The following is a 114,961-nucleotide window of genomic DNA, read 5'->3' as shown; positions in this document are numbered from 1 at the left end:
ATTCGCCCACCAATTCACTGGCGGTGTGTGGGGCGTTTTTCAGCGGGTTGTCGAGCGCGTCGAAGGTGCCATTTTCCACGGCGCGGATTTCCTCGCGGATGCAGATCATCGCCTCGCAGAAGCGGTCCAGCTCTTCCTTGGACTCGCTCTCGGTCGGCTCGACCATCAGCGTGCCAGCCACCGGGAACGACATGGTCGGGGCGTGGAAGCCGAAATCGATCAGGCGCTTGGCCACGTCCTCGACGCTGATGCCGCTGCTGTCCTTGAGCGGGCGCAGGTCGAGGATGCACTCGTGGGCGACCAGGCCGTTCTCGCCGGTGTACAACACCGGGTAGTGCTCCTCCAGGCGCCGGGCAATGTAGTTGGCACTCAAAATCGCCAGCTGCGAGGCACGCTTGAGCCCTTCGCCACCCATCATGCGGATGTACATCCAGGTAATCGGCAGGATGCTCGCACTGCCATAAGGCGCTGCGCAGACGGCACCTTGTTTATGTTCCAGGTGCGCGTGGCCAGGCAGGAACGGCGCCAGATGCGCCTTGACCCCGATCGGGCCGACACCGGGGCCACCGCCGCCGTGCGGGATGCAGAAGGTTTTGTGCAGGTTGAGGTGCGACACGTCGCCGCCGAACTTGCCCGGGGCGCAGAGGCCGACCATGGCGTTCATGTTGGCACCGTCCAGGTACACCTGCCCGCCGTGCGCATGGATGATGTCGCAGATGCGGGTGATGCCCTCTTCGAACACCCCGTGGGTCGAGGGGTAGGTGATCATTAGCGCGGCCAGTTGCGCCTGGTGCTGCTCGGCCTTGGCTTGCAGGTCGGCCACATCGACGTTGCCGCGCTCATCGCAATTGACCACCACCACGCGCAGGCCGGCCATCTGCGCCGTGGCCGGGTTGGTGCCGTGGGCGGACGACGGGATCAGGCAAACATCACGGCCCGCTTCGCCACGGCTGGCGTGGTAAGCGCGGATGGCCAGCAGGCCTGCGTATTCCCCTTGCGAGCCGGCGTTGGGCTGCAGCGACATCGCGTCATAACCGGTGGCCTCGCAGAGCATCGCCTGCAATTCGTCCGTCAGTTGCCGATAGCCGAGCGACTGTTCGGCCGGGGCGAACGGGTGCAGGTTGGCGAACTCGGGCCAGGTGATCGGGATCATCTCGCTGGCGGCGTTGAGCTTCATGGTGCACGAGCCCAGCGCGATCATGGTGCGGTCCAGCGCCAGGTCCTTGTCGGCCAAGCTGCGAAGGTAGCGCATCAGTGCTGTTTCAGAATGGTAGCGGTTGAACACCGGGTGCTGCAGGAACGGGGTTTCGCGCAGCAGCTGCACTGGCAAGCAATCGCCACAGCCTTCTGCCAGGGCGACGAAGGCCGGAAGCGCCTGGCCCGGGGCGGCGAACACCTGCCACAAGGCCTCGACACTGGCCTGCTCGCAGGTTTCATCCAGTGACAGGCCGACCCGCTGGGCGTCGATCGGGCGCAGGTTCAGGCCGGCCCCTTGGGCGGCGGCCAGCACATCGGCCGCAGGCCTGGCAGTGACCACGCTGACGGTATCGAAGAAGTGCGCTTGTTCCACTGCGTGCCCGAGCTGCAGCAGCCCTTGCACCAGCACTGCCGTTAACCGGTGCACACGCTGGGCGATCTGCGCCAGGCCTTGAGGGCCGTGATACACCGCGTACATGCTGGCGATGTTGGCCAGCAGTACCTGCGCGGTGCAGATGTTGCTGGTCGCTTTCTCGCGGCGGATGTGTTGCTCGCGGGTCTGCATGGCCAGGCGCAGCGCCGGCTTGCCAAAACGGTCGATGGAGACACCGACCAGGCGGCCGGGCATGTCGCGTTTGAACGCATCGCGCGTGGCAAAGTACGCCGCGTGCGGGCCGCCAAAGCCCAGCGGCACGCCAAAGCGCTGGGCGCTGCCCAGCACCACGTCGGCATCGAACTCGCCCGGCGGGGTCAGCAGGGTCAGCGCCAGCAGATCCGCTGCCACCGCCACCAAAGCGCCGACGGCATGGGCGCGTTGCACCAGGGCCCGGTGATCGGCGATAGCGCCAGTGCTGGCCGGGTACTGCAGCAACAGGCCGAAGTACGCCTCAAGGCCCTGGCCTTCCAGTGCCGCTTCATCACCGATGACCACCTCGATACCCAGCGGCTGGGCACGGGTGCGCAGCACGTCAAGGGTTTGCGGGTGGCAGTGGCGGGAGGCGAAAAAGGCCGGTGCCTTGCTCTTTGCCAGGCGCTTGCAGAAGGTCATGGCTTCGGCCGCAGCGGTGGCCTCGTCGAGCAAGGACGCGTTGGCGATCTGCATACCGGTGAGGTCGCAGACCAAGGTCTGGAAATTGAGCAGCGCTTCCAGGCGGCCTTGGGAAATCTCTGGTTGATACGGCGTGTAGGCGGTGTACCAGGCTGGGTTTTCCAGCAGGTTGCGCAAGATCGGCGTCGGCGTGTGGCACGGGTAGTAGCCTTGCCCGATGTGGTTACGAAACAGCTGATTCTTCGCGGCGATGGCCTTGAGCGCAGCCAGGGCCTCGGCCTCGCCCTGCCCTTTGCTCAGTTCAAGCACGCTGGTGCCTTTGATGCTGCCTGGGATGACGCTGTCGACCAGGGCCTGCAGGGAGCCATGGCCGGTCAGCGCCAGCATCGCCTCGATATCGTGATCACGCGGGCCAATGTGGCGCGCGATGAACTCATTATCCGTGGTCAATGGAAACGGTGCGTTGTGCATGTCGATACCCTGGCTCAGGCGTTGTCGGCCAGGAAGCGGTCGTAGCCGTCCTGGTCCATCAAGGTGTCGAGGTCGGCGAGGTTGGCCACCTGGATACGGAAGAACCAGCCATCCTGCATCGGCGAGGCATTGACCAGTTCCGGGTCGTCGGCCAGGGCCTGGTTGACCGCCACCACCGTACCGTTCAGGGGCATGCTGATGTTGCTGGCGGCCTTCACCGACTCCAGCACTGCGACTTCATTGCCCTCGCCATACTCGCCCGGCTCCGGCAACTGCACGAACACCACGTCCCCCAGCGCCTCCTGGGCATAGGTGGTGATGCCGACGGTCAGTTCGCCAGTCGCTTCCAGACGCAGCCATTCGTGTTCGGGGGTAAAACGCAGCATGCTCATGGATCTTCCTCTCTTGTTATCAGGTAGGTCCCGGTACAGGACTGACAACTACAAGAGCAAGGGCGATGCCAACTTGATTAAATCCTTTTATTTCAATGACTTGAGATACAAATCGGCGCCAATCCAGTCGGCCCAGGCGGAACGAATAAGCTCCAGTGCATCGCCCCGGCAGGCCTGCGTGCCGGGGCGTGCCAATGAACGCGGGGACCTCGCCGAACTGGAGTGCAATCACTCCAGTGGAACGCATTGCCACCAGGGTGCTACGCCCGGGTGGCAATGCCGTATTTGCGCAAGCGCTGGCCGATGGCCGTGTGCGACGTCTGCAAGCGTGCGGCCAGTTGCCGGGTCGAGGGATAGGTTGCATAGAGCTTTTCCAGCAGGGATTTTTCGAACCCCTGCACGGCCGCTTCCAGGCTGATGATTTCGTGTACGTCGGCCTGCTGGCTGCTCAAGGCGGTGCCGGCCAACTCCAGGTCGTCGCAGTCGATCACCTCCCCTTCGCTGATGGCCGCGGCGCGGAAAATCACGTTCTGCAACTGGCGCACGTTACCCGCCCAGCGGTTGCCCAGCAGCAGCGGATGGGTCGCCAGCGCCAACCGGCAGGGCGAGCGCTGTATCTGCGCGCAGGCCTGGCGCAGGAAGTACTCGGCCAGCAGCAGGATGTCCTTGCCTCGCTCGCGCAAGGGCGGCACCTTGAGGTTGAGCACGTTGAGGCGGTAGTACAGGTCTTCGCGAAAGCTGCCTTCGACCACCATGCTTTCGAGGTTGCGGTGAGTGGCACAGACCACCCGCACATTCACCCGCACCTCACCACCACCGCCGACGCGGCGGAAGCTGCCGTCATTGAGAAAGCGCAACAGCTTGGCCTGCAGGTAGGGCGACATCTCCCCCACTTCATCGAGAAACACCGTGCCGCCATCGCCCAGCTCCAGCAGGCCGGGCTTGCCGCCGCGCTGGGCGCCGGTGAATGCGCCAGCGGCGTAGCCGAACAGCTCGCTCTCGGCCAGGCTCTCGGGCAAGGCGGCGCAGTTGAGGGCCAGGAACGACGCATCGCGCCGGGCACTGAGGGCGTGGCAGGCGCGGGCGACCAACTCCTTGCCGGTGCCCGTCTCCCCCTGGATCAGCAGCGGCGCCTCAAGGCCTGCTACCTTGTGCAGGCGCACCTTGAGTTCCTTCAGCGCCGTGGAATCGCCCAGCAGCCCCTCCAGCCCTTCGGTGTGGTCGTGTAGCAACGACGCCAGGCGCTCGCCGATGCGGCTTGGCGGGTACAGGGTAAGCAGGCCGCCCACCAGGGCATCGGCACCGCCGCTGATGGGCGTGGCTTCCAGCAACAACGCCTGGCCCTGGAAGCCGACCTCGCACATGGGCAGGCGAAAGCCCTTGTCGATCAGGGTTTGGGCCAAGTCGGCCTCGGCAAACAGCCGCGACAACGGCTCGCCGGCCGGCTCGCGGCCAATGAGGTTGACCAGGGTGGGGTTGGCCAGCAGCACATGGCCGCCGGGGTCAACCGCCAGCACCGGGTCACTCATCGACGCCAACAGGGCCTCCAGTTGCAGGCGCCGGCGGTGACCAGGCAGGAAGTCGACCAACTCGACCGCCTGCACCCCCACCACGCGCAACAGCGCACCGTAGAGCTCGTCCAGCACGGCCTGTGACAGCGCCGGAGCGTCGATGTAGACGTTGGGCGGGATCATTTCCACCGCGTCCAGGTTGAGGTTGCGCGCCCCTAGCAATGCCAGGATTTCCTGGGTGATGCCGACGCGGTCGATGAAGGTGACGTGGATTCTCATCGTGATTCCCTGGTTGGCGAAACGACAACAGGGAGACAGCGCACCCGGCGCTGTCCCCCTGGTTAGAACGTGAAGGGGCGGTTACTCCGCTTCGAGCGACAACGCGGCGTGCTCCTGTTTTTTCTGGCGAATGGACCGGTAGGACAGGCCCAGCACGGCAAACCATACTGGCACGGCGAACAACGCCATGCGGGTGTCCGCCTCCAGGGCCAGCAGGCCGAGGATGAAAACGAAGAACACCAGGCAGACCCAGCACATGATCGTGCCGCCCGGCATCTTGTATTTCGACGCACGGTGCAGGTGGTCACGCTGTTTGCGGTACGCCAGGTAAGACAGCAGGATGATCGACCAGACGAACATGAACAGCAGGGCCGACACCGTGGTAATCAGCGTGAACGCGTCGAGCATGTTCGGCACCAGGTAGATCACCAGGGCGCCAGCGGTCAGGCAAATACAGGAGAAGATCAGGCCGTTGGAGGGCACTGCACGGCGTGACAACGCGCTGAACCGGCCCGGTGCATCACCCTCCACCGCCAGGCCATAGAGCATGCGGCTGGTCGAGAACACGCCACTGTTGGCCGAAGACGCCGCAGACGTCAGTACCACGAAGTTGATGATCCCCGCTGCAGCAGGCAGCCCGGCCAGCACGAACAGTTCGACGAAGGGGCTCTTGTTGGCCACCACTTCTCGCCACGGGGTCACGGCCATGATGGCAATCAGCGCCAACACGTAGAAGACGATGATGCGCAGCGGGATGGAGTTGATGGCCCGTGGCAGGTTGCGTTCCGGGTTCTTGGTTTCGGCCGCGGTGGTGCCGACCAGTTCGATGCCGACGAAGGCGAACACCGCAATCTGGAAGCCGGCGAAGAAGCCCATGGCGCCGTGGGGGAACATCCCGTCGTCGTTCCACAGGTTGGCCAGCGAGGCGACGTTACCGGTCGGCGACTGATAGGCTGCCGCCACCATGTACACCCCGGTGCAGACCAAGGCGCAGATGGCCACGATCTTGATCATGGCGAACCAGAATTCCAGTTCACCGAACATCTTCACCGTCATCAGGTTGAGCGACAGCAACACACCGACGCAGGCCAGTGCCGGTAACCACAAGGGAATATCCGGGAACCAGAACTGCGAATAGGCGGCGATGGCAATAACGTCGGCTATACCGGTGACGATCCAGCAGAACCAGTAGGTCCACCCGGTAAAGAACCCCGCCCACGGGCCTAAAAGGTCCGCCGAAAAGTCGATGAATGACTTGTACTGCAAGTTGGACAACAACAGTTCGCCCATCGCCCGCATGACGAAAAACAGCATGAAGCCGATGATCATGTAGACGAAGATGATCGAAGGCCCAGCCAGGCTGATGGTCTTGCCAGAGCCCATGAACAGGCCCGTGCCAATGGCGCCGCCGATGGCGATCAACTGGATATGGCGGTTGGACAGGTTACGTTTGAGTTCGTGGGTGTCACCCTCAGGCGGACAGTGACCCTGCGGCAGGTTATTCATTGTTATTTACCTTGCTAGTTTAATTGTTTTTATAACGTCACAAGTTCAACTTTCTAACCGGACATGCGTTGCAACAGCCGGCCGAACGCAAGGGAAAGAGCAAGGACTATGCCAAAGGCTAGAGCCCTTTAACTACGGGGGTCTGTGTGGGTATTAACGTTTATTGCTGTAATGAAGCCACTCCAGGCGGTGGCGGTAAAGGCGCGGTGTACGACACCGAAGCGTCGTATACCGTGCCCTGCCCTGTGCTGTATCGATATCACTACAATGGAGCGCTATCGGTCCAGGTTTATCTGCTTCATCCGCCCCATGGCCAGCGCTGTACCTGTGGGAGCGGGTTTACCCGCGAAAAATCCGACGCGGTGTATGGCACCGGCTTCGCCGGTGTTCGCGGGTAAACCCGCTCCCACAGGGACCGCGTAGGCTCACCCACGCTTGATCACGCACGCACCTCGCGCCGCGGCGCGCGGCTGCGCTGTTGTTCTTCCCACCCGTCCACCAAACCGACCGGCACATCGACCGGCACCAGCGGCTCACGCCCGCGCACCAGGTCGGCGGCACGTTCGGCCAGCATGATGGTCGGCGCGTTGAGGTTGCCATTAGGCTCGCTCGGGAACACCGACGAGTCGATCACCCGCAGCCCCTGCAGGCCATGCACACGCAGCGTCGAATCCACCACTGCCATGTCGTCCTCACCCATGCGGCAAGAACCGCACGGGTGCATGGTGCTTTCCATGTTGGCACGCACGAAGGCATCGATCTGCTCATCGGTCTGCACCTGCGGCCCAGGTGCCAGCTCCTCGCCGCGGAAGCGGTCCATGGCCGGCTGAGCGATGATCTCCCGGGTCAGGCGCACGCAGCGGCGGAAGCCCTCGCGGTCCTCCTCGCTTTGCAAGTAGTTGAAGCGGATTTCCGGGTGCTGGTAAGGGTCGGCCGACAGGGCCCGCACATGGCCGCGGCTCTTGGGCTTGTTCGGCCCGGTCAGCACCATGAAACCGTGGCCCTTGAACGGTTTGTCACCGTCGTAGCGCATGGCCGCCGGCAGGAAATGGAACTGGATGTCCGGCCAACGCAGCCCCTTGGACGAGCGGATAAAACCACCCGCCTCGAAGTGGTTGCTGGCGCCCAGGCCATCCTTGAACAGCAGCCAACGCAGGCCGATCATCGCCTTGCCCAGCAGGCTCATCTTGCCGTTGAGGGTAACGGGCTCCTTGCACGCGTACTGAATGTAGATTTCCGAGTGGTCCTGCAGGTTTTCGCCCACACCCGGCAGGTCGTGCAGCACCTTGATGCCAGCCTTTTTCAGCACCGCCTCTGGGCCGATACCCGAGCGCTGCAACAGGTGCGGCGAGCCGATCGGGCCGGACGATACCAACACCTCGCGGTTGCAATGCACCGTGTGGGTCTGCCCGCCCTCGTCATACTCCACGCCCACTGCGCGCTTGCCGTCGAGCAGGATGCGCCGGGTCATGGCGTGGGTCACCACGGTCAGGTTCGGCCGGTTCATCGCCGGGCGCAGGTAGGCATTGGCGGTGGACCAGCGCACCCCGTCCTTCACAGTCATGTGCATGGCGCCGAAGCCTTCCTGCATGTAGCCATTGCAGTCGGCGGTCTTGATGTAGCCGGCCTCGGCGCCGGCCTCTACCCAGGCACCGTACAGCGGGTTCTGCATGTTGTTGCCGTTGTTGGTGGCCAGCGGCCCTGCACCGCCGCGGTAGTCATCACCACCAAACTTGAAATGCTCGGCGCGCTTGAAGTACGGCAGGCAGTTGCGGTAGCTCCAGTGCTTCGCGCCCAGGCTTTCCCATTCATCGAAGTCGCAGGCATGGCCACGGATGTATACCAGCCCGTTGATCGAGGACGATCCCCCCAGCACTTTGCCCCTCGGGCAGTGCAATCGGCGACCGTCCAGGTGGGCTTCGGCGGCGGTCTCGTAGCGCCAGTTGTACTTCTTGGTATTCATCGGCAACGAGAACGCACTGGGCATCTGGATGAGCACGCTGCGGTCACTGCCGCCGAACTCCAGCACCAGTACCGAGGTGCCGGCATCTTCGGTCAGGCGGTTGGCCAGGACGCAGCCGGCAGAGCCTGCGCCGATGATGATGTAGTCGTATCGTTTTTTCATTGTTCTAGTCCTGTACGCGAAGGCCTGCGGCCTCGATGTTGCGTTCATTGCCCTTGGGGTAGCCGCCCCAGCCCAGGCGTGTGGCCAGCAGGCGGGTCAGGCCGTAATGCACCAGCCCGGCCAGCAGGCAGGACGGCAGCGAGGCGGTGGCGAAGGTGAAGAAATCGGTATGGGCCAAGGTCTGCGGGTTGAACACCACCACGTAGATGGCAAACCCTGCCACCAGCGCCAGCAGCGCGATGGGGTTGAAGCCTTTGCAGAAGCGCAACGGCGAGCCACATTGCTCGGCATACAAATGGCGCAGGTTCAGGCGTTGCTTGCGCAGGAAGAAGTAATCGGCGATGCCGATGCCGGCCAGCGCACTGTTCAGCGCCGACGTCCACACCAAGAAGATGAAGAAGCCGTCGTAGATACCTGGGAGGCACACCACGATGACCACCGGGATGATGCAGAACAGCCCGATCAGCATCCCCCAGCCCAGGCTGCGCAACCGCTCCCCGGCCAATTGACGCAGGCCGATGACGGCTGTGTAAAGGATGTTGACCATGCCCGTCAGGTTGGCCAGGGCCAGGAAGCTCAGGGCGATCACGCCGAAGGTCATGCCGCCGGCCAGCCGCATCCAGGCGGTGGGGTCGCTGCTGCCCAGGGTAGTGGCGGCGAACAGGCTGACCGACTCACCCAGCGACGCGGCGCCGAAGATGCCCACCAGGTTGGGCCAAAACGCCGTACGCTGGTTGCTGCACAGGCGCGACAGGTTGCCGATGTAGGGCCACCAGGAGAACCCCGCAGCGATGTTGATTTCAACCGCGATCATGAAGTTGACGTGCGGGTTTTCGAACGGAGGTTGCAAGGGCGGCATGGCCAGCAGTTCGCCGAAACTGTAGCGGCGGGAGATGAAGTACATCAGCGCCAGCATGATCAGGATCAGACTGGGTGCGATCACCGCGCTGAGGCGGCGGATCATGTCTGGCCCGCGCATGGCCACCAGCGCCGCCAGCACGATGGCCAGCAAGGCCCCAGCGGTCACCAGCCAGTCGTTGCTGTCGGGCTGGCTGTGCTGCACGAGGGTTTCCAGGTTGTCCAGCGCACGCCCGCACATCAGCCCCAGCACCGCCAGCCAACCCATGGTCAGGATCACCACCGAAAGGGTATAGACCAGCCGGCTGCCATTGAGGCCAAACATGCTGCGCAGGAAAGTGAACTGCTCGACGCCGTACTTGCCGCACGGCAGGCAGGTGGACGAGGCCGCGAGCACCACGCCGATGATGTTGCCGATGATGATCGCGGCAATGCCCTGCAAGGGCCCGACGAACAACGCGGTGGCACCGCCGATCAAAAACACCCAGGTGGCCACCGCCAACGCCGAGTTGGCGTAGGCATAACCCCAGAAGCCCCAGACCCGCTCGCCCGGCAGCAAAGGCGTATCGCCGCGTTCGGCGGCCAGGCGAAATTCCTGCTCTCTGGAGCGGCTCATGGCTGGCCCCCCAGGCAATACGCGCCCACCACCATGACCAGGGTCAGCACGGCCAGGGCAACAACATCCGCCGCGCTCAGCGCGCCGGGCCAGTGCGCCCTGCCCTCCAGTTCTTCATAGGCGCGCAGGCGCCGTTCCAGGTCTTGTGCACGCTCGGTATCCACTTGGCTGTTCATTGGCATCACCTCGACGGGTTCTTGTTCTTGAAATTCGATGCGTTCATGTGGCCCGCGTCGCTCGCCAAACCAGGCGACGCGGGCCAGCCCTGTACCTCAGGGCAAGGTGATCCAGACCGCCTTGGTCTCCAGCAAAAACTCCAGTTGTTCAGCGCCCATGTCCTTGCCATAGCCCGATTGTTTGTAGCCGCCAAACGGCATGGAGGGGTCCAGCGTGCTGTGGGCGTTGACGTAGACGGTGCCAGCGCGCAGGCGCGGGATCAGCCCGTGGACCTTGCCCAGGTCGTTGGAATAGATGGCCGCGGCCAAGCCGTATTCCGAATCGTTGGCCAGCGCCAGGGCCTGCTCCTGGGTATCGAAGGGCAAGGTCACCAGCACCGGGCCAAAGATCTCCTCGCGGACGATGCGCATGTCGTTGTTGCAGTGGGCGAAGATGGTTGGCTGCACGTAGAAGCCCGGGCCTTCGACCGGCTCGCCACCGTAGTGCACCTGCGCCCCTTCGGCCTTGCCCAGGGCGATGTATTCCAGTACCCGCTGCTGTTGCTGGCGCGACACCATGGGGCTGATGAAGCAGTCAGGGTCCAGGCCCGGGGCAATCTTCAGCGTGGCCGTATAGCGGGCCAGCGCTTCGAGGAAGGCTGGGTAGACGCTGCGCTCGACATAGGCACGGGTACCGGCATCACACACCTGCCCCGAGTTGAAGAACACACCGTTGGCGACCGCCTCGGCCGCCGCGTCAAGGTCGGCATCGGCGAACACGATCACCGGCGACTTGCCGCCCAGTTCCAGGGTCAGGCGTTTCATCTGGTCCATCGCCGCCTTGCCCACCGAGCAGCCCACCGGGGTAGAGCCGGTGAAGCTCAGCTTGTCGATGCCTGGGTGGCTGGACATCGCCGTGCCCACCACGCTGCCGCGACCGGTGACGATGTTCAGCACACCGTCAGGGATGCCCGCCGCCTGCACCAGCTCGGCAAAGCGCAGGACCGACAGCGACGTCAGCTCCGCCGGTTTTACCACCACGGTGCAGCCGGTCGCCAACGCCGCGCCGAGCTTCCAGGCCATGGTTTGCAGCGGGAAGTTCCAGGGCACGATGGCCCCCACCACGCCGACCGCTTCCTTGCGGGTGTAGGCCAGGTAGTTGCCCGGCAGCGAAGGCTCGACCGTGCGCCCATGAATCTTGCTGGCCCAGCCGGCGAAATAGCGCAGCGTATCGACGGTACCTTGGATATCCACGGCGCGGGCCTGGGCGACCGACTTGCCCATGTCGATCGACTCGATCTGCGCCAGCTCGTCGGCATTGTCCTCTATGAGGTCGGCCAAGCGATGAATCAGGCGCTCACGTTCCAGGGGCTTGAGCTGACTCCAGGGGCCGCCATCGAATTGCGCACGGGCGGCACGCACCGCGCGGTCGAGGTCGTCCTGCGTGCCCATCGGGATGCGCGTCAGCACACCCTCGGTGGACGGTTCGATGACCTCGGCGCTGGCACCGTCACTGGCCTCGAGCCAGGCACCGCCAATGAACATGCGCTGGGGCTTGCAGAGAAAACGCTGGGTGGCCTCGGAAACGCCGAAGGCCTGCAGGTAGGCTTTTACCTTGTTGTCCACGGTACAGTCTCCGGATCAGCGGGCGTTGGCACGCGCGTGGAAGATGAAGCCGATGCTGTTCATCAGCAATTGCGCGGCCAGAATCGAGGTCACGCCTGCCGGGTCGTAGGCCGGGGCCACTTCCACCAGGTCCATGCCGACAATCCGCCCCTGGCTGCGTCGGGCCAACGCCTGGATGATCTCCAGCACTTCGTAGTAGAAGAATCCGCCATGGCTCGGGGTGCCGGTGCCTGGGGCGATGGACGGGTCGAAGCCATCGATGTCGATGGTGATGTAGTAGTCGCGGCCTTCGGGGATCTTTGCCAGCACACCTTCGCAGCCCAGGCGACGCACGTCGCGTACCGAGAGGATCTGCGAGCCGGCTTCGCGTGCGGCATCGTAGTCGTCGCGGTTGGAGGACGACACGTTGCGGATGCCCATTTGGGTCATGCCGACGATGTGGTCCAGCTCCGAGGCGCGGCGCAAGGGGCTGCCATGGCCGTAGCGCACGCCATGGCGCTCGTCGACGAAGTCGAGGTGGGCATCGAAGTGCACGATGTGGATCGGCCCACGCCCTTCGAAGGCCTTGATGACTGGCGCATGGATCGAGTGGTCGCCGCCCAGTACGATCGGCATGGCACCCGCCGCGAGGATCTGGCGCACGGCCGACTCGATGTTGGCATTGCTGGTGGCCATGTCGGTGTGCACGATATCGGCGTCGCCGACATCGACCATGCGCAGCTGGTCATCGGTCAGGTAGGTGGCGTCATCTTCGAAGTCGTAGGCACCGGCGTGGCCGAACGAGAACAGGGTCGATGCCTCGCGGATGCCGCGCGGTCCGAACCGTGCGCCCGAGCGCCATTGGGTCCCCATGTCGTTGGGCGCGCCGAGGATCGCCACATCGGCGTCGATGGCATTCCAGTCGGTGCAGATGGGTGACTTGGCGAAGGTGCAATGCCCTACGAAGGGCAGGTTCAGGCGGCCGGATTCATAACCGTGCTTTGCCATGTTCGGGTTTCTCCACTTATTGTTCTGGTCAGGAGACGGGGCGACTGCTCGACCGCCGTTGCAGCCACTATGGCGGCAGGCCAACGCGGGAAAAATGCGCAAGTGCAGATGCATACATCGGCCAACCCGAAGTAATCGCCCGCTGCCAGCGGCCAGGCGAAATGCCGGGTGTGCACCAGCAGTCATTTGCAGGTGCCGGGCATTGCAGTGATCACAGGGGCGTGGTTAGCTTGAAAAAAAACAATGGCCGGACGCTCATATCAGCCAGCGCGATGTGACGCACCGCCAGGAGGCCCCAGTGATCCAGCTCCACGACGTCGATCTGAAGCTCCTCAGGGTATTCACCACCATCGTCAGGTGCGGTGGCTTTTCTGCGGCGCAGGCCGCCCTCAACGCCGGCCAATCGACCATCAGCGAACAGATGACGCACCTGGAAACCCGCCTTGGGGTCAAGCTGTGCCAGCGCGGGCGCAGTGGCTTTCGCCTGACCGAACAGGGCGTGGCCATCCACGAAGCCACCTTGCGCCTGCTCAGCGCGGTGGAAAGCTTTTGCATGGATGCCGACGTGCTCAAGCAGCACATCAGCGGCAAGCTCAACCTGGGCATCATCGACTCCACCCTGACCGACACCGCCTCGCCTCTGCCGCGCACCACCCAGCGCTTTGTTTCACGCGGGCACGATGCCCACCTGCACATCTACATCGGCGCCCCGGCGGAGCTGGAAGAGCGTGTGCTGGACAGCCGGCTGCACCTGGCCATCGGCCATTTTCCGCTGCGCGTGCCGGGGCTTTCGTACCTGCCGCTGTACGACGAAGCCCTGGGGCTGTACTGCGGCCGCCGCCATCCGTTGTACGCCAGCAAGGCGGCGAACGGCCGGTTGCTTGAAGAGGTTCGCCAGTGCCATATCGTGGTGCGCGGCTATATGCAGCAATACGACCTGGAGCAACTGGGCATCACCAAGGCCGCCGCGACCGTGGAGAACATTGAGGCGGCCGCGATCCTGATCATTTCCGGTGCCTATATCGGGTTTCTGCCGGTGCACTTCGCCGAGCAGTGGGTGAAAACCGGCGAAATGCGCCGGCTGGGCGCCAATACCCTGGACCTCACCTCGCCCTTCGACGTGATCACCCGGCGCGGGGTGTCACCACCGCCGATCCTGCGGGCGTTCCTCGAAGACCTGAACGCCTGCATGCACCAGGCCGGGGGCGTTTGAGCCCGCAGGCTCAGGCAATAACCCGGGCAACCTGCTGCGCGCGAACAAGCCCAGTCGTCGCCAGGCCCTGAAGCCTTGCCACCAGCACGGCGCGGGCGGTTGGCGAGGTGGCAGGGTCGATAATCCGATACTGGCGATCGCACCAGCCGCTGATCTCCTGTAGCCAGCCGGCCTGCAGGACGGGCTCGGCGTCCAGGCGCTGCAACAGGTAGGCCACTTGCTGCCAGCCAGACAACAGGTGGAGCACCGCCAAGCGACGCGGCGCCGGGCATTCATGCCAATGGCGGTCCAACCAGGCGCTTGCCTCGACATTGACGGTCGCCCAGGGCAGCTTGCCCAATTGCACGATGGTGGCGGCGAACACCTTGTCCGAAGGGTCGCCCAGCAGGCCGAACAGCTCACCCGCAGTGGCCTCCCCTGCCTGGTGCACCGCAGCAAAACGCACAAAGGGATAGCGCGATTGCAAAGCGGCCCTCCACCACGCGAGGGGGAGTTCCACCTGCAGTTCTGCGCCAAGGCCAAGCACGCCCAGCCAATCGCGTTTTGTGGTGGGCATTTCACCGGCCAGGCGCGCCGCCAGCACCGCCGCAGCGTCAACCCCGTAGCGCGGCGCCTGCCAACGCGCAAGGCTGCGGATAGCGGGCGAGGCATCCAGCAAGACCTGGCGCAGTAACGGCTGCGGGTCATCCAGCAAGGGCAGCAATGCCCGCAGCACACAGACCCGCACCTTGGCAGCCGCGTGTGGCAAGGCGTGCACTAACAGCGGCACGGCTTGCGCAGCGGGGAGCGCCTGGCACGCAGCAACCGCTGCCAAGCGAACGGTCAATTCGCGGTGGGCCAAGGCATCACGCAGCAGGGTTGCAGGCTCGGTGTCGGCTTCCAGCAAGCGCGCAAACAGAAAACGCGCTGTCTTGCCTTGCCGGGTCAGAAAATCAAGGTGGACCTCACGCCGAGCCTGAGCCCCCTGCAACACTGCACACACCTGTTCCAGGGTGGCAGCATGATCGACCCGCCGGCGCGCAGCCAGCGCCACCACTGATTCCAGGGCGCTCAACAATGACGTCACATGGGCGCTTGTGAGGTAAGGCTGAATGCCCGCCTTGGCCAGTTCGCGAACCTGCGGCACCCAGTCATTCAACCGCTCGATCAGCGCCTGCAAGGCTTGCGGCGTTTGCTCGGCGCACAGCGCCCGTACCGCGACTTCTCGCACGAAGCCGTTGTCGTGATGGCTGAGGGTGATCCACGTATCGCCATCGTGGGCAGACGCGATCAGTTCGAGGGCTTCATTACGCCGCTGATCGGCCCAGGACCCTGCTGGTACCTGCCTTGCCTTCAGCCGACCCAACCAGTTGCTGATGGAGCTTACATTCATTCCCTTGTATTCCATGTACGTGCAGTGTGGGCTTCAGACGCTATTCGAAGGCTCAGGTTTCACGGCAGCTGAATTCGGAGCCTGGTTCAATCTGCATCTGCAGCCAGCTGCCCCTCGATCCAGTCGATGAATGCCCGCACGTGTGGTCGTTTCAACTGCTCTTTGCGGGCGACCAGGTAGTAGGCAAAACGTGAAGGCCAGGGCCGGTCCACGGCCACCACCAGGCTGCCGTTACGCAGCCCCTCTTCGGCGTGTTGCGCCTGTACCAGGGCGATACCTTGACCACTCGCGGCCGCGCTTAGCAACAGCAGCTCCTCGTCAAAACTCGGCCCGCGCCGGCTGCGGCTGTCGGGCTCGAAGCCATGGGCCTGCAACCACAGCGTCCAGTCGGCACGGTCGGCATCCTGCAGCAGCGGGTACCGCAAGCAATCCTCAGGCGCATGCAGTGGCGGGCCGCTGGCGAGCAGTGCCGGGCTGCACACCGGCAACAGCACCGGCGCCAACAAGGGTATCGACTGCAGCCCCGGGTAGTCGCCCAGGCCATGGCGCAGGGCGATGTCGACACGGTCGCGGTGCAGGTCGACCAACGCCGCCGTGGCCTCGACACGGACCTCGATGCCGGGGTGCAGCGTGCTGAAACTGGCCAGGCGCGGCACCAGCCAGCTAGAAGCGAAGGACGGTTGCGTGCTGATGGTCAGGGTGCTGGCGCGGGCCAAGGCTTCAATGTCGAGCAGTGCGCGCTCGATGTCGCCGAAGCCACGTGATACGCCTGGGTACAGGCTCGCCCCAGCCTCGGTGAGTTGCACGCCATGACGGCTGCGGGTCAACAGAGTGACGCCTAGGCGGTCCTCCAGCAGGCGAAGCTGCTGGCTGATGGCCCCAGGCGAAACCCCCATGCGCTCGGCGGCGGCTTTCAAGCTACCCAGGCGAGTGGTTTCGCTGAAGGCGCGCAAGGCAAGCAGTGGCAGGACGGCGCCCATTACATTCCTCACTTTAGAAAAACTAACGTTCAAGGTAGAAGCAATCGTTTTTGTATCTTGCTTCATCTGCATAGCATAGCGCTCAGGCCAAACAACTTGCGTTAGTTTTTCTGAGGTTATTCGACATGCCTGAACCTTCACTCGTCGCAGATATCGCGACCTTCGCCTGCCAGCCCCGGCCACCGGCCCATGAACGCCCACAACCCAGGAACAGCCATGAACGCTAAAGCTGCCACCTGCGGCGCCAACGCCAACGCTTTCGCCCACCACCCCGGCTACCGGCGCATGTTTGCCCCGGATCACCTGACCCTGGGCATCTTCATGCCGCAGCGCTTCTATGACGGCGACCTGCAGGCCCTGGCCGGGCAGGCGCGGCTGGTCGGTGAAATCGACCGCCTGGGCTTTGCCGCAGCCTGGGTGCGCGATGTGCCGTTGTTTGACCCGGCCTTCGGTGATGCCGGTCAGGTATTCGACCCGTTCACCTATCTGGCTTACCTGGCCGCGCACACCCGGCAGATCGCCCTGGTGACCGGCAGCGCGATCTTTGCCTTGCGCCACCCGATCGACCTGGCCAAGGCCGCCACCACCGTTGATACCTTGTCGGGCGGGCGCTTGGTGCTTGGCATTGCCTCAGGCGACCGCCCCGTGGAGTTTCCGGCGTATGGCCTGGACCACGGCAGCCGCGGCGAGCGCTTTGCGCACAGCGTGGACTACTTCCGCCAACTGTTGGCCGAGCACCCAGGGCCTATTCAGTCGCCGTTGGGCCAGCTCAGTAACGCCCGACTGTTGCCCAGGCCTGTGTCAGGGCGCATCCCCCTGGTGGTGACCGGCTCGTCGCGCCAGACCCTGCAGTGGCTGGGCGAGCACGCCGATGGCTGGCTGACCTACCCCGACGCCACCCATAACATCCTGGGCCCACGCCGCCTGGCCGAAAAAATCCGCGCTTGGCGCGAAGCGATCCCGGGCGGCGGGTTCCGCCCGCACATGACCAACGAATGGATCGACCTGGACGACGACCCCAACTTCCCGCGTACGCCGCAGCAAGGCGGCTATGTACTGCGCACCGGGCGCAACGGGCTGATCGACTTGCTTGGCGAGTGGCGCGAGGCTGGGGTCAATCATGCGGCCTTGGGCGTGCAGATGGCGCGGCGCCCGGCCCGGGAAATCATTCAGGAACTGGCCGAAGAGGTATTGCCGCTGTTTCCGGCGCTGGCCGGGCCTGCGCCGCAGTCGCAAGACTGGTAAAGCGTGCCAGGCAACGCAAATGTGCAGCGGACGGTGTGGGGCTTGCCCGCGAAGCAGGCGCCGCGGTGGATGGCACGGGCTTCGCCCGTGTTCGCGGGCAAGCCCGCTCCCACCCGAACTGTGTAGCCTCCAAGGCTAGGGCCGCACCTGGACTGCCCCCAGCCCTTTGGGCCGCGTTGTCGAGCAGAGAACAAAGTTCGTAAGCGAGTTGCTGACCCTGTGGGAGCGGGTTTACCCGCGAACACGGGCGAAGCCCGTGCCATCCAAGGTGGTGCCTGCTTCGCGGGTAAACCCATTCCTACAGAAATCACGCTGCGCCTTGAGCCTGCGCTGTACTTTCAGTCTTTGGTAGCGGTTGCTCTCGCCATGGCGTGCCCGTCCGGATCATCGCGTTGTTGCACGATGAAGACCCGCATACCACTACAAGACAGTTGCTCTCACACGGGCACTGCTAGAACAGTGAAACGTGAGGTTTCCTACAGAAGCGGGCTTGCCTGTGGCATTGCCGCGAGCCACTGCATCATCAACTGTGCCAGCACTTGAGGCTGTTCAAGCGGGATCATATGACCGGAGCCTTGAATGATCTCGAGGCGTGCTCCCGGGATCTGACTGCACAAGGCTTCAGCCTCTTCAACTTGCCTCAGCGCGTCCTGCGCTGCCGCAATCACAAGTGTCGGGCACTGGATCTGATGAGGCCCCACGTCCGCTCTGGTCAGCAGCGACTGTGTGGCAAATACCGCATGCCCCATGCGTGCCCCCATCTCACGAATCCTGCCAGTCAGGGCGTTATCCGCAGCACGCTGCGGATGCACCGACTGCCTGATCGCAGCCAGGCTCAAACCGCGAAACTGCCCGTGAGCCGACGCATCGACCGCCGCTTGCTTGGCTTTCTGCCGCTCGGGCGAATCTTCACGCAGGGAGGTAGCGATCAGTATCAGGGCAGCCACACGATCTGGGCACTGCTGCACGATTGATCTCGCCACATAGCCCCCAAGGGAAAAACCAACGAGGACGAAACGAGGCGGCGCACTTGCCACGACATGGCGGGCGATCTGCGCAAGGGTTTGACCCTGGAGCAGGTTGGCCCGGTGGACCTCACACGTAGCGGGCAGGCTCTCGACCACTTCATCCCAGAGCGTTTCGTCCAGCATAAAGCCTGGGATCAACACCAGGGAGAGCGCGTTTTCAGGGGGCATGTTCTTCACCAGGCAAATCCAGACAGCATACGGGCCAACCCTGATCAGTTACACAGCGGGTCGCGCAACGCATCGGCAATGTGTGTGTATAACGCATCGGCGGCGCGTGAACCTGCGGAGTCTCGACTGCGGGTCAGTACCACCTCCGCCACCGGCAGGTCCGGCAGGCCGTGCCGCAGGTCGAGCACCTTGAGGTGCGCCGGCAAGCTGCAGCGGGTGACCACCGCCACCGCCAGGCCACTGTCCATCGCCGTCAATTGGCCGCTGACGTTAGGGCTGTTGTAGACCACGCGATACTCCCGCCCCAACCCGGTAATGGCGGCGAGTATCGATGTGCGCAAGCGATCGCTGAGCCCGTGCACCGCGATCGGCAGCGGGCTGCGCTTCCACGCCTCATGCTGCTCGGCGCCGCCCCATACCAGCGCTTCCCTGAACAGCAGTTCGCCGCGCGATGGCGCGTCACGGGTCAACAGCGCCAGGTCGATCTGGCCACGGTCAACCTTTGCCCACAGTGTGGCTGAGTCCTCGCAGGCCAGGGTGACCTCGACCTCGCCAAAGCGGGTCATGAAACTGCGCAAGGCCGGCATCAGGTAGGTCACGGCATAGTCATCCGGCACACCCAGGGTGACGCGCCCGGACACCGCACCGCCGTGCATCGCGTCTACCATCGTCGAGTGGGCCTCGAGCAACTTGCGCGCGTGGCCGAGCAGGTCGTAGCCGGCGGGGGTCAACGACAGCTGCCGAGGCTCGCGCTTGAACATCGGCCGGCCGAGGCTGTCCTCGAGCTTTTTCAGCTGCATGCTCACTGCCGACTGGGAGCGAGCGACCTGACGCGCGGCTGCCGTCATCGACCCGCTGTCCACCACGGCCAGAAACGTGCGCAACCAGTCGATCTGTAAATCCTTGGACTGCATGGTGGTGCGCTGCCATTCGATAATCGAATGCCTTGTATAACAGATATTCGCTTTTATGGAGTATCCCTGTGCCAGCACACTTGTCGCTACAACGACAGCATCAGCACAGCATTGAGTACGTCCCATGCCCCACCTGCACACCCGAAGCGAAATCTTGCGAGGCGCCAAAGATGCGCTCCCCGTCATGTTCGCGGTCGCGCCCTATGCCATGGTCCTTGGCGCACAAGCCTCTCAGGTCGGCCTGTCTTTGGCTGAAGTGGGCGCGATGACGGGCCTGAACTTCGCCGGGGGTTCGGAGTTTGCCGCTATCAAATTGTGGGCGGCGGTCCCGCCAATGCTGACGATCGTGCTCATCACCCTGCTGATCAACAGCCGGCACATCGTCATGGGCGCCGCCTTGGCGCCGTTTCTGCAGCACCTGCCTAAACGCAAGGTGATTCCTGCGTTGTTCTTCATGGCCGACGAAGGGTGGGCGATCAGCTACGCCGACACCCTGCGCCGTTCGCAGGGCCAGCAACTGCCCGCGTTCAGTTGGCCGTACTACTGGGGCGCCTGCCTGCCCTTCTACCCCGTCTGGGTCGGTTTTGCCTTGATCGGCGCGGCAATCGGCCCGGTGCTCGGCAACATTGAAGCTTATGGCTTTGCCATGGCCTTTCCGGCGGTATTCATCGTGCTGCTCAGGGGCATGTGGAAAGGGCCGCGGCTGGCGTGCGTGTGGCTGGTCAGCCTACTGGTGGCGATTCTGGTGTACCTGACGGTGCCGGGGGCCTGGTTCGTGTTTGCTGGCGTGATCGCGGGCATGCTGTTTACCTACCTGCGGGAGGTCATGCAATGATCAGCGCGGCGGCTTTGCTGACAATACTGGGCATGGCCTCTGCCACCTATGCAACACGGCTGGCAGGTTACCTGTTGCTGCGCAAGCGCAAGCTCGGGCCGCGTGCCCGCGCCGTCATGGAGGCAGCACCGGGCTGCGTGCTGATTTCGGTGATCGCCCCACACTTTGTCTCGCCTCATCCTGAAGAGTTGATTGCGCTGGGCATCACGCTGGTTGCCGCATGGCGCTTGCCGATGCTGTTCACCGTCGCGATTGGCGTGGCGTCGTTGGCGGTACTGCGATTGTATTGGTCGTGAGAACCTGGATTTTGCCCTTCTGCGCGACAAGGACGCTGCATGCTCGTCAACTCGGTCCGCCTAAGCCTCTCTCGCTCCAGCTTCGAGTGACTGATCTGCTTAAGGTAATGCTTGCATCACCTCGGCAACCATCTTCTGCGTACTGTTCGTACCGTCAACCCGCAACACTGCAGACTTCTGCTCTGCCAACCACGCCTCGTGCCACGCTCGGTTGCGCCCCGAGAAGTTAGGGTCGTCATACTGCGAGGCCCATTCGCGGAAGGCCGTGTGGATCCCGTGCATGTCGCCACCCGGTGCAATCCGATCGCCAAAGCGCTCTTTTTCACGCGCGGCCAGCCGTTCAAGGCGAATGGGCGTTGGGGTGACGACGAACACGGTCAGGTCGACGTGCGCAAGCAGCGCATCGCCCCACACCATGCAGGAACCGGTCAGTACCCAATCTTGGTCACCGAGCTTTTGCTGGATCACTTTCACGCGGTCAGGAACAGGCCGCTTGGTCGTGAAAGGTGGGTCGGTGGGCATCCAGTAAGCATCATCGACATCGACATGCCGCGCGCCAAGCACGGTCGCGAGGTTTTGACCCAAGGTGGTCACACCGGCACAGGAAGCACCCGTAATGTAGATTCGCAATTGTTCCTCCATGAATGCACGCCGAAAACGGGCAGCACTATACACCCGACCTGCGCAAGGCGCTGAAGCCGACGGCTGGCATCGGGTCAGCGTCAGGAAGAAATGGCAGGCTCAACGCTCCATGACATAAGTACCCGGCGCAGGGCAAAGCGGCCGGTACTTGCGCGAGCCCAGCTTCTTTGGCGCCGCCAGGCTTTCGCCGGAACGCTGCCCAATCCATTCGCGCCAATGCGGCCACCAACTGCCTTGCTGGCGCTCCCCGGCGTGCTGCAGCCAGGTTTCCGGCGCCTCGGCGGCGGCGGGCGCCGCGTAGTAGAACGACTTGGGGTTGCCGGGTGGGTTTACCAGGCTTTGCAAGTGGCCGGAATTGGACAGCACGTAGGTCGTGTCCTCGCCGAACAGCCGGGCGGTGCCGTAGCAGCCTTGCCAGGGGGTGATGTGGTCGGTAGTGCCGCCCACCACATAGGCGCCCACCGTTACCTGGGTCATGTCGATCAACTCGCCGGCAATTTCCAGGGTGCCGGGGTTGCTGTAGGGGTTTTGCTGGATGAGGTCTAGGTAGTCCGCGTGCAGCTGAGCGGGGAGCCGCGTGGTGTCGTCGTTCCAGGCGAGAATGTCAAATGCCGGCGGTGGGTTGCCCAGCAGGTAGTTGTTGACCCAGTAGTTCCAGATCAGGTCGTTCGGGCGCATCCAGGCGAACATGCGGCCCATGTCCTGGCCACTGAGCACACCCTTGCGCCGGGAGCTGGCCTTGGCCGCGCGCAGGGCGGACGGCGTGGTGAACAGCCCCAAGGTGGTGTCGTTAAGCGCCGACGCCGTGTCGAGCACGCACACGGCCCAGCTGGTATTGGCCACTTTGTGGCCCTCGCCACGGGCCGCCAGCCAGCCCAGGTAGGCTGCCAGGGTGATGCCGCCCGAGCAGGAGCCCCACATGTTTACATCCGGGCTACGGGTAATTCGACGCGCCACGTCCACCGCCTGATCGAGGCACAGCGCGTAATCGGACAAGCCCCAGTCACAGTGCTCGCGGGTGGGGTTGCGCCAACTGATGACGAACAGGCTCACGCCGCTGTCCTGTATCCACTTGACCAGGCTTTTTTCCGGCGACAGGTCGATGGCGTAGTACTTGTTGATTTGTGGCGGCGACATGACCAAGGGCCGGGCAAAGACCTTTTCGGTGGTGGGCGCGAACTGCAGCAGCTCGAACATTTCGCAGCGAAACACCACCTCGCCCTTGGCCGTGGCGAGGTTTTCACCCACCGTGAATGGCGTACTGTCGACCTGCCTCGGGAGGCCGCGGTTATTCAGCATGTCCTGGCCGAAGTGGCGGATGCCCCTGGCCATGCTCATGCCGCCTGTGTCCACCCATTTGCGCAGCGCCGCGGGATTGGTCAGCGGGGAGTTGCTCGGTGCCAAGGCATCGGCCAGCAGCGCTGCGACGAAGCGGGCGCGGCTTTTTTCCAGCGGGGCCAGGTCGGTGGCCTCGATGAAGCGGGTCAGCTCTGCCTGGCCAGCCAGGTAACTCTGCAACAGTGCGCGCAGGAAGGCGTTGGATTGCCAGGCCGGGTCGGCGAAGCGCTTGTCCTTCGGGTCTGGCGCGATGCTGGTGTTGCCTGCGACGATGCCGCGCAGCGCCTTAAGGTAGCCCCCCACATGGGCACCCGCCTTGAGCGGCGAGGTGCCTACGGCCTTGAGCAGGTAGCCGGCTGAACTGGCCAGGTCGGCCGGGCGCATGCTGACCAGGGGGTTGCCTGCCAGGGGCTGGCTGGGGGTGACGGTCTCGTTCGTTTGCGTGGATCTGCTCATGGCGGCTCTTGATTCCGGGCACGGTTGTGTTGTGCTCCGACTCTAAGGCAGCCGTGGCTGCGGCCACTTCTCATCGCACGACAGCGGTTTTTCACTTCATGACGGGGGAGCGATCTGACAGAAAGCACCGGCAAACTCGGTGCCATCCACGCTATGGTCAAGACAACTCCCCGAAAGAGCAATCACGGCTAGGCACCTCGATGCCTGGACACAGGATGCTAGCGCTCACCGCACCTTCCAGAGGCTCCGTTCGTTGACTGACTCACAGCACAGCCCTACCTACGCAAAACGGTTCGAAGCCGTGCTTGCCTACATCGACAACCATCTCGAAGATGACCTGTCGGTGAATGCACTGAGTCGCATCGCCAACTTCTCGGCGTTTCACTTTCATCGGCAGTTCACGGCGTTCATGGGCGTTCCGGTTTCACGGTATGTGCAACTGATGCGGCTTCGACGCGCGGCGCACCAATTGGTCGCCTCGCCCGCAACGTCCGTGCTGGAGGCCGCATTCGGCGCTGGTTTCGAAAGCCCCGAAGCCTTTTCCAGAGCCTTCAAGCGCGCCTTCGGCATGGCGCCGAGCGTGTTCGCCAAGGCCCCGAACTGGCAGGCCTGGAGTGCGGTATTCGTTGTTCCCCATCGTTCCAGGAGTATCACCATGCAGATCCTTATCGTGGATTTCACCGAAACCCGCGTAGCCGCGCTCGAACACCGAGGTGCGCCCGCCCTAGTCGGCGAAAGCGTCGCGCGTTTTCGCCAATGGCGCATGCACAGCGGCCAATCGCCAGTGGCCAGCAGCCGCACCTTCGGCATCCCCTTCGACAACCCCGACACCACACCGTTGCACGCCTTCCGCTTCGCCGTTTGCGGCGAGATAGACGAGGCTGTGCAGCCCAACGATTTCGGCGTGCACGAACGGCTTATCCCGGCGGGGCGCTGTGCGGTGATTCGGCATACCGGTTCGCCTGACTACATTGGCGAAACCATCTACCCGCTTTATCGTGACTGGTTGCCGTCGAGCAACGAAGAGCTGCGCGACCATCCGCTGTTCTTCCATTACCTGAGCGCGTACCCGGAAACGCCCTTGGAGCAATGGCAAACGGATATCTACGTCCCGCTGAAGTAGGCCGTGCCCTGCCCGCCCGGTGCCGGGCCACCGAGCCCCCACCCATGAGCCTCTTCGATAAAGTGCAGCACTGCACGCGAACGCTCGTCAATCCGTGAAATCAGCGAAAGTTCACTGACCATTTCCGCTTGCGCCAGGGGCACGATGCGGATGCCCGGCATGGTCAGCCGGGTCATGGTTTCGGGCACGATGCTCAGGCCGATGCCGGCGGCCACCAGCCCGGGAATACTCATCAGCGACGGCACATACATGATGTTCTGCGGGTGCAACTGGTGCTGCCGGCACGCCTGGAGGGTGTGGGAGGTCAGGCCGATGCCGGTGCTGTCCTGGAGAAACACGAACTTTTCGTGGCGCAGGGTCGACAGATCCCCGCTGAAGCGGTCGGCCAATTCATGGTTGTCCGGGATGAGCAGGACGAGCCTGGACTGGCTGAATGGGTGGGTGCGCAGACGGTCCGGCAGGTGGTCCTTGAACACCCGGGCAAAGGCCAGGTCGAGTTTGTGGTCGAGCAACATGTCGAACTGCGCGCGAATACCGGCGTCGACCAGCGACACCTTGACCTCGGGGAACGTGCTGAAGTAATGCCGGAGCAATTGCGGCAAATTGGCTTCGAACAATGCCGAGTGGTAACCGATGTTGATTTCGCCCACCTCCCCCCGCTTGGCACGCCGGGCCGCGGCCATTGCCCGTTCGCTGGCCTCGATGGACTGCCGCGCGTGAGGCAGGAACGCCTCGCCGGCAGCGGTCAACGCCACGCCGCGGTTCTCCCGCCGGAACAGTGTCAGCCCCAGCTCAGACTCAAGCGTTCGCATCAATTGGCTCAGTGCCGGTTGTGCAATGCCCAGTTGCTCTGCCGCCCGGCTGAAATGCTGCAGGTCAGCGGCGACCACAAACGCTCTCAGGTGACGCAGTTCCATAATCGCTACCCATAAGGCTGGCTTATCTATTTATCGTTATTTCGATAATTATTCTGCAAGCAGGATGCGCTAACGTCTATTCACTTCGACGATTCCTTTCCACTGCATAGCCCGAGCGGAATCGTATGGGTATTCCGACACCATAAAAACAATGACGAGCCCCTTATGAGCACAATCAGTGACGCGCCTCATGATTCGCGCATGCCTCGCAAAGCGGTGACCGCCGCGACCATTGGCACAGCCCTGGAATGGTTCGACTTCACGTTGTATGGCGCGATGTCCGCGACCATTCTGCCCAAGTTGTTTTTCCCCGCGATGGAACCCACCGCAGGCCTGCTCGCTTCGCTGGCAACGTTCGGTGTCGGCCTGGCCGCGCGGCCCCTGGGCGCCATTACCTGTGGCTACCTCGGTGACAAACTCGGCCGCCGCAACTTGATGCTGGCCACCGTAACCATGATGGGCCTGGCTTCGGTACTGATGGGGTTGTTGCCCACCTACGGCCAGGTGGGTATCTGGGCGCCGATCCTGCTGGTGCTGCTGCGGATCATTCAAGGCTTCGCACTGGGTGGCGAGTCCACTGGCGCGCAACTGATGGCGCTGGAGCACGCCTCCCCCGATCGTCGCGGGCGCTATTCCGGCATGCTCGGCCTGTGCTCGCCCCTTAGCCAGATTTTGGCCAACGGCGTATTGATGGGCCTGGCAGCAACGCTTTCAAGCGAGCAATTCGAAAGCTTCGGCTGGCGAATTCCGTTCCTGATGAGCTTCGTACTGGTTATCGTCGCGATATTCATTCGCCTGAAAGTCGATGAAACCCCGGCCTTCGTGGCCTTGAAGAAGGCCCCGCTCAAACAGGAAAAGAGCCCACTCACATCAGCCGTGAGCAGCCATTACAAAACCATCCTGCGACTGATGCTGTTCTTCTGCTCGCCCGCTGCGCTGTTCTACTTGATCGTGATTTTCTCCCTCAGCTACCTGACCAAGCACCTCGGCTTTAGCCAATCGACAGGCTTCATGTCGCTGATGGTGGCTAACCTGTGCGCGATTTTCGGTGCGCTTGCCGGTGGTTATCTGTCCGATCGTTGGGGGCGTAAAAAGGCGCTGGCATTGGGTTCGTGCATGACGTTGCTGATCCTGTTCGTCTACTTCCCAATCCTCAACACCCTGAACGTCCCCGCCATCATGGCAATCATGGGGCTGTTCCTGGGCTTCACCCAGTTCCAAAGCGGCATCCAGCCTGTGGCCTTCGCCGAAGCGTTTCCTACCCAGGTCCGCTACTCGGGCTCGGCACTGGCCTACACAGGCGCCAATCTGGTGATCGGTGGCCCAATGCCGATGATCGCCGTGTGGCTGATGAGCCAGTCGAACAACTCGCCGTGGCCGCTGGTGACGCTGTGCGCGGTGATCAACCTGATCTCGCTGGCGATGATCATCACCGGCCGGGAAACCCGCGGCATCGACCTGAACGCCGTCGCCGAAGACGACACCGTCGAAGCCCGCGCTACCACCCTTCTTTCCAAATAACGCAGCAGGACAATCATGAATCGCACCGTTTTCATCCTTAACGGCCCTAACTTGAACCTGCTGGGTCGCCGTGAACCGCACATCTACGGCCACACCTCGCTTGAGCAAATCCGCCAACGCAGTGAAAGCCTGGCGCTGGAACTTGACCTGATATGCGACTTTCGCCAAACCAACCACGAAGGCGTCATGGTCGACTGGATTCAGGAAGCCTTCGAGCAAGGCGCTGCAGTGATCATCAACCCGGCCGGCCTTTCGTTTCACTCGATTCCAGTACTGGATGCGCTGAAATTACTCGACACACCGCTGGTCGAACTGCACCTGTCGAACATTCATGCACGGGACGAACTGCACCGCCACTCGATCATGTCTGGCGTGGTCAATACAGTGATCTGCGGCATGGGCGCTGACGGGTATCCCCTCGCAATCCGGGCTATCGATACTTTACTGCGGCGTCAGGCAGCCAATAATTAACCGCCCTTCACCGGACGCTGACTGGGTGGCCCTTCGGCAACTTCGGAACGTCGCGCTTACACCCTAAACCGCCCTACCAGCGCTGTCATTTCCCCCACCAGGCCCGACAGCGCCTGGCTCGCCGCACGGGTTTGCTGCGCCCCGGTCGCCGACTGGTTCGACAACTCGCGAATGTTCAGCAGGTTCCGGTCCACTTCCCGCGCCACCTGGGCCTGCTCCTCCGCCGCACTGGCGATCACCAGGTTGCGCTCGTTGATCTCGCCGATGGCGCTGTAGATACCTTCCAGCACCTGCCCTGACGCCAGGGTGACATCCAAGGTCGACTGGGCCCGGCTGGTGCTGGCCTGCATTGAGGCAACCGCGGCTTCGGTACCTTGCTGCACGCGCCCGATCATCTGTTCGATTTCCTGGGTCGATGCTTGTGTGCGGTAGGCGAGCGTACGCACCTCGTCGGCTACCACCGCAAAACCGCGCCCGGCCTCACCGGCGCGGGCGGCCTCGATGGCGGCGTTGAGCGCCAGCAGGTTGGTCTGCTCGGACACCGAACGGATCACTTCCAGCACCTTGCCGATGTCCCGCACCTGCCCCACCAGCTGCTCCAGGTGCCCACTGCTGGCCTGGATCTCATGGGTCATGGCCTCGGTACCGTCGATGTTCTCGTTGACTTGCCGGCGGCTTTTTTCGGCCAGTTGATTCGATGCCTGCGTGGTCTCGGACGTGGAGACGGCGTTACGTGCGACCTCCTCGACCGCCGTGGTCATTTCGGTGACGGCAGTGGCAGCCTGCTCCAGCTCCTGGCCCTGCTGGCGCAGGTTATTGGCGCTTTCCTCGGTAACGGTGTTCAGCGCCGTCGCCGCGTCAGCCAGCTGTTGTGTGCAGCTGCTGAGCTTGCCGAGGGTTTCGCGCTGGCTCTGCTGCATGCGCTCCAGTTCGTGGAACAGCTGGCCGATTTCATTGCGCCGCTGCACCACCACCGGCACGCTCAGGTCGCCGCCGGCGATGCGCTGAAAGTGCTGGCCAGCTTCTCGCAATGGGTGCAACACACGCTGTGCGATGAACGCCCAGCACAGCGCCGCCAGCAGCAACGTCACGCCCAGCAGCCCCAGGCTCAGCAGTTGTGCGCGCTCCAGACGGCGGTCGGACTCGAGCATGATCTGCTGGCTGCGCTCGCTCAAGGTGGCTACCAGTTGCTGACGCAGCGCCTGCAGGCGGCCCATGGCATTGCCGGCGTCGGTATTGACCTTGAAGTACTGCTCCAGCGAGCGCTGCCGCACGGCCTCACGCTGCCCCGCCACCGCCTTGGCGTAGTCGGCGAAGGTGGCCTGCAGTTCCTTGGCCGCCGCATGCAGCGCAGGTTCGCGGGCGTTGCCGACGAACTCATCGACCAGTTTCTGGCTCTTGTCGTTCAATTCGACCGACAGCGCCATGCGCTTGTTCGCACTCTCATCGTGGCCGCCCAGTTGCTCGATGAAACCCGAGGACACGTTGGCGCTGGCGCGGATCGCCATGAGCAACGCATTGTTCAACCGGTCCGACTGGTGCGCGGTCTGGTCCAGTTCGCTGATCTGCTCATCGCTGCCCACCGCCGCGCGCCAGGCGCTGACGGTAGAGAACAGCAAGGTCAGGCTGAACAGCGACAGCACCCAGAACATTCCGGTGCGGATCTTCAGGTCGGCAAACATACGGGCAGTACTCCTCATGGTCCTGTTGGCACCCCTTCTCATCGGGATTTCGATGGCGGGTGAGCAGGTATCGGAGTGCCCGCTGCGGGCTTGAGTGGCGCTGAGGCGCTTGTGTGCGGTAACCGCACGATTGTTGCTGGCGCCTTGCATGTGGCGGCGCATACGTGCAAGGGTAAAAAAGGAACGTCAGTCATCAGAAAAGGAAGATAAGCACCTTATGCTTGGAATCACACGTATCCATCGCTACGTGCGCCCATTGCCTGCAAGCCAAGCAGCAGCCAGTGGGCGTGACGTCAACGTCAAACCAGGCGCCCGCCTGGCCGCAAAGCTTGCCACCCTCCTCTGCACACCCCGCGCCGTCCCGCCCTACCTCTGGGTCAACCCCGAGCGCCCCCCTGTCGATCGCATGCCCCCTACCTGACCGCCCACACGCCGTCATCGCACCGGCCTCGCCATTCAGTGGCTGAAGGCGGGATGTCTCACGCAAAAAAAAGGGGCAACACCCAATGATCATGTTTCAGGGCAAGAAAATTCACAGCGCCATCTTCGACATGGATGGCACGATGTTCGACACCGAGCGCCTGCGTTTCAGGACGCTGAAGCAAGCTTCACTGGAAATCTTCGGCACCGCCTTGAGCGAGCAAACGCTGATCAGCTCGCTGGGCCTGAGCGCGAAAAAGGCCGAGGCCCTCGCCAAGGCTCACAACGGCGATGACTTCCCGTATGCGCAGATCCGCCAGCGCGCCGATGAGCTCGAACTGGCCTACGTGCGCAACCATGGCGTGCCGATCAAAGCCGGCCTGCTCGAGGTGCTGGAGCGCCTGCGCAAGTCCGGCCTGACCCTGGCGGTCGCCACGTCCAGCCGCCGCGCCATCGCCGAGGAGTACCTGATCAACGCCAACGTGCTCAAGTACTTCGACATCACCGTTTGCGGCGACGAAGTCAGCCAAGGCAAACCCCACCCAGAAATCTTCCTGCACGCCGCCCGCGCGCTCAATTGCCAACCCGGCCAGTGCTTCATGGTCGAGGACTCGGAAAATGGCCTGCTCTCAGCGATCCGCGCCGGGGGCCAGGCAATCCTGATCGAGGACATCAAGCCGCCCGCGCCCGAGGTCAAGGCCGGCGCGCTCATGGCCTACCGTGGCATGCACGCCTTCCTCGCCGACTTGAGCGAGTGCGTGCCCGACTTGGGCATGCCGGCGCTCGACGAGGCGTTCCCTGCCTCACTGAACCAGTTCCGCGTCGGCATCCACGGCTTCGGCGCTATCGGTGGCGGCTACCTGACCCAGGTGCTGTCCCATTGGGACGGCTACACGCGCCCCTGCGAAATCATTGCCGCGACCCGTTCGCGCATGCTCCGCGAATCGGTCGCTGCGTTCGGCCGCTACAGCGTGCGCTACGGCGCCACCGCGTTCGACCAGACCATCGACAATGTGCGCATGATCGACATGGACGACGAAGAGGCGGTAATCGAGATGTACAACGCCGCCGAAGTCGTCGGCATGAGCCTGCCCGAGCAGGCCATCGCGCATCAGGCCAAGGTCATTGCCAAGGGTTTGCTGCGGCGCTTCGAACGCAGGGGGCGCGAGCTGACCGTACTGATCGTGTTGAACAAGATTGGCGGTGCGGCGTTCGTCCGGCGCCAGGTGCAGGCGCAGTTGGCGCTGCTGTGCACGCCACAGGTGTGCAAGCAGGTGCTGGAAAAGACCCATTTTGCCGAAACGGTGGTCAGCCGCATCGTTTCCAAGATCAGCAATGACGCGCTGGTTCGGCAGTTACGCATCAAGTCGCAGATCTTCAAGAACAGCCTGGAAGATGAGCCAGCGGTCACCCGCAAACCCGCCACGCCAGCCCCTGAATACGAAAGGCTTATCGGGCACTTCAGGCCCTTTGCACAATCCAGCAGTGCCATGAGCCAGTTGCACCTGATCCTGTTCAACAGCGAGCCCGACATGCCGCTGTACGTGGAGCGTGGCAGTGATTTGCTGGAGCGGCTGCGCCAGGTAAAAACGGTCGCGGACATTACCCAGATCCAGATCATCAAGAACCGCTTGTGGAACGGGCCGCACGCGATCATCGCCTGGTATGCGAGCCTGCTGGGGCACACCTGGGTCGGCCAGGGCATGGGGGACGCCCGCGTCAGTGCGCTGGCGCAGCGCCTGATTCATCAGGAAGTGGCGCCAGCGTTGATGGCCGAATACCCGCAGATGTCGGAGGTCGTCAGCAGCTTTGCCAATGCGTTTCTCGAACGGTGCAAAACCTCGTTCAAGGACCCTTGCGTGCGGGTTGGGCGCGACCCCATGCGTAAATTGCAGCGTAACGAGCGCATCCTCAGCAGCATCGACCTGGCCCGCAAGCATGGCATTCAAACGCCTGCGCTGGCGTTTGGGGCGGCGCTGGCCATTCACTATGCGCTGCACGGCAACGCCAGCAAAGATCGCGAGGCCCAGTTGATCAAGGCGCTGTACACGGCCAGCGGCGAACGTGTCGAAGCGGTGCTCACCCATGACGGGGAGTATCAGGGCAAGCCTTATCCGGGGCTGGACCCGGTCAGGGATGCCGAGCTGGTCGAAAGCATTTCGGCCAACTTCCGGCTGTTGCTGGAACGGGACAGGGCTGACTGGGCACTGCCCGCTGCGTTGGCGCGGGGGTCGTCCGAGTGTGGTAGGGCGTCGGCCAAGCATTCGCTACCGGTTGCTTGAAGCGGTTTGGTAAGGGCGGTGTGACGATGTGTTCGCCCTGACATCGTCAGCGCCTGGGAAATCGAGCGCCGCCCGCGCGGCGCATCGCGAGCTCTGCTCGCTCCTACGTTTATTTCGGGCCAATCATGCCTGGGGGATTGGCGCGCGAACGGGCGCATGACGCGATGGTGCGTCGTACAAACCCGGCGGTCGCGCGCGCGTGTCACAGGCGTTACTGGCCAAAAACAAACGTAGGAGCAGAGCTCGCGATGCGCCGCGCGGGCGGCGCTCGAACTCACAGGCGCCGCAAATGTCGAGGTGAACGACTGACTGACTCAACACTGACCACCGCCAGCACTAGGTCGCAAACCGTCGACCGGGAATGACCGCTTTCGACCCTTTGCAGTCGTTCGGGGTGTCTACCAAACCAAGGGCGATTCATACTGCCGGGTGGATAGGTGCTCTGAGGCGTGTAGCCGGCTTGGGAAAAGACAATCCTCGCTGTGCAGATGGGCTTGATGTATCCAGGCCTGTAGGGCCAGCCGAGTTTGCTCTGTAATCTCAAACTGCACGGGGCGCTGAGTTTTCTGCTGCATCAGAACCTTTCTGCTAAGGACGTGCACCATGTCGACACACACCGCACGGCAAAGTGCTTGTGGCTGGGTTTGTCGAAGGCCACCTGCACCTGGAAAAAGCCAACGTGATGCAGCGCAAGGCCAACCGTTCCGGCACCTTGAAGGAAGCGATCGCTGTCACCGCCGAACTGAAGCTCACACTGACCCGTGAGGATATCCGCGAGCGTTCGATCCAGGTGCTGCGCGCACTGGTTCAGGCCGGTACCACGCATGTGCGTGCCCATGCCGAGTTCGACCCGCCCAAGGCTTCACCGGGCTCGAAGTGGTGCTGGAGTTGCGCGAGCAATTCCGCGAGGTGATCGACATCCAGGTCGTGGCGTTTCCGCAAGAAGGCATTCTCAAGCTGCCTGGCATGCAGGCCATGATGGCCCAGGCAATGGAGATGGGGGCCGATGTGGTGGGCGGCATTCCCTACAACGACGTGTCGCCGCTGGAGCACATAGATTTCGTCTTTGACTTGGCCAAGCGCTACGGCAAAGACATCGACTTGCACCAGGACTTCGCCGATGACGCCGAGCACATGACCATCAAGTACGTGGCACGTCGAACCATTGCCGAAGGCTACCACGGGCGCGTCTGCGTTGGGCATCTGACCAGCCTGGCCGCCACCTCGCCAGCGCGACGGGCACAGGTGATTGCGTTGCTACGTGAGGCCGACATCAGCGTGATGTGCCTGCCCGCCACCGACCTGCACCTGGGGGCTCGGGGTGACAGTCACAATGTCAGACGCACCCTGACACCGGTGCGTGCACTGCGCGACGGCGGTGTCACGGTTTGCCTGGCCACCAACAACATCCGCAATGCAATCACACCGTATGGCAGGTGCTCAAGCGCGGCAAGGTGGTTGCCACGGCTGAGCATCGTAGGTCAGTTGCATTTTGAGGCCATCTTGAAGAATTCGTAATCAAGCGGGCTCATTTATCCCCGTGGAGAAGAGCACTGGCTGCGTCTCAGGAAGGTGGCATTGGATCGAGAGCGGCCACTGGCAAGGTGGTAGACGTTTCGTTTCTACAGCCAACGCCTGACCTGTTTGCAGTACTGCGCAAACTCCCTCCCGAAAAGGCTGGCAAGGGCCCGCTCCTCCGGCCCGATCTGGAAGCGGTTCATGTAGATCACGAAGCCCAGCACGCCCAGCAGCGCTGGCGGCCAGGCGAGAAAGATCGACCAGGCTATCAGCACTGTGGCGAATCCTAAGTACATGGGGTTGCGTGTGTACCTGTAAACGCCCGAGCTGACCAGGGCCGAAGCCGTTTCAGGCTTCAGCGGATTGACTGTGGTACGTGCGTGACGGAAGGAAAGCACGCCGGCCAGGCAAACCGCTACGCCTGCCAGCAATACCAACAGCGCAAGGCCAATGCGCCATTCGAGAGTCAGCTCCAGTGTTCCCGGCAAGTGTCGAGCTGCGAACCACGCCAACAGGCCGAACAGGGTAGCGACCAGCGGCGGAGGAATACGGTTGTCCATGATGAATGCCCGCTAGAGAGAAACTGGCTACCAGCGTGAGGGTTGTAGCCACTTCAGGGTCAAGCCGCTTGTGTACGATAGAGACCTCAGGGGCTCATATGACTTTCACCGCGCGCCCAATGAACTTCACCGGGCCCGTTGGAGCACCGGTCGGGGAGCCGCCCGCTTTCTCAAGGGTCAGCTCGAACAGCTGATTCGGCTCAAGCGCAGGCAAGCGCGTCAGCGGCACGCGGTACTGTTCGCCCGGTTTGACCAACCCCAGCGAAACAGGTGCGCGCCACTGCTCGCCCTTGGTCCAGAACTGCAGGGTCATGCCTTCGGGAACATCGTCCACGCCAAGCGGGATCAGTTCGATCATGCTCGCATCGTTGGCTTGCACTACCCACCCCGGGGCCTGCCCCGACGGCGCTACCAGCACCACCATGTAGGTGGTCACAGGCGGTGTCTTGGTCAGCAGCGCCAAGGCCAGAAGCAAGCTCGCGGCCAACCCCGCAGCGCTCAAGCCCTGCCAGAGTCCAAGCCGCTGCCACCAGCCAGCGCGTGGTTGCCCGGACGGTTGAGCCTCTTCAAGGCTGCGCTCGATCCGGCCCCACAAGCGGTGGCTTGGCGTGATGGGTTCAGCCTGCGTGGTCAGTTCGAGCAGGCGGGCCTCCCAGGCATCCACTGCGGCGCGTACGGCCGGCTCCGTTTTCAACCGGTCCTGCATGGCAGCACGCTGCTCGCCACTCAAGGTACCCAGCACGTACTCGGCTGCCAGGTCGTCCAGGTCCTCGGCGCTGTCATCACCTGGGGTACGCTTCATGTCATGCACTCCCGCAGGGCCTTCAGGCTTCGCTTGATCCATGCCTTCACGGTGCCTAGCGGCGCACCCAGCAGCGCTGCGATTTCGGCATTGCTGCAACCGTCCACATACGCGTGCAGGATGCAACGCTGGGGGGCGGGTTGCAGTTGCTCAAGGCAGCGATAGATTTTCGCCGAGCCTGACCACAATTGCAGGTCGTCCAGCTCCGGGGCCAGGGTTACAGCCGCGATCATGCCAGTCTCGTCCAGGTCGGTTTCCCAGCGGCCGTCACGCACGAAGTTCAGTGCCAGGTGACGGGTAATGCTGTAGACCCAGCCCCGGGCTGAACCGCGCGACGGGTCATAGCTGGCAGCACGTGTCCAGATACGCACAAAGGCATCGTGAACGATATCCTCCGCGCTCGCCTGATCGCGCGCGATGCGCCGTGCGACGCCCAGCAAACGCGCCCCCTCATGCTCATAGAGCGCCTGCAAGGCACGGCGGTCTCCTTGGGCACAAGCGGCAAGACAGCCCTCGAAATCAAATGGAACAACGGGCGAATTCAAAATGGGGTCGTTCCTTCATCATGAAACCTGGACGGTGCCCTGCCTTACCGGCCTGGGGCACGTCCAGCAGCGTAGATGATCAATCGCTGGCCTGCCGCTCAAGCCCTCGTCACTTGGCCGACCAGAACACGTAGTCCGCCTGGTACTTGACTACTTGTTGCGCGCCTTTGCTCTGCGCCGTGCAGTCCATGGCAGGCGCTACGCCACCGCGCGTCGCCAGGCGCTGGATGTAGCTGACCCCTTGCATCGCGCCCTTGCCCTCGGCAGGGTTGGCCTTGACCAGTTGATACGGGATATCGCCTTTGGCCGCCGGGGCGACGGCAAGCTGGGTGCCGGTCACTTTCGAACCGTCCTTGGCCTGCCAGGTGGCCGGAGGACCAAAATAGTCACCTACAGGTTTGCCGCTGCGATCATTGAGCACCGCCTTGGGGCCGACGAAAAACCACTCCGTCTGGCCTGGCGCATTGGCCTTGTCGCGGCATTCGTAGGTGATCTCACCGACACCGACGGTTTCCAGCATGATGGCGTGGCCGTCGGGTACCTTGACGGCGTCCGGGACGCCCGACTGGGCATGGGCGGGTGCAGACGCAAGTACAAGGCAGGCGGCGAGCAGGGAGAAAGCGGGCTTGATGATCATGGGGCGAACTCCGTGGGGTCATGGGTCAGGCAATCACCGACTGCCTGATAAGAACTACCCATCGAGAGCCCTTCTGGATGCACTGGCGCAAAAAAATATTATTGCATGCTCGTAATCGATACCGTGCTGACGCCGAAGCAGGCGTGCAGGCTTGCAACGGTCGACTGATCAGGCCGAGGCGGTTACGCTGGCGTTTTCCACCTGCACGGAAGCGCCAGTGAAAGAGGCATACCAAGGAAGCTGCTTGTGCGCAGCGGTCAGTTACCTGCTGCTTACCCCGCCAAAGGCCGTGAGCCACTGCCATTGCAGCCAGTGCCGCAAAGGGCACGGGGCAGCATTCGCTTCTTACGGCAGTGTTCCTCGCAGCATGCTGCGCATCCTTCACCTCGATTCTGCTGCCTCGTGGTACGCGCCCTGCAGCGCAGTGCCTCAAACTGACTGAGATTGCAAAGCATCCTGATACCCCTATAATTGCGATCAATTCTTATCCGCACTTTATAATCAGGAAGATCCAGGTGCCCTACCCCCAGCCGCCCGCATCAGCCCGGCATGATGAGATGCACGCCCTGTACCGCGACCACAGCCAATGGCTGCAAGGCTGGATTCGCAGGCGCCTGGGTAATGCAGACCGGGCGGCCGATATTACCCAGGACACCTTTCTGCGCCTGATCAGCAGCGCGCTACGCCAGCCATTGGCAGAGCCTCGCAGCTTTCTGGCCACCGTGGCGCGGCGAGTGATGATCGACCAGCTGCGCCGACGCAACCTTGAGCAGGCCTACCTGGAGTTCCTCGCCAGCCAGCCGGTACTCGAAGAGTGCTCGCCCGAACAACGCCTGCTGATGCTGGAAACCCTGATGCAACTGAACGCCATGCTCGACGGGCTGGGCCAGAAAGTGCGTGACACCTTTCTGTACGTGCAACTCGATGGCCTGACCTACCCAGAGGTCGCCCAGCGCCTCGGTGTGTCGGTCAGTTCGGTGACGAAGTACATGGCCAAGGCCACCGAACGTTGCCTGCTGTTCGCTTTTGATGCGCAACTGTGAACCCCGCCGACCAGCGCCAGGCCCTGCGCGAAGCGGCACACTGGCATGCGCGCTTTCTCGCAGCGCCTGACTGCGCCGAAAACCGGGCACAGTGGCAAGCCTGGCTTGACGAAGCGCCTTTGCACGGTTGGGCCTGGGGGCGCCTGGAGCAATTGCAGGCAGGCCTTGCGGGCGTGCATGGCCCGCTGGCACGGCATACCCTTGCCGCAGGACAGATCGGGACGGGACGGCGTAAGGTGCTCAAGACGCTGGTGCTCGGTGTGGGGCTGGCCGGGGTAGCCTGGACAGGCTATCGCAACGCCCCCATCTGGTTGGCCGATGTGCGTACCGCGACCGGCGAACGCCGCAGCCTGACCCTGCAGGATGGCACGCGGCTGACGCTCAATACAGCCTCTGTGGTCGATATCCGGTACAGCGCAGAGCAGCGCCTGATCGTCCTGGTCGAAGGCGAAATCGCCGTACACACCGCCGCTGACTCTCGCCCGCTGCGGGTGCGCACGGTACATGGCGACATGCGCGCCCTGGGCACTGATTTCACCGTGCGCCTGCATGCCGACTGCACCGAGCTGTCCGTTATCGAACACGCCGTTGCGGTGCACAACGCCGCGAGCGCCCATGAGGTGCGGGTTGAAGCAGGCATGGCCCTGGCCTTCGACAACGGGCTGCTGCCAGAGCCACGCCCAGCCGAAATGGCTCGCACGGCATGGCGCGATGGCCAACTGGTGCTCGACGGCTGGCCGCTGCGCCGCGCCCTGGCCGAACTGCAGCGCTACCGCCCCGGCGTGCTGAGTTGCAGTGACGACGTGGCCGGGCTGCGTCTGGCTGGGGTGTATCCACTGGACGACACCGACCGCGCCCTGGTGGCGATTGCCGAGGCGCTGCAGCTGAAAGTCAGCACCTGGACTCGCTACTGGGTCAGGCTGATGCCTGCCACGTCGTGATGTCAGGTGAAAATATTTCTCAACCGCATTGTCGGATTGGCCTCTCTCGTTCGAGCTCTCCTGCAAACCGCCCAAACAGGCATTTGAAGGAGCTGTCATGCCTAGAACAACAAGCTGCCCATACCCACGCCGAAAACACCTCACCTCCCTGCTGCTTGGCAGCGCCATCGCAGTGCATGCCGGGCTGCTGGCCCCGCTGCTGTCGACGGGCGCCCAGGCCCACGCCGAACAGGCCAGCCGCGTCTACGATATCGCCCCAGGGCCGTTGATGACGACCCTGAACCGCTTCGCCCGCGAGGCCGGGGTGCTGCTGTCGTTCGATGCGGCGCTGACCCAGGGACGGCAGAGCAGCGGGCTGCGCGGTGGCTACAGTATCGAACAGGGGTTTGCCCAACTGCTGGCCGGCACCGGGCTACAGGCTTTGCTGGTGGGCAACAACTATGTGCTGGTGAGCCAGGTTGATGCAGGTTCGGCGCTGCAACTGGGCGCAACCAGCATCACGGGTGAAGGTTTGGGCCTGACCACCGAGGGAAGCGGCTCCTACACCACCGGCGAAACTGCCGCCGCCACACGCCTGAACCTGAGCCTGCGCAAAACCCCGCAGTCGATCAGCGTGGTCACCCGCCAGCAGATGGACGACCAGAACCTGCAAAGTGTTTCCGAAGTCCTGAAGCAAACGCCCGGTGTCACGGTCAACCAGGAAAGCTCCGAAGCCTTTACCTTCTATTCGCGCGGTTTCAAGCTGGATAACTACCAGTTCGATGGCGTGCCCAGCCTGTCCTCCGACGGCGGCTCATTGCGCGACAACTACAGCATCGGCAATAGCCTGGTCTATGACCGGGTCGAAGTGCTCAAGGGCGCAACCGGGCTGGTCAACGGCGCCGGCAACCCTTCGGGGGTCATCAACCTGGTGCGCAAGCGCCCCACTGCCGAACTACAGGGCCATATCGGCGCAGGCGCCGGGTCCTGGGACAAATACCAGGCCGACTTCGACCTTGCCGGCCCGTTGACCGACAGCGGTAATGTCCGTGGCCGCATGGTGGCTGGCACCCAATCCCAGCACAGTTACGTCGAGTACCTGACCGGCGAGCAGAACACCTTCTATGGCGTGCTGGAAGCCGACCTCAGCGAGAGCACCCTGTTCACGCTTGGCTACGACGTGCAGAAAAACTACGACAACGGCAGCACCACCGGCGCACTGCCCGCGTTCTTCCTCGATGGCCGTACGGTCAAGTTCGACCGTGACACCAACGCCGCCGACCGCTGGACCTGGCGCAACCAGGAAACCCAGCGTGCCTTTGCAGAACTTGCCCATACCTTCGATAACGACTGGGTACTCAAGGGCGTGCTCAGCAGCCGTGATTACCGCTCGCGCGAGCTGATCTCGGGCATCAGCAGCGAGGCCATCCAGGCAGACGGCAGCATTTCCCATGGCTTTATCGGCGGCAACATCGACCCCGATACCGGCGCGGTGAACAACAACGGCACCGCGAGCAAATTCAACACCACCAGCAAGGAAAAAGGCCTGGACCTGTATGCTCGCGGCCCGTTCTCGCTGGGCGGACGCGTGCATGAAGCCGTGTTCGGCTACAGCATCGCCCACACCAAATCCACCTCCAAGCGTGATGATGGCGTGACCAATGGCGTCATCGACGACGTATTCCAGTGGGACGGCTACGGCGATACCCCGACCAACTTTGAATGGTGGTCCACCTTTGATATCGAAGCGCGGCAGAAGGTTGGCTTCGCGGCCACCATTCTCAAACCCACCGACGCGCTGGCAGTTATCCTGGGGGCACGGATCGTCGACTACAAATGGGACATCGACACGATCAACGCCATCGGTCGCCGCCTCCCGGCCAGCGCCACCAACTCCAGTGAAATCGTGCCTTACGCCGGCGTCACCTACGACCTGGACCAGTACCACACCGTGTATGCCAGTTACACCGACGTGTTCAAGCCGCAGGCCTACAGCCTCGGTACGGACGGCAAGCCCATCGACCCGCTCACCGGCGCCAGCTATGAGATCGGTATCAAAGGCGCCTACTTCGAAAACCGCCTGAATGCCAGCCTGGCCCTGTTCGAGCTGAAGCAGGACAACTTCGCAGTGCTCACCGGCGGCACCACGCCAAGTGGCGGCGGCGCCTACCGGGCAGCGCAAGGCGTCACCACGCGCGGCGTCGAGCTGGAAATGAACGGCGAACTGATGAAGGACCTGCAAGTGATGGCGGGCTACACCTTCGCCGAATCACACGATGCGGATGACCAGCGCGTGGCGACCAACCAACCGCAACATCTGCTCAAGCTGGCGACCAACTACCGCCTGCAGGGCGAATGGCGCAAGTTCACCGTGGGCGGTAATGCGTATTGGCAGAGTTCGACCTTCTTCAAGCCAAGCGATGAGGACTGGTACGCGATCGACGACCCGGCTGCCAAGTTCGAACAGAAGTCCTACGCGCTGGTGGGGCTGGTAGGTGGCTATGACTTCACCCGCAACCTGAAGGCTACCCTTAACGTCAACAACCTGTTCGACAAGCATTACTACAGTGGCATTGGCAACTACGGCACGGTTTTCTATGGGGCGCCGCGTAACCTGATGGTCAATGTGAAGTACAGCTTCTAGGATATTCCCAAGCACCAGACCGAAGCCCCCGGCACCACGACGCCGGGGGACCGTGCCCATGATGGGTTCACTGCGCGTAAAGGGTCACGACAATTTCCAACAGAGCAATCACGGCTAGGCACCCCAATGCCTGAACAGCGGATGCTAGCGCTCACCGCACCTTCCGGAGACTCCGCTCGTTGACTGACTCACAGCACTGCCCTGCCTACGCGAAACGGTTCGAAGCCGTGCTTGCCTACATCGACAGCCACCTTGAAGGTGACCTGTCGGTGAACGCCTTGAGCCGCATCGCCAACTTCTCGGCGTTTCACTTCCATCGGCAGTTCACGGCATACATGGGTATCTGTTCATGCCCATGGTCGCCTGGTTGGTGCAATCGGTTTTTCTCAATGTGCAATTCCCTGCCATACCGTTCTGGGGCTGGATGTTGGTCAACATTGGCCTGACCACGCTGGTGAACGTCCTGGGGCTTAGCCTTGCCGACCGGACAAACAAATTGCTGACAGGGTTGGGCATCGCCCTTGTCGCGAAGCGCAACATCCCGCGCGCCGTGGTGCTGGTGATGGCAACGGCAGGCCTGCTGTTTGCGTTGGTGGCGTACATCATGCAGCTGGTCCATCCCGGCGGCGTATTCGAAGATGCCCAGATTGCTGCTTATCTCATGTCCGTCGAAGTGGGCGGGCAGATATTTGCGGATTGGCTGAACCTCGGTTTGATCATCTCCGGGTTTGCTTCGGGCCTCATCGTGCAACTCAGTACCAGCCGCCTGCTTTACTTCATGGGCCGGGCCGACATACTGCCCAAGAAGTTCTTCGGCACGCTCAGCCCGAAGACCCAGGCTCCGGTGTTCAACCTGCGGTTCACCGCCGTAATCGGACTGCTGGGTTTGAACCTCACGCTCGAAATGGCGACCTCCTTCATCAACTTCGGTGCCTTCCTTGGGTTCACCGCAGTGAACCTGTGCGTCATCTGCTACTTCTACCGCGCTCGTCGGCGCCAGAGCCTCGGGCTTGTGAGTTATCTGTTGTTTCCACTGCTGGGCATGTGCGTAAACCTGTATCTGGTGAGCCAGCTGAGTGCGACCGCGATCGTCATTGGGCTCTGTTGGCTTACCCTCGGCGTGATCTATCTCACCTGGCTGACACATGTTTCGAAAAATCCATGAAGGAAGTGTTTCATCCGTTCGGTATCAAGATGACCGGACATGATGGACATATTCAAGATCCATTGCACGCAGCGTTGAGAGACCGAGGCTACATCCACAACAAGGTCAGGAAAAAGCCAATCATGGGTTTCCTATGTACAGACCACTTTGAGCCACTGACTGTCCACCATGGGTCGAAAACGGTCGCCAATGCATATCCGCCCCCCATCGCCCCTCATCAGCCAGCCGCCGCCGCTCTGCACAGCGCCTTTCATCGATCTCACTGATGAGTACTATCAAGCCGCGCGCCTGTGTAGTTGCCCACCCCCGCCCGTATAATCGCCTCCAATTTTCCCCCTCCTCCTCGTCTTTCAGGCGACTTCCCCCTTGGAACCCAGCACCATGCCAAGCGACAGCCAGGCCCCTAGCGGCCTTCCCGAACATAATCAACAAAGCGTCAAACAGCAGTGGCTGGCGATTCTTTCGGTCGCGGTGGGTGCCTTCGCCCTGGTGACCAGCGAGTTTCTCCCGGTCGGCGTACTCAACGATGTCGCCAGCGACCTGGGCATCAGCGCCGGCCAGGCCGGGCTGATGGTTACCCTGCCCGGCATCATGGCCGCCCTTGCCGCCCCCTTGTTGTCTGTAGGCATTGGCGCCTTGGACCGTCGTTACCTGCTGATCGGCCTGACGCTGATCATGATCATCGCCAACGCGGTGGTGGCCTACGCCAGCGACTTCAACCTGCTGCTGTTCGGCCGTGTGCTGCTGGGCATCAGCATCGGCGGCTTCTGGGCGACGGCCATTGCCCTCAGCGGCCGCCTGGCGCCCAAGGGTGTGGGCGTTGCGCAGGCCACGTCGATCATCATGGTCGGTGTGACACTAGCCACTGTCCTGGGTGTGCCCGTGGGCACCTGGTTGAGTGGCCTGATGGGCTGGCGCATGACGTTTCTGGTGACCGCGTTGGTGGGCGTGCCGGTGCTGCTGGCGCAGATCCTGCTGCTGCCGCGGCTTAACCCGGACAAGGCCATTCGCATCAGTGACCTGCCGGCCCTGTTCATCAATCCGCAGGCGCGGGTTGGCTTGATCGCGGTATTGCTGATTGGCCTGGCGCACTTTGCCGCCTACACCTATGTCGCGCCCTTCTTCAAGCAAAGCGCTGGCTTTGATGGGCCGACCATTGGTTCGTTGCTGCTGCTCTATGGCGTCGCGGGCGTCATCGGCAACATTTTCGCCGGCTTCGCCGCCAACCGAAGCGTCCGTCATACCCTGATGCTGGTTGCGCTTATGATTGGCGTCAGCACCGCGCTGTTCCCCTACTTTGCCACCGGCATGACCGGCGCGGCGATGCTGATCGCACTGTGGGGCTTCGCCTTCGGCGCCTTCCCGGCGTGCGCCAGTATCTGGATGTTTGTCGTGGCGCCCAAGGATGTCGAACGCGGCATGCCACTGTTCGTCGCTATGTTCCAGGTGATCATTGCCTTGGGCTCGTTCTTCGGTGGGCAGATCGTCGACCAGTTGGGCACCGCAGTACTGCTGAGCTTGGCCACGGCACTGGTGGGTTGTGGTTTTGCGACGGTGCTGGTGCTGGGGCGTAACGTGAGTAACCGATTGGCGGTTCAACCCTGCTGATAGGGGTGCAAGCTGCCAACGGCCTTTGGCAGCTTGCGCCTTTGTGTGCCGCACTCGTATACAGGTCTTTTTGGGCAGGCAGCAGACGCCGCGGCCGCAGGGCGACAGCGGTGCGTCGCTGGCGCCCTTCAATCATGAGGTAAAATAAAGTTCATCTCAAAAATAATGAGATTGCCTCATATTCCTTCACGCCTGAAAATCCCCCTATCGTTTTTTGCGCCGGCTCGCAGGTTACCTGGCGAAGCCCACACTGCGTAAACGCACCGGAAAGCTCTGGTGCACTGAACAATTAAGGGATTAAGGCACCGCACCAACATGAACAACACGCTTGCTTTTGCTATCAAGAGCGTCTGTTTCGATGAGCACTACCAGCCCTCGGACAACACGCGCATCACCACCAACTTTGCCAACCTGGCGAGAGGCACCAGCCGCCAAGCGAATTTACACAACACCTTGAAGATGATCGACAATCACTTCAATGCACTGGCGCATTGGGACAACCCCACAGGCGATCGCTACACGGTTGCGCTGGAGATCATTTCCGTTGAGATGAACCTCGATGCTGAAAGCGGTGACCCGGCCCTGCCGCTGATCGAACTACTTAAAACGACCGTCATTGATAAAAAAGCCAACACGCGTATCGATGGCATTGTCGGCAATAACTTCTCGTCCTACGTGCGCGATTATGATTTCAGCGTGCGCTTGCTGGCCCACAACAAAGGCCGGCCCACCTTCAGCACGCCAGAGGATTTCGGCGACCTGCATGGAAAACTGTTCCAGTGCTTCGTGAACTCAGCGGCCTACAAAGCGCATTTCAACAAGCCACCGGTTATTTGCCTCAGCGTTTCGAGCAGCAAAACCTATCAGCGCACTGAAAACCAGCACCCTGTACTGGGGGTCGAGTACCAGCAAGACGCGTATTCGCTGACGGATGAGTACTTCAAGAAAATGGGCTTGAAGGTTCGCTACTTCATGCCGCCAAACAGCGTTGCGCCGCTGGCTTTTTACTTCACCGGCGACCTGCTGGGTGATTACAGCAACCTTGAACTCATCAGCACCATCAGCACGATGGACACCTTTCAGAAGATTTACCGCCCCGAGATTTACAACGCGAACGCGGTCGCTGGAAGGTCCTATCAGCCCAGCTTGCAGCACCAAGACTATTCATTGACGCGCATTGTCTATGATCGCGAAGAGCGCAGCCGACTGGCGATTGAACAAGGTCGGTTCGCCGAAGAGCACTTCATCAAACCCTACCACGCCATACTTGAGCAGTGGTCCGCCAATTACGCTCATTGACGCTTCCCACGTTCAAGGTCTTTTACTATGAAAAAGCTGTTACCCACTTCAACCGCCGGCAGTTTGCCTAAACCGTCCTGGCTCGCACAACCTGAGACACTTTGGTCGCCTTGGAAGCTGCAAGATGAGGCCCTGATCGAGGGCAAACACGATGCCTTGCGTTTGTCATTGCACGAGCAGCAAGTTGCAGGCATTGACATTGTCAGCGATGGTGAGCAAACGCGACAGCACTTTGTCACGACGTTTATTGAGCACCTCAGCGGTGTCGATTTCGAGAAGCGTGAAACCGTTAGAATTCGCGATCGCTACGACGCCAGCGTGCCAACGGTGGTGGGAGCTGTGGCTCGCCAGAAACCGGTGTTTGTCGAGGATGCCAAGTTCTTGCGTCAGCAAACCAAGCAACCCATCAAATGGGCACTGCCAGGTCCCATGACCATGATTGATACGCTGTACGACAGCCACTATAAAAGCCGTGAAAAGCTGGCCTGGGAATTTGCCAAAATCCTCAACCAGGAGGCCAAGGAGTTAGAAGCCGCTGGAGTCGACATCATCCAGTTCGATGAACCTGCATTCAATGTCTTCTTTGATGAGGTGAACGACTGGGGGGTGGCCACCCTGGAGAGGGCCATTGAAGGGCTTAAATGCGAAACGGCCGTGCATATCTGCTACGGGTATGGCATCAAGACCAACACCGACTGGAAAAAAACCCTCGGGTCAGAATGGCGGCAGTATGAAGAAGCCTTCCCCAAGCTGCAAAAATCCAGCATCGACATCGTTTCGCTGGAATGCCACAACTCCCGCGTGCCGATGGACCTGATTGAACTGATTCGCGGTAAAAAGGTGATGGTTGGCGCCATTGATGTGGCAACCCATACCATTGAAACACCCGAGGAAGTCGCCAACACCCTGCGCAAGGCCCTTCAGTTTGTCGACATCGACAAGCTCTACCCGTGCACCAACTGCGGCATGGCGCCGTTACCGCGTCACGTTGCCAGGGGGAAATTGAGTGCGTTGACTGCAGGCGCTGAAATCGTCCGCAACGAATACGCCAACGCGTAGATTCAACTTCCTCCCTCCGTGTTCTTCCCAGCCTTGGCCAATCCCTCTACAATCGAGAGTGTTTCGTATTTGCATCCTCCGCCGGCTGGGAGAGGGAATGTCCACAATGCCCCCCGACGCAGTACCTCATGAGCATCTGCATGTGCTGTACCGCGACCACAACGTGTGGTTGCGTAGCTGGTTGCGCCATCGGCTGAACAACTCAGCGGATGCCGCGGACCTGGCCCAGGATACCTTTGTGCGCGTGCTGCTGGCCCGCACCGCCAGCAGCCTGAAGGAGCCTCGGCACTACCTGGCGACCATTGCCCGCGGCCTGGTCATCGATCTGTACCGGCGGCGCAGCCTGGAACAGGCCTACCTCGAAGCCTTGCAACTGCGCCCCGAAGCGTATGCCCCTTCGGCAGAAACCCGTGCACAGATCCTGGATAGCCTGCTGGCCATCGATCGCCTGCTCGATGGCCTAGGCACACGTACCCGGCAAATTTTCCTGGCGGTGCAACTGGATGGGCTGTCCTACGAGAAAGCCGCTGAACGCTGTGGGGTATCGGTGAGCACCGTGCGCAAGCACCTGGCCCGCGGCCTGATGCATTGCCTGCTGCTGGACGAGGCATGAAGCGCGCCCTGGCCCAGGCGGTGGACTGGTATGTGCGCCTTAACGAAAGCACGGTCAGCCCTGCCACCCACAGCCAGTGGCAAGCCTGGCTGGCGGCAGACCCGCAGCACGCACAAGCCTGGGCCCGGCTTGAACACTTGCAGCAGCGCTTGGCCCAAGCACCCGCGGCGGTGGGTGCGGCGACCCTTGAACAAGCCCGGCAACAGCGCCGTGCGGCGGTCAAGATGCTGGCGCTGTTGCTCGGGGTCGGCGTGGTCGGTTGGCAGGGTTATCAGCTTTCGCCTTGGCAGGCGGACTACGCCACGCGCGTGGGGCAACGCCGCCACCTGACGCTGGCTGACGGCAGCCGCTTGGTGCTGGACACCGACACCCAAGTGAACCTGCATTTCGATGGCCAGCAACGGCTGATCGTGCTGAAGCAGGGCGAAATTCTGGTGGAGACGGCCAAGGATGCGCGCCCGCTGAGTGTGCAGTCGGCGGAGGGCCGAATCCTCGCCCTCGGCACGCGCTTTGCCGTGCGCCAGGGGCACGGTAGCACCCGGGTAACGGTGGAGGCGCACGCCGTGGAGGTCCGGCCACGGCTGGCGCAGGCACAGGTGATGCGTGCCGAAGCTGGGCAAACCCTGACCTTTACCGCAGACCGAATCGGGCCACTGCACCCAGCCGCCGCGCAAAGTTCAGCCTGGGCGCGGGGCATGCTGGTGGTGGTCGACTGGCGCCTGGACGACGTGCTCGCCGAGCTTTCACGCTACCGCCCCGGCTACCTCGGTTGCACGCCCGAGGTCGCCGGTTTGCGGCTGTCCGGCACCTTCCTGCTGGATGACAGCGAGGCGGTGCTGGCCAATCTGCAGGACTCGCTGCCCGTGCACATCCGGCGGCTGACCCGTTACTGGGTGCGGATCGAGGCAGGTGCGGCATGAAGCAAAATTTTTTCGCGTGAGGGGTAACAGATTTCGATTTCTGCTTCGGCTCTAGCTGCACATGCGTAAAAAACGCAGCCACTGCCAACCCCAACAGGAAGTTGTTCATGTTCGTACCCCCCTCCCGACTCGCCTGCGGTATCCACCGCGCAGCGCTCACCCTGAGCCTGGCCGGCTCGCTGCTGGTGCTGCCCGCTGCCTGGGCGCACGCACAGCGCTATGACATCCCGGCTGGCAGCCTGGCCGAGGCACTCAGCCAATTCGCTGCCGCCAGCGGGGTCATGATCACCTTCAGCGCCGAAGATACCGCGGGCCTCGGCTCACCAGGCCTGCAGGGGGATTTCGAGCTGCACCAGGGGTTTGCCCGCTTGCTCCAGGGCAGCGGCCTGCGGCTCGTGCAGGCGGGGAACAAACGGTACGTGCTGGCCAAGGCCGAGCGCGGCGCCGCCTTGGAACTGGGCGCCACCAGCATCAACGCCGCAGGCCTGGGGGCCACCACCGAGGGCACTGGCTCGTACACCACAGGCCAGAGCAACACGGCCACCAAACTGCCGTTGACCCTTCGCGAAACCCCGCAGTCGATCAGCGTGGTTACCCGTCAGCGTATGGATGACCAGGGGCTGAACGACATCACCGAGGTGTTGCAGCAGACGCCGGGGTTGTCGGTGCAGAGCCTCGGCAGTGAGCGTTTCAACATATATTCGCGTGGCTACTCGGTCGATAACTACCAGTTCGACGGCATCCCCACCACGCTGGATATTGCAACTCAGATGTCGGCGCAGAGCCTGGCCGACATGGCCATCTACGACCGTGTCGAAGTCCTGCGTGGTGCCACTGGGCTAATGACCGGCGCGGGCGACCCTTCTGCCACGATCAACCTCGTGCGCAAACGCCCTACGGCCGAATTCAAGGGCCACATCACGGCCGGCGTGGGTTCGTGGGACAAGTACCGTAGCGAAGTCGACCTGTCCGGCCCGTTGACGCCCACCGGCAACGTGCGTGGACGGATGGTCGCGGCTTACCAGCAGAACAACAGCTTCATGGACCATTATTCCCAGGAAAAACAGATTTTCTACGGGGTCCTCGAAGCCGACCTGACCGACACCACGTTGCTGACGGTGGGTGCCGACTACCAGAAAAACAACCCGCAAGGCTCGTCTTCGGTGGCGTTCCCGCTGTTCCACAGCAATGGCGAGCAAACGTCGTTCTCGCGCTCCACCAACAGCGCCGCGCGCTGGAGCCACAACCCGCAAGATGCCCTCAACACCTTCGCAAGCCTCGAGCAGAAACTGGCGTATGACTGGACCCTGAAGGCGTCGGTCAACCAGATGTATATCAAGCGTGACGACTACAAACTGGCCACCGCCAGTTGGGGCTTCCCCGACGAGAGCACCGGCGCAGGTGTACGCCTGTATGGTGGCGCAGGCAGCACCTGGCAGAAACAGACCGGCCTGGATGTGCAAGCCCAAGGCCCGTTCCAGCTGTTCGGCCGCCAGCATGAGTTGATCGTCGGCTACAACTATTCACGTTACGAAAACCGCCATACGCCCACCCGGGGTACCCGCATCGAAGGCACCTTCGTCAACGTCTACGACTGGGACAACTACACAGACAAACCGGTAATGGGTGGCGGCAAGCTTTACGATGGCGACACCGTCATTCACCAGACCGGCACCTACATTGCCACCCGCCTGCGCCCGACCGATGAACTGTCGGTTATCCTGGGTGCGCGAGTCAGCAAGTACGACTACGACTACGACCTGACCTACCCGGCGACGCCCCTCAGCAACCGCACGACCGACTACAAGGAAAACGGCGTTGTCACCCCTTACGCCGGTGTGGTCTATGACCTCAACGACATCCACTCGGTGTATGCCAGCTGGACCAGCATCTACAAACCACAGAGCCTGCGTGATGCCGACGGCTCGACCCTCGAGCCGCGTGAAGGCGACAACTACGAGGTGGGCCTGAAGAGTGAATTCTTCGACGGTCGCCTGAATACCAGCATCGCCGCCTATGAGGTCAAGCAGGACAACCTGGCCGTGCTCGACGAAGGCAAGACCGTCAACAATGATGGTATGACTGCCGCGTACAAAGCCGTGAGCGGCGCCACCACCCGTGGCTTTGAAGTCGAGGCCAACGGCGAGTTGATGCCCGGCTGGAACGTCTCGGCCAGCTATAACCACGGCATCACCAAGGACCGCGATGGGGAGCGCTTGAACACCGAAGCCCCGGCCAACATGGTGAAGCTGTGGAGCACCTACCGACTACCGGGCGACTTCGACCGCCTGACCGTCGGCGGCGGTGCCAACTGGCAGAGCGGCACCCACATCACCGTCACGCCAAGCACCGCATTGGGCACGGTCAAAGCCAAGCAATCGCAGTTCACCGTGGTCAACCTGATGGCCCGCTATCAACTGACCGACCAACTTTCCACGACGCTCAACATCAACAACCTGTTCGACAAGAAATACATCAGTGCGTTGGATACCACGTTCTACAGCGGCTATTACGGCGAGCCGCGCAACGTGATGTTGAATACCCGATACGATTTCTGAGCAGCCTCATGGCCCGAAATAAGGGGCCGCTGCGCGCCGAGTGTGTGATTTTTGCTGCTGAGCCTGCGTCTGAAACGCTACCCCTCGCTGTCGAATGGGGAGTGATAACAGGGCCTTCCATGCAAACGCTGTTGAACGAGATTCTCGACGAAGTGCGCCCCTTGATCGGCAAGGGCAAAGTGGCTGACTACATTCCTGCGCTGGCCGACGTGCCAGCGCAGCAATTGGGCATCGCAGTCTATGGCAACGATGGCAGTTATCACTGCGCGGGTGATGCCCTGGTGCCATTCTCGGTGCAGAGCATTTCCAAGGTATTCAGCCTGGTCCAGGCAATTGGCCATTCCGGTGAAGCCATTTGGGAGCGGCTTGGGCATGAGCCGTCAGGCCAGCCATTCAACTCGCTGGTGCAGCTGGAGTTCGAGCGCGGGCGCCCACGCAACCCCTTTATAAATGCTGGTGCGTTGGTCATCTGCGATATCAACCAATCGCGCTTCGCAGCCCCCACGTTGTCGATGCGCGATTTCGTGCGACGGCTCTCGGCCAACCCCCATATTGCGATCGATACCCGCGTCGCGGATTCGGAGTATCAATTCCGCGCGCGCAACGCGGCCATGGCTTACCTCATGCAGTCCTTTGGCAACTTCCATAACGACGTCGAGACGGTGTTACGCAGTTACTTCAGTTACTGCGCGCTGCAGATGAGCTGCCTCGATCTGGCCCGCGCCTTCTGCTTTTTGGCCAACGACGGGTTCTGCAAGCACAGCGGCGAGCAAATCCTGAGCCGACGCCAGACCCAGCAGGTGAACTCGATCATGGCCACCAGCGGGTTGTATGACGAAGCCGGGAACTTCGCCTACCGCGTGGGGTTGCCAGGCAAGAGTGGCGTGGGTGGCGGGATTGTTGCAATCGTGCCGGGCCAATTTACCGTATGCGTGTGGTCGCCTGAACTGAATGCCGCGGGCAACTCCTACGCGGGCATGGCGGCGCTCGAGTTGTTGAGTTCACGGATCGGGTGGTCGGTGTTCTGACGCATTACGTGGGAGCGGGCTTGCCCCGCGAACACCGGCGAAGGCGGTGCCATGCACCGCGTAGCCCCATTCGCGGGGCAAGCCCGCTCCCACACAACTACTCCTACAGAGCCTAGTGTGCGTGCGCCCAAGCACTGGGCCTGCGCGAAGACGCTCCCGGACGCTTCTTGATGTCTTAAATCATGACCATATGCGTCGTTTAAGACATATCAATATCTCTGCATCATGGCTCCACACCCAATCAACGGAGCTGGACCATGACTCAGGAATACAAAGGCACTGCCCTGATAACAGGCGCATCTTCCGGCATCGGCGCGATCTACGCCGAACGCCTGGCTCAACGTGGCTACGACCTGGTTCTGGTCGCCCGCAATCGTGATCGCCTCAATGCCCTCGCCAGCCGTATCACCAACGAGACCCAGCAGAGTGTGGAAGTCTTCCAGGCGGACCTGGCCAGCTCAGCGGACTTGGCCCGCGTCGAGCGCAAATTGCGCGAAGACGCCAGCATCAACCTGTTGGTTAATAACGCCGGCATCGGCACCCACACCAGCTTGATGGAAAGCGATGTCGAGCGCATGGCCGAGATGATCACGCTCAACGTCACCGCACTGACAAGGCTCACCTACGCCGCTGCTCCGGGCTTCGTCGCTCGCAAACAGGGCGCAGTCATCAATATTTCCTCCATCGTCAGCCTGGCCCCCGAATTACTGAATGGTGTGTACGGCGCAAGCAAAGCCTACGTAACGGCCTTCACTCAGTCGCTGCACAAAGAACTGGCAGAACATGGCGTCAGGGTTCAAGCGGTGCTGCCAGGCGCTACAGCGACCGACTTCTGGGAGATCGGGGGGCTGCCTGTCGAAAACCTTGATCCCAACATCGTGATGTCAGCCAGCGACCTGGTGGATGGTGCCCTTCAAGATTTCGATAACAGCGTCCTGATCTCCATCCCTTCCATGCACGACCTGCAGCATTTCGAACGCTACGAAAGCAGCCGCAAGGCGCTGTTCGGGCATCTTTCCAACAACACACTCGCACCGCGTTACGGCGCTTGATCGATTGCGCGGGCGTAAAATACTTCGTCACCCGAGGGTCTGTAGTGCCGCTTCGGCACGCACGTCAGTCGGTACTCGAGTAAGCTTGAAGCAGATGCGGGGCCCCCTGCCCCGCTATTCGAACCTAGGCGCCTGCAGATCATCGATTCGTATGATTTCCTTCACTTTGACACGTCATTTATTCAACGATGCTGCGTTTCACGCACAAACTCGATCAGCGCCTTTAGCGCTGGCGGTACGTGACGCCGGCTTGAGTAGTAGATGAAAAACCTGCTTGGCAAGGCTCTCCAGTCTTCCAGCACTTCCTCCAATTGCCCCCGAGCCAAGTATTCCTTTGCCATCTCCTCATACACGTACGCGATCCCGGCGCCGTCTTTCGCCGCTTGAATCATCATGGTGTCATCTTCCAGTATCAACGGCCCTGCCACGGCCAGGCGCATAGGCTGCCCCTCGGCAAGATATTCCCACTTGTACAGTTTGCCGCTGGGAAAGCGTCGGCCAATGCAGGCATGCTCAAGTAGCCTTTGCGGTGTGTCCGGTGTCCCGTGCCTGCTGAGGTAACTGGGGGCAGCAACGGTGACAAACCCCTGGGGTGGGCCCACCGGGACGGCGATCATGTCACCCGCCAGGCTCTCGCCGAAGCGCACGCCGGCATCGAACCCTTTGCCGACGATGTCGCTCAACCCATCATCGGCTACCAGCTCTACGTTGATGCGTGGGTAGGCTGCCGTGAATCGCGCCAGCAGTGGCGCAATAACAAGACGGGCAGCGGGCCGCGATACGTTCAATCGCAGCGTGCCGGTGGGGACTTCCTGCTTGAAGGTCAATTCATGCAACGCGTTGGCGACCTCCGTCAAGGCAGGGACCAACGTGGCGAGCAGTTGATTACCCGCTTCGGTAGGCGTGACGCTGCGCGTGGTGCGATTAAGGAGCCTGACCCCCAGCTTGCTTTCCAAGGCACGCATGGCGTGGCTGAGAGCTGAAGCGGATACCCCTCGCTCGTCGGCGGCTTTGCGAAAGCTGTGATGGCGAGCTACGGCGGCGAAGGCGTCGAGTTCGGAAAGGTCGCAAGGGGATTTCATGAATACAGCTCAGCAGTTCAAACACGATTAGCTATCTTATCGTCGGCAACCTCTCAATGAATACTCTGCGCCTCAATCGACGAGAGGTTTGCATGCAAAAGAATCGACTAGGTACATCCGAGTTGTTGATTTCGCCAATTGGAATGGGCACGTGGGCCATTGCAGGACAAGGATGGGCGTTCAGCTGGGGGGCGCAAGATGATGGCGATAGCCTGGCAGCATTGGAGTATGCAGTAGAACGCGGCGTGAACTGGATCGACACAGCAGCGGTATATGGGCTCGGTCATGCCGAGATATTGACTGGGCAATTGCTGCGTCAGGTGCCAGCTTCGCGTCGCCCGCTAGTATTCACCAAAGGTAGCCTGGTGTGGGACCGCACAACCCGTGAGATCTCTCATTCGCTCGCCCCCCAGTCATTGATGAAAGAAATCGAAGATAGCCTGCGTCGCTTACAGGTGAGTGTCATCGATCTCTATCAGATTCACTGGCCAGCGTTCCCGGCAGATGGAAACAGCGAAGGCATCGAGGAGGCTTTGGCGACCTTGGCCCAAGCCAAGGCTCAAGGCAAGATAAGGGCGATTGGTGTATCAAACTTCGATGTTTCCCAGCTTGAGCGAGCCCGTTCCGTAACCGATATCGCCTCCCTTCAACCGCCGTATTCAGCTTTGATGCGTGATGTCGAAGACCAGATCCTGCCGTATTGTGCAACAGCGCAGGTGGGCGTGATTGCCTACTCGACGTTGCAATCTGGTTTACTGACGGGAAGCATGACCCGTGAGCGGATTGCACAGCTGCCCGACGATGATTGGCGAAAATCGCGGAGCGCCGACTTCCAGGAACCTCGCCTGAGCAAAAACCTCGCGTTGGTAGAAGTCATGGCAAATATCGGTGCCAGGCATGGGGTCAAAGCGGCGGCCGTAGCCATCGCTTGGGTATTGCGTCACCGGGCAGTTTCCGGCGCTATCGTAGGCGCACGCCGCCCCGACCAGGTGAATGGATTGATAGACGCCTGCAGAATTCGTCTTAGCCACGCCGAAATAGAAGAGATACGCCCCTATTTACCTGAAGGTATGGGCACGAATGTACCCAGCAGTGGGGCTTGAGCATCGGATGCCCATTACGCTTCTCCGGTCAGTAAAACTCAATCAATTGGGATGCAATTTTTGCCTCCGGCATCATCTGCTGAAGTCCGCTGCTCAGCTCATCCCCAGCAGCCCTGAGGGCCTCTATGGGCATTTCAGGAAGGCTCTCCAGAATGAACCACATCCGCTTCGTGTTCGAATCAAGCCGGGTGCGGGTGCCCTGACGCCAGTTCCAGCGTCGGCAAGTCACACCGTGATCATCGCGCCAAATGACTTCGCCTTTTTCTGGCGACTCGTTTGCCGCACTGCCATCTTTGGTTGTGTCAAACAGCTCAGTGCCATCGGCGATGGTTAAACGTGGGCCACCTATGTAGGCATCAAAATTTTCTCCGCCAACGGGGACGGCGTACTTGATGCTGATTGCGTTGTACAAATCGACAATGGGATCGATGCTGGGAAGGCTCCCGTCTCGCAGAACTCGCTTGCGCAATGCTTCGGCTGAGCACGGGGTGCGCTGTGGTTTGGCGCCGAACAGCCTGAATGCATTGGCCCATGCAGCCAAGTGGCTCTTAGCCCAAACCGGGGTGTCAGCGACCAACGACTCACAAGCCTTTTCAAGCGCGTCTGTGGAAACCTGGGGGTGTTCGATCTGCGAAGCTTCCACGCTGATACTCAGCGCTCGGAAACCTGGTGCAATCTCAGCGAGTTGGGGGTCAAGAACAGGAGCGACAAATGACATGCTGGCCTCCACGGCTACTAACGCTGAAGGTTTCTCATGGTGTAGCTGCCCCATGCCGAGCACAGGGTATGGAGGGTGTGGACGAGCGATTTCAGTGTGCATGCCAATGTAGCTGTCTCCGCTGTGAAGGTGATCAATGCAGGGAGTTTTAAACCTTCCCCGTCATTAGATCTAATGATTTACCATCATGGCGCATAAGATCTTCTTATTAGCCTAATCAACATCTGTAACCGGGGCCGCTTCGCGGCCCATCGCCGGCAAGCGCGGCTCCCACAGGTACAGCGCATGCCTGAAGGCTGGTGATATTCCGGTGGGAGCCGGCTTGCCGGCGATGAGGCCTGCACTGACAGCAGAGCGTTGGATCAGTGTACGCCTTGGGTCGATTGCGGCCAGTCATGACCGTCTGCTTACGACCCATTGCGGTCGTTCACGAGCGACGTGGGCTGCAGTTTCCGTTTCCCGGGCTGACAGTTCAGTTTGCGGCGTTGTTCAGCTGCTGAAGTTCAAGTTGCTTGGCAGCACTGGCCTCAAAGTTTGCACGCTCTGCATCCAGGTACCGATAAATGCTTTGGAGGTTGGCGATCTTCTGCTTGATCTCTGCCATCTTTTTTTCAATGAGTCTGGCGCCGTCAGCACAGTCAATCAGCTGGTTCCGCTGCGCATCCAGAATCTCGCCAATTTCCCCAAGGGAAAACCCCATGCTTTGCGCGCGCTGGATAAAGTCCAGATCGTGCAGCGTTTGCTCGGTGTAAACGCGATAGTTGTTGGTTTGCCGCAGCGGTGAGATCAGGCCAAGTTGCTCGTAGTAACGCAGCGTATGGCGGCTAGCGCCGCTGCGCGCCTCAAGTTCGCCGATTTTCATGACAATACCGCTTGACCCTAGAGTTGGGTCGATAGTTTACGCTGTGTTTCTCACCTTAAACAAGGAACAGGGAAATGAGCGTGGAGTGCTTTGTCACAGGCGGGACTGGCTTTGTTGGCCAACATTTGGTGGCGAACTTGAGTGCAAAAGGTCACACCATCAGGGTGTTGATGCGTCGCCCAGAGCAATTGTCTGCACTGCGCGAGCAAGTCGCTAATTTGGGAGGGTGCGCCAGCCGGGTGTTTGCCGTAGCGGGCGATTTGGAACGGGACAACCTGGGGCTGACTCCTGCTGACCGTGAAGTGCTAAGGCACGCCAGTGTCATATTCCATCTAGGCGCCCACTTCGCATGGGGGCTGTCAGTGGAGCATTCCCGTGCGGTAAATGTGGAAGGTGCAAAGCGCGTGGCGCTTCTGGCGGCAGAGCAAAAAAGCCGTTTAGTCATGATCGGCGGCTACATGCTGAAAAATCATGAACACCTGCAACGCGTCGGAATTGATCCTCGTCGTCCGGAGTTGACGAACTGGTCTGCGGTCTATCGACGTGTGGGGGGTTACGAGGGCAGCAAGCTGGAGGCGCATTTTGCGACCCTGGCGCTCATGTCTGCCAAGGGTGGGGAGATTACCGTTGTCCACCCTGCGACGGTCTGTGGCCACAGCCGCACGGGGCATATTCTTGAGGGGCAGCCACTGGTGGCGCTGATACGCAACCTTGTGCAGGGAAAGCTCACTGCTGTACCCGGTACCGCCAAGCACTGGCTGCCACTGGTGACCGTCGATTATCTGGCTGAGCTGGTGGCAGTTTGTGCGTTTGACCCAGCCATGGTAGGCCAGGAATTGCTGGCACTTGATGACCAAACCCCGAACTTGCGAGAACTCCTGATGCAGGTTGCACAACCGTTGAGCTTAAAGTCTCCCAAGCATCACATTCCCCTCCGATTGTTGAAGCTGCTATTGGCTATTCCCCCCGTCGCGTCGTTCTTGCACACAAAACCCGAAGCCTTGGACTTTATCCAGACCACGCGTTTTGATACAACGGCGGTCGAGCAATTTGCAAAACGGCATAAAATTGCCAAACCGGATATCCGTCAGTCATTGCAGCACACGGCAGCGTTCGTCAATTCCTATTGCATCGCCAAAGGCTAGGCACCTGACTTCTCCTCCTCAACATTGATGCCGTCGATACTGGCGGAATTCTATGGAACAACAACTCAGCGACAGGGATCGCCAGCCATGCAATCAACTTTCGGCAAAGGCGTCATATTTGCACTTTCCGCTGCAGCACTGAACGCAACAATCGGTGTACTCAGCAAAGTACTCATGAGTAATGGCTTCACCGCCAGCAGTGTCGCTGTGATCAAGACCGTACTGGGGTGCATGCTTCTTTCGATCTTACTGTTTTTCCTCAAGCGCCCTGCGGTGTCGACCCAATGGGCTCAGGCGGCTATCTGTGCATTCCTTGGCATCTTTGTGCTGTTCCATTTCGAAACGTCCGCCTATAGACACTATGCTGCGGCAGGTGTGGTAGTAGTGCTGATGGCCAGTGCCTCAATTTCGTCGATCATCCTAGGGCGCATTTTTCTCAAGGATGCCATCACTGCGAACGCTACCCTAGGCGCCGCATTGGCTATCGCTGGGATTTCGGTGATCTTCGGTGGCGACCTGCAGCAGGGCTTTAGCCTGCAAGGTGCTGCGCTCGCCTCTATTGCCGGCTCTGGCTATGGGGCGTTTTCGGTTGCCATGAAACGTATGGGGGTATCGGGAGGGCTGCACTTCACCCGTCAATTGTTGTTCTTTGGCAGCCTGTATCTGCTGATGCCGGCTGCCGCCGATGGTTTCGCGATCGGCGAGTTGTCGCCGCTGGCGATCGCGGCGCTGCTGGCGCTGGCCACGCTGCCGACAATCCTCGGCTTCTTCTGCACCACCAAGGCCATCGAGTACCTGAAGCCATCCCAAGTGCAGGCACTGGAGCTGACGGAGCCACTGTTCGCCGCGCTGCTGGCATTTGTAGCGCTTAACGAAGTGCCGCCCCACAGCCTGTACGCGGGAGCGGCACTGATCATCGTCGGCCTGTGTTTCTCCAATGAACTGATTCGCTTGGGCGGCAAAGCATCCGCCCCTTCAGCCTCGGGTCGATAGCGCCCTTTCATGGTGGGTAGCGATGGGCCAGAAACAGTCGCTTTCTAGGCCCTGCGGCAGATCGCGGGGCAACCCCGCTCCCACAAAGATGGATGACGATACTTTTCTTACAAAACCTAATGCTGCTTGACGCTTTGCCACCCCACTGGCTCATCAGCTAGGACAATACGGTTTTACGCCGCTGCGCTGCGCTCGCGCAGATCAGTGTTCAAGATACGGTCGTTATCGCTGTAGTCGACCGGACAATCAATCACATGCACCCCTGGGTTGGAGACACAGTGGTCAAGTAGCGGAATCAACGAGTCGGCACTTTCTACGCGATACCCATTAGCGCCATAGGATTCAGCATACTTGACGAAGTCAGGGTTACCGTAGTCCAGGCCAAAATCAATGAAGCCCATGTTGGCCTGTTTCCAGCGGATCATGCCATAGCCGTCGTCACGCAGGATCACCACGGTGATGTGCATCCCTAAACGGACTGCGGTTTCGAGCTCCTGGCTATTCATCATGAATCCGCCGTCGCCGCACACCGAGATCACCGGGCGATCCGGGTACACAAGGTGCGCCGCCATCGCCGATGGCAGGCCGGCGCCCATGGTTGCCAGGGCGTTGTCGAGCAGCACGGTGTTGGGCTTGTGCGCCTTGTAGTTGCGGGCGAACCAGATTTTGTAGATGCCGTTGTCCAGGGCAACTATGCCTTCGGACGGCAGCACGCGACGGATGTCGGCTACCAGGCGCTGCGGATAGACGGGGAAGCGGGCGTCGTCAGCGCCTTCAGAGATCTGCGCTTCGTTGGCTTCACGGATGGCCATCAGGCGGGTGAAGTCCCAGTGCGAGGTGTCAGCCAGGGCTTCATTGATCTGCCACACAGCGTTCGCGATGTCGCCGATCACTTCGACCTGGGGGAAGTACACGGCGTCGACTTCAGCGGCACGGAAGCTGATGTGAATGACTTCGGTGCCACCGCGAACCATGAAGAATGGCGGCTTTTCGATCACATCATGGCCGATGTTGATGATCAGGTCGGCGGCTTCGATTGCACGGTGTACAAAATCACCGGACGACAGCGCAGCATTACCAAGGAAGCAAGGATGACGCTCGTCGACCACACCTTTGCCCATTTGGGTGGTGATGAACGGGATTCGAGTGTCGTCGATTAGTTGCTTGAGGACTTTGGCGGTCATCTTGCGGTTCGCACCGGCGCCGATCACCAGGATAGGGTTGCGGGCACTTTGCAGCTTCTCAACCGCCGCTTCGATTGCCTTGTGCTCGGCTAACGGTCGACGGTGAAGGCTCTGAGGGATCGGTAACGCATCGGTCTGCTCCGCAGCGATGTCTTCCGGCAGCTCCAGATGTACAGCCCCGGGCTTCTCTTCTTCAGCCAGGCGGAAGGCTTCGCGCATGCGGGCTGGAATGTTGTCGGCCGAGGCGAACTGGTGCGTGTACTTGGTGATCGGGGCCATCATGCCGCACACATCGATGATCTGGAAGCGGCCCTGTTTGGACTTCTTGATCGGCTTTTGACCGGTGATCATCATCATCGGCATCCCCCCCTGGTAGGCGTAGGCACTGGCGGTAACCAGGTTGGTCGCGCCTGGCCCCAGGGTCGACAGGCTGACGCCAGTCTTGCCGGTCAGGCGCCCATAGGTAGCTGCCATGAAACCTGCAGACTGCTCGTGACGGGTCAGTACCAACTTGACCCTCGATTTACGCAGGGATTCGAGCAGATCGAGATTTTCCTCGCCGGGGATGCCGAACACGTACTCGACACCTTCACTTTCCAAACATTGCACTACGAGATCAGCTGCCTTGGCCATCTATTTGCCCTGCCACTAACGAGAGTGAGCCACGCGAGCAGATTACGAGATCTCTGCCCGGTGCTGAATGAGTTTTTGGTAAAGATAAAACGTGTGGATTATTTTGTTTTTCGAGGAAGCACCATGGTGGCGTCAATTGCAACCAACGCATTCAAGGCGAGCGCCGACACACCGACGGTAGCGCGTGCCGGGTATGGACTTTCAAAGTAACGCCCCATTATTTCGTTCACGACACCGAAGTGCGAGAGTTCCGTGAGGTAAATAGTGAGTTTTCCTACGTCAGCAAAACTACCGCCTGCGGCTTGTGCTACTGCCTGGAGGTTCTCGAGTACCTGAATGGTTTGGGCTTCAATCCCTTGAGCCAATTCCATCTTTTCAGGGTAAAGCGCGATTTGCCCTGTCAGGAATACCGATTCCCCCATGTGGACGGCTTGCGAATACGGGCCGATAGCTTTCGGCGCCTGGTCACTGTGAACAGCGATTCTGCTCATTAAAATTGATCCTGTCTTAGGGCGCGATCCAACCTGCCTGCCAATGCTCGCCTTGCAAAATGAAGCGTGCCCGTTGATGGATGTCCTGGGTAAGATCGAGCCACTCTATTTGTCGTAGGTGGACAGCCAGTACAGCGAAATTTTTGAAACCCTCCCTGTGCGTTTCATAGGCTACAGAAGGTGAAGAAATCGACTCGCCGGGTATGCGCCCATGGCGAAAGAGCGCTTGAGTTCTTCCCCGTGCCTGCTCCCAGTGCTTGGCAAGCAGCGACACATCAGACACAGGTTCACCTAGGCCCTCAAGCCGAAGCTGACGCTTGCCAGACGGGTCGACGGCGGTAATACCGACTCTAGGTTCGGCCAGTATCTCTGCGAGCTTCGCCGACCGCTTGTCCACATAAAAGATGATCGACTTCGTAGACTCATCCGCATGGCGCAAGACAACGGTGCTTACCTTAGGTTGCCCTTCAGCATTGACCGTGGCCAGTTGCATCAAGCGAAAGGGATTTGGACTACCGCCAACCGGTATAGCTAAATTTGACCATACCTCAGCCAATATCAGATCAAGCATGGCAATCGCCCAAAATGAAAAAGGGCCGCGTACTGCGTGCGGCCCGGAGGCACTCAGACGCTGCGTGTAACGCCGCCATCGACCTTGATGTTCTGGCCAGTAATGTAGGCTGCCCCTTCGCTCGCCAGGAAGGCGACAGTGGCGGCAATCTCCTCACTGGTGCCATAGCGTTTAAGCGGCACACCTTCTCGACGCTGTTCGGTAGCAGGGAGACTGTCGATCCAACCAGGCAGCACGTTATTAATGCGAATGTTGTCAGCGGCGTACTTGTCCGCATAGATTTTGCTGAACGACGCCAAACCGGCACGGAACACTGCCGAGGTAGGGAAGAGTTCGCTTGGTTCGAACGCCCATGCAGTAGAAATGTTGATGATTGCACCGCCTTTCTGGCGCTGCATGTACGGGGTCACCAGCCGCGCCGGGCGAATGACGTTGAGCAGGTAGGTCTCCATACCCTGGTGCCAGTCTTCGTCGCTGATTTCAAGAATGGGTGCCCGCGGACCATGGCCGGCGCTGTTAACCAACACATCGATACGGCCCCATTTCTGAATGACTGCGTCGACTAGGCGCTGCAGGTCTTCATTTGACTGGTTACTGCCGGTTACACCAATACCGCCTAGCTCTTGCGCCAGGGCCTCGCCTTTGCCAGACGAAGAGAGAATACCGACCTTGAAGCCGTCGGCAGCCAATCTACGTGCTGCCGCCGCTCCCATGCCGCTACCACCGGCAGTGACTATTGCTACTTTTTCTACTGACATACATCCCCCTAAGTGAGGCGTTGACGGGTTGTTGGTGAAATGAGACTAGCACCGCTCAGCACGTCTCAGAGAGACAACAACCCTTCTTCCTGCCAGTAGATAATCTATAGCCTCGCCTGTTCAAGTAGCCACGTTCGGACGGTTTCCAGGGCCGCCGGCTGGTGAGCGTTTCGCGGCCAGACCAGATAATAGGCTTTGTCCAAGCTCATTTGATGCGCCATCGCCAGCGCTAACCTTCCTGCCTCTAGGTCTGCTTTGACGAAGTGGTAGCTGGCCAATGCCAGCCCTTGTCCTGCTGCTGCAGCCTCGATCGCAAGTACTGTCTGGTTGAACCGCACATTTTTAGAGGGTTGGCGGATGGGGCTCTGGAAGGCCTGATCTATGAACTCAGGCCAGAAACTGTGAGCGTCATGCAGCAAGGTGTATGCCTGCAGTTTTTCCACGCTCTCTGGCCGACCCAGTTGTTCAAGCAATACCGGGCTAGCCACCGCAACTATACGTTCAGTCAGAAAAAGCTCGGCATTGAGCATATTCTCGAAAGGTGCACGTCCGTAGCGGACAGCGATGTCAGCTCCACCAGGCCGAAATTGCGAAATGCGGTCAGTGGCAAGTACTTGCAGATCGATCTGTGGGTGCGCAACTGAGAACGAGGACAGCCGAGGGATTAGCCACTTCGCCGCAAAAGTAGGCGTGACGCTGACCGTCAGCTCCAGCCCCACTGGTTTGAGGGCTTGCGTGGCCGTAGTGATCAAGGCGAATGCCTCACGAACTGCCAAGCTGTAGCCCTTCCCGGGTTCAGTCAAGCGCAGCCCTCTAGGCAACCGCTCAAACAACTTCAACTCCAGGCTCGTCTCAAGCCCTCGTATCTGCTGTGCCACAGCGGCCTGAGTGACACCTAGCTCGTCGGCAGCCAGCCGAAAATTCAGATGACGGGCAACCACCTCGAATACCCTGAGCGCGTTAAGGGGAGGCAACAAGGTATGTCCGTTCATAGTATTTTTTCTAATGGCAAGCGAGGGATTTAATGCCGCTTTGGGAGGATGATAGGCGCTGCCTACAACGCCCACGGACTACATCTAGTCCTCTTTCGTCCACTCCAACGTGCCAGGGAACCTCGCTACGAAGCGCGTGCCGGCCTCAGGCGTAGAGGTTACTGATAACGTCCCGTTGTGACCCGTTACGATCTGGGATGCGATATACAAACCGAGCCCCAGCCCCTCCCCGCGGCCACCGGCTGCCGACCTTTTGAACGGCTGGAACAGTAGCGGTAACAAAACGTCGGGGATTTCTGGGCCATGGTTCATCACTGACAGCACTATATGATTTTCTTGCATGCTTGCGGTCACCTCTATCGGAAGATCACGCGCCCCATGAGCCACTGCATTGCCCAAGAGGTTTGAAAGCAACTGCCCCATTCTCCCAGCATCACAGAAGACCCCAGGTGAAATGATCACCTCTTGACGGATGTTGACGTTGGGATGAATCGTCATGATTTCATTGATGACGGCACTAAAAACGTCACCCAGGTTGTCCACTAACGTCCGTTTGACCGGAATGCCTCCCCCCAGCTTTCCTCGAGAAAAATCCAGGACATCTTCAATCAAGTTATTCATCCGCTGCGAGCTTTGTCGTATTGCAGTGGCAAGCTGCTGCTCGCGACCGGCAGGAAGCTTAGCCTCCAGTAGATCGGCGCTCATTCTGATAGCGCACAGTGGCGAACGGAGGTCATGCCCCAGTACGGCAATGAACTGCTCCCGGACAACGCCTGTCTCAGCGGCACTGGCCAGTTCAATCGTTTTGGTCTCAAGGTCCGCCAAAACGTCGAGTTGAACAGCTATTAACTGGGCGAACAGCGTTAGCGTTTTGCACACCGCCTCTTCATCAAAATGGGCCGGAACCTCATCGATAGCACAGAGCGTTCCGAAGAAGTCTCCGTTTGTCCTGGTGATAGGAATGGAGACGTAGCTTTCTAAGCCGTATGTCTGAGGGGTGTGGTGGGTTGAGTACACCGGATGCTCACTGGCATTCCTGAATATAACGGGTTTGCGGTGCTGACGAATTTCGTGGCAAATCGTCGTTTCCAGCACCAACTCACCGCCAGGTATGAGCCCAAAATCAATAGAATCATCGACAGCGCAAGCCACCCATTTTGTCTCGGTGACACGCGCAATTGCCGCAAAGCGCATGCCGGTAACATGCTTCACCATATTGAGAATAAGCGGGACGGCCTCGATCTTGGCAATCGTACTGATGTCGTGTGAAAGGTCAGACGGATAAGGCATCAAGATCGCCGATTGGGTGAATGGCAAATTGGAATTAAAGCGTAAGCCCCTGCGTTTGACAATGAGCCGGGAAAAGCGTCGGGGCCAAAAGTGGACGAATCATCAAACCGGCAGGATGCGCGTCCAGTAACGGGTAAGTTGCTGGATTCGGATGGGTAACGAGCGGGCAATCGTGTTCAATGTCAGCTCGATATTACCAAGCGAATACGAGCCCGACACCCGCAAATGGCTGACCTCGGGCGCACAGCCAAGATAGCCGGGGCAATAGCGCTGCAACTCATTGATCAGTAGGTCCAGCCTCCAGCCTTCCACTACCAGCCGCCCCTGGGCCCAGGCCTCTTCGGCTGTTTTCAACGCCTGCGTGCCCAACAGTCGCTGACGATCAAACGTCACCGATTGCCCTTCCTCGATCACGACCTCATCGGTGGCCTGCTCAGGGCGTACCGCAACGGCATGCTGGTAGACGCTAAGACGCGTCAGCCCGTCTAACTGGCGCACGGCGAAACGAGTGCCCAATGCGCGCAGCTCCCCCTGGGCACTGCGCACCAGGAACGGACGGGAGTCCTTGCCGGTGGTTACGTGGATCTCACCGGCCCGAAGGATCAGCAAGCGCGTGCTGGCATTGAACATTACATCCAGCGCGGTATCGGTATCCAACACCAGCAAGGTGCCGTCAGCAAGCGCCTCTTGGCGCTGTTCTCCGGTGCGGGTTTTGAGATCGGCCATCCATTTTGGCGCAACGTCATAGCCTTGCCATGCCAATGAACTCGCGCCGGCGCCGAGCAACAGCCCTTTGAGAAGGGTGCGGCGATTCGGCCCGCTCTCGCGTAACGTGGACTTTTCCATGACCGCCCAGGCCAACTGCTGCGGCATGCTGCCAAGGCGCGCCTGCAATTCGGTCAACTGCTGCCATGCCCACTCATGCTCCGCACTTCGGCAGTGCCAGCGTTGCCACTGTGCGCGCAGCGCCGGGTCGTCAGGGTTCGCGGACAGGTGCGCGAACCACTGCGCAGCGTGGCGAAGCGCTTGGCGCTGGGCGTCCTTGGTCACCAGGGATTGTCCAAGAGGTACAAGAGGCAGCGTTCGGTGGCTCGGGCCATATATTTGGTCACTGAGCTGGCGGACACCTGTAATTGTTCCGCGATTTGAGGGTAGGTCAGCCCTTGCACTTGCGACATCAGGAACGCCGTTTTCGCCTTCACGCCCAGGCCGTCAAGCATGCGATCCAGCTCCAGCAGTGTCTGGAGCAAGGACAGCTGTTCCTCGGCAGAAATCTCGAACGACTCAGGCTGCGCGGCGAGCACTTCGAGGTAGGCACGCTCCACCGACTGACGGCGAAAACTGTCGATCATTACCCGCTTGGCGATAGTTACCAGAAAATGCCGTGGCTCATTGAGCGTGGCCGCCAGGGGTTCACGGCGCTCGGCGAGCAGCACGCGAAGAAAGGTGTCCTGGGCGAAGTCTGCCGCCGCCTGCGAACACCCGGTACGCTTGCGCAGCCAGCTGATAAGCCAGGGTTGATGGTCGTTGTAGAGCGTCGCGATAGGGTTGCCAGACGGCATGTCGAAGCCAAGCAGAGAATAAGAATTAATCTCAATATAGTGAAATGGTGGCCTGAGGGCAATCGACTTTTGGGCCAAAAAACAGGCAAAAAAAAATTTCAAAACGCGTTGTCACTTTACGCTCGGCAGCGCGACTCCTTTTGCAGACACCTCATAAAATGCCAACAATCGCATCAGGAGAAAGCATGCAGCATCCCCTTCCAGGCTTCTGCACCGCCACGTTGAACACCCCAAGCGCGCTATGCCTTGCCCTAATGGGTGCATCGTTGTTGATGGCCACTCCAGCAATTACCCGTGCGGCTGAAAGCCAGGTAACAGCCCGTACCCTGCACCAGCAGGAATTTGTTATCGAAGCCGGGTCTCTTGCCACTGTGCTGAACAGCTTTGCCACCAGAGCAGGCGTTGTCTTGTCGTTCGACAACGGCCTGACCGAAGGCAAGCAGAGCCGAGGCATCAACGGACGCTACAGTATCGATCAGGGCTTTTCTGTGTTGCTGAGCGGGTCTGGATTGCAGGCAGTTGCCGGTGGGGATAACAGCTATGTGGTACTGCCGGCTGCACCGTCGGGCTCATTGCAACTGGGCGTGACCAACGTGACGGGCTCGGGGCTGGGCGCCATCACCGAGGGGTCGAGGTCCTACACGACAGGTAGCACCAACACAGCGACGCGGATGAACCTCTCGCTGCGCGAAACGCCGCAGTCGGTCAGCGTCGTCACGCGTCAGCAAATGGACGATCAAAACATGCAATCCCTGGAAGACGTTGCCAGGGCTGCGACGGGAATCAACACCACCAAGGATTTCGGTACCGAACGCTCACGCTATTTCTCCCGCGGTTTCCAGGTCAACGACCTGCAATACGACGGCGTACCGACCAGCATTTCCGAAAGCTACTCGATGGACGTGACCTCTGTTAACAACATGGCCATCTACGACCGGGTAGAGTTTGTTCGCGGTGCAAACGGCTTGATGCAGGGTGCGGGAAACCCCTCGGCGGCCATCAACCTGGTGCGCAAGCGGCCAACGGATACCTATAAGCTCAAAGCAGAAATCGGCGGCGGCTCCTGGGATAATTACCATAGTCAGATCGACGTAAGCGGGCCGTTGAACGAACAGGGCACGCTGCGTGGCAGGACCGTACTGTTATACAACGTCGGCAATAGTTTCGTAGACCGTGCCGACAAAGAGAACCAGCTGTTCTACGCCATTGGCGAAGCCGACGTGAGTGAAGATACGACCGTGACTCTCGGCACCGTCTTTCAAAAGGATTATCACGGCGGTTATGACTGGGGCGGCTTGCCCACTCAACTCGATGGCAGCTTCTATCCACTGTCGCGCTCGGCGTCCTTTGCGCCAAGCTGGGCCCACCTGAACAAAATCAATCGCACGGTATTCGCTGACATCAAGCATGCGTTCAACGATGACTGGAAACTCACCGTCAATACTAACCTGATGTGGTCGAATGCCGATTTCCTCGGGCTCTACGGCAACAATATTGGTAACGACCAGTTCCGCCTGTCCACCAACGACACAACATACGACGACGAACAAATCAGCCTTGATGCCGCGCTGAACGGCGCTGTCTACCTGCTCGGCCAGCGCCACGAACTGGTGTTTGGCGCTAACGCGCGCAAAGACCGGTTCATCAACGAGTCGCGTTACAACAACAACCCAAGCGTCGTCGATATTCTGGGTTTCGCCCCTTCGCACGTAGTCGCGCCCACCTATAGCTACGAACGCATCCAGTACCGCAACGTACGCAAGGACAAAGGGCTTTATGCCGCCACCCGGTTGAACCCCAGCGACGACCTGCATGTGATAGTGGGCAGCCGTTTCAGCTGGGTTGACTACGCGTCTGCTGACTATGACGACCGTTTCAAGGAAAACGGAAAAGTCATTCCCTATGCAGGCGTCGTGTATGACCTGACTGACAATGCCTCGGTTTACGCCAGCTACACCGAGATTTATCAGGTTCAAAGCAACTACGACATCAACAACACACTGCTCAACCCTATCACCGGCAGCAACTACGAAATCGGCCTAAAGAACGAGTTCTACGACGGGCTGCTCAATACGTCGGTGGCGGTATTTCAGGTTGACCAAAGCCATTTACCTCAGGCGGTCGCTGGCGCAGACCGTATTTGCGGGCCAGGGCATAGCTCAACGTGCTACGAGGAAGGCGGCAAGGTGCGCAACCGAGGTTTTGAAGTAGAGGCTTCTGGCGAGATTCTCCCCGGTTGGAACGCCGTGCTCGGCTACACCTACAGTCACCCTGAATATGTCGGCGGAACCCGCAAAGGTACCGACTACGCCACCGAAACCTCCCCGCGCCGATTAGTCAAACTGGCCACCAACTACCGTTTGCCCGGCGAGTTAGACAACTGGCGCGTGGGCGGCAGCCTCTATCATCAGAGCAAGGTCTACCTGGGCAGCGTGGAGCAAGGTGCATACAGCCTGGTCGATCTGAACGCCAATTACCAGATCAACAAGAACCTGAGCGCACAACTGAACCTGAACAACGTGTTTGACAAGCAATATTACTCTGCCGTCTATAACTCGAACCTGGGCAACTATTACGGTGAGCCGCGTAACTTCGCTGTTACGCTACGGTACGAAAACTGACGTGGCCTGGTCTCGCCGCAGGCATGTGATGTGCGGCGAGATTGCAGACCTGTACTGAACAGCAGTGGATGGCAGGTTTGGGTCGATAGCGGACGGTCGCGAGAGACCGCTTCCGACCCATTGCGGACGTCCGTCAGAGACTGCTTTCGGCTCATACCCGTCGTTCAGAAGGGGCCGCAAAGGCCTGAAACAGACTGTAGGCAATACTAGGGCGGTCTCTGAAGTACTGCGTTTGCATGTTGAGTCATAGGTCATCACGTTTTAGCGGCAGGTTTGAGTCGGAAGCTGACGCCCATACGGTTAAAAGCGTTCATTGCGGCAATGGCCGCTGTCAGGTCGACAAGGTCCTTTTCGGCAAACATTGCCGATGCTGCTGCGTAAGCTTCGTCGGATACATGTGTCTCGCTTACCCGCGTGACTTCTTCTGCCCAGGCCAATGCTGAGCGCTCCTGATCCGAGAACAAATAGTGCGCTTCATGCCATACTGGTACTAACAGCACTTTGTCCACTGAAATACCTGCTTTGATCAGATCGCGTGAGTGCAGATCGATGCAATGGGCGCAGCCGTTGATTTGAGACACCCTGAGAAACACGAGGTGAATCAACGGGGCTGGCAAATTTGTCGCGGTGGTCACGAAATGATGCAGCCCGCCAAGGGCCTTGGCTGCACCAGGCGAAGCTTCAAACCAATTGAGTCGACTCATGATTTCTTTTCCTGTCTTTGAGCAATGAAGAGGGTGACATGCGGATTGCCGCTTGACGGCACACCGCCCAGCTAATGTGCAAACCTATACGCTTGAATTCGATGATGTTCTTAAAGCGGGCTGCAGACTTGATCCACACCATGGCTATCCCTACCAAAGAACGTCTGCACCTCACCGTACCCTGTTTCCCTCCCAGTATTCAGTGACTCCACACCCTTGGCGGTACCTTCAACGGTGAAGTAGTACACGTGATTGAGACCGATGGTGGCGAGGACGGCGGACAGGTAGGGGCGCAGAAAGTCGGGTTGACGGGCATGCTGGCCGCTGATGTAGCCCCCGCAAGCTATTGCGACGTAAACCGGACGATCCGTCAGCGATCCGACTTTGCCTTTGGCGGTGCCCAGAAACGTTTTGCCCACGCGTACCACCTGGTCGATCCACATCTTGAGTGGGGCGGGCACGCTGTAGTTGTGCATCGGCGTGGCAATCAGCAGTACGTCGCATGTCTGCAGTTGGTCGATCAACTCGTCGGAACGGCTCAACGTACCCTCCTGACCGCTTGCTATGACTACGCGCTGATTGGCTAACGCCTGGGCGTAAGGCGCATCGACTGGGGCCAAGGAGTTGAGGTCTAAATCGGTCAACTGGATACCCCTTCTGCCGGCCTGACTGGCCAAGGCAAACAGGATCTGCTGGGACAGTTTCAGACTTTCCGAATCCTCTGCATTGGGGCTGGCGACCAGGCGAAGAATGCGCAAAGGAGCAAGTGGCTGTTGTGACGATGTCATGAGGTTCGCCTCCTTGGGTGTGCGTGCGGGTTATGGCGTATCGAACTGTTTCTGAAAGCGCAGTGCACCCGTCAACAGGCCTTCACGGAAGTAGAAGCGTTGCGCGCGGGCGTTGGCCAAACCCGTGTCGAGCACTAGGCGTGCACAACCGCTGGCGCGGGCCAGTCGCTCCAAGGCTTGCAATAAGCGCGAGCCCCACTGACCTCCCCGCTGAGCCTCGGCGGTTACAAGGTCATCGACATACAGGAATGCGCCGTAGACCAGGTTTTCCTGTAAGCGGTAACCAGCCAGTGCCACAAGAACGCCTAAGTCATAAGCACCAATCAGGCGATAGCCTTCAACGCGCATACGCTCGATGCGGCTGACGAAGTCAGCTTCGCTCGTCAGATGAGGGCGCAATTGCTGCATTACCGGGAATGCGCTGCAGAGGTCATGGGTGCTGTCCAGGGGGCGCAGGGACGTGTCGGCCAGGTCGAGCACGCTGGGTATGAAGTTGTGCAAAGGGGATGTCATGGGAGTTGCCCTCATGAGTAGGTGATGGCGCTATATTGGACTACCATTGACCCACTTGATTGAGCCAAGAAATGGGATATGAACTAGGCCATGATGACCTCCCCCAAGCCGCCTTTTGCTCCCTTGGAAGAGCAGTCTGCCTTGCCTCTGTATCGTCAACTGTACGACCGCGTACTGGCCGCCGTTGCCGCAGGCACGTTGTCCCCCGGTGACCGCTTGCCGTCGGCGCGCGCCATGGCCAAGGAGCTGGGGGTGGCCCGTGGCACCGTCGAATTGGCCTATTCGCTGCTGGCCAGCGAGGGTTACCTCCTGGCGCTCGGGCAGAAAGGCACCGTAATCAATCCTGAACTGCAGAAGCCCTTGTCGGAGGCCACCGCATTACCAGTCAGCAGCCAAGTGATCGAAGACGCACCTGATTCGCTCTGGCGTCCACCGCAGCTGTTGCCGTTCCAGATGGGGGTACCGGCGCTGGATGCATTTCCGCGCAAGATATGGGCGCGTCTCGGTGCTCGATATCTCCGTGGGATGCGTCTTGGAGATCTGGACTATCCGGCACCTCACGGCCTGGCAGCGTTGCGCAGCGCCATTGCTTCGTATCTGCAGGTGTCCCGAGGTATCGATTGCGGTGCCCATCAGGTGTTTATCACCAGCGGTTGGCGCAATAGCCTGTCTTTAGTCGCACATACCCTGTTGCAGCCAGGCGAGTGCGCCTGGGTGGAAGACCCGGGCTATCCCACTACGCGCCAGGTGCTTCGCCAGTTCGGCCTGGACCTGGAAGCGGTGCCGGTTGATGCCGAAGGCATGAACGTAGAACACGCCATCGCGGGTTCTCGGACTGCTCAGGTCGTCATGGTGACACCAGGGCATCAGAGCCCGCTGTCGATGGCACTGTCGCTGCCACGCCGGCAACTGCTACTCGATTGGGCTGCCCGCACCGGTGGCTGGATTGTCGAGGACGATTACGACGGCGAGTACCGCTACGTCAGCCGTCCACTTCCAGCGCTGGCCAGCTTGGATCGCCATGGGCGCGTGCTGTATGCCGGCACCTTCAGCAAGGTGCTGTTTCCCGGTATTCGCCTGGCTTATCTGGTGGTGCCGCAGGCGCAGGTGGCAGCGTTCGAGCGCGTCGGCCGGGCCTTGTTTGCTGCCGGGTCACCGTCAATTACCCAGGCTTTGGTGGGGGAGTTCGTTGCCGAGGGACACTTCGCTCGGCATATCCAACGCATGCGCCGCCTCTACAACGAGCGACGGGCATTGACCATCGAAGCACTGGACCGGAGTTTGCCGAAGGGTCTGCAGGTGGAACGCTCGCCAGGCGGCATGCACTTAGTACTGCGTTTGCCGGAGGACGTAAGCGACACCGCCCTGGCCGAGCAGGTGCTGGCCAGGGGTATGTCGGTACAAGCGTTGTCGCGCTGGGCTGCGTCATCGCAGCGTCAGTCAGGTCTGCTCCTGAGTTTTACCAACTGCGCCACGACGGCTCCAGGCGAGCAGCTTGGCGCGTTGATCAGCAAGTTACTCAGTTGAGGTTGGCCTTGTTCAGGCCGAACAGCTCATCGGACGAGCCGGGGATCGCCTGGAAGGCCACATTGAGGCGATTCCAGCCATTGATGGCGACGATTAGGAACGACAAATCCGACAGCTCCTGCTCGGAAAACTGCTCAAGCGCACTCGCATACAGGCTGTTGGAGATACCATGAGGCGGCAGTTGGGTTAGGGCTTCAGTCCACTCCAGCGCCGCCCGCTCTACTGGCGAAAACAGCCCTGACTCACGCCATACGGCCACGTGGTGAAGACGCAGCTCGCGCTCGCCATGGATCTTGGCCTCTTTCACATGCATATCCACGCAGAACGCACAGCCGTTGAGCTGCGAAGCGCGCAACATGATCAGGTGGGCAAGATCGGCCAGTGGCGGTTTCTTGCTCAGTTGTAGGGTGAGTTCCACCAGTCTGTTGGACGCTTGGGGAGACAGCTTGAAGTAATCAAGGCGATTGTTCATGGGTAGTTGCTCGCAGTGGGTGGAGTTTGTTGGAGCCCACTGTAGCAACGCTTGGAATAGCCCCACAGGGCCAAGATGGTAGCTTCGAACTAGGCCATGTCTGTATCGAATACGCCATGAACACCCATCGAGCGGTATGGTCGAAGGGGCGCTATAGGCCGTTCATTGCCCTCCGCGAATGGCCGCAATGGGTCGGAAGCGGTCGCTCACGACTGACCGCTATCGTCCCATAGCTGCCGTTGGCGGAGGGCAGCTAACGGCCAAAAGCGGACGTAGGCAAAGTCCTTGGGGACTCTCAGGTATCGATGCCCCCCCCGCCTGTTGGCGAGCACCGAGCTCTACGACTAGCTACCAGGTAGCTGAGTCGGTGCGAAGCAGGTCTATTAACTCCCGCAGGCCTGGAGGCATTTGCCGGCGGCCTGGGTAGTAGATGTGGAATGCTGGTTCAATGGGCGCCCAGTCAGGCAGTACGACCTGGAGCTCTCCCCGCGAGATGTAATCTGCGATGCGCTCCTCCGGGCAGTATGTAATGCCTCGGTCCGATAGCGCCATCTGAATGCCAAACTCGGTTTCGTTCACACAAAGCTGGCCAGGCACCTCAATCACTCGGTGGTCGCCTTCCTTCTCGAAGTCCCAGCGATAGATGACGCCTTGGCCAGTCCGAATCTGAATGCAGTTATGGTTCTTCAGATCCTCCGGCACCACGATCCTCGCTGTCCTGTTGAGGTAGCGAGGCGATGCCGCGGCAACCCAGCGCAGCCGGTCACTGATGGGCACAGCAATAAAGTCTTCAGCGATCGTCCCACCATACCTGATACCCGCATCAAATCCGGCGGCCAGGATGTCCACCATCCGGTCATCTACTGCGACCTCGACTGATACATCCGGATAGGCCTCCAGGTACTTCGGCAGCCACCGATTGAAGAGCAGTCGAGCGCCGTCACTAAGGACGTTGATACGCAGGCGACCTGCAGGACGGTCGCGATGCCGATCTACTTCCGCCAGCGCCCCTCCAATCTCCTGAAAACCGACAGCCAGACGCTTCGCCAAGCTTGCGCCAGCGTCTGTCGGAGAAACTGTTCGGCTGGTTCTGTTGAGCAGCCTTACTCCCAGGCGAGTCTCCAGATTTCGAATGGAATGACTGAGCGCGGACGTGGTGATACCCAGTTCAACGGCCGCCTTGGAGAAGCTGCGATGACTCTCCACCGCAAGAAAGGAATTCAGATCGGCTAAGTCAGCTCGTGACAGCTTTGTGGTCGGGAGTACTGGCATCGGGGCGACCTTAGTGTTGAGAAATTCTCAATGATTCATGAATAAAACCTAAACAATGCGACTTATATTACAGTGTAACATTAAATAAATTCAACGATAGTTGATCTTAGTCCGCCATCCCCAGAAGAGCTTTCCCGTGTTTCACGTCTATCTTGGCCTTGCGTACCTATACGTCCTGTGGCGATTCATTCTCCCGCTTCCAATCTCGGAGGGCGGACGTACTGCCCTGGCTACCTTCCTGCTCGTGGTATCGAAGTACCACCTGATTCAGATCTGGGTATTCGGGACCATGTTCTCGCCCGAGATGCCACGGTGGGAAGTGTTGGTAGCCGGCTGGGCTTTCTGCTCGTTCGTTTTGCTGTTCGTCTTCGTGGTGCTGGCAGATCTGGCCAACGGCCTTCTGTCAGTCCTGCGGATACGTGCAGCCAAAAAACTGGTAGGGCCGAGCTGTCGATACCTGCCCGCAGCATTTGCCCTTCTTCTGTCGGCATTTGGCGTGTACCAAGCGGCGCAGGTGCCAGGCGTTCGCACTGTGGAAGTCAGGATCAAGAGTCTGCCACAGGCGATGGATGGCCTACGGGTGGTGCAGTTGACAGATCTGCACATCAGCAAACTCTTCCAGCTGCCTTGGGTAGATGCGGTAGTTTCCCGTACCAATGCACTCAACCCCGACCTGATTCTGATCACCGGCGATCTGATTGATGGGACAACCACTGATCGACAGCTCGATGTAGCTCCCTTGGCAAGACTGAAGGCTCGCCTCGGCATCATCGGCATTCCTGGCAATCACGAGTACTACTTCAACGAGCCACAGTGGCGCGCCGAGTTCGAGCGCCTCGGAATGCAGATCCTGCTGAACGAGCACGTAGTGATTGGAGCAAGCACCGAGTCGCTGGTCATAGCCGGTGTCACTGACGAAGCCGCCGCTCAATTCGGGATGGCTGGGCCGAACCTGAATGCCTCGCTTAGGGGAGTGCCAGAAACTGCTCCCATCATCCTCCTCAAACATCGACCAGCCGGTGCAGATCGCTCCGCCCAAGCAGGCGTAGCACTGCAGCTCTCCGGTCACACCCACGGTGGAATGATCAAAGGACTGGATCAGGTAGGCCGCTACGCCAACGAAGGTTTCATCTCCGGCGCCTACCAGGTGGGTGCGATGACTCTCTACACGAGCAATGGAGCGGGTCTCTGGAATGGATTCCCCATTCGTCTCGGCGTGCCAGCTGAGATCACCGAACTCATTCTTCGCGTGGATTCGTCCACCTAATCCCAATCCAGGAGATTCCAAATGGGTCATCCAGCTATCCGCCAGAACAGAGTTGCGGTCATCACCGGGGCTGCAGTCGGGATCGGCTATTCAATTGCTAGTCGCCTGTCCCAGTTGGGGATGAAAGTTGTCCTATTCGATAAGGACCAGACCGCACTCGACGCTGCAGTACTGTCGCTGTATGGCAAGAATGCAAATGCTCAGGTGGCCACCGTCACTGGGGATGTAACGTCTCCAAGCGCATTGCAGGAACTGTTTACTGTGGCCCGAGAGTTCGGCGAAGTGTCTTTCGTGGTCAACAATGCCGCCATTCTCAAAGGGGCGGGTCCCTGGAACGACCAGGAACAGTGGCGTAAGACGATGGAGGTCAACTTCTGGGCGGTCCTGGCAATCCAGCAGCTGTTCGTCGATTACCTGCTCACTCACGACTACCCTGCCGCAATTGTGAATGTTGGCTCCAAGGAAGGAATTACCACCCCTCCAGGAAACACCGCCTACTCCGTTTCGAAGGTCGCAGTGAAGGTGCTGACCGAGCACCTTGAACATGAGCTGCGCGAGCGTACCGATAGCCGAGTATCGGCCCATTTACTGATTCCCGGCTACACGTTCACACCGATGAATTTTCCGTGTATGGCGGCCGGCTCCGCAAAACCCAACGCGCCATGGACAGCCGATCAGGTCGTTGATCGCTTGTTAGAGGGCCTGGCTCGTAGCGACTTCTACATCTTCTGCGAGGACAACGAAGTCAGTCGCGAGCTGGATCAGCGACGCATGCAGTGGAGCGCAGACGACCTTATCCAAAACCGGCCTGCCTTATCTCGTTGGCATCCCGCGTACCGCGAGCAGTTCAACGCGTACATCGCTGATGAGGCCCCGCCGCAGTAACCCCATCGAAGTGCGCTGAAGCGCAGCAACCTCTTACTGCTCCTTTGCACTGCACACTCTCTGCAGGTGTGGGCATCTTTTTTCCGAGAATTTCCATGGCCTCGATATCCAGCGCTTCACCGCGCACCTCAGACAGTTCAGAAATTCACGCCCCGCATGGCGTAGCAACTGCGATAGTCACCCTCGGGCTTGGAGGCCTTTTCATCGGTACCGGTGAGTTCGTTTCGATGAGCCTCTTGCCCGGCCTGGCCGAAAGCACCGGGGTGTCTATACCAACGGCAGGCAGCTACATCAGCGCGTATGCGCTGGGTGTTGTGATTGGCGCTCCGCTGATCGCGATCCTGGCAGCACGCACGTCTCGAAAAGCCCTTTTGATTGCCCTCATAGCACTATTCGCCATTGGCTACGCCGCCAGTGCTGTTGCATGGGACCACTTCAGTCTGCTGTGCGCACGCTTTCTGGCAGGCCTACCTCATGGCGCATACTACGGCGTTGCCTGCCTGGTTGCTGCCGCCATGGTGAGTGAAGGGCGAAAGGCGCAAGCGGCTGGATATGTAATGGCCGGTCTTGCGGCCGCCAACGTGATAGGTGTGCCCGCGGCGACCTGGATAGGTCAGACCTTCGGCTGGAGAGCAGCGTTTGGATCACTCGCTGTAGCTGGTATCGCCACAATGCTCTTGTTCTGGCTGTACGTCCCGTCGGTACCGCGTGATCCGAACGCCAGTCCTAGGGCCGAGCTGAGTGGGCTCAAGCGCCCATTGATATGGCTGACGCTAGCGACTGCCTCGATCGGTTTCGGTGGCATGTTCGCGGTGTACAGCTACATCACGCCAACGCTGACCGAGATGACTGGCTTCTCGATCAACCAGGTGCCGATGGTGCTGGCCTTATGGGGTATCGGCATGATCGCCGGCAACCTGGTTGGCGGCTGGTTAGCGGACCGAGGCCTGATCCGAGCCATCTTCGCCATCATGGTGTGGAACGTGATTTTCCTGACGCTGTTCTCCCTGTTCGCTCCGTCGAAGGTTGGGACCCTCGCGGTCCTGTTCCTGGTGGGCTGTGGCTTCGCTCTGGTACCTGCTCTACAGGTGCGCTTGATGAATGTCGCCGGGCACGCACAAACACTTGCGGCCGCCCTCAACCACAGCGCCTTCAATATCTCCAATGCAATGGGGGCGAGCCTCGGCGGGATGTCTATCGCCATGGGCCTGGGCTGGGCATCAACGGGCTGGGTTGGAGCCCTGCTTGCGCTCCTGGGCATCGTGGCCATGGTCATTTCCGTGATGGTGGAAAGAGCGGCAAGAACCACATCGCAGCCAAGGTGATCCCATAGATCAAAGGGCACTCCGCTGCTTCCAATCTGTTTTGTTAATCCCTGGTGAGGTAACCATGACGAACCACCAACCTATGATCGAGCTGTCCGACGGGAACCTGATTCCTCAACTGGGACTGGGCGTCTGGCAAGCGAGCCAAGGGCAAGCCCGTACAGCTGTCAGCCAAGCGCTACAGATCGGATACCGCCACATTGATACCGCCTCGATCTATGAGAACGAGGAAGGTGTCGGAGCAGGCCTGCGTGACTCCGGTGTCGACCGTGAGAGGGTCTTCGTAACCACAAAAATCTGGAACGCTGACCAGGGATTTGAAGCCTCTGGCAAAGCTCTGGACGAGAGCCTGGCTCGGCTCAAGCTGGAATACGTAGACTTGCTGCTCATTCACTGGCCGGCGCCGGCGAAAGGGCTATTCCTTGATACCTGGAAGGCGATGATCGAGGCCAAGAAGCAAGGCAAGGCTCGCTCCATTGGCGTCTCGAACTTCAACCCAGATCATCTGAAGCAACTAATTGAGGTCACAGGAGTCGCCCCAGTCCTGAACCAGATCGAGCTGCACCCATACTTCCAGCAGGCTGACCTGCGCCGGAGCAACGCCGAACTCGGGATTCGCACCGAGTCCTGGAGCCCCTTGGCGCAGGGAAAAGCAATCGATGATCCGCTAGTACGCGAAATTGCTGCGAAGCATGACCGCACGTGCTCTCAGGTAATCATCCGCTGGCATCTGCAGCTCGGCCTAGTGGTCATTCCTAAGTCGGTCACGGAAGCTCGCATCCGAGAAAACCACCGCGTGTTTGACTTCGAATTGTCTGCCGATGAGATAGGGGCAATTGCCGCTCTCGACAGAGAGCAGCGACTGGGGCCAGATCCAGTCGTACTTGGCTGAGCTTTTTTCTTTCGTCTTGAAACAAGCAGGCGATTAGCTTCTAGCGGGTTGTGACCGTCTGCTTTTGGCCGATAGCAGAAATCCATGGAGGGCTGCTTTGGGTCGGTTAGCGCCTCTGGCGCCGAGCTGACCATCCTTGTCCTCCCTCACATGGAGCACAAGACATGAACACCATTACAACCAGCAGACGTCAGCCTTGGAACAAAGGAAAACTGGTCGGGCAAAAAGCCCCACTCCGACTGAAAGATATCTGGGCTATTCGAGTGAGGCTTCAAATCGCGGAGGAAACTCGTGATTTGGCTCTTTTCGATCTGGCCATCGACAGCAAGCTACGAGCCTGCGATCTGACTAAGCTTCGCGTCCGCGACGTTGCTCATGGGGAGCACGTGTCATCGCGAGCGATAGTGATGCAGCAGAAAACTCAGCGCTCCGTACAGTTTGAGATTACGGAGCAAACTCGGCTGGCCCTACAGGCCTGGATACATCAAGCCCATCTGCACAGCGAGGATTGTCTTTTCCCAAGCCGGCTACACGCCTCAGAGCATCTATCCACCCGGCAGTACGCCCGAATCGTGAAAGCGTGGATAAAAGCTATTGGTCTTGATCCAGCCATGTACGGCACCCACACGATGAGACGTACGAAGGCATCGCTGATCTATCGCAGGACGAAGAACCTGAGAGCAGTTCAGCTCCTACTCGGTCATACAAAGCTTGAAAGCACGGTGCGATACCTGGGTATTGAGGTCGATGACGCATTGGAAATGGCGGAGCAGACTGAGGTCTGAAAGCGTTTAGCGACGGTCGAGGTATGACCGTCGCTAAGCGACCCAAAGCAGCCATTGGTGAATGGCAGGATTCAGCCAAAAGCCGTCGCGTGCTACCGATAGCCCTGCCCTCCTAGTGAGCCGTTGAGGACCCAGCATCTTTTATTCAATCTGATTACCCACCAAGAACAAACCCAGGCCGATCAGGCAAACCACTAACTGAGTAGCGCCCAGCGTGGTCACAGGGGCGAAGTCCAATATTGAGACCAGCCAGGTAGTGATCGCCGCCGCACCCATGGTCAGGAAGCCGAGCAACGCGGAGGCCAGGCCCGCTTCGTTGCCGAACGGCCCCATGGTGATAGCGGTGCCAAGCGGGTTGGCCAGGCCCATGCCCCAGAGAAACGTGACCATCGACAACGAGTACCAGGCCAGGCCGGGCTCGCTCGGGGCGATCAACAGCAGGCCGCCAGCCAGCGCCGCGATTGCGAGGCCGAAGCTGGCGACCCGGCGGCTGCCGAAGCGCCGGGCCAGGCGTGGCGTGGCCAGACCGGCCGCGAATACCACGAATACGGTCGCAGCGAAGTACAGCCCGGCCTGCAGAGATGACAATCCCATACCGCTCATCAGGATCGCCGGTGCCGCACCGAAAGAGGCGAACAGGCCACTCATCAGAAGGCTCACGGCTCCGGCGGGCAGAATGAAGCGTCCGTCGCCGAGCAGGCGGCCGTAAGCCGCCATCACCTGTGGCACGGACTGCATGACGCGGCGTTCGAATGGCAGGGTTTCGCCAAGGCCACGGGCGTAAAAGAACGCGATGACGACGGCGGCAATTCCCACCATCACGAAGATTGCCCGCCAGCCCAGGGCGGTGGTCAGCAGGCTGCCTATCAGCGGTGAGAAACCGGGGGCCATAGCGGTAGCGATCATGGTCAGCGACAGGGCCCGCGCCAGCGTTTCGCCTTCGAACAAATCACGGGCGATGGCCCGCGCCAACACCGCAGCGGCGCAGACGCCCAGGGCCTGGATCACCCGACCGGTTATCAGCATGCCGAGCGAATTCGCCAGGCCGGCCACCAAGGTGCCGATCACGAACAGCGTGAGCCCACCGAGTACCAGGCGCTTGCGGCCGAAGCGATCGGCCAGTGGCCCTACCACCAGTTGCGCGAGCGCGAAGGTGATGAAGAAGCTGGAGAGCGTCAGCCCGAGCTCGCGGGAGGACACCCCCAGTTGCTGGCCGATCTCCGGGAAAGCCGGAAGAATGATATTGGTGGACAGGATGCTGATCGCCGACAGCCCCGCCAGCAACGCAACCATCCTGCCCGTCAGCGCGGTACCGCCATGCAGGGGCAACACACTCGTCACGCCTTCTGGCCGCACGCTCATCACACCCCCTCCCAGCGACGAAACAGCACGCTTGCATTCACACCACCAAAGCCGAAGCCATTGGACAGTGCATGGGTGATCGACATCGGCCGGGCGTTCAACGCGACCAGGTCGAGGCCCGCGGCGACTGCGTCCGGGTTGATGAGATTGAGGGTCGGCGGCGCGATCTGGTCACGCAACGCCAGCACGGTGAAGATCGCTTCGATCCCGCCGGCGGCTCCCAGCAAATGGCCCGTGGCGGATTTAGTCGAGCTGATCGCCACGCCCGCATTGGCCCCGAACAGCGCCTGAATTGCTGCCAGCTCACCTTTGTCACCAACCTGTGTGGAAGTGGCATGGGCGTTGATGTGCTGCACGTGCTCAGGCTTCACGCCTGCCTGCTGCAGCGCCAGTTGCATGGCACGCCGCGCGCCGCTGCCGTCTTCGGGGCCCGCGGTAAGGTGATAGGCATCGGCGCTGGAACCATAACCCACCAGCTCGGCCAGCGGCCTAGCGCCGCGCAGCAGCGCGTGTTCAAGTGACTCGATCACCAGCAGCCCGGCGCCTTCGGCCATGACGAATCCGTCGCGGTCACGGTCGAAGGGGCGCGACGCCTCCTGCGGCCGCTCCGCATAACCGGTCGACAGCGCGCGAGCGGCCGCGAAGCAGCCCAAGGTAACGCGGTCGATCGCAGCTTCCGTTCCGCCACACACCGCGATATCGGCTTCGCCACTTCTGATTAGCCGGGCTGCATCGCCAATGGCCTGTACGCCGGCCGCGCAGGCGGTAACCGGCGCACCAAGCGGGCCCTTGAAGCCATGGCTGATCGACACGTGCCCCGCTGCCATGTTGGCTAGAAACGACGGTGCGGTGAACGGTGATAGCCGGCGTGGCCCACGCGTGTCGGTAATGCGTACGGCCTCGGCAATAGCGCCGAAACCGCCCACCCCCGATGCGATTATCGTCGCCGTGCGCTGCCGCGCCTCTTCCGTTTTCGGCTGCCAGCCCGCTTGTTGCAAAGCCTCGTGCGCGGCCAACAGTGCGAACTCGATGAAGCGGTCCATCTTCTTGCGTTCCTTGGCCGCGATGACAAGATCGGGTTGGTAGCCAGCGACCGCGTCCTCCTCCTGCGTGGGCACTTGCCCGCCGGCCGTTATCCCTGTGCCCTCGGTGATGGCCACCGGCAGCGTACGAATGCCCGAACGCCCGGCCAGCAAACGTTGCCACACCGTTTCGGTCCCGCAGCCCAGCGGGCCAACGATACCGACACCGGTTACCACGATGCGCTGGTGCTTTTGAAAATTGATCATTGCAGCCTCTCAGATTGGCGGCGAGCAGTTGGGCACCACTCGCAACTGAATCAAGCATGTGCTTCTTGCATTTCGGCGCTCGGACGGATCCTGAACCAGATGGCGTACATTGCCGGCAGGAATACCAGCGTCATGATGGTGCCGACGAAGGTCCCGCCAATCAGGGTGTAGGCCAGGGTGCCCCAGAACACCGAGTGCGTGAGCGGAATGAAGGCGAGGATCGCCGCCAGTGCCGTCAGCAGCACCGGGCGGGCGCGCTGCACGGTGGCCTCGACGACTGCCTGGAACGGGGCAAGCCCTTCGCGCTCGTTGTGGTGGATCTGCCCGATCAGGATCAGCGTGTTGCGCATCAGGATCCCTGACAGCGCGATCAAGCCGACCAGTGCGTTGATGCCGAACGGCTGCTGGAACAGCAGCAGCACCGGCACGACGCCAATCAGGCCCAGCGGTGAAGTGAGAAACACCATGACCATGGCCGAGAGCGAGCGCACCTGCAGGATGATGATCAGCAGCGTCAGGGCAATCATGATCGGCAGCAACGGCACGATCGCCTTGCTGGCCTTGCCGGACTCCTCGATGGCGCCAGCCATCTCGATGCGATAGCCGGCCGGCAGCGTCTCGATGATCGGTTGCAGGTCCTTCCAAACGGCAGTGGACACGTCCGGCGGCTGCAGCCCCTCGGCAATGTCGCCGCGCACGGTGATGGTCGGCGTACGATCACGGCGCCGCAGGATCGGGTCCTCCATGCGTATATTCACCTCGCCGACCTGGGACAGCGGAATGCGCTGGCCCGCTGAGCCAACCAGCGTGAAACCTGCGATCTTCTCTGGGTCGAGGCGAATTTCTCCCGCCGCGCGACCGACTACCTGCACAGAGCGGATGTCCTCGCGCACCGAGGTGATCGGCACGCCGCTGAGCAGGAACTGCAGTTGCTGCGCCACGGCATTGGAGCTCAGGCCAACGGCCTGCAGACGATCTTGATCCAGAGAGAAGTGCAACGTCGGCACCAGCGGGCCCCAATCGGCGTTCACCGTGCGCATCATCGGGCTGGCCTGCAACACGGCCTGCACACGGCTGGCAATCTCGCGCAGTTGCACAGCATCCGGCCCCATCACCCTGTAAGCCACCGGGTAAGGTGAATACGGACCGAACACCAGTTGCGTGACGCGCACCTTGGCCTCAGGCGCCAGCCCTTCGGAGGCCGCCTCACGGATGCGCAGCTTGAGGGCTTCACGAGCCTCCTGGCTATCCGTCAGCACCACGATCTTGGCAAACGACGGGTCAGGCAGCTCCGGTGCCATAGCCAGGAAAAAGCGTGGCGGGCCTTGGCCGATATAGCTGGTGACGATCTTGGCTTCTTCCTGCTTGCGTAACCACGACTCGACCTTTATAGCCGTGGCATTGGTCTGCTCGATGGACGTGCCATAAGGCATCTGCAACTCGACCAGCACTTCCGGGCGGTCGGACGTCGGAAAGAACTGCTTCTTTACCAGCCCCATGCCCAGGACGGCCACTACGAACGCGGCGATCACCACGCCGGCCACCAGCCATTTGTGCGCGATGACGCGCCCCAGCAGCCTGCGAAAGCGGTTGTAATGGCGCGTGTCGTAGATCGCCGCATGTCCACCCTCGACCTGCTTGATGCCGGGCAACAGCTTCACGCCCAGATAGGGCGTGAACGCCACGGCCACCACCCAAGAGGCGATCAGCGCGATGCCAACGATCCAGAACATGTTGCTGGTGTACTCGCCGGCCGTGGACTGCGCGAAACCGTTCGGCATGAAACCGATGGCGGTGACCAGCGTGCCGGAGAGCATCGGCGCCGCGGTGTGGCTCCAGGCGTAGGCCGATGCCTTGAAGCGGTCATAGCCCTCTTCCATCTTCACCACCATCATTTCGATGGCGATGATGGCGTCGTCCACCAGCAGGCCCAGGGCAAGGATCAGGGAACCCAGGGTAATGCGGTCGAAGTTCTTGCCGGTGGCCGCCATCACCACGAAGACGAGGGCCAGGGTCAGTGGCACGGCGGCGGCCACCACCACACCCACGCGCCAGCCCATGCTGATGAAGCAGACCAGCATCACCACCAGCAGGGCGACGAAGAACTTGACCATGAACTCATCGACGGAAGAGCTGATGTTGACCGCCTGGTCGGTGACCTTGTCCAGCGTCATGCCCAGCGGCATGGCGTCATTGATGCTCGCTGTTTCCGCGTCCAGCGCCGCGCCGAGGTCGAGACCGTTCCAGCCCTCGCGCATCACCACGCCAAGCAGCAGCGCGGGTTCGCCAGCGTTGCGCACCAGAAAGGTGGCGGGATCTTCGTAGCCACGCTCCACGGTTGCCACATCAGCCAGTTTCAGGGTCCGGCCCTGCACGGCGATCGGTGTGTCCCGAATCTTCGCCAGCGTGTCGAACGCGCCATCCAGGCGCATCACCACTTGCGGGCCGGAGGTTTCCACCGAGCCGGCTGGCGTCAGCGCGTTCTGGCTGTTGAGTGCAGCGAAGATGTCCTGTGCAGTCACGCCCAGCGTCGCCAGCCGGTCATGGGAAAAGGACACGAAAATGCGCTCGGCCTGTTCGCCAATGATGTTGACCTTCTTCACCCCCGGCACATGCAGCAGACGCTGGCGCAGCGACTCGGCCTCGCGGACCAGTTGGCGCTGGGGTTCGCCGTTGGCCTTCAGGGCATACACCGCGAAGGTCACATCCGAGAACTCGTCGTTGATCATCGGCCCGATGACGCCAGCCGGCAAGCTCTTCGCTTCATCTCCGAGCTTCTTGCGGGCCTGGTAGAACTCCTCCTGCACCTGCGAAGGCGGTGTGCTGTCGAGCAATGACACCATGGTAAACGCCAGGCCCGCGCGGGTGTAGGTTTCGCTGCGGTCGTACCAGCGCAGCTCCTGCATGCGCTTTTCCAGCGGTTCGGCCACCTGATCCTGCATTTCCTGAGCAGTAGCGCCCGGCCAGGCAGTGATGACGGTCATCTGCTTGACGGTGAATGGCGGATCTTCGGCGCGCCCCAACTGGAAGAACGCCAGCGTGCCAGCCAGCGCGATCAGCAGAATGAGAAACAGGGTGATGGCACGCTCGCGAACCGCCAGTGCCGACAGGTTGAAGCGGCCTTCGCTCATGGCTGGCTCCCGGCGACTGCAGGTGCCTGGGCAACGCGCACCTCCTGATCGTCATGCAACAGGTGCGCGCCCAGCGCCACTACCTGCTCGCCCGCGCTCAGACGGCCATCGACTCGCGCCGTCTGATCGCCGATCCCCACAACCCGCACCGGCCGCCAAGCGACTTTCGCCGGCTCACCAGCGACCACCCAGACGCCGGGACCATTGCCCGGATCGTACAACGAGGCGGCAGGCACCTGCAGCGCCTGGCCTGTATCGCTCGCCGCTGCAATATCGAGAGTGATGGTAGCGCCTAGCGGGGCATTGGCCAACGCGCCGTCGAGCACGTAACGGGCCTCGAAGGTACGCGTGGTGGCATCGGCGGCCTCGGAAAGCAGACGCAGCCTCGCCGCAACCGAGGCGCCGCTGCTGCCATACAGAGCCGCCTGAGCGGTCGAACCCGGCACCGGTCGCAGGGTTTCGGGCAGGTGCACGATGGCTTCACGCTTCCCTGCTCGCGCCAGCCGCACCACTGCCTGCCCGGCGCTGACAACCTGGCCGGGCTCTGCCAGGGTTTCCATCACCACACCGTCGGCATCGGCCAGCAAGGCGGCGTAACCCCTGGCGTTGCGCGCGACATCGGCCTGGGCTTGGGCAGCGCTGAGCTGCGCCTTGGCGGAATCGGCGGCAGCCTTGATCTGATCGTAGGTCGAAGCCGATACCGCCCCGGCAGCGACCAGCCCGCGGTAACGGGCTTCGTCGTCAGCCGTCTGCTTGGCCCGCGCCCGAGCAGACGCGACGGCCTCCTCCTGCGCCCGCGCCTGCAGCTGCAGGTCGACGGGATCGAGTCGCATCAACGGCTGCCCGCGCCTGACCGTTTCGCCGGTATCGACCAGGCGCTCCAGCACCTTGCCGGATACGCGAAAGCCGAGGTCGCTTTGAGTGCGCGCGACCACTACACCAGTGAAGGAACGAGCGGCTCCGGATGCCTGCACGACCACTGCTACCCGAACCAACGGCGGCTTGTTGCGGGGGTCTTTCTGGACAGACGAATCGCCGCACGCCACCAGGACGAGAGGCAGCAGGCAAACGGCAAGAACGGCGGGCACGTGGCGCATGGGTTCCATCACTCAAAAGCAATTCAGGAACCTCATTCTTAAGCTGGTGACCAATATTGTCAATGGTCACTATTGAGCGACTAGGGAGCCAGGCTGCGTAATATCAGCGCCGGCAGGTGCGCGGCTGCCTCGACGGCGCTATCCAGGTTGTACTGCAGCTGGGCGGAATTTATGTAGGGCCGCAGGATCAGAAAGATCGCGTTGGTGGTTTCGTCCAGAGGCGTCTTGCGCTCGAATTCGCCCGTTTCGCGGCCCTCGAGCAAAATCCGCTGAATTAGCTCGCGAATGCGCAGCTCGTGCGCCTTGACCGACGGCCACTGGTCGCGCGAGGCCACCGCAGCGATGTCGTAAAGCTTTCGATCGTGGAAGAAAAGATCGCTGCCAGCCTCTGAAATCGAGCGAAACAGGCGCCTCAGCTTCTCCGAGGCACTCGGCGCATCGGCCAGTGCCGCTTCGACAATACCCATGATCATGGCCAGGCGATTGGTGCAAATCACCCCACCAATGGCCTGCTTGGAATCGAAGAATTTATAGATGTAGGCCTTGGAGAAACCGATCGCCTTGGCAAGATCCGAAACCGTGGTTTTCTCATAGCCATAGTGGCCGAAATGCTCGGTCGCGGCGTTGATGATCTGGTCGCGGATCTCATGATCCTGCGGCCCACGTGTATTCGAGGTGTTGATATCGTCGTTCATGCCTAGAGCATAACTCCACGGTGAGCTGATTGACAGTAAGTGACCAATCTATAATATGGTCACCATCTATTTTCGCCTATGAGAATTCCCATGTCGGCCATGCGCACCCTTGCACTCGTGATCAGCACCAGCCTGGCGGCAGGGTGCGCAGTCGGCCCTGACTACCATCGCCCGGACGCACCGCTGGCCGACCACTACCTGGGTCAGGCCGCCGTGGAACGGCGAGCCGCGCCGGCACCTGCCAGTTTCGCCCGGTGGTGGGAGGGCTTCGGCGACGCCCAGTTGAGTGCGTTGATAGACGAAGCGCTGGCGCAGAATCTCCACATCGCCAAGGCCCGGGCCCGCGTCATGCAAGCCCGTGCCGGCCTTGGCGCCGCCAATGCGGCGCTGCTTCCCTCGGCCACGATCAACGGCCAGGCGGCACGTGCCCAGCAATCGGTGGAAACGCCATTGGGCCAGGTACTGGACGCCACGCCCGGCTACGACCGCAATGGTAATAGCTACGAGGCCAACCTCGAAGCGAGTTGGGAGCTGGATGTGTTTGGCGGCCTGCGCCGTGGCAAGGAAGCTGCCCAGGCGGATTACCAGGCATCCGGGGCCGACGTCGTTGCCACGCGGCTCGCGGTCGCCGCGCAGACAGCCGACATCTACATCAGTATCCGCGGCCTGCAGGCGCGTATGGCGATTGCCGAGCGGCAGGTCGACACACAGCAGGCGTTGCTGGACAAAGTGCGCCTGCTACATACGCGCGGCCTGGCCGCCGACTATCAGGTGCGACAGACCGAAGGCGAACTCTCGCAAGTCAGGGCCAGCGTGCCGGTCTTGCAAGCGGGTCTTGATGCAGCCATGAACGCGATGGATGTGATGCTCGGCAGCACGCCGGGCACCCACCGGGCCGAACTCGCCAACGCAGGCGCCATTCCACGCGCGCCGCAGCTCGTGGCGACGGGCACGCCCGCTGACCTGCTGCGCCGTCGCCCGGACCTGATTGCCGCAGAGCGCCGACTGGTCGCCGCCAATGCGCGTATAGGCGAGGCGATCAGCGAGTACTACCCGAAGTTCTCACTCAGCGCTCTGCTCGGCAGTGCTACTACGCAGAATGGTAACCTGTTCAGCAGCGGTGCAGCGCAATCGGCTGGGGTGTTGGGTTTGCGTTGGCGGCTGTTCGATTTTGCGCGCATCAACGCCCAGATCGACCTGGCCAAAGGCCAGGAAGCAGAAGCGCTCGCCGCCTATCGCCAGTCTGTACTAATGGCCAGCGAGGATGTGGAAAATGCCTTCTCGGCGCTGGTCAACCATGAAACCCAGGCTGCGCTCCTGACGGCTGGCGAAACCGCCCTGGCAAACGCCCGGCAGTCTTCCTTCATAGCGTACCAGAACGGCGCCGCCAGCCTGATTGACGTGCTCAACGCCGATCAGACGCTGCTGCGCACTTCCGACGCCAGGGCGCAAGCGCAGACAGGGTCGGCCCGCGCGGGCATCGCAGCATACCGTGCCCTAGGAGGAGGCTGGGATTCCGAACAAATGGCAGTGAATGGACCGTTAGAAGCTAAATAGCCGGAGTTTGCTTTGGGCCGAATTTAGCCTCTTGTGGACGACCGCTTTGGGTCGAAAGCGGTCAGTCGCGAACGGCGGCTATCGACCCATAGCTGCCAGTCGTGTCTGAGGTGATCTTTGTGGGAGCGGGTTTACCCGCGAACACGGGCGAAGCCCGTGCCATCCTCCGCGTTGCCTGCTTCGCGGGTAAACCCGCTCCCACAATAAATGTTGGTGAGTCCAACGGCAGCCATGGGTCGATTGCAGCCGCTCGCTAGTAACCCCTTTCGACCCCTAGCTGACAGCCGTAGCCGTGCTGCAGCCAAAAGGAGGGCTCAGTTCACCATCACTTCGTCCAGCGCCCGTTCAAGGGTGCTGACCGTGCGCTCGATATTGTGCAGTTTTTCGAGCCCGAACAGACCAATACGAAAGGTTTGGAAGTCGGCCGGCTCATCACATTGCAACGGCACTCCGGCGGCTATCTGTAGGCCGTGTTCTGCAAATTTCTTACCGTTCTTGATGTCGGGATCATCGGTGTAGCTCACCACTACACCCGGGGCCTGAAAGCCGGCTGCGGCCACGCTTTTGATGCCTCTGCCGGTCAACATGGCGCGGACGCGATCGCCCAACGCCTGTTGTTCACCGCGCACCTTGTCGAAACCGTAGGCTTGCATCTCGTTCATCACGTCGTTGAATCGCGCGAGAGAATCGCTGGGCATGGTCGCGTGGTAAGCATGTCCGCCCTGTTCGTATGCCTGCATGATCTGAAGCCACTTTTTCAGGTCGCAGGCAAAGCTGCTGCTATGCGTCTGCTCGATGCGCTCGAGGGCCAATGCACTGAGCATCACCAGCGCGCAGCAAGGGGAGGCGCTCCAACCTTTCTGCGGTGCGCTGATCAGCAGGTCGACTGCGCACTTGTCCATATCAACCCAAAGCGTGCCTGAGGCGATGCAATCCAGTACGAACAGCCCCCCCACTGCATGCACAGCGTCGCCAATGGCCCGCAAGTAATCGTCGGGCAGGATAATCCCGGATGAGGTTTCAACGTGTGGTGCAAAGACAATCTGCGGTTTGTGCGCCTCAATGGCCGCTAACACTTCGTCCAGAGGCGGGGGCACGTAGGCTGGCTGGCGACCCGTGTCGATCGGTCGGGCTTTCAGCACCGTGGTAGCCGCCGGAATGTTGCCCATCTCAAGGATCTGGCTCCAGCGATAACTGAACCAACCGTTGCGGATCACCAGGCACTGCTGGCCGGTGGCAAACTGCCGCGCTACCGATTCCATGCCGAATGTACCGCTACCCGGCACTACTGCAACAGCCTGAGCGTTATAGACCTGTTTCAGGGTGCTGGAAATGTTCTTCATCACGCCTTGAAATGCCTGCGACATATGATTGAGCGAGCGGTCGGTGTAGACCACCGAATACTCGACCAGCCCCTCAGGATCAATACTTGGATATAGCTTTGACATGCGGTGACTCCTTTAGCAGAGATGTCATTGGTATGGACCCAGTCCTAAGCCTTGGCAACTGAGAAGTTAGAACATGGCTCGGACGGAGGTCGTTCACGTCCGGTTAGTCGACAGCAGGCGGTGGTGACTGTCTGCTATCACCCCACCCAACAAGCCATTAAGCTACCGCACTGTCTGACCGCTCTCTCAGGACGAGGCCAACCATGTTCGATCACCCGACCCACCCCGAAATCGCTGAATGGTTTACCCAGTTCAATGTCCCTGAGGTGTCCTACAGCGTCTGCTCCATTGACCTGAGCAATGAGCCGCCCGAGCACTGGTTTTACAAACGCAAGAAGTTGCGGCCTGAAAGCCTGAAACTCAATCTGCACATCCCGGCCAACGGCAGCTGGTGGGTCGACCTGTCGCGTCATGACAAGCTCTTCAACGTCCAGTGGCGCCCCAACGATGACCTGCGCATCGAGTCGCAGCAACTGCGCTACCGCAAGCAGATCAAGTGGCCCCGCCTGCACAACCTGATGGGCTTCCCCTTGCTGGTCGAACAGTTGCAGCAGTGCCTCGAGGTGACCTTCCTGCGCCATGCCAATATAGGGGCGCGCTTGCTGGAACCCGAAGCGTTGGCGCGCAATCCAGAACTACGGCAATGGCTGGCACCCTGTGCCGACACTTTTGGCTGGAACAGGCGAATGCAGCCGGAATAACAGGGCTGCGCGATTCACTTACGAGCACAAGCGTCGCCCGCTACCCATCAATCCGATCAATCTCTTCCTGGCTCAGCGCACGCCAATCAGCCGGCAAAATCCCGTAATCGGCGCGCGCGGACTCCAGGGCCTGCGCCAATGACAGCATCAGGTGATCGCCTTCAACCTGTTGAGCGCCGTAATCGATGAAGCGAATCTCCAGATAAACCGGCGGGTCCTCCCCTCCTTCGACCTCAAGACCAAACAGCACGATGGCTGTTACGTTGGGACGATATTCACAGGGTTGCCGCACCTTGGCGAACAGGTACACGGGCCTTTCCGTCATTCGTTCAACTCCGTTACATGCCCGGGTACAGGCCCGCAGGGGGTTGGTAGTCGGGGTCTTCGAAGCGACTGTTACTGTAAGTCGTTTTGGCCGTTGGCCCGCTGTGGGGGTACGTCACTTGAGGGTTGGGGACGAGGTGCCACTCGGCGCCGTCTTTGTCGCGCTCAATCAGCGTGGGATACAGCGTGCAGGTACCGCCTGAACCGGAGGTCAACCTGAACTGATAGTAGCGCCCTGCCTGGGGCGTGAAGTGAGTTACGACCATGCAGGATTGCGTACGCGGCCCCTCCCAGAACATGCCCACCTGCGTTTTGATACCGGGCCTGACACGGGTTTCGAAGTAGTCGAACGTCAAGTCCTGCCCGGCTTTGGGCATGCCCTGGTCCTGTGTATTGATGAACGGCAGCGGCCCGGTGCGGATCACGCCGCCCGAGCGCACGCCGTTTTCGTATTGGTAAATAGTGGCATGCTGCGTGAAGTTGACGACGCGAACCCACGCGGGATCCGGCTCGTTTTCAGGCGCGACGAAGTAATCGGTATGAGGTAAATACTGGCAGCCCGCAAACAACGGCAGAAGCAGCAGGCAGCGTGCAGTACGTATCGACATGGCGCACGTCCTTTGCAAAGTGCCTGTACAGACCACACGAGCGGGGATGCATTCCCTAGCTGCTTCAAGAATGTCACGCTTAGCCGTCGGCCAAACGGTCATGGCGAATCGCCTTGAGGGGGCTATCGTTGCTTGTCTGGGCAACGACTACCGACCGAGGGCGGGGCGATGAACACCAGTGATCTTCTCGAACAGTTACTTCGGGCCGGGCAAGGCTCGCAAGCGCAACAAGGCAGCGGTGGCCTGTCATCGCAAGATGGCCTGGGCGGTTTGGGCGGCTTGCTGGGTGGTTTGCTTAACGGCGGCAGTGCCGCGGGTGGCGGTGGTGGCCTTGGCGGTCTACTGGGCGGCCTGTTGCGGGGTGGCGGCAGCGCTGGCGGCGTTAGCCAGGGGCGCGCCACGGGTGGCACCCATTACGCGGCCCTGGCGTCGCTGGGCATGATGGCGTTCCAGGCCTACCAAAGCTGGCAGCGCAGCCAGGCGGCAGCCCCGCAACAGGCCATGCGTACTGTCGATCAATTGTCCGGCCCCGAGGCCGAGGGCCACAGCCATGCAATATTGCGCGCGCTAATTGCGGCAGCCAAGGCTGACGGGCGCATCGACGAGCAAGAAGAACAGTTGATCTACGCAGAAATCAAACGTCACACCAGCGACCCGCAACTGCAGCAATGGCTGGATGACGAAGTCAGCAAACCCCTCGATGCTGCCGAAGTGGCACAGTCGGCACAGGACCCGGCCATGGCTGCGGAGATGTACCTGGCCAGCGTGATGCTGGTGGATGACCAGCAGGCCGCAGAGCGGGCCTACCTTGATGAACTGGCCAGCGCTCTGCAAATCGACCCGACCTTGCAGGTGCACCTGGAACAACAGGCCAAGGGAGCCGCCTGACCGGCTGCGGTGCCTGCGGGCTTCATTAACCTGAAGCCCGCGCAGGCATGGTCCCGAGCGTAAACAGCCTGTGAGGTTGTGCTGTTTAGCTGTCACCTTCCTGCACACTGACCCTCACGCCCGTGCTAGCGATTTCGTACTCGGATTCCGATATCTGCCGCACGGCCCCACCGAATTGCATTTCAAAATGCACCGGACCTTCATGCCGAATCATTCCATTGGGCGAGCGCTCAACGGTCTCATCCTGATAAATGTTGATCACATAGACCACATTATCCGTACCCACCCCGACTTTTTTTCCAACGTATTTGTCCGCCATATCCTTACGCCTTGAGTGAAACCTCACAGCCGCTGCACCTGGGATGCAGACCGTTAAAGCCTGTGCGCAATGGCGCAAGCGGTCTGTGCGCTACCGTACAGACGCTTCGAATTAGATAGCTGCCGCAGGCTAATTAGACAGGCTGGATGGTATCCTCCAGCGGTTTTACCCCGTTGGCAGTAGCGGACGGCGAACAGGACAAAAGGAAAATGTCATGCGTACACGCACCCTCCTCGCGGCATTCGGCGCCGCGTTCACACTGCTGTCAGCCCCGGCATCGGCCACCCAGCCGGCGCCCGTGACGCCGGCACAGGTGAACAAAGACCGCATTTCGGTAACGGTCGAAGGCAGCGGCCCTGATGTGATCTTGATCCCGGGCTTGGCGTCTTCCCGCGAGGTGTGGCGTGGTCTGGCCACCCGCTTGCAGCGCAGCCACCGCCTTCACCTGGTACAGGTCGCAGGTTTCGCCGGGGCACCTGCGGTGTCCGACTCGCGTGGAGAAGTCGTGGCGCCAACGGCCGAGGCCATCGCTGACTACATCCGCACCCAGCACCTCAAGGCCCCGGTCATCATTGGTCACTCGTTGGGTGGCGAGGTGGCGCTGATGCTCGGCGCGCGTCACCCCGATCAAGTCGCACGGCTGATGGTCGTCGATGCCCTGCCCTTCTACACACTGCTCATGAACCCGTTCGCAACCCGCGAGACGGCCGAACCGCAGGCGGCTGCATTCCGCGATTCGCTGCTGGCGTCAACGCCTGAGCAGGCTGAAGCCCTGCAGCGTGTATCCATTGCCCGCTTGGTAAAAAGCGAAGCAGCCCGGCCTGTGCTGCTTGCGGCGGCGACAAGCTCGGATCGGCAGACCACGGCGCAAGCCACTTACGAACTGATGACCACCGACCTGCGCCCAGAGCTTGATCGCATCCAGGTGCCGGTCGAGGTCGTCTATGCCTATGACCCGGTGTACGGCATCCCTGCGGCCAACGTCGAGGCGACCTTCCGCAACGCCTATGCCAATGCCCCGCACATCAACTTCACGCGCATTGACGACAGCTTCCACTTCGTCATGCTCGACCAGCCAGAAGCGTTCGCCAACGTGGTCACTGATTTCCTGCAGCCCTAGCGGGCGCCTGCCACCGCCGTTCAGCGCTTGAGCAGGGCAATGAAAAACAGCCCGCCAAGCGCTGCAGTGGCAATGCCGATCGGCAGGTCTTGCGGGGCGATCAGGGTGCGTGCAGCCACGTCTACCCAGACCAGGAAAATCCCCCCCAGCAGTGCACTCACCGGCATCAGCCGGCGGTTTTCCGCACCCACCAGCGCCCGCGCCATGTGCGGCACCATCAAGCCGACGAAGCCGATGGCACCGGAGAGCGACACCAGCACACCGGTCAGCAACGAGGTGCAGGTGAACACCTGCAGGCGCAGGCGTCGGCCGCTGAAGCCCAGGCTCACTGCGGTCTGCTCACCGCTCATCAGCGCATTCAGCCCGCGCCCCATGACCTGCAAGGCAACCAGCCCCAGCACCACGCAAAGCGCCGGCAACCAGAGGACATGCCAACGCGCCGCCCCCAAGCCTCCCAGCATCCAGAACACCACCGAGGCGGCGGCGTGCTGGTCGCCCGTGTACAGCAGTAGGTTGACCACGGCCATCAACACGAACGACACGGCGACGCCCGCCAGCAGCAGGCGGTCGCTTTCCATGCGGCCATGGCGCCGCGCCACGGCGATCACCAGCAGCATGCTCGCCGCCGCGCCCATGAACGCCGCCAACGGCAGGCTGAAGGCGCCGATGAATTCGCCGAGGTAGAGCATCACCAGCACCGCCCCCAACGCCGCGCCGGAGCTGACGCCCAGCAGGTGCGGGTCTGCCAGGGGGTTACGGGTCACGGCCTGCAGCGCCGTGCCGACCAGTGCCAAGCCGGCACCCACCAAGGCCCCCAGTAAAACCCGGGGGGCGCGAATCAGCCAGACGATCTGCGCCTGGCTTTGGGACCACTCGCCTGGCCCGGCGATGCCCAGTTGCTGGCCGACGATCCCGGCCACGTGGGCCAGCGGTACCGATGCGGGGCCGAATGCCAGGGCGATCAGGCACGACACCAGCAACAGTGCGCTCAGCATCACGATCAACCACCGGTAGGCCACAGGGCTGTGCCCGACCCTCATTGAACGGCACCTTGGAACAGCTGCGGATGCAGGGCAGCAGCCAGCTTCTCGATGGCCAGGGCGTTCTCGACAGCGGGCGTTACCTCCAGATAAGTCAGCACGATGAAGCGCTGCTCACGAATCGCCTGCACGTCTTTCAACGCCGGCTGGCGCAGCAAGAAATCGCGCTTCTGCTGCCAACTGCTCGGGCCATAGTCGACGATCAGAATGACCTGCGGGTCGCGCTCCACCACACTCTCCCAGTTCACCTGGGTCCAGCTGGCAGACACGTCGTCCATCACATTGCGACCGCCTGCCGCCTCGATCAGGGCCTGGGGTACGCCCAGCCTTCCCGAGGTGGTCGGGCGGTCTTCGCCACTGTCGTACAGAAATACACGGGGCGCAGGCTGCGCGTGTTCAACCCGGCGCTGCACGTCACCGATGCGCGTGCGCATGTTCGCGATCAAGGCGTCGGCCTGGGGCTCGACGGAAAAAATCCGACCTAGATTGCCCAGGTCGCGATAAACGTCATCCAGCCTGGCCCGTTGCTGGGCCATGACCCACGAACACGACTCGCTCAGCTCGTACACCGGGATACCGAACGGCGCGAGGGTGCTGGGCGTGACTGGCCCACCGACCTGCATGCCGTAGTTCCAGCCGGCAAAGAACAGGTCGGTTTCAGCCGCCAGCAAGGTTTCGATGGCAGGGTAACGGCTGGCCAGCGGTGGTACGCCCTGCAGCGCTGCATCTACCCACGGATCGCGGTGCTTGCTGGCAGTGAAGCCGGTGTAGCCGATGATGTGCTCGCGCAGCCCCAGGTGCAGCAGCATGGCGGTCATGTTCACGTCGTGCACCACGACCCGCTGCGGTGGCTGGGTGAACGTTATGTCGCGGTCACAGCTGCGCACGCTCAGGGGGTAATCGCTGGCCATCGCAGGCAGCGCGGTCAGCAACGCCAACAGGCCGATCAGGTAGCGGACAGTCATGTTCGGGTGATCCAGGTAATGCGTGGGTAGGGATGCAGGGGATGCGGGTCGACCAGCGCCTCGACGCCGAAAACCTGCAGCAGCAGCGCGGGGGTCAGCACCTGCTGTGGCGTACCGCAGGCGACGATGCGCCCGCCGTCGATGACGTACAGCCGATCGCAAAACGCAGCCGCCAGGTTGAGGTCGTGGAAGCTGGCCAAAATGCTCAGGCCCAGGCCACGCAGGTGCTGAAGCAGCTCCAGCTGGTAGCGTGGGTCGAGGTGGTTGGTTGGCTCGTCGAGTAGCAGCAGCTGCGGCGTCTGCACCAGCGCCCGGGCCAGCAGCACGCGCTGTTTCTCGCCGCCAGACAGGCTGGCAAAGGCCCGTTCGCCCTCGCCGCCAAGGCCGACTTGCGCCAGTGCCTGGGCCACTTGCCGGGCGTCCTCGGCCGTGTCGCCGTCGAACAAGCCCTTGTGCGGTGCGCGCCCCATCGCAACGATGTCGCCAACGCTCAAGCCAAACGCGTCGGGAAACTCCTGCAGCACCACCGCGATGCGTTGTGCGCTCCACCGTGCGCTGCGTTGCCAAAGGTCATCACCGCCAAGGCGCACACGGCCCTCGGCAGGTTCGTTGGCGCGGTAGGCGCACCGCAGCAGGCTGGTCTTGCCGCTGCCATTGGGGCCGATCAAGCCGACGAACTCGCCCTGTTCCACTCGCAGGTCCACACCCTGCAGCAGCGGGCGCGGCGGCTGTCCCCGTTCAAGCAGGGCCCAGTCCAGGGCCTCGATGTGCAGTTGCGTCATGGGCATCACCTCCAGGAAGCACCGGCCAGGGGCCGGTGCGACAGGCTCAGAAGCTGTAGTCAGCCGTGACGAAGAACGAACGCGGTTCGCCCAGGTACCACTGCCGGCCGTTGTTACCCGTGGTGGTGGCGTACTGGCGGTCGAACAGGTTGTTCAACTGCAGGCCCAGGGTCAGGTCCGGTTGCACGTGCCAGTCGATGTTGGCGTCAACCACGGTGTAGCTGGGCACCTCGACGGTGTTGGCGTTGTCGGCGTAGCGGCTGTCGACATAGCGCGCCCCGGCGCCGGCACTGAAGCGTTGGCCGAAGTCTTTGCTCAACCACAGGTTGGCGGAGCGGCGCGGCACGTTGATCGGCTGGTTGCCGGCGTAGTCGTTGGCGCCACTGGCAAACTCGTCATACTCCGCGCGCACCCAGGCGGCGTTGGCCGACAGTTGCACGTCATACGGCAGGCGCAGTTCGAGGGTGGCCTCGATACCGTCCGACGACTGTTGGCCGACCTGCTGTTGCAGCGTGGGGTTGAGCGGGTCGGTGCTCAGCAGCTTTTTCTTGACGATGTGATACGCCGCCAGCGTCCACTCGCCTCGCCCGTCAGGCAGCCTGTGCTTGATGCCGGCTTCGGTCTGTTTGGCGGTGCTCAGGTCCCATTGCTGCTGCGCGGCGTTGAGGGTGAGCAGGTTGCTCACGCCTTCGGTACTGGTGGCGTACTGGCCATAAACCGACAGGTCCTCGGTCAGCGCGAACACCAGGCCGGCGCGCCAGTTGTCGCCAGACAAGCTGCGATCGGTGCGGGTATCGGCATCCAGGTCGTCGCGGTTCAGGTGCACCTGGTCGCGGCGTGCACCGGTGATCAACGACAGGCGCTCGGTGAGTTGCGTGCGGTTTTCGGCGAACAGCGAGAATTGCTTGGCCTGGTTGGCTTCGCGCGAGCGGTAAGGGTCGTTGCTGATGTACTCGCCCCCACCGGAACCGGACAACGGCACGGTATCGGTCAGGGTGTTGCCGAAGTCGTGCTTGCGCACGAAACGGATCGTGTTGTAGTCGGCGCCCACCACGGTCTGGCTGTCCAGGCCGAACAGTGGGTGTTGCAGGGTGAACGACTGGCGATCGCCGAGCTGTTCCTGGGTCTGCTTGATGCTGATGAAGCTGCTGCGCCGCACCTGGTCGCCTGGCAGCCAGGTGTAGGTCTCGGCGTTGCGCCAGCGGCGCTGGGCCTTGAGGAAGTACAGCTGGTTGCTGGCGGTGAGGTTGTCGTTGATCACCCAGTCGGTGACCAGCCGCGTCGACTGGTCGTTGTAATGCACTTCGGCGTTGTCGACGTTGTAGTTGTGATCGCGCAGCGACTCGCGGTAATGCCCGTCCACCAACGGCGTCCCCATGTACTGCTGCGGGTCTTGGTCTCCGTAGTCGTGGCTGAGGGTAAAGCTCAGTTCATCGCTGGGCTGCCAGCGCAGCGCGCCGCTGATGGCGAGGCTCTGCGAATCGCCCCGGTCGACCCAGCCGTTGCTGGCCAGCTTGTTGAGGTTCAGGCGGTAGCTCAAGGTGTCGGTCAGCGAGCCGCCGCTGTCCAGGGCCATCTGCCGACGGTCATCCGAGCCGTAGCCCAGGCGCAGGTGATTGCGGATTTCGCCTTCAAAGGGCTTCTTCGGCACGACGTTGACCACCGCACCGGTAGCGCCCTCCCCGTACAGCACCGAGGCCGGGCCGCGCAGCACATCGATGCGCTCGACCGACCAGGTATCGACCGGGAAGGTCACGGTGCCGGCGCCCACGTACAGCCGGGTACCGTCGTACAACTGCATGGTCGAGCTGTGCCCGGTGAAGCCGCGGGCCGACAAGGCCGTGCCGCCGTTACCGGGGGTGCCGATGAAGGTGATGCCGGGTGAACGGGTGACCGCGTCCTGCACCGTGGCGTTGTTACGCGTGAGGATTTGCTCGGCACTGATACTGGTCACGCTGGCCGGTGTTTCCAGCGGCGTCAGGCCAAGCCGCGAACCACTGGTGCCTGGGGTATGCAGGTCGGGCTGAGGGTTGTGCTCGGCCGTGCCGGTAATGTCCGTGGCCGGTAGCGCCAGGGCGTTGTCCGCCTCGGCGGCGTGGGCGGCAACAGAGAGAAAAACACAGGGCACCAGGCTGGCGTGCAGCAGCGTACCTGGCAGAGAATTAAACAGCGAATAACGGGACATGTCGTTCCACTTGAAGCAGGAATGAAAGAATCCCGGAGGGAACAACGCAAAGAGGAATCGCGGGCGAGCACGCCCACGGAAACCGGCCTGCGCCCGCCCACCGCGGGTTTGCCAAACGATGCTTCAGGCCGGTCTCCGGGCTCGCGAGGGTCATGAAGCCTTCACCTTCCCATGCCAGGGCACAGTGGTGTCTTGAATGCTTCGCTCGCATACCGTTGCGGGGGCAGCGCCGGACTGATCATCGAACGATGACGAACCGGCTTCCCGTTTCACCCCATGCACGGCGGCAGGGGGCACCTGAAACAGGCGCGCAGATGACCATCAAAAGCCCGCTGCGTCAACCGGCTTGTGGCAAACAGGTCGCCTGAGCTCGCCACTTCAGGCCCTGGGCGAACGCGTCACGGTTCAATCATCGCCAGGGCTTTCTACTGCCTTTTCTGGCGCGGCATTTTGTAACGTTCAGTAAGAAGTTTTTGCATGGACATCATACCCACCACTCTTTAGCCTTACGCCTCCGTCGAAGTGGGGACCCCGTGTGAAGCAGCAGTCAGCTAAACCAAAGCCCGCCCTCTGGGGCATTCTGATGGTCGCCGCGAGCCTCTGCGCACACGCTGACAGCACACCCCAACAAAGCCCGACGCTGGTGTATTCCTGGCCCGTTAACGCAGGCCCGCTCGACCCACGCGGCTACTCGCCCAATCAGATGTACGCCCAGGCCATGGTGTATGAACCGCTGGTGCGTTACACCTCGGCGGGCACTGTAGAGCCGTGGTTGGCACAGGCTTGGCAAGTCTCCGACGATGGCAAGACCTACACCTTCAACTTGCGAGATGGCGTGCGCTTCAGTGACGGCACGCCATTCGACGCTGCAGCTGCCAAGGCCAACCTGGATGCCGTCCTGGCCAATAGCCAACGCCATCGCTGGATGGAGCTGGTCACCACCCTCGACCACATCGAGGCCCCTGACCGCCTGACCTTGCGCCTGGTGCTCAAGCACCCGTATTACCCAACGTTGATGGAACTAGCCCAAGTGCGCCCGCTGCGCTTCGCCTCCCCACAGGCCAAACCTGGCGAACCCGCCGGCACCGGCCCATGGATGCGCGTCGAATCGCGCTTGGGCGAGTATGACCGCTTTGCCCGCAACCCCTTTTACTGGGGCGCAAAGCCGGCCTATGGCGAGGTGCTGGTAAACGTCATCCCTGATCCCAACAGCCGCGCGCTGGCCCTGCAGGCCGGCGAGCTCGAGCTGATTCAAGGGGCCGCCGGCGAGATTACCGCCGGCACGTTCGTGCGCCTGCGCGACCAAGGCTTCGCCACCGCCCTCTCGGCACCGCTGGCTACCCGCACCCTGGCGATGAACACCGGGCATGGCGCCACCCGTGACCTGGCCGTGCGTCAAGCGATCAACCAGGCGGTGAACAAGCAGGCCATCATCGACCAGATTCTGTATGGCCTCGAGCCCCGTGCCGATACCCTGTTCGCCAGCAACATGCCCTATGCCGACATCGGCCTGAAACCCTACGCCTACGACCCTGCCCAAGCCGCCCGCGAACTTGACGCTGCCGGCTGGACCCTGACGGCAGGCGCAACGGTACGTAGCAAGGCCGGTGAACCGCTGTCGATCGAACTGGTGTTCCTCGGCACCAGCGCGCTGCAGAAGAGCCTGGCTGAAGTGCTGCAAGGCGAGCTGGCTAACGTCGGTATGCGCATTGAGCTGCGTGCGGTCGAAGAAGGTGGGCTGGTCCGGCGCCAGCGCGATGGCGACTTCGGCATGATCTTCGCCGACACCTGGGGAGCGCCCTACGACCCGCACTCCTTTGTCAGCTCCATGCGCTATGCCGGCCATGCCGACTACATGGCGCAGCGTGGTTTAGCGATCAAGGACGAACTGGACCAGCGCATTGGCCAGGAACTGGCAAGTACCGACGCGCAGCAACGCGCCGAACAGTACCGGTTCATCCTCACCACCCTGCATGAGCAAGCCGTGTACCTGCCGATTTCCTACCTTACCGCCATCAGCGTTCGCCGCGACTCCGTTGCCCATGTGCAATTCGGCAGCACGCTGTTCGACGTGCCGTTCGAAGCCATGACACCGAAGCAGGGAGACTGACATGCTGCGCTATATCCTGTTGCGGCTGGCACTGCTGGTACCGGTAATGCTCGGTGTTTCACTGCTGGTCTTCGTGCTGCTGCACCTGGGCAGCACCGACCCGGCCCTGGACTACCTTCGCCTGTCGCACATCCCGCCGACTGACGCGGCCATTGCCGAAGTCCGCCATACCTTGGGCCTCGACCGGCCGTTGCTTGAGCAGTACCTGACCTGGCTCGGGAAGGCCGTGCAGCTGGACTTCGGTATTTCATACCTCACGGGGCGGCCGGTGCTCGACGACCTCCTTTACTACCTGCCCGCCACCTTGCAACTGGGCGGCCTGGCCCTGGCCTGCACCCTGCTGCTGTCGATTCCGCTTGGCCTGGTGGCTGCGCGCTGGCAAGGGCGCTGGCCCGATCACGCCGTCCGCGCGGTGACGTTCCTGGGTGTCTCGATGCCCAACTTCTGGCTGGCGTTTCTGCTGATTGCGCTGTTTTCCCTCTGGCTGGGCTGGTTACCGCCACTGGGCCGCGGCAGTGCCGGGCATCTGGTGATGCCGGTACTGGCGATTGCCCTGATGTCGATGTCGATCAACGCCCGCCTGTTGCGGGCAAGCCTGCTGGAGGCCAGCGGCCAGCGTTATGTCACCTACGCCCGTGCCCGCGGGCTGCCCGAGCGCCGGGTATGGCGTGACCACGTGCTGCGCAACGCCTGGCTACCCTTCGTCACGGCCACCGGTATGCACATCGGGGAATTGATCGGCGGGGCACTGGTAATCGAGACCATCTTCGCCTGGCCGGGCGTAGGCCGCTTCGCGGTGTCGGCGGTGCTCAACCGCGACTTTCCGGTCATGCAGTGCTTCACCCTGCTGCTGACAGGCCTGCTGATGGTCTGCAACCTGGTGGTGGATGTCTGTTATGCCTGGCTCGACCCTCGCAGCCGTCTTGAAGGGGTCGACGCATGAGTGTACTGGCCATCTTCCGTCGCGCTACGCTGGCCGGCCAGGCCAACCTGATTGCAGGGCTGGTACTGGTCAGCGTGCTCTGCATGTTGGCCGTGTTTGGCCAATGGCTTGCCCCGCACGACCCGGACCTGGTCGACCTCGGCCGACGCCTGCTGCCACCGGACAGCAGCCACTGGCTGGGCACCGACCACCTTGGCCGCGACGTGCTGTCCCGGTTGATCGTCGGCACACGGCTGTCGCTGGGCAGCGTAGTGCTGACACTGGCGCTGGTGCTGTTTCTGGGCCTGCTGGTGGGCGGGGTGTCCGGTTTTGTCGGTGGCAAGGTCGACCTGCTGCTGATGCGCCTGTGCGACATGTTCATGACCTTCCCCACGCTGGTGCTGGCGTTCTTCTTCGTCACCCTGCTGGGTACTGGCCTGAGCAACGTGATCATTGCCATCGCCCTGTCGCACTGGGCATGGTATGCGCGCATGGTGCGCGGCATGGTCATCGCCCAACGCGGCCGCGAATACGTGATGGCATCACGCCTGGCCGGTGCCTCACGTTGGGCACGGCTGCGCCAGCATGTGCTGCCGAACATTGCCGGCCCCTTGCTGGTGCTGGCCACGATGGACATCGGGCACATGATGCTGCATGTCTCGGGGCTGTCCTTCCTCGGCCTTGGCGTCACCCCGCCCAGTGCCGAATGGGGGGTGATGATCAACGATGCCAAGGAGTTCATCTGGACCCAGCCGCAACTGCTGCTGTTGCCCGGGCTGATGATCTTCTTCTCGGTGATGGCGTTCAACCTGCTGGGCGATGCGTTGCGTGATCGCCTGGACCCAACCCAGGAGGCTCATTGAATGCCCGTGTCGACGTTACAGCTCAAAGGCCTGTGTATCGAAGGGCGTGCTGGCGTGTTAGTGGACGACGTCGACCTGCAGCTGCGCCGAGGTGAAGTCTGTGCCCTGGTCGGTCACAGCGGATCGGGCAAATCGCTCAGTTGCCTGGGTTTGCTTGACCTGCTGCCGCCAGGCCTGCGCCGTACACGCGGCCAGTTGCTGCACGATGGCAAGCCATTGGCGGCCGATCAGGTGCGTGGGCAGCTTGCCAGCCTGATCCTGCAGAACCCACGCAGTGCATTCAACCCTGTGCGCAACATGGCTAGCCATGCCCAGGAAACCCTGAAACTGCGAGGGGTCGTCGGCAGCGCTGCACGTACGCGGATGGATGAATGCCTGGAGGCCGTGGGGTTGGATGACCGCAGTCGGGTCCTGCAGTCGTTCGCGTTCCAGCTCAGCGGTGGCATGTTGCAGCGCATGATGATCGCCCTTGCGCTCATGGCCGAAAGCCCCTTTCTGTTGGCGGACGAGCCCACCAGCGACCTCGACGCCGTGAGCCAGGCGCGCTTTCTCGACCTGCTCATGAAGCTGGTGCAGCAGCACAGGCTTGGCGTGCTGTTGGTGACCCATGACATGGGGGTGGTTGCCCGCTGCGCAGACCATGTCGCGGTGATGGAAGCGGGGCGCGTCGTCGAGCGGCAAACAGTGCATGGCCTGTTCGATCAACCGGCCAGCGCCACCGCCCGCACCCTGCTTGAAGCCCATCAGCTACTAAACGGGAGCCAGCCATGAGCCTCCTGCACGTTAACCAACTCGGGCATGGCTACCGTTGCGGAGGGCTACTGAGCAGACGCGGCTGGCTGCAGGTGCTCGACGGCATTGAGCTTGAGCTGCAGCCCGGTGAGTCGCTTGGCCTGCTCGGCAGCAGCGGCAGCGGCAAGAGCACGCTTGCTCGGTTACTGCTCGGCCTGGAGAAACCCGCGTGTGGCCAGGTGACATTTGCCGGCCAAGAGGTCAGCCGACTGCGCGGCGGTGAGGCCCGTGCTTTCTTGCGCGCCGTTCAGTTGGTACTCCAGGACGCGCCCAGCGCGTTCAACCCGCAACGCAGCATCGGCTGGAGCATTGCCGAGCCGTTGCGTCACCTGAGCGAGCTGGACGAAGCTGCACGCAACGCCCGTACCGTGGAGCTCCTAGAGCACATGGGCCTGCGCAGCGAGCATGCCGAGCGCCTGCCGCACCAACTCAGTGGTGGCCAGCTGCAGCGCGCCAATATCGCCCGCGCGCTGGCCATCTCACCCAAACTGGTAATACTGGACGAGGCCTTGTCAAACCTGGACCGGGTGTTGCAACTGCAGCTGCTGCAGCGCCTGGATGCACTTCGACGCGAGCACGGCACCGCATTCTTGCTGATCACCCATGACCTGAGCCTGGTGCGCTTCTTCTGCCAGCGGGTGGTCGTGTTGGACGCCGGGCGTATCATCGAGGAGCGTCAGATAGACGGTAGGCTTTCGTTCGATCACGCCGTTGGCAAGCAGCTACAGGCCGCAGTACTGCCGGTGCGGCCAACAATGCGCGAGCCTGAGGCAGGGTCGCCGGCGGCCTTGTCACCTGCCGCAGTTCGGGCGACGACTAGACTGAGTGTCTGACCCAGCCGGTGGCTAGCAAAGCTACCTGCCTGCGCCAGCCCCAGAGCCCGACGCCGTGGAGGCACTGCGCACATGAGCTTCATCGTCTGGGTGGCCATGCTCGGCGCAGTCTTGTTGCTGCTGGCGTTGACCTCCTCTTACCTGCGCTGGATCCCGGTCACAACCTCGGTCGTGTGCCTGGCCCTGGGCGTCGCGCTGGGCCCCGGTGGCCTCGGCTTGCTGCAGCTCGAGCTGCCCGATGCGCACGGCTGGATGGAGCACCTGACCGAGGTCGCCGTGCTGTTTTCCCTGTTTGTCAGCGGCCTCAAGCTGCGCCTGCCGCTGAGCAGCCGCAGCTGGCGGGTGGCGGTTTTCCTGGCCGGGCCGGTCATGCTGGCTTGCATCGCCGGGGTCAGCCTGGTGCTGCATTACGGCCTGAACCTGGGCTGGGGGGTGTCGGTGTTGATCGGCGCCATCTTGGCCCCGACCGATCCGGTGCTGGCCACCTTGGTCCAGGTCAATGACGCGCAGGACTACGACCGCGTGCGCTTCAGCCTGTCGGGGGAGGCAGGGCTCAACGATGGGGTCGCCTTTCCGTTCGTAATCCTGGGCTTGCTGCTTGTGCAGGGCGCAGCAGGCAGCCAATGGCTGACTGACTGGTTGTGGCAAGACGTGCTGTGGGCGGTGCCCGCCGGCTTGCTCAGTGGCTACTGGATGGGGCGCGGCCTAGGGCACCTGACCCTGTACCTGCGCACCCGGCACGAGGACAGCACCCTCTCGCCCAACGACTACCTGGCGCTGGCGTTGATCGCGATGGCTTATGTGGTCGCCGACCTGATCCATGGCTATGGGTTTCTCGCCGTGTTCGCTGCCGGGCTGGGCCTGCGACAGGCCGAAGTTCACGCCAGCCCTACCCCACAAGCGCCTGCAGAACACCTTGTGCAGCCTGTGGTTGGCCACCAGCATGTCGCCCCGGAGCACGCGGTCAAAGGCGATATCGCCGCGCTGGAAGACACGCAGGTCGCAGCCGGCATCATGCTGGGCGACATGCTCTCGTTTGGTGGGCTTGTGGAGCGGGCGATGGAGGTGTTTCTGGTGACCTTGCTCGGTGTCGTGTTGATCGAGCACTGGGACTGGCGCGCACTGACCGTAGGCGCGGCGCTGTTCGTGTTCATTCGGCCATTGAGTACGCTGATCATCCCAGGGCGTGGCTTGCTGGACCTTCGCCAGCGCGGCATGCTGGGCTGGTTCGGCATACGTGGTATCGGCAGCCTTTACTACCTGTTCTACTCGGTAAACCACGGCCTGACCACCAGCGATGCCGCGGCCATCACCAACCTCACGCTGTCGGTGGTGGCGCTGAGTATTGTCGTGCATGGGTTAAGCGTGCAGCCTCTTCTGTCGCGTTATGAAGCAGGCCGAAAACGCCGTGACGGCTAACCAAGCGCCCTGCCCTGCGTGACTCGGGTCAAGCACACAGCGCCGGCAGTTCGCTACGCAGCAGTGCCGCAGCGGCGGGCTTTAGGAGGGAGGTATTCAGTGCATCGCGCTCAATCCACTTGCAAGCGACGATCTCATTCTTCGGCACCGGTTTATCCTGATCGTCCAGCTGAAGGGTAAAAATGTAATGGAGGGTGTTACCGACTTGCAGCGTGCATAGCGCCACCAGGCGCTCACGGCAAATCCCTGTTTCCTCTTTCAGCTCTCGGCTGGCGGCGTGCAACGGTGCCTCATTCGTGCCCACACCGCCCCCCGGAAAGCCCCATTTCCCGGCCTTTCTACGCACCAGGAGTATTTTGCCACTGCGAAAGCACAGCACCGTCGCTCTGCTCCTGAGGCTGCTCCTGTCAGACATGTCTACCTCCTACTTCCCAACACAACGCCCTGCGCTCGCAAGCGGCTAGCGTTATTCACTTGGATGCGAATATCGCGCCACTTTCAAAGCAGGCAGCTAGCCTTGAGAAAGCGTGGCCTGGGCGGTAGTTCCGTTCGGCAGAAGAAGATTGTCCAGGCCTGTCGGCAATGAAGGCACCTCGGTGCATGGCACCGGCTTTGCCGGTGATCGCAGGCAAGCCAGCTCCTACAGGCAAGCGCTGCTCTCAAGGGCAGCGTTGCACCTGCGTGTTGGCTTGCCAGCGGGCGGTCAAGCGTCAGGGAGCGCTGCGATAATCGAGATTTCGACCAGCACGGCAGGGTCATACAACTTGGCTTGCACCGTTGCGCGCGCTGGCGCACACCCCTGCGGCAACCATTGATCCCACACCTGATTCATGCCCGCGAAGTCGGCATCGATGTCTTTGAGGTAAAGGGTTGCGGACAAAATCCGTGTCTTGTCTGTGCCGGCCTGGTCGAGCAATCGCTCGATGTTCTGCAAGGTTTCACGGGTTTGCTGCTGCACATCGCCCGCAAAATCGTTGGCAACCTCACCGGACAGGTACACGGTGCCTTGGTGCTTGACCACAAGGCTCATGCGAGCGTTAGTGTGCAGGCGTTCGATCGTCATCTGAAATATCCTTATCTTGTTGTTATATAAATAAAAAGATTGTGAAGCATGCGTAGGCGATTGCTGCATATGACGGGCACGATAAGACTCGTCAGCTAGGCCCATTATCCACAATTGACGTTCAAGCTGTAGCCCGCTGGCTGACAGCGCAACAATCAGCCCACCACCGGCTTCAACAACGCCTGCGCCTCGTAGAGCGGTGGCAGGTAGCGCAGCCGTATCTCGTCGACGCTCAACCGCGAGGCGTGGGTGGTGATCGTCAGCGTCGCCTTCAGCTGGCCGCTACGGTCCAGCAGCGGTACACCCAGCACGCGCATGCCGATTTCGTATTCCTGGTCGACGATGCTGTGGCCCTGCTGGCGCACGCGCTGCAACTCTGCTTCCAGCAGCGCCCGATCGGTCTGGGTATAGGGCGTGAGCGGGCGGAGCGGGTTGCGTGAGAAGTAGTCATCGCGCGCGGCCTCCTCCAGTGCTGCCAGCCAGATTCGCCCGCCGGCGGTGCAGTACATCGGCACCCGCGAGCCGGGCCTGATCGACAACGAGGCGATGTGGCTGTAGCGGCTGCGCACCAGGTGGATGATTTCATCGCCGTCACGGGTGCCGACCGAGACATGCTCCTGGGTCTGCCGCGCCACCTGCTCGACGATGGGCCGCAGCATGCGCGGCAATTGTGCCGAGTCCACGTAGGCCTGGCCGATGCGCAGCGCCTTGGGCGTGAGCCAGTACTGGCGGCTGTCGGTGTCGGCAAAGCCTTCGTGTACCAACGTCAGCAGGAAGCGGCGCGCGGCACTGGGGGTCAGGCCCGATTGCCTGGCTGCCTGCGGCACGGTCAGGCGTGGCTGATCGACGCTGAACAGTTGCATCAATGCCAGGCCTTTCTGCAAGCCCACGATCAGGTCGCGGGGGTGGATATCGGGTTTGTCCATGGGGGTTCTCCAGTGATGCGCGAGCCCGGGTAGGAGCAGCCTTGTGCTGCGAAGAGGCCGGTGGCAACACCCTCGATCTTCGCTGTTTTTACTGGCCTCTTCGCAGCACAAGGCTGCTCCTACAGTGAGGGAGCGTGTTTATGACGGACATTTTTTGGTATTACCCGCCAATAATCGCTACCTGACTGCGATTATCGCACTACCCGCCCGACAAGCGCATTTTCCCGCGCCCTGTACCCGGTCACCCTTGCTGCACAACAACAGCAAGCACGGAGGTCAGCATGATTCGGGGTTCGACAGAACTGGTCGCCATCGTCGGTTCACCCATCACCCAGGTGAAATCGCCTGAAAACTTCAACACCTGGTTCGCCAGCAACGGCTGCGACCTGGCAATGCTCCCCATCGACCTGCAAGAGACTGCGCTGGAAGCCTTTGTCGGCAGCCTGCGCGGCTGGCAGAACCTGCGCGGTTGCGTGGTCACCGTGCCCTACAAACAGGCACTGGCCGCACGCCTGGACGGCCTCAGTGCGCGCGCCGCCGCACTGGGTTCGGTCAACGTGGTGCGCCGCCACAGTGACGGCCGCCTGCTCGGCGACAATGTCGACGGCGCAGGCTTTCTTGGCGCCGCACGCAAACAGGGCTTTCAACCGGCAGGCAAACGCGCGCTGGTGATTGGTTGTGGTGGGGTGGGCAGTGCAATTGCCTATGCACTGGGCGAAGCGGGCGTGCGCCAGATCATCCTGAGCGACCCCAGCGCTATCCGCGTTGGCGCGCTTTGCGAAGTACTCGGCACAGCCTTCCCCAGTCTCGAAATCGCCACCCACTACCGCTCGCTGGAAGCGTTCGACCTGGTGGTCAACGCGTCGCCGGTTGGCATGGGCAGCACCGATGAGTTGCCGCTGCCAGCGCCGATGCTGACAACCCTGCAACCCTCCACGTTGGTTGCCGACGTGGTCACCTCGCCAGAAATCACCCCGCTGTTGCAGCAGGCACGCGACCGGGGCTGTGCGATCCAGACTGGCCCGCAGATGGCCTTTGCCCAACTCGGCCACCTCGGCGCCTTCATGGGCGTCACCCCGCTGGAGATCTGAGCCATGGCCGCTACCGAACACGCGCAACCGGTGTACGACTTGGTGGTCCTCGGCAGTGGTGCCGGGGGCTTTGCCGCCGCCGCCACAGCTGCCAGCCTTGGCCTGAAAGTACTGGTCGTGGAGAAAGCCGACACCTTCGGCGGCACGTCGGCGATTTCCGGCGGTGCGGCATGGGTGTATGGCACCGATCAAGCCCGTGCAGCCGGCGCCAAAGACTCCCCCGAAGCCATGCGCACCTACCTGAAAACCGTAATTGGTGCCGGCTACAACGCACCGCTGGTAGACGCCTTCATTGCACGCGGGCATGAAGCGCTGCGCTGGCTGGAGCGCCACACCGAACTGCGCTATGCCCTGCGCCCGCACTCACCGGACTATTACCCGGATGAGCCCGGCGCCACCCAGTTCGGCCGAGCACTGGAAATGGTCGAATACGACGGCCGCCGCCTCGGCCCGCGCTTCAAGGACCTGAAAATGCCGCCGCCGGGCATGCTGTTGTTCGGCGGGATGATGGTCAACCGTGTGGATATCCAGCATTTTCTTGGCCTGCGCAAATCACCACGCTCCCTGTGGCATTGCCTGAAGTTGATGGCGCGCTATGCGTTGGACCGCCTTCGCCACCACCGTGGCACCCGCCTGACCACCGGCAATGCGCTGATTGCACGCCTGGCCACCACGGCCTTTGCCCATGGCACGCAACTGTGGCTGCGCAGCGAGGCTAAGGCGCTGATCGTCGAGCACGGCGCGGTGACTGGCGTGGTGGTGCAGCACGAAGGCCGGCGCGTGCAGGTGCGTGCCCGGGGTGGCGTGGTCTGCGCCATGGGCGGCTTCGCAGCCGGCGAACTGGCTGCCGCCTACCGCCCGGGCGTTAATGCGCCGCACCTGACCATGTCGCCGCCAACCAACGACGGCGCCGCGCTGCACCTGGGTGAAGCGGTGGATGCTGCCCACGGCGAGGGGCTGGCCGCTAACTTCTTCTGGGCACCCGTTTCCGAATTGCGCCATGCCAATGGTGAGCGCGAACGCTTCCCGCACCTGGTCACCGACCGTGCCAAACCGGGGGTGATCGCGATCAACCCGGCCGGGCAGCGCTTCGTCAACGAGTCGAACTCCTACCATCACTTCGTGCAGACCATGTTCGCCAGCAACCTCACCACCTGCTGGCTGATCTGCGACGCCGAGGCCATGAACCGCTACGGCCTGGGCCTGGCACGCCCGAAACCTGTGAACAACGCGGCACTGATCGACGCCGGCTACCTGTACCGCGGCGACACACCGCACGCCCTGGCCGAGGCCATCGGCGTCGACCCTCAGGCATTGCAGGCGACGCTGGAGCGCTTCAACGCCGACGCCCGCAACGGCATCGACCGCGCATTCGACAAAGGCGGCAACAGCTACAACCGCTACATGGGCGACCCGCATCACACGCCCAACCCCTGCCTCGCGCCCCTGGTCAAAGCGCCCTTCTACGCCATCCAGCTCCACACCGGCGACCTGGGCTCGGCACGCGGCCTGGTGACCGACGCCCATGCCAACGTGCTCAACCGCGCCGGTACGCCGGTTGCCGGCCTTTATGCAACGGGCAACGACATGAACTCATTGATGAACGGCACCTACCCCGGCCCAGGCATCACCCTTGGCCCTGCCCTCACCTTCGGCTGGATCGCCGCCAGCCATATTGCCAACCGCCTGCAGGCGCAGGCCCACCCTCTGGAGACAAACGCATGTACTACGAACTGAGAACCTACACCCTCGACCCTCTGAAAATGGCCGACTGGCTGGCCCTGTACCAAAGCCACGCGCTGGCGGTGCAGAGCGAGCACCTGGGCAAGCTGGTCGGTTTCTTTACCAGTGAATTCGGCGAGGTCAACCAGGTGGTGCACCTGTGGGCCTACAGCAGCCTCGACGACCGCATGCAGCGCCGCGCGGCGATGGCGGCGGACCCGCGCTGGGCGGAGTTCTCGCAGCGCAATCGCGAGCTGGGCGCAGTGTTGCGGTTGCAGTCGCGGTTGATGCGGCCCACCGGCTTTTCGCCGCTGCAGTAACTGACGCACCCTCCCACCTGACCGGAGCCCCTCCATGCAACCCCTGGAATGTGACGTACTTGTCCTCGGCTCCGGCGCCTCTGGCCTGGCTGCCGCAGTAACCGCCGCCCATCACGGCCTGAAGGTGATCGTCGCGGAAAAGGCCAGCCAGTTCGGCGGCACCAGCGCCTGGTCGGGGGGCTGGTTATGGATACCCCGCAACCCGCTGGCGATCGCCGAAGGCACCGTCGAAGCCGACGATGCGCCCGAACGCTACCTGCGCGCACAGACCCACGTCGCCGAACTGGACCCTCGCCAGCAGGCGTTTTTGCGCCATGGACCCGAGATGGTGGCGTTCTTCCAGCGACATACCGCCGTGCAGTTCCAGTCCGGGACGAAAATGCCCGACATGCACGAGGGGGATGGCAGTGCGCGTGGCGGGCGCTCCCTGTGTGCGCAGCCGTTCGACGGGCGCCTGCTTGGGCACTGGATCCACCGGCTACGGCCGCCCCTGGATATCGTCAGCCTGGCCGGCATGGGCATCGCCGGTGGCGCAGACATGGCCGCCTTCTTCAACGCCAGCCGCTCACCCAAGGCGGCCTGGCACGTCGGCAAACGCCTGCTGCGCCATGGGCGCGACTTGCTGCTGCACCGTCGCGGCCTGCAGTTGGTCAACGGCAACGCGCTGGTGGCGCGCCTGCTGCGCAGTGCCCTCGACCTGGGCGTGACGCTGTTGCATGACCGGCAGGCCACAGGCTTGCTGAGGGATGGGCGTATCACAGGCGTGCAGTTCAGCGATGGCCAGGTGATCCATACGCGACGCGGTGTCGTGTTGGCCTGCGGCGGGTTCCCCCATGACCGCCAGCGCATCGCCCAGCTGATACCCCATGCCCCTGAGGGCGATCGCCATTATTCCGCAGCGCCGCCGCAGAACAATGGCGACGGCCTGCGCCTGGGCGAACAGGTCGGCGCACAGGTCGCCACCACGGCGGCCCACGCCGGGGCCTGGGCGCCGGTCTCACTGGTGCCGCGAAGCGACGGCAGCCTCGGCCACTTCCCGCACCTGATCGACCGCGCCAAGCCGGGTTTCATTGCCGTGCGCGGTGACGGTCGGCGGTTCGTCAACGAGGCCGACAGCTACCACGCCTTCATGAATGCACTGTTCACCTCCACGCCACCCGGTGAGGAGCACGAAGCCTGGTTGATCTGTGACCACGCCGCGCAACGTCGCTACGGCATCGGCTGGGCCAAGCCGTTCCCCTTCCCTGCCGGCTTCTATGAGCGCCGTGGCTACCTGTTCAGCGGCCCTACCCTGGGGCAGCTGGCCGCACGCTGCGGGATCGACGCAGCGCAACTGCAGCGCACCGTGGCACATTTCAACCACCATGCGGCGCAGGGCACGGACCCGGACTTCCAGCGTGGCGCATCGCTGTATAACCGTGCGCAGGGCGACCCCTTGCACGCGCCCAATCCGTCGCTGAGGCCGCTGCTGCACGGGCCCTTTCATGCGGTAAAACTGCTGCCCGGCAGCCTCGGCACCTTCGCTGGCCTGCACACGGATGCTTCGGCACAGGTAATGGACAGCCTGCAGCGCCCAATACCTGGCCTGTTCGCGGTCGGCAACGACATGCACAGCATCATGGGCGGGCACTACCCCAGTGGCGGTATCACCCTTGGCCCTGGGATGACCTTCGGTTACCTGGCAGGCATGGCACTGTGCAATCAGCCAGAAGACGCCGCGTCACTTTTGTTCGATCATCGAACAGTAGCCCCATCTTTGAATTGACGCTCCCCCCTTCACTGCTCACCATAAATGACCTTGCACGCCCAGCCTTGCCCAGGGCAAAACCGCGTTCCAGACGCATTGCCGTTCAAAACAATTTCAAGAAACGACTTCACATGACCCCTTCCAAGTTCGACACTGCCAGCCCCCGCCTCGCCCATGGATCCATCGGCGACAAGGTGCGCGGCGCCTTCGCCGTCGGCAAGACCCGCTGGGGCATGCTTGCCCTGGTGTTCTTCGCCACCACCCTGAACTACATCGACCGTGCCGCCCTCGGCATCATGCAGCCCGTTCTCGCCAAGGACATGGGCTGGACGGCGATGGACTACGCCAACATCAACTTCTGGTTCCAGGTCGGCTATGCCATCGGCTTTGTGCTGCAGGGCCGGCTGATCGACAAAGTCGGGGTAAAGCATGCCTTCTTCGGCGCCGTCCTGCTGTGGAGCCTGGCCACCGGCGCCCATGGCCTGGTGACCTCGGCAGCAGGCTTCATGGTCTGCCGCTTCATTCTGGGCCTGACCGAGGCGGCCAACTATCCAGCGTGTGTAAAGACCACGCGCCTGTGGTTCCCCGCCGGCGAGCGCGCCATCGCCACCGGGCTGTTCAACGCCGGCACCAACGTCGGCGCCATGGTCACCCCGGCGCTGCTGCCGCTGATTCTCGCTGCCTGGGGTTGGCAGGCCGCGTTCATCGCCATGGGTAGCCTCGGCTTGGTCTGGGTGGTGTTGTGGGGTTTGAAGTATTTCAACCCTGAGACGCACCCGCACGTTCGCCAGAGCGAGCTGGACTATATCCAGCAAGACGTGGAGCCCGAAGCCAAACCGGTGCCGTTCAGCCGCATCCTGCGCCAGCGCGGCACCTGGGCCTTTGCCGTGGCCTACTCGATCACGGCGCCGGTGTTCTGGTTTTACCTGTACTGGCTGCCGCCGTTTCTCAACCAGCAGTACGACCTGGGCATCAGCGTCACCCAGATGGGCATCCCGTTGATCCTGATCTGGCTGACTGCAGACTTCGGCAGCATCGGCGGCGGCATTCTGTCGTCCTGGCTGATCGGCCGCGGCGTGCGCGCCACCCGTGCCCGGTTGATCTCGATGTTGATCTTTGCCTGCACCATCGTCAGCGTGGTCTTCGCTGCCCACGCCAGTGGCCTGTGGGTCGCGGTGCTTGCCATCGCCGTGGCGGTCGGCGCGCACCAGGCCTGGACCGCGAACATCTGGAGCCTGGTCATGGACTACACGCCCAAGCATCTGGTGAGCACGGTGTTCGGCTTCGGCAGCATGTGCGCGGCCATCGGCGGCATGTTCATGACACAGATCGTCGGCAGCGTGCTGACGGTCACCCACAACAATTATGCGGTGCTGTTCACCATGATTCCGGTGATGTACTTCATTGCCCTGGTGTGGATGTACTTCATGGCACCGCGTGGGATCGAGGCCGCGTAAAGGCCTTTCAGGTTTCCTCTATGGGGCTCTTCGGAGCCTCTTTTTTTGCCTGCAGACAGGCTATTGGACCTTTGCCCTAACTTGGACCGGCCTTGAGGTTTACTGTCATGCGCTGCTTTGCAGCCCTTGCCTGGCAAGCCAGCTTTCACAGAACAACACATACCGAATAGATTTAGCAGGGACCTGTGGGAGCGGGTTTACCCGCGAACACCGGCGAAGCCGGTGCCATACACCGCGGCGCCTGCATCGCCGGCAAGCCGGCTCCCACAGGAGTGGGGACTCGCTTTCGATCTTTGTTCTCTGCGCCGCATAGCGGCCCTTGAGCTCAAACCCGCGCCAATACCGCCTTGGCTTTCTCCAGCGCCATCCGCGCACGCTGCTCGCCACTCACGCCCTGCTCCAGTAACTGCCGCGTCGGAATCTCCAGGCTCAGCGGTACGGTGGCCGGCAAGCCACGCAACAGGCCGATCAAATCAGCATCGCCATCACCCGGGAAGCGCCGTTCGTTGCGGGCCTGGCGCAGGATCTCGTCCATGTCGTCCGGCACCGGGCCGGCCACGTCGCACAGCTGCGCATAGCGCATGCGCTGCGGTGCCAGGTGGGCCAGGTCGTCGAGTGAGGAAGCCGAGCGGTTGAAATGGAAGGCGTCCACCAGAACGCAGCCGTTTGCCCGGTCAGCGTTGGCAACCACCCGCATGGCCTGGCGCAGGTCGCGAACATCAGTCCAGGGCATGAACTCCAAGTGCGGATGGATGCCATAGCCCGCCGACAGGTCGCACAGTGCGGCAAAGCGCTCCGTGAGGCGTGCCTCGTCCGGGTCGTTACCGGCCACCAGCAGTTCGGTCCCGCCCAGCTCGGCACCCACCGCCAGAATGGCTTCGAAATCGGCAACACAGGTTTCGGGCTTGAGGCGCAGGATTTCCAGGTCGAGTACCTTGATGCCAGTGTCGCGCAGGCGCGCCTGGGTCTGCCGGCGCAGGTCAGCGTCGGCCACCAGCGGGAAGTGCTGTTCCTCTGCGGTAGCCGGCACCAAACGCAGGCCCACGTGGCTGTAGCCAGCACGGGCAGCGGCCTCCACCATGGCCGGCGGCGAAAGCTCGAGCACCGTCAGCGCGGCAAGGGAAAAAATACGGTCAGTCATGTTCGTTACCTGAAGGCAATTAAAGGTGTGAAGGGGGCTCGCGTCAGGCGATCGTCTCGGGGGCACAGGCCCGGCCGCTTTCGGCTGCCTGGCGGATCGCCTCGACCAGGGCCAGCGTGCGGCCACCATCTGCAGCGTCGGTCAAGGGGGCCTCTTCACCGCGGGCGACGCGAATGAAGTGCTGCAATTGCAAGGTCAACGCTTCACCTGCCGGCGTTTCGGCGCCACTTTGCAGCAAGGGTGTGTGCCAGCCGGAGCCTGCTTCGCCGTACTGCCAGTGCTTGAGCTGCGGAATGCTCAGCGCGCCGTGGCTGCCGGCCAGCAGGTAGCAGGGCTGGCCGTCCTGACGCGGGTAGATCGGGCTCTCGCCGGACGTCAACTCCCAGCTCCAGGGGGCAGCCACCGCGTCCGAACCCGTCAGACTGCCCAGCGCCCCGTTGGCGAACTGCAGCAGCACAGCGGCGCTGTCTTCATTGGCATACCCACGCACATCGTTGCGGGTGAACGCCTGCACCTGCACGACCTCGCCGCACAGGTAGCGCAGCAGGTCGAGGTCGTGGATCAGGTTGGTCAACAAAAAACCGGCGCCCGGCTCGCGGCGCCAGGGGGTGTCGAAGTAGCTGTCGGGCTTCTGCAACTGCCACAGCGCAGTGACATTGATCAACCTACCCAGCGCCCCCTCGGCGATCAGGCCGCGCGCGCGGGCGATCAGCGGGTTGTGCCGACGATGGTGGCCGACCAGCACTGGCACGCCACAGCACTTGGACGCTTCGATCAACGCACGGACTTCGTCCAGGTGCACGCCCACAGGCTTTTCCACCAGCACCGGCACGCCGGCTGCGATGCAATCGAGCGCGGTGGCCACGTGCAGGTTGTTGGGGTTGGCGACGATCACGGCCTCGGGTTTGACGCTGGCCAGCATCTGCCGGTGATCGGCGTAATAGGCCACCCCGCATTCGGCGGC

Annotated in this window: 102 protein-coding genes, 3 pseudogenes and 1 riboswitch (2 of these 106 only partly in view); of the genes and pseudogenes, 49 read left to right on the top strand and 56 right to left on the bottom strand. The window is 61.6% G+C overall.

The genetic code is table 11. The features are described 5' to 3' along the window. The 9 genes from gcvP to speB all read right to left on the bottom strand — a co-directional run. Positions 1–2,716, bottom strand: partial view of an aminomethyl-transferring glycine dehydrogenase gene (gene gcvP, locus D886_RS0124135; RefSeq protein WP_027596341.1) — the 5' portion only. Its footprint begins 155 nt before the window's first position; only the first 2,716 of its 2,871 coding nucleotides appear in the window; it begins with the start codon at positions 2,714–2,716; the stop codon falls past the left edge of the window. A 14-nt stretch (positions 2,717–2,730) separates the two neighbouring features. Further along, positions 2,731–3,108, bottom strand: a complete 378-nt coding sequence (gcvH, locus tag D886_RS0124130; protein ID WP_027596340.1) for a glycine cleavage system protein GcvH — start codon at positions 3,106–3,108, stop codon at positions 2,731–2,733. A gap of 260 nt (positions 3,109–3,368) precedes the next feature. Beyond that, a complete protein-coding gene (locus D886_RS0124125) occupies positions 3,369–4,898 on the bottom strand; it encodes a sigma-54-dependent transcriptional regulator (RefSeq protein ID WP_027596339.1) in 1,530 nt (509 codons plus the stop codon). 81 nt (positions 4,899–4,979) lie between these two features. Beyond that, entirely contained in the window at positions 4,980–6,404 is a 1,425-nt protein-coding gene (gene cycA / locus D886_RS0124120; RefSeq protein ID WP_027596338.1) for a D-serine/D-alanine/glycine transporter, read from the bottom strand. Positions 6,405–6,843: 439 nt separating this feature from the next. Continuing rightward, a complete protein-coding gene (betA, locus tag D886_RS0124115) occupies positions 6,844–8,529 on the bottom strand; it encodes a choline dehydrogenase (RefSeq protein WP_027596337.1) in 1,686 nt (561 codons plus the stop codon). 4 nt (positions 8,530–8,533) lie between these two features. Further along, positions 8,534–10,003, bottom strand: a complete 1,470-nt coding sequence (locus tag D886_RS0124110) for a cytosine permease (protein WP_027596336.1) — start codon at positions 10,001–10,003, stop codon at positions 8,534–8,536. Then, positions 10,000–10,179: a hypothetical protein gene (locus D886_RS0124105; protein WP_027596335.1), complete on the bottom strand. Its 180-nt coding sequence runs from the start codon at positions 10,177–10,179 to the stop codon at positions 10,000–10,002. The genes D886_RS0124110 and D886_RS0124105 overlap by 4 nt, the downstream gene beginning before the upstream one ends. 96 nt (positions 10,180–10,275) lie before the next feature. After that, the gene (locus tag D886_RS0124100; RefSeq protein WP_027596334.1) at positions 10,276–11,784 is read right to left on the bottom strand and encodes an aldehyde dehydrogenase; all 1,509 of its coding nucleotides are present in this window, start codon (positions 11,782–11,784) and stop codon (positions 10,276–10,278) included. A 15-nt stretch (positions 11,785–11,799) separates the two neighbouring features. After that, positions 11,800–12,771: an agmatinase gene (speB, locus tag D886_RS0124095; protein WP_027596333.1), complete on the bottom strand. Its 972-nt coding sequence runs from the start codon at positions 12,769–12,771 to the stop codon at positions 11,800–11,802. 298 nt (positions 12,772–13,069) lie between these two features. Between speB and D886_RS0124090 the strand changes: the two genes are divergently transcribed. Continuing rightward, complete coding sequence (locus D886_RS0124090) at positions 13,070–13,984, top strand: LysR family transcriptional regulator (RefSeq protein WP_027596332.1); 915 nt, start codon at positions 13,070–13,072, stop codon at positions 13,982–13,984. A gap of 10 nt (positions 13,985–13,994) precedes the next feature. Here the strand turns inward: D886_RS0124090 and D886_RS0124085 are convergent, their stop codons facing one another. Together D886_RS0124085 and D886_RS0124080 are read right to left on the bottom strand one after the other, a co-directional pair. Continuing rightward, positions 13,995–15,356 carry a HEAT repeat domain-containing protein gene (locus D886_RS0124085; RefSeq protein ID WP_033694337.1) on the bottom strand — a complete coding sequence of 454 codons (1,362 nt, stop codon included), beginning with the start codon at positions 15,354–15,356 and terminating at the stop codon, positions 13,995–13,997. An 86-nt stretch (positions 15,357–15,442) separates the two neighbouring features. Further along, positions 15,443–16,336: a LysR substrate-binding domain-containing protein gene (locus tag D886_RS0124080; protein WP_027596330.1), complete on the bottom strand. Its 894-nt coding sequence runs from the start codon at positions 16,334–16,336 to the stop codon at positions 15,443–15,445. A 216-nt stretch (positions 16,337–16,552) separates the two neighbouring features. Here D886_RS0124080 and D886_RS0124075 point away from each other — a divergent pair, with 216 nt between their 5' ends. Next, a complete protein-coding gene (locus D886_RS0124075; RefSeq protein WP_027596329.1) occupies positions 16,553–17,581 on the top strand; it encodes an LLM class oxidoreductase in 1,029 nt (342 codons plus the stop codon). A gap of 476 nt (positions 17,582–18,057) precedes the next feature. Here D886_RS0124075 and D886_RS0124070 read toward each other — a convergent pair whose 3' ends face one another. Next, positions 18,058–18,777 carry an alpha/beta fold hydrolase gene (locus D886_RS0124070; RefSeq protein ID WP_027596328.1) on the bottom strand — a complete coding sequence of 240 codons (720 nt, stop codon included), beginning with the start codon at positions 18,775–18,777 and terminating at the stop codon, positions 18,058–18,060. Between the two features lie 44 nt (positions 18,778–18,821). After that, positions 18,822–19,691, bottom strand: a complete 870-nt coding sequence (locus tag D886_RS27270) for a LysR family transcriptional regulator (protein WP_033694336.1) — start codon at positions 19,689–19,691, stop codon at positions 18,822–18,824. Positions 19,692–19,815: 124 nt separating this feature from the next. Here D886_RS27270 and D886_RS0124060 point away from each other — a divergent pair, with 124 nt between their 5' ends. Both D886_RS0124060 and D886_RS0124055 read left to right on the top strand, forming a co-directional pair. Then, positions 19,816–20,526, top strand: a complete 711-nt coding sequence (locus D886_RS0124060) for an AzlC family ABC transporter permease (RefSeq protein WP_027596327.1) — start codon at positions 19,816–19,818, stop codon at positions 20,524–20,526. After that, positions 20,523–20,822, top strand: a complete 300-nt coding sequence (locus D886_RS0124055) for an AzlD family protein (protein WP_027596326.1) — start codon at positions 20,523–20,525, stop codon at positions 20,820–20,822. The genes D886_RS0124060 and D886_RS0124055 overlap by 4 nt, the downstream gene beginning before the upstream one ends. A gap of 99 nt (positions 20,823–20,921) precedes the next feature. Here the strand turns inward: D886_RS0124055 and D886_RS0124050 are convergent, their stop codons facing one another. Both D886_RS0124050 and D886_RS0124045 read right to left on the bottom strand, forming a co-directional pair. Then, a complete protein-coding gene (locus tag D886_RS0124050) occupies positions 20,922–21,452 on the bottom strand; it encodes an adenylate kinase (RefSeq protein WP_027596325.1) in 531 nt (176 codons plus the stop codon). A 111-nt stretch (positions 21,453–21,563) separates the two neighbouring features. Next, positions 21,564–23,258, bottom strand: coding sequence for an alpha/beta fold hydrolase (locus D886_RS0124045; protein ID WP_027596324.1), 1,695 nt, complete (start codon positions 23,256–23,258; stop codon positions 21,564–21,566). A gap of 253 nt (positions 23,259–23,511) precedes the next feature. Here D886_RS0124045 and D886_RS0124040 point away from each other — a divergent pair, with 253 nt between their 5' ends. Then, on the top strand, positions 23,512–24,381 hold the full coding sequence (locus D886_RS0124040) for a GyrI-like domain-containing protein (RefSeq protein WP_027596323.1): 870 nt from the start codon (positions 23,512–23,514) through the stop codon (positions 24,379–24,381). Here D886_RS0124040 and D886_RS27265 read toward each other — a convergent pair. Then, on the bottom strand, positions 24,363–25,298 hold the full coding sequence (locus D886_RS27265) for a LysR family transcriptional regulator (RefSeq protein ID WP_050580786.1): 936 nt from the start codon (positions 25,296–25,298) through the stop codon (positions 24,363–24,365). The two genes, D886_RS0124040 and D886_RS27265, sit on opposite strands and share 19 nt — an antisense overlap. Before the next feature lie 165 nt (positions 25,299–25,463). On the opposite strand from D886_RS27265, the gene D886_RS0124030 reads away from it, so the two are divergent. Both D886_RS0124030 and D886_RS0124025 read left to right on the top strand, forming a co-directional pair. After that, positions 25,464–26,819: an MFS transporter gene (locus tag D886_RS0124030; RefSeq protein WP_027596322.1), complete on the top strand. Its 1,356-nt coding sequence runs from the start codon at positions 25,464–25,466 to the stop codon at positions 26,817–26,819. A gap of 15 nt (positions 26,820–26,834) precedes the next feature. Then, a complete protein-coding gene (locus D886_RS0124025) occupies positions 26,835–27,290 on the top strand; it encodes a type II 3-dehydroquinate dehydratase (RefSeq protein ID WP_027596321.1) in 456 nt (151 codons plus the stop codon). A gap of 56 nt (positions 27,291–27,346) precedes the next feature. Here D886_RS0124025 and D886_RS0124020 read toward each other — a convergent pair whose 3' ends face one another. Further along, complete coding sequence (locus D886_RS0124020) at positions 27,347–28,972, bottom strand: methyl-accepting chemotaxis protein (protein WP_027596320.1); 1,626 nt, start codon at positions 28,970–28,972, stop codon at positions 27,347–27,349. A 506-nt stretch (positions 28,973–29,478) separates the two neighbouring features. Here D886_RS0124020 and mtlD point away from each other — a divergent pair. Further along, the gene (gene mtlD, locus D886_RS27260) at positions 29,479–31,674 is read left to right on the top strand and encodes a bifunctional mannitol-1-phosphate dehydrogenase/phosphatase (protein WP_081717549.1); all 2,196 of its coding nucleotides are present in this window, start codon (positions 29,479–29,481) and stop codon (positions 31,672–31,674) included. Between the two features lie 419 nt (positions 31,675–32,093). On the opposite strand, the pseudogene D886_RS28080 reads toward mtlD, so the two are convergent. Next, positions 32,094–32,270: pseudogene (locus D886_RS28080) on the bottom strand (integrase); the annotation flags it as partial. Positions 32,271–32,308: 38 nt separating this feature from the next. Here D886_RS28080 and D886_RS28645 point away from each other — a divergent pair. Then, entirely contained in the window at positions 32,309–32,587 is a 279-nt protein-coding gene (locus D886_RS28645; RefSeq protein ID WP_225876650.1) for a hypothetical protein, read from the top strand. Next, the gene (locus tag D886_RS27255; protein WP_256215328.1) at positions 32,563–33,192 is read left to right on the top strand and encodes an amidohydrolase family protein; all 630 of its coding nucleotides are present in this window, start codon (positions 32,563–32,565) and stop codon (positions 33,190–33,192) included. Before D886_RS28645 ends, D886_RS27255 begins: the two co-directional genes overlap by 25 nt. 104 nt (positions 33,193–33,296) lie before the next feature. Here D886_RS27255 and D886_RS0124000 read toward each other — a convergent pair whose 3' ends face one another. From D886_RS0124000 to D886_RS0123985, 4 genes are all read right to left on the bottom strand, one after another. After that, on the bottom strand, positions 33,297–33,752 hold the full coding sequence (locus D886_RS0124000) for an isoprenylcysteine carboxylmethyltransferase family protein (RefSeq protein ID WP_027596318.1): 456 nt from the start codon (positions 33,750–33,752) through the stop codon (positions 33,297–33,299). A gap of 94 nt (positions 33,753–33,846) precedes the next feature. After that, positions 33,847–34,554: an anti-sigma factor domain-containing protein gene (locus D886_RS0123995; protein WP_027596317.1), complete on the bottom strand. Its 708-nt coding sequence runs from the start codon at positions 34,552–34,554 to the stop codon at positions 33,847–33,849. Continuing rightward, entirely contained in the window at positions 34,551–35,099 is a 549-nt protein-coding gene (locus tag D886_RS0123990) for a sigma-70 family RNA polymerase sigma factor (RefSeq protein ID WP_027596316.1), read from the bottom strand. The genes D886_RS0123995 and D886_RS0123990 overlap by 4 nt, the downstream gene beginning before the upstream one ends. 109 nt (positions 35,100–35,208) lie before the next feature. Further along, positions 35,209–35,736: a DUF3455 domain-containing protein gene (locus D886_RS0123985; RefSeq protein WP_027596315.1), complete on the bottom strand. Its 528-nt coding sequence runs from the start codon at positions 35,734–35,736 to the stop codon at positions 35,209–35,211. A 217-nt stretch (positions 35,737–35,953) separates the two neighbouring features. Between D886_RS0123985 and D886_RS28075 the strand changes: the two are divergent. From D886_RS28075 to D886_RS0123920, 14 genes and pseudogenes are all read left to right on the top strand, one after another. Then, positions 35,954–36,118 (top strand): annotated as a pseudogene (locus D886_RS28075) (GFA family protein); the annotation flags it as partial. A 175-nt stretch (positions 36,119–36,293) separates the two neighbouring features. Beyond that, positions 36,294–36,779, top strand: coding sequence for a sigma-70 family RNA polymerase sigma factor (locus D886_RS0123980; protein ID WP_033694335.1), 486 nt, complete (start codon positions 36,294–36,296; stop codon positions 36,777–36,779). Further along, positions 36,776–37,720 (top strand): FecR domain-containing protein, encoded by a 945-nt coding sequence (locus tag D886_RS0123975; protein ID WP_027596313.1) that lies wholly within the window; start codon positions 36,776–36,778, stop codon positions 37,718–37,720. Before D886_RS0123980 ends, D886_RS0123975 begins: the two co-directional genes overlap by 4 nt. Before the next feature lie 97 nt (positions 37,721–37,817). After that, positions 37,818–40,343: a TonB-dependent receptor gene (locus D886_RS0123970; protein ID WP_027596312.1), complete on the top strand. Its 2,526-nt coding sequence runs from the start codon at positions 37,818–37,820 to the stop codon at positions 40,341–40,343. 179 nt (positions 40,344–40,522) lie between these two features. After that, positions 40,523–40,687, top strand: a pseudogene (locus tag D886_RS28490) (AraC family transcriptional regulator); the annotation flags it as partial. 5 nt (positions 40,688–40,692) lie between these two features. After that, entirely contained in the window at positions 40,693–41,508 is an 816-nt protein-coding gene (locus D886_RS27250; RefSeq protein WP_050580785.1) for an APC family permease, read from the top strand. A 381-nt stretch (positions 41,509–41,889) separates the two neighbouring features. Further along, positions 41,890–43,116, top strand: coding sequence for an MFS transporter (locus tag D886_RS0123955; protein ID WP_027596311.1), 1,227 nt, complete (start codon positions 41,890–41,892; stop codon positions 43,114–43,116). Between the two features lie 315 nt (positions 43,117–43,431). Then, positions 43,432–44,415: a DUF1852 domain-containing protein gene (locus D886_RS0123950; RefSeq protein WP_027596310.1), complete on the top strand. Its 984-nt coding sequence runs from the start codon at positions 43,432–43,434 to the stop codon at positions 44,413–44,415. Positions 44,416–44,442: 27 nt separating this feature from the next. Then, on the top strand, positions 44,443–45,474 hold the full coding sequence (locus tag D886_RS0123945; protein WP_027596309.1) for a methionine synthase: 1,032 nt from the start codon (positions 44,443–44,445) through the stop codon (positions 45,472–45,474). A 97-nt stretch (positions 45,475–45,571) separates the two neighbouring features. Next, positions 45,572–46,087 carry a sigma-70 family RNA polymerase sigma factor gene (locus D886_RS0123940; protein ID WP_050580784.1) on the top strand — a complete coding sequence of 172 codons (516 nt, stop codon included), beginning with the start codon at positions 45,572–45,574 and terminating at the stop codon, positions 46,085–46,087. Then, the gene (locus D886_RS0123935; protein ID WP_027596307.1) at positions 46,084–47,007 is read left to right on the top strand and encodes a FecR domain-containing protein; all 924 of its coding nucleotides are present in this window, start codon (positions 46,084–46,086) and stop codon (positions 47,005–47,007) included. Before D886_RS0123940 ends, D886_RS0123935 begins: the two co-directional genes overlap by 4 nt. A gap of 107 nt (positions 47,008–47,114) precedes the next feature. After that, entirely contained in the window at positions 47,115–49,565 is a 2,451-nt protein-coding gene (locus tag D886_RS0123930; protein WP_027596306.1) for a TonB-dependent receptor, read from the top strand. Between the two features lie 119 nt (positions 49,566–49,684). Further along, on the top strand, positions 49,685–50,593 hold the full coding sequence (glsB, locus tag D886_RS0123925; RefSeq protein WP_027596305.1) for a glutaminase B: 909 nt from the start codon (positions 49,685–49,687) through the stop codon (positions 50,591–50,593). A gap of 257 nt (positions 50,594–50,850) precedes the next feature. Further along, positions 50,851–51,645, top strand: a complete 795-nt coding sequence (locus tag D886_RS0123920) for an SDR family oxidoreductase (RefSeq protein WP_027596304.1) — start codon at positions 50,851–50,853, stop codon at positions 51,643–51,645. Positions 51,646–51,827: 182 nt separating this feature from the next. On the opposite strand, the gene D886_RS0123915 is transcribed toward D886_RS0123920, so the two are convergent. Beyond that, entirely contained in the window at positions 51,828–52,727 is a 900-nt protein-coding gene (locus D886_RS0123915) for a LysR family transcriptional regulator (RefSeq protein WP_027596303.1), read from the bottom strand. A gap of 92 nt (positions 52,728–52,819) precedes the next feature. Here D886_RS0123915 and D886_RS0123910 point away from each other — a divergent pair, with 92 nt between their 5' ends. Next, positions 52,820–53,830 (top strand): aldo/keto reductase, encoded by a 1,011-nt coding sequence (locus D886_RS0123910; protein WP_027596302.1) that lies wholly within the window; start codon positions 52,820–52,822, stop codon positions 53,828–53,830. Between the two features lie 28 nt (positions 53,831–53,858). Here D886_RS0123910 and D886_RS0123905 read toward each other — a convergent pair whose 3' ends face one another. Further along, positions 53,859–54,548 carry a B3/4 domain-containing protein gene (locus D886_RS0123905; protein WP_027596301.1) on the bottom strand — a complete coding sequence of 230 codons (690 nt, stop codon included), beginning with the start codon at positions 54,546–54,548 and terminating at the stop codon, positions 53,859–53,861. A gap of 472 nt (positions 54,549–55,020) precedes the next feature. Beyond that, positions 55,021–55,410 (bottom strand): MerR family transcriptional regulator, encoded by a 390-nt coding sequence (locus D886_RS0123900; RefSeq protein ID WP_027596300.1) that lies wholly within the window; start codon positions 55,408–55,410, stop codon positions 55,021–55,023. Between the two features lie 74 nt (positions 55,411–55,484). On the opposite strand from D886_RS0123900, the gene D886_RS0123895 reads away from it, so the two are divergent. Together D886_RS0123895 and D886_RS0123890 are read left to right on the top strand one after the other, a co-directional pair. Further along, a complete protein-coding gene (locus tag D886_RS0123895; protein WP_027596299.1) occupies positions 55,485–56,555 on the top strand; it encodes an SDR family oxidoreductase in 1,071 nt (356 codons plus the stop codon). A gap of 87 nt (positions 56,556–56,642) precedes the next feature. Beyond that, positions 56,643–57,548, top strand: coding sequence for a DMT family transporter (locus D886_RS0123890; protein ID WP_027596298.1), 906 nt, complete (start codon positions 56,643–56,645; stop codon positions 57,546–57,548). Between the two features lie 173 nt (positions 57,549–57,721). Here the strand turns inward: D886_RS0123890 and D886_RS0123885 are convergent, their stop codons facing one another. The 8 genes from D886_RS0123885 to D886_RS0123850 form a co-directional block, all read right to left on the bottom strand. After that, the gene (locus D886_RS0123885) at positions 57,722–59,365 is read right to left on the bottom strand and encodes an acetolactate synthase large subunit (protein ID WP_027596297.1); all 1,644 of its coding nucleotides are present in this window, start codon (positions 59,363–59,365) and stop codon (positions 57,722–57,724) included. Between the two features lie 98 nt (positions 59,366–59,463). Continuing rightward, positions 59,464–59,856 (bottom strand): Rid family detoxifying hydrolase, encoded by a 393-nt coding sequence (locus D886_RS0123880; RefSeq protein WP_027596296.1) that lies wholly within the window; start codon positions 59,854–59,856, stop codon positions 59,464–59,466. Between the two features lie 16 nt (positions 59,857–59,872). Then, entirely contained in the window at positions 59,873–60,427 is a 555-nt protein-coding gene (locus tag D886_RS0123875) for a pyridoxamine 5'-phosphate oxidase family protein (protein ID WP_027596295.1), read from the bottom strand. 53 nt (positions 60,428–60,480) lie between these two features. Then, positions 60,481–61,185 carry an SDR family oxidoreductase gene (locus D886_RS0123870; protein WP_027596294.1) on the bottom strand — a complete coding sequence of 235 codons (705 nt, stop codon included), beginning with the start codon at positions 61,183–61,185 and terminating at the stop codon, positions 60,481–60,483. A 104-nt stretch (positions 61,186–61,289) separates the two neighbouring features. Then, entirely contained in the window at positions 61,290–62,177 is an 888-nt protein-coding gene (locus D886_RS0123865; protein ID WP_050580783.1) for a LysR substrate-binding domain-containing protein, read from the bottom strand. A gap of 84 nt (positions 62,178–62,261) precedes the next feature. Beyond that, complete coding sequence (locus tag D886_RS0123860; protein WP_027596292.1) at positions 62,262–63,467, bottom strand: GAF domain-containing sensor histidine kinase; 1,206 nt, start codon at positions 63,465–63,467, stop codon at positions 62,262–62,264. 102 nt (positions 63,468–63,569) lie between these two features. After that, the gene (locus D886_RS0123855; RefSeq protein WP_027596291.1) at positions 63,570–64,517 is read right to left on the bottom strand and encodes a FecR domain-containing protein; all 948 of its coding nucleotides are present in this window, start codon (positions 64,515–64,517) and stop codon (positions 63,570–63,572) included. Beyond that, positions 64,514–65,029, bottom strand: a complete 516-nt coding sequence (locus D886_RS0123850; RefSeq protein ID WP_027596290.1) for a sigma-70 family RNA polymerase sigma factor — start codon at positions 65,027–65,029, stop codon at positions 64,514–64,516. The genes D886_RS0123855 and D886_RS0123850 overlap by 4 nt, the downstream gene beginning before the upstream one ends. Positions 65,030–65,214: 185 nt before the next feature. On the opposite strand from D886_RS0123850, the gene D886_RS0123845 reads away from it, so the two are divergent. Continuing rightward, positions 65,215–67,650, top strand: a complete 2,436-nt coding sequence (locus D886_RS0123845; protein ID WP_027596289.1) for a TonB-dependent receptor — start codon at positions 65,215–65,217, stop codon at positions 67,648–67,650. Positions 67,651–67,904: 254 nt separating this feature from the next. Here D886_RS0123845 and D886_RS0123840 read toward each other — a convergent pair whose 3' ends face one another. The 3 genes from D886_RS0123840 to D886_RS0123830 all read right to left on the bottom strand — a co-directional run bounded on the left by D886_RS0123840 (position 67,905) and on the right by D886_RS0123830 (position 69,655). Next, entirely contained in the window at positions 67,905–68,354 is a 450-nt protein-coding gene (locus D886_RS0123840; protein WP_023532827.1) for a carboxymuconolactone decarboxylase family protein, read from the bottom strand. 110 nt (positions 68,355–68,464) lie between these two features. Then, positions 68,465–69,142: an FMN-dependent NADH-azoreductase gene (locus tag D886_RS27245; RefSeq protein ID WP_033694334.1), complete on the bottom strand. Its 678-nt coding sequence runs from the start codon at positions 69,140–69,142 to the stop codon at positions 68,465–68,467. 30 nt (positions 69,143–69,172) lie between these two features. After that, on the bottom strand, positions 69,173–69,655 hold the full coding sequence (locus tag D886_RS0123830) for a GNAT family N-acetyltransferase (protein WP_023532427.1): 483 nt from the start codon (positions 69,653–69,655) through the stop codon (positions 69,173–69,175). A gap of 90 nt (positions 69,656–69,745) precedes the next feature. Between D886_RS0123830 and D886_RS0123825 the strand changes: the two genes are divergently transcribed. Next, positions 69,746–71,182 carry a PLP-dependent aminotransferase family protein gene (locus tag D886_RS0123825; RefSeq protein ID WP_027596287.1) on the top strand — a complete coding sequence of 479 codons (1,437 nt, stop codon included), beginning with the start codon at positions 69,746–69,748 and terminating at the stop codon, positions 71,180–71,182. On the opposite strand, the gene D886_RS0123820 is transcribed toward D886_RS0123825, so the two are convergent. Continuing rightward, on the bottom strand, positions 71,175–71,654 hold the full coding sequence (locus tag D886_RS0123820) for a carboxymuconolactone decarboxylase family protein (protein ID WP_027596286.1): 480 nt from the start codon (positions 71,652–71,654) through the stop codon (positions 71,175–71,177). The two genes, D886_RS0123825 and D886_RS0123820, sit on opposite strands and share 8 nt — an antisense overlap. A gap of 348 nt (positions 71,655–72,002) precedes the next feature. Further along, entirely contained in the window at positions 72,003–72,926 is a 924-nt protein-coding gene (locus D886_RS0123815; protein WP_027596285.1) for a LysR family transcriptional regulator, read from the bottom strand. Positions 72,927–73,062: 136 nt separating this feature from the next. Here D886_RS0123815 and D886_RS0123810 point away from each other — a divergent pair, with 136 nt between their 5' ends. The 5 genes from D886_RS0123810 (at position 73,063) to D886_RS0123790 (ending at position 78,080) form a co-directional block, all read left to right on the top strand. Continuing rightward, positions 73,063–74,193 (top strand): metallophosphoesterase, encoded by a 1,131-nt coding sequence (locus D886_RS0123810; protein WP_027596284.1) that lies wholly within the window; start codon positions 73,063–73,065, stop codon positions 74,191–74,193. Between the two features lie 21 nt (positions 74,194–74,214). Then, positions 74,215–75,078, top strand: a complete 864-nt coding sequence (locus D886_RS0123805) for an SDR family oxidoreductase (RefSeq protein ID WP_027596283.1) — start codon at positions 74,215–74,217, stop codon at positions 75,076–75,078. A 95-nt stretch (positions 75,079–75,173) separates the two neighbouring features. After that, positions 75,174–76,403 (top strand): MFS transporter, encoded by a 1,230-nt coding sequence (locus tag D886_RS0123800; RefSeq protein ID WP_081717548.1) that lies wholly within the window; start codon positions 75,174–75,176, stop codon positions 76,401–76,403. A gap of 64 nt (positions 76,404–76,467) precedes the next feature. Beyond that, the gene (locus D886_RS0123795) at positions 76,468–77,295 is read left to right on the top strand and encodes an aldo/keto reductase (RefSeq protein WP_027596281.1); all 828 of its coding nucleotides are present in this window, start codon (positions 76,468–76,470) and stop codon (positions 77,293–77,295) included. 164 nt (positions 77,296–77,459) lie between these two features. Further along, positions 77,460–78,080 (top strand): tyrosine-type recombinase/integrase, encoded by a 621-nt coding sequence (locus D886_RS0123790; protein ID WP_027596280.1) that lies wholly within the window; start codon positions 77,460–77,462, stop codon positions 78,078–78,080. 141 nt (positions 78,081–78,221) lie between these two features. Here the strand turns inward: D886_RS0123790 and D886_RS0123785 are convergent, their stop codons facing one another. From D886_RS0123785 to D886_RS0123765, 5 genes are all read right to left on the bottom strand, one after another. Beyond that, complete coding sequence (locus tag D886_RS0123785) at positions 78,222–79,442, bottom strand: multidrug effflux MFS transporter (protein WP_027596279.1); 1,221 nt, start codon at positions 79,440–79,442, stop codon at positions 78,222–78,224. After that, positions 79,442–80,731, bottom strand: coding sequence for a beta-ketoacyl-ACP synthase II (gene fabF, locus D886_RS0123780; protein WP_027596278.1), 1,290 nt, complete (start codon positions 80,729–80,731; stop codon positions 79,442–79,444). The genes D886_RS0123785 and fabF overlap by 1 nt, the downstream gene beginning before the upstream one ends. Before the next feature lie 50 nt (positions 80,732–80,781). Then, positions 80,782–83,862, bottom strand: coding sequence for an efflux RND transporter permease subunit (locus tag D886_RS0123775; RefSeq protein WP_027596277.1), 3,081 nt, complete (start codon positions 83,860–83,862; stop codon positions 80,782–80,784). Continuing rightward, positions 83,859–84,959, bottom strand: coding sequence for an efflux RND transporter periplasmic adaptor subunit (locus D886_RS0123770; RefSeq protein ID WP_371098580.1), 1,101 nt, complete (start codon positions 84,957–84,959; stop codon positions 83,859–83,861). Before D886_RS0123770 ends, D886_RS0123775 begins: the two co-directional genes overlap by 4 nt. Positions 84,960–85,039: 80 nt before the next feature. Then, on the bottom strand, positions 85,040–85,654 hold the full coding sequence (locus D886_RS0123765; RefSeq protein ID WP_027596275.1) for a TetR/AcrR family transcriptional regulator: 615 nt from the start codon (positions 85,652–85,654) through the stop codon (positions 85,040–85,042). A gap of 90 nt (positions 85,655–85,744) precedes the next feature. Here D886_RS0123765 and D886_RS0123760 point away from each other — a divergent pair, with 90 nt between their 5' ends. Beyond that, positions 85,745–87,211, top strand: a complete 1,467-nt coding sequence (locus tag D886_RS0123760) for an efflux transporter outer membrane subunit (protein ID WP_027596274.1) — start codon at positions 85,745–85,747, stop codon at positions 87,209–87,211. Between the two features lie 314 nt (positions 87,212–87,525). On the opposite strand, the gene D886_RS0123755 is transcribed toward D886_RS0123760, so the two are convergent. Next, positions 87,526–88,659, bottom strand: a complete 1,134-nt coding sequence (locus tag D886_RS0123755) for an aminotransferase class V-fold PLP-dependent enzyme (RefSeq protein WP_027596273.1) — start codon at positions 88,657–88,659, stop codon at positions 87,526–87,528. 203 nt (positions 88,660–88,862) lie between these two features. Here D886_RS0123755 and D886_RS0123750 point away from each other — a divergent pair, with 203 nt between their 5' ends. Beyond that, a complete protein-coding gene (locus D886_RS0123750) occupies positions 88,863–89,360 on the top strand; it encodes a hypothetical protein (RefSeq protein WP_027596272.1) in 498 nt (165 codons plus the stop codon). Between the two features lie 40 nt (positions 89,361–89,400). On the opposite strand, the gene D886_RS0123745 is transcribed toward D886_RS0123750, so the two are convergent. After that, positions 89,401–89,670, bottom strand: a complete 270-nt coding sequence (locus D886_RS0123745; RefSeq protein WP_256215314.1) for a hypothetical protein — start codon at positions 89,668–89,670, stop codon at positions 89,401–89,403. Positions 89,671–89,698: 28 nt separating this feature from the next. Then, positions 89,699–90,292, bottom strand: a complete 594-nt coding sequence (locus D886_RS0123740) for a hypothetical protein (RefSeq protein WP_027596270.1) — start codon at positions 90,290–90,292, stop codon at positions 89,699–89,701. 168 nt (positions 90,293–90,460) lie between these two features. Here D886_RS0123740 and D886_RS0123735 point away from each other — a divergent pair, with 168 nt between their 5' ends. Beyond that, positions 90,461–91,180: a tellurite resistance TerB family protein gene (locus D886_RS0123735; protein ID WP_027596269.1), complete on the top strand. Its 720-nt coding sequence runs from the start codon at positions 90,461–90,463 to the stop codon at positions 91,178–91,180. 85 nt (positions 91,181–91,265) lie between these two features. Here the strand turns inward: D886_RS0123735 and D886_RS0123730 are convergent, their stop codons facing one another. Beyond that, positions 91,266–91,499, bottom strand: a complete 234-nt coding sequence (locus tag D886_RS0123730; protein WP_027596268.1) for a hypothetical protein — start codon at positions 91,497–91,499, stop codon at positions 91,266–91,268. A gap of 214 nt (positions 91,500–91,713) precedes the next feature. On the opposite strand from D886_RS0123730, the gene D886_RS0123725 reads away from it, so the two are divergent. Then, the gene (locus D886_RS0123725; RefSeq protein ID WP_027596267.1) at positions 91,714–92,619 is read left to right on the top strand and encodes an alpha/beta fold hydrolase; all 906 of its coding nucleotides are present in this window, start codon (positions 91,714–91,716) and stop codon (positions 92,617–92,619) included. A gap of 20 nt (positions 92,620–92,639) precedes the next feature. Here the strand turns inward: D886_RS0123725 and D886_RS0123720 are convergent, their stop codons facing one another. From D886_RS0123720 to D886_RS0123705, 4 genes are read right to left on the bottom strand one after another with little or no spacing between them, the layout of a single operon-like run. Continuing rightward, a complete protein-coding gene (locus D886_RS0123720; protein ID WP_027596266.1) occupies positions 92,640–93,659 on the bottom strand; it encodes an iron ABC transporter permease in 1,020 nt (339 codons plus the stop codon). Further along, the gene (locus D886_RS0123715) at positions 93,656–94,624 is read right to left on the bottom strand and encodes an ABC transporter substrate-binding protein (RefSeq protein ID WP_027596265.1); all 969 of its coding nucleotides are present in this window, start codon (positions 94,622–94,624) and stop codon (positions 93,656–93,658) included. The genes D886_RS0123720 and D886_RS0123715 overlap by 4 nt, the downstream gene beginning before the upstream one ends. Beyond that, a complete protein-coding gene (locus tag D886_RS0123710) occupies positions 94,621–95,406 on the bottom strand; it encodes an ABC transporter ATP-binding protein (RefSeq protein WP_027596264.1) in 786 nt (261 codons plus the stop codon). The genes D886_RS0123715 and D886_RS0123710 overlap by 4 nt, the downstream gene beginning before the upstream one ends. Positions 95,407–95,452: 46 nt before the next feature. Next, the gene (locus tag D886_RS0123705) at positions 95,453–97,591 is read right to left on the bottom strand and encodes a TonB-dependent siderophore receptor (protein ID WP_027596263.1); all 2,139 of its coding nucleotides are present in this window, start codon (positions 97,589–97,591) and stop codon (positions 95,453–95,455) included. A 108-nt stretch (positions 97,592–97,699) separates the two neighbouring features. Next, positions 97,700–97,907: riboswitch (cobalamin riboswitch) on the bottom strand. 219 nt (positions 97,908–98,126) lie between these two features. Here D886_RS0123705 and nikA point away from each other — a divergent pair. The 6 genes from nikA to D886_RS0123675 all read left to right on the top strand — a co-directional run bounded on the left by nikA (position 98,127) and on the right by D886_RS0123675 (position 104,530). Then, a complete protein-coding gene (gene nikA / locus D886_RS0123700) occupies positions 98,127–99,701 on the top strand; it encodes a nickel ABC transporter substrate-binding protein (protein WP_027596262.1) in 1,575 nt (524 codons plus the stop codon). A gap of 1 nt (position 99,702) precedes the next feature. Next, a complete protein-coding gene (gene nikB, locus D886_RS0123695) occupies positions 99,703–100,644 on the top strand; it encodes a nickel ABC transporter permease subunit NikB (protein ID WP_027596261.1) in 942 nt (313 codons plus the stop codon). Then, positions 100,641–101,486, top strand: coding sequence for a nickel ABC transporter permease subunit NikC (gene nikC, locus D886_RS0123690; RefSeq protein ID WP_027596260.1), 846 nt, complete (start codon positions 100,641–100,643; stop codon positions 101,484–101,486). Before nikB ends, nikC begins: the two co-directional genes overlap by 4 nt. Continuing rightward, positions 101,487–102,257 carry a nickel import ATP-binding protein NikD gene (nikD, locus tag D886_RS0123685; protein WP_027596259.1) on the top strand — a complete coding sequence of 257 codons (771 nt, stop codon included), beginning with the start codon at positions 101,487–101,489 and terminating at the stop codon, positions 102,255–102,257. Further along, positions 102,254–103,111 carry a nickel import ATP-binding protein NikE gene (nikE, locus tag D886_RS27240; RefSeq protein ID WP_081717547.1) on the top strand — a complete coding sequence of 286 codons (858 nt, stop codon included), beginning with the start codon at positions 102,254–102,256 and terminating at the stop codon, positions 103,109–103,111. The genes nikD and nikE overlap by 4 nt, the downstream gene beginning before the upstream one ends. A 72-nt stretch (positions 103,112–103,183) precedes the next feature. Then, entirely contained in the window at positions 103,184–104,530 is a 1,347-nt protein-coding gene (locus D886_RS0123675; protein ID WP_027596258.1) for a sodium:proton antiporter, read from the top strand. 28 nt (positions 104,531–104,558) lie between these two features. Here the strand turns inward: D886_RS0123675 and D886_RS0123670 are convergent, their stop codons facing one another. From D886_RS0123670 to D886_RS0123660, 3 genes are all read right to left on the bottom strand, one after another. Continuing rightward, positions 104,559–104,945 carry an NUDIX domain-containing protein gene (locus D886_RS0123670; protein WP_027596257.1) on the bottom strand — a complete coding sequence of 129 codons (387 nt, stop codon included), beginning with the start codon at positions 104,943–104,945 and terminating at the stop codon, positions 104,559–104,561. Between the two features lie 288 nt (positions 104,946–105,233). Further along, positions 105,234–105,593 carry a RidA family protein gene (locus tag D886_RS0123665; RefSeq protein WP_027596256.1) on the bottom strand — a complete coding sequence of 120 codons (360 nt, stop codon included), beginning with the start codon at positions 105,591–105,593 and terminating at the stop codon, positions 105,234–105,236. A gap of 155 nt (positions 105,594–105,748) precedes the next feature. Then, entirely contained in the window at positions 105,749–106,519 is a 771-nt protein-coding gene (locus D886_RS0123660) for an IclR family transcriptional regulator C-terminal domain-containing protein (protein WP_027596255.1), read from the bottom strand. A gap of 281 nt (positions 106,520–106,800) precedes the next feature. Between D886_RS0123660 and D886_RS0123655 the strand changes: the two genes are divergently transcribed. From D886_RS0123655 to D886_RS0123635, 5 genes are all read left to right on the top strand, one after another. Continuing rightward, positions 106,801–107,610, top strand: a complete 810-nt coding sequence (locus D886_RS0123655; RefSeq protein WP_027596254.1) for a shikimate dehydrogenase — start codon at positions 106,801–106,803, stop codon at positions 107,608–107,610. Between the two features lie 3 nt (positions 107,611–107,613). Continuing rightward, positions 107,614–109,347 (top strand): FAD-dependent oxidoreductase, encoded by a 1,734-nt coding sequence (locus D886_RS0123650; protein WP_027596253.1) that lies wholly within the window; start codon positions 107,614–107,616, stop codon positions 109,345–109,347. Beyond that, the gene (locus tag D886_RS0123645; protein ID WP_027596252.1) at positions 109,332–109,652 is read left to right on the top strand and encodes an NIPSNAP family protein; all 321 of its coding nucleotides are present in this window, start codon (positions 109,332–109,334) and stop codon (positions 109,650–109,652) included. The genes D886_RS0123650 and D886_RS0123645 overlap by 16 nt, the downstream gene beginning before the upstream one ends. A 34-nt stretch (positions 109,653–109,686) precedes the next feature. Then, complete coding sequence (locus tag D886_RS27235; protein WP_081717546.1) at positions 109,687–111,417, top strand: FAD-dependent oxidoreductase; 1,731 nt, start codon at positions 109,687–109,689, stop codon at positions 111,415–111,417. 113 nt (positions 111,418–111,530) lie between these two features. After that, a complete protein-coding gene (locus D886_RS0123635; RefSeq protein WP_027596251.1) occupies positions 111,531–112,856 on the top strand; it encodes an MFS transporter in 1,326 nt (441 codons plus the stop codon). A gap of 325 nt (positions 112,857–113,181) precedes the next feature. Here the strand turns inward: D886_RS0123635 and D886_RS0123630 are convergent, their stop codons facing one another. Together D886_RS0123630 and D886_RS0123625 are read right to left on the bottom strand one after the other, a co-directional pair. Continuing rightward, positions 113,182–113,997 (bottom strand): sugar phosphate isomerase/epimerase, encoded by an 816-nt coding sequence (locus D886_RS0123630; RefSeq protein WP_027596250.1) that lies wholly within the window; start codon positions 113,995–113,997, stop codon positions 113,182–113,184. A 43-nt stretch (positions 113,998–114,040) separates the two neighbouring features. Next, positions 114,041–114,961, bottom strand: the 3' portion of a protein-coding gene (locus tag D886_RS0123625; protein WP_027596249.1) for a Gfo/Idh/MocA family protein. It continues 132 nt past the right edge of the window; 921 of the gene's 1,053 nt are visible here — the last part of the coding sequence; its start codon lies beyond the right edge, outside the window; its stop codon occupies positions 114,041–114,043.

This window comes from Pseudomonas sp. LAIL14HWK12:I7 (genome assembly GCF_000483465.1).
Taxonomy (GTDB): domain Bacteria; phylum Pseudomonadota; class Gammaproteobacteria; order Pseudomonadales; family Pseudomonadaceae; genus Aquipseudomonas; species Aquipseudomonas kermanshahensis.
Note: the sequence above shows the minus strand (reverse complement) of the source record. Positions and strands in the feature narration are given on the sequence as shown.

Excerpts from the sequence above, each read along its gene's own strand:
- gcvH (WP_027596340.1), bottom strand. The coding sequence starts at position 3,108 with ATGAGCATGCTGCGTTTTACCCCCGAACACGAATGGCTGCGTCTGGAA.
- D886_RS0124125 (WP_027596339.1), bottom strand. The coding sequence starts at position 4,898 with ATGAGAATCCACGTCACCTTCATCGACCGCGTCGGCATCACCCAGGAA.
- cycA (WP_027596338.1), bottom strand. The coding sequence starts at position 6,404 with ATGAATAACCTGCCGCAGGGTCACTGTCCGCCTGAGGGTGACACCCAC.
- betA (WP_027596337.1), bottom strand. The coding sequence starts at position 8,529 with ATGAAAAAACGATACGACTACATCATCATCGGCGCAGGCTCTGCCGGC.
- D886_RS0124110 (WP_027596336.1), bottom strand. The coding sequence starts at position 10,003 with ATGAGCCGCTCCAGAGAGCAGGAATTTCGCCTGGCCGCCGAACGCGGC.
- D886_RS0124105 (WP_027596335.1), bottom strand. The coding sequence starts at position 10,179 with ATGAACAGCCAAGTGGATACCGAGCGTGCACAAGACCTGGAACGGCGC.
- speB (WP_027596333.1), bottom strand. The coding sequence starts at position 12,771 with ATGGCAAAGCACGGTTATGAATCCGGCCGCCTGAACCTGCCCTTCGTA.
- D886_RS0124085 (WP_033694337.1), bottom strand. The coding sequence starts at position 15,356 with ATGAATGTAAGCTCCATCAGCAACTGGTTGGGTCGGCTGAAGGCAAGG.
- D886_RS0124080 (WP_027596330.1), bottom strand. The coding sequence starts at position 16,336 with ATGGGCGCCGTCCTGCCACTGCTTGCCTTGCGCGCCTTCAGCGAAACC.
- D886_RS0124075 (WP_027596329.1), top strand. The coding sequence starts at position 16,553 with ATGAACGCTAAAGCTGCCACCTGCGGCGCCAACGCCAACGCTTTCGCC.
- D886_RS0124070 (WP_027596328.1), bottom strand. The coding sequence starts at position 18,777 with ATGCCCCCTGAAAACGCGCTCTCCCTGGTGTTGATCCCAGGCTTTATG.
- D886_RS27270 (WP_033694336.1), bottom strand. The coding sequence starts at position 19,691 with ATGCAGTCCAAGGATTTACAGATCGACTGGTTGCGCACGTTTCTGGCC.
- D886_RS0124060 (WP_027596327.1), top strand. The coding sequence starts at position 19,816 with ATGCCCCACCTGCACACCCGAAGCGAAATCTTGCGAGGCGCCAAAGAT.
- D886_RS0124055 (WP_027596326.1), top strand. The coding sequence starts at position 20,523 with ATGATCAGCGCGGCGGCTTTGCTGACAATACTGGGCATGGCCTCTGCC.
- D886_RS0124045 (WP_027596324.1), bottom strand. The coding sequence starts at position 23,258 with ATGAGCAGATCCACGCAAACGAACGAGACCGTCACCCCCAGCCAGCCC.
- D886_RS27265 (WP_050580786.1), bottom strand. The coding sequence starts at position 25,298 with ATGGAACTGCGTCACCTGAGAGCGTTTGTGGTCGCCGCTGACCTGCAG.
- D886_RS0124030 (WP_027596322.1), top strand. The coding sequence starts at position 25,464 with ATGAGCACAATCAGTGACGCGCCTCATGATTCGCGCATGCCTCGCAAA.
- D886_RS0124025 (WP_027596321.1), top strand. The coding sequence starts at position 26,835 with ATGAATCGCACCGTTTTCATCCTTAACGGCCCTAACTTGAACCTGCTG.
- D886_RS0124020 (WP_027596320.1), bottom strand. The coding sequence starts at position 28,972 with ATGTTTGCCGACCTGAAGATCCGCACCGGAATGTTCTGGGTGCTGTCG.
- mtlD (WP_081717549.1), top strand. The coding sequence starts at position 29,479 with ATGATCATGTTTCAGGGCAAGAAAATTCACAGCGCCATCTTCGACATG.
- D886_RS0124000 (WP_027596318.1), bottom strand. The coding sequence starts at position 33,752 with ATGGACAACCGTATTCCTCCGCCGCTGGTCGCTACCCTGTTCGGCCTG.
- D886_RS0123995 (WP_027596317.1), bottom strand. The coding sequence starts at position 34,554 with ATGAAGCGTACCCCAGGTGATGACAGCGCCGAGGACCTGGACGACCTG.
- D886_RS0123985 (WP_027596315.1), bottom strand. The coding sequence starts at position 35,736 with ATGATCATCAAGCCCGCTTTCTCCCTGCTCGCCGCCTGCCTTGTACTT.
- D886_RS0123980 (WP_033694335.1), top strand. The coding sequence starts at position 36,294 with ATGCACGCCCTGTACCGCGACCACAGCCAATGGCTGCAAGGCTGGATT.
- D886_RS0123970 (WP_027596312.1), top strand. The coding sequence starts at position 37,818 with ATGCCTAGAACAACAAGCTGCCCATACCCACGCCGAAAACACCTCACC.
- D886_RS27250 (WP_050580785.1), top strand. The coding sequence starts at position 40,693 with ATGCCCATGGTCGCCTGGTTGGTGCAATCGGTTTTTCTCAATGTGCAA.
- D886_RS0123955 (WP_027596311.1), top strand. The coding sequence starts at position 41,890 with ATGCCAAGCGACAGCCAGGCCCCTAGCGGCCTTCCCGAACATAATCAA.
- D886_RS0123950 (WP_027596310.1), top strand. The coding sequence starts at position 43,432 with ATGAACAACACGCTTGCTTTTGCTATCAAGAGCGTCTGTTTCGATGAG.
- D886_RS0123945 (WP_027596309.1), top strand. The coding sequence starts at position 44,443 with ATGAAAAAGCTGTTACCCACTTCAACCGCCGGCAGTTTGCCTAAACCG.
- D886_RS0123940 (WP_050580784.1), top strand. The coding sequence starts at position 45,572 with ATGTCCACAATGCCCCCCGACGCAGTACCTCATGAGCATCTGCATGTG.
- D886_RS0123935 (WP_027596307.1), top strand. The coding sequence starts at position 46,084 with ATGAAGCGCGCCCTGGCCCAGGCGGTGGACTGGTATGTGCGCCTTAAC.
- D886_RS0123930 (WP_027596306.1), top strand. The coding sequence starts at position 47,115 with ATGTTCGTACCCCCCTCCCGACTCGCCTGCGGTATCCACCGCGCAGCG.
- glsB (WP_027596305.1), top strand. The coding sequence starts at position 49,685 with ATGCAAACGCTGTTGAACGAGATTCTCGACGAAGTGCGCCCCTTGATC.
- D886_RS0123920 (WP_027596304.1), top strand. The coding sequence starts at position 50,851 with ATGACTCAGGAATACAAAGGCACTGCCCTGATAACAGGCGCATCTTCC.
- D886_RS0123915 (WP_027596303.1), bottom strand. The coding sequence starts at position 52,727 with ATGAAATCCCCTTGCGACCTTTCCGAACTCGACGCCTTCGCCGCCGTA.
- D886_RS0123910 (WP_027596302.1), top strand. The coding sequence starts at position 52,820 with ATGCAAAAGAATCGACTAGGTACATCCGAGTTGTTGATTTCGCCAATT.
- D886_RS0123905 (WP_027596301.1), bottom strand. The coding sequence starts at position 54,548 with ATGTCATTTGTCGCTCCTGTTCTTGACCCCCAACTCGCTGAGATTGCA.
- D886_RS0123900 (WP_027596300.1), bottom strand. The coding sequence starts at position 55,410 with ATGAAAATCGGCGAACTTGAGGCGCGCAGCGGCGCTAGCCGCCATACG.
- D886_RS0123895 (WP_027596299.1), top strand. The coding sequence starts at position 55,485 with ATGAGCGTGGAGTGCTTTGTCACAGGCGGGACTGGCTTTGTTGGCCAA.
- D886_RS0123890 (WP_027596298.1), top strand. The coding sequence starts at position 56,643 with ATGCAATCAACTTTCGGCAAAGGCGTCATATTTGCACTTTCCGCTGCA.
- D886_RS0123885 (WP_027596297.1), bottom strand. The coding sequence starts at position 59,365 with ATGGCCAAGGCAGCTGATCTCGTAGTGCAATGTTTGGAAAGTGAAGGT.
- D886_RS0123880 (WP_027596296.1), bottom strand. The coding sequence starts at position 59,856 with ATGAGCAGAATCGCTGTTCACAGTGACCAGGCGCCGAAAGCTATCGGC.
- D886_RS0123875 (WP_027596295.1), bottom strand. The coding sequence starts at position 60,427 with ATGCTTGATCTGATATTGGCTGAGGTATGGTCAAATTTAGCTATACCG.
- D886_RS0123870 (WP_027596294.1), bottom strand. The coding sequence starts at position 61,185 with ATGTCAGTAGAAAAAGTAGCAATAGTCACTGCCGGTGGTAGCGGCATG.
- D886_RS0123865 (WP_050580783.1), bottom strand. The coding sequence starts at position 62,177 with ATGAACGGACATACCTTGTTGCCTCCCCTTAACGCGCTCAGGGTATTC.
- D886_RS0123860 (WP_027596292.1), bottom strand. The coding sequence starts at position 63,467 with ATGCCTTATCCGTCTGACCTTTCACACGACATCAGTACGATTGCCAAG.
- D886_RS0123850 (WP_027596290.1), bottom strand. The coding sequence starts at position 65,029 with ATGCCGTCTGGCAACCCTATCGCGACGCTCTACAACGACCATCAACCC.
- D886_RS0123845 (WP_027596289.1), top strand. The coding sequence starts at position 65,215 with ATGCAGCATCCCCTTCCAGGCTTCTGCACCGCCACGTTGAACACCCCA.
- D886_RS0123840 (WP_023532827.1), bottom strand. The coding sequence starts at position 68,354 with ATGAGTCGACTCAATTGGTTTGAAGCTTCGCCTGGTGCAGCCAAGGCC.
- D886_RS27245 (WP_033694334.1), bottom strand. The coding sequence starts at position 69,142 with ATGACATCGTCACAACAGCCACTTGCTCCTTTGCGCATTCTTCGCCTG.
- D886_RS0123830 (WP_023532427.1), bottom strand. The coding sequence starts at position 69,655 with ATGACATCCCCTTTGCACAACTTCATACCCAGCGTGCTCGACCTGGCC.
- D886_RS0123825 (WP_027596287.1), top strand. The coding sequence starts at position 69,746 with ATGATGACCTCCCCCAAGCCGCCTTTTGCTCCCTTGGAAGAGCAGTCT.
- D886_RS0123820 (WP_027596286.1), bottom strand. The coding sequence starts at position 71,654 with ATGAACAATCGCCTTGATTACTTCAAGCTGTCTCCCCAAGCGTCCAAC.
- D886_RS0123815 (WP_027596285.1), bottom strand. The coding sequence starts at position 72,926 with ATGCCAGTACTCCCGACCACAAAGCTGTCACGAGCTGACTTAGCCGAT.
- D886_RS0123805 (WP_027596283.1), top strand. The coding sequence starts at position 74,215 with ATGGGTCATCCAGCTATCCGCCAGAACAGAGTTGCGGTCATCACCGGG.
- D886_RS0123800 (WP_081717548.1), top strand. The coding sequence starts at position 75,174 with ATGGCCTCGATATCCAGCGCTTCACCGCGCACCTCAGACAGTTCAGAA.
- D886_RS0123795 (WP_027596281.1), top strand. The coding sequence starts at position 76,468 with ATGACGAACCACCAACCTATGATCGAGCTGTCCGACGGGAACCTGATT.
- D886_RS0123790 (WP_027596280.1), top strand. The coding sequence starts at position 77,460 with ATGAACACCATTACAACCAGCAGACGTCAGCCTTGGAACAAAGGAAAA.
- D886_RS0123785 (WP_027596279.1), bottom strand. The coding sequence starts at position 79,442 with ATGAGCGTGCGGCCAGAAGGCGTGACGAGTGTGTTGCCCCTGCATGGC.
- fabF (WP_027596278.1), bottom strand. The coding sequence starts at position 80,731 with ATGATCAATTTTCAAAAGCACCAGCGCATCGTGGTAACCGGTGTCGGT.
- D886_RS0123775 (WP_027596277.1), bottom strand. The coding sequence starts at position 83,862 with ATGAGCGAAGGCCGCTTCAACCTGTCGGCACTGGCGGTTCGCGAGCGT.
- D886_RS0123770 (WP_371098580.1), bottom strand. The coding sequence starts at position 84,959 with ATGCGCCACGTGCCCGCCGTTCTTGCCGTTTGCCTGCTGCCTCTCGTC.
- D886_RS0123765 (WP_027596275.1), bottom strand. The coding sequence starts at position 85,654 with ATGAACGACGATATCAACACCTCGAATACACGTGGGCCGCAGGATCAT.
- D886_RS0123760 (WP_027596274.1), top strand. The coding sequence starts at position 85,745 with ATGTCGGCCATGCGCACCCTTGCACTCGTGATCAGCACCAGCCTGGCG.
- D886_RS0123755 (WP_027596273.1), bottom strand. The coding sequence starts at position 88,659 with ATGTCAAAGCTATATCCAAGTATTGATCCTGAGGGGCTGGTCGAGTAT.
- D886_RS0123750 (WP_027596272.1), top strand. The coding sequence starts at position 88,863 with ATGTTCGATCACCCGACCCACCCCGAAATCGCTGAATGGTTTACCCAG.
- D886_RS0123740 (WP_027596270.1), bottom strand. The coding sequence starts at position 90,292 with ATGTCGATACGTACTGCACGCTGCCTGCTGCTTCTGCCGTTGTTTGCG.
- D886_RS0123735 (WP_027596269.1), top strand. The coding sequence starts at position 90,461 with ATGAACACCAGTGATCTTCTCGAACAGTTACTTCGGGCCGGGCAAGGC.
- D886_RS0123730 (WP_027596268.1), bottom strand. The coding sequence starts at position 91,499 with ATGGCGGACAAATACGTTGGAAAAAAAGTCGGGGTGGGTACGGATAAT.
- D886_RS0123725 (WP_027596267.1), top strand. The coding sequence starts at position 91,714 with ATGCGTACACGCACCCTCCTCGCGGCATTCGGCGCCGCGTTCACACTG.
- D886_RS0123720 (WP_027596266.1), bottom strand. The coding sequence starts at position 93,659 with ATGAGGGTCGGGCACAGCCCTGTGGCCTACCGGTGGTTGATCGTGATG.
- D886_RS0123715 (WP_027596265.1), bottom strand. The coding sequence starts at position 94,624 with ATGACTGTCCGCTACCTGATCGGCCTGTTGGCGTTGCTGACCGCGCTG.
- D886_RS0123710 (WP_027596264.1), bottom strand. The coding sequence starts at position 95,406 with ATGACGCAACTGCACATCGAGGCCCTGGACTGGGCCCTGCTTGAACGG.
- D886_RS0123705 (WP_027596263.1), bottom strand. The coding sequence starts at position 97,591 with ATGTCCCGTTATTCGCTGTTTAATTCTCTGCCAGGTACGCTGCTGCAC.
- nikB (WP_027596261.1), top strand. The coding sequence starts at position 99,703 with ATGCTGCGCTATATCCTGTTGCGGCTGGCACTGCTGGTACCGGTAATG.
- nikC (WP_027596260.1), top strand. The coding sequence starts at position 100,641 with ATGAGTGTACTGGCCATCTTCCGTCGCGCTACGCTGGCCGGCCAGGCC.
- nikD (WP_027596259.1), top strand. The coding sequence starts at position 101,487 with ATGCCCGTGTCGACGTTACAGCTCAAAGGCCTGTGTATCGAAGGGCGT.
- nikE (WP_081717547.1), top strand. The coding sequence starts at position 102,254 with ATGAGCCTCCTGCACGTTAACCAACTCGGGCATGGCTACCGTTGCGGA.
- D886_RS0123675 (WP_027596258.1), top strand. The coding sequence starts at position 103,184 with ATGAGCTTCATCGTCTGGGTGGCCATGCTCGGCGCAGTCTTGTTGCTG.
- D886_RS0123670 (WP_027596257.1), bottom strand. The coding sequence starts at position 104,945 with ATGTCTGACAGGAGCAGCCTCAGGAGCAGAGCGACGGTGCTGTGCTTT.
- D886_RS0123665 (WP_027596256.1), bottom strand. The coding sequence starts at position 105,593 with ATGACGATCGAACGCCTGCACACTAACGCTCGCATGAGCCTTGTGGTC.
- D886_RS0123660 (WP_027596255.1), bottom strand. The coding sequence starts at position 106,519 with ATGGACAAACCCGATATCCACCCCCGCGACCTGATCGTGGGCTTGCAG.
- D886_RS0123655 (WP_027596254.1), top strand. The coding sequence starts at position 106,801 with ATGATTCGGGGTTCGACAGAACTGGTCGCCATCGTCGGTTCACCCATC.
- D886_RS0123650 (WP_027596253.1), top strand. The coding sequence starts at position 107,614 with ATGGCCGCTACCGAACACGCGCAACCGGTGTACGACTTGGTGGTCCTC.
- D886_RS0123645 (WP_027596252.1), top strand. The coding sequence starts at position 109,332 with ATGTACTACGAACTGAGAACCTACACCCTCGACCCTCTGAAAATGGCC.
- D886_RS27235 (WP_081717546.1), top strand. The coding sequence starts at position 109,687 with ATGCAACCCCTGGAATGTGACGTACTTGTCCTCGGCTCCGGCGCCTCT.
- D886_RS0123635 (WP_027596251.1), top strand. The coding sequence starts at position 111,531 with ATGACCCCTTCCAAGTTCGACACTGCCAGCCCCCGCCTCGCCCATGGA.
- D886_RS0123630 (WP_027596250.1), bottom strand. The coding sequence starts at position 113,997 with ATGACTGACCGTATTTTTTCCCTTGCCGCGCTGACGGTGCTCGAGCTT.